91 protein-coding genes, 1 tRNA gene, 1 other RNA gene and 1 pseudogene (1 of these 94 only partly in view) are annotated in these 115,343 nt (G+C 36.3%); 68 read left to right on the top strand and 26 right to left on the bottom strand.

The genetic code is table 11. The annotated features are described in order from the left end of the window. From CGC49_RS04030 to CGC49_RS03925, 23 genes and pseudogenes are all read left to right on the top strand, one after another. Window positions 1-271, top strand: partial view of an outer membrane beta-barrel protein gene (locus tag CGC49_RS04030; protein ID WP_095911895.1) — the 3' portion only. The gene continues 443 nt to the left of window position 1, outside the view; 271 of the gene's 714 nt are visible here — the last part of the coding sequence; the start codon falls outside the window, past its left edge; its stop codon occupies window positions 269-271. Window positions 272-288: 17 nt separating this feature from the next. Continuing rightward, window positions 289-738, top strand: a complete 450-nt coding sequence (locus tag CGC49_RS04025) for a YhcH/YjgK/YiaL family protein (RefSeq protein WP_042343586.1) — start codon at window positions 289-291, stop codon at window positions 736-738. 60 nt (window positions 739-798) lie between these two features. After that, entirely contained in the window at window positions 799-1,776 is a 978-nt protein-coding gene (locus CGC49_RS04020) for a polyprenyl synthetase family protein (protein ID WP_095893479.1), read from the top strand. 238 nt (window positions 1,777-2,014) lie between these two features. Next, the gene (locus CGC49_RS04015; RefSeq protein WP_095911894.1) at window positions 2,015-3,337 is read left to right on the top strand and encodes a UDP-glucose/GDP-mannose dehydrogenase family protein; all 1,323 of its coding nucleotides are present in this window, start codon (window positions 2,015-2,017) and stop codon (window positions 3,335-3,337) included. Window position 3,338: 1 nt separating this feature from the next. After that, window positions 3,339-4,205, top strand: a complete 867-nt coding sequence (locus tag CGC49_RS04010) for an NAD-dependent epimerase/dehydratase family protein (RefSeq protein WP_095911893.1) — start codon at window positions 3,339-3,341, stop codon at window positions 4,203-4,205. Between the two features lie 224 nt (window positions 4,206-4,429). Then, window positions 4,430-4,549 (top strand): annotated as a pseudogene (locus CGC49_RS11390) (NAD(P)-binding protein); the annotation flags it as partial. Between the two features lie 80 nt (window positions 4,550-4,629). Further along, window positions 4,630-4,794, top strand: coding sequence for a hypothetical protein (locus CGC49_RS11385; protein ID WP_369801123.1), 165 nt, complete (start codon window positions 4,630-4,632; stop codon window positions 4,792-4,794). Between the two features lie 33 nt (window positions 4,795-4,827). After that, a complete protein-coding gene (locus CGC49_RS04000) occupies window positions 4,828-5,016 on the top strand; it encodes a hypothetical protein (protein ID WP_095911892.1) in 189 nt (62 codons plus the stop codon). A gap of 23 nt (window positions 5,017-5,039) precedes the next feature. Then, window positions 5,040-6,032, top strand: coding sequence for an ISL3 family transposase (locus tag CGC49_RS03995; protein ID WP_095911891.1), 993 nt, complete (start codon window positions 5,040-5,042; stop codon window positions 6,030-6,032). Between the two features lie 646 nt (window positions 6,033-6,678). After that, window positions 6,679-8,013 (top strand): flippase, encoded by a 1,335-nt coding sequence (locus CGC49_RS03990; RefSeq protein ID WP_095911890.1) that lies wholly within the window; start codon window positions 6,679-6,681, stop codon window positions 8,011-8,013. Next, the gene (locus CGC49_RS03985; RefSeq protein WP_095911889.1) at window positions 7,985-8,872 is read left to right on the top strand and encodes a glycosyltransferase family 8 protein; all 888 of its coding nucleotides are present in this window, start codon (window positions 7,985-7,987) and stop codon (window positions 8,870-8,872) included. Before CGC49_RS03990 ends, CGC49_RS03985 begins: the two co-directional genes overlap by 29 nt. A gap of 49 nt (window positions 8,873-8,921) precedes the next feature. Continuing rightward, window positions 8,922-9,878, top strand: coding sequence for a nucleotide-diphospho-sugar transferase (locus CGC49_RS03980; protein ID WP_095911888.1), 957 nt, complete (start codon window positions 8,922-8,924; stop codon window positions 9,876-9,878). Further along, window positions 9,875-11,122, top strand: a complete 1,248-nt coding sequence (locus CGC49_RS03975; RefSeq protein WP_095911887.1) for a glycosyltransferase family 4 protein — start codon at window positions 9,875-9,877, stop codon at window positions 11,120-11,122. The genes CGC49_RS03980 and CGC49_RS03975 overlap by 4 nt, the downstream gene beginning before the upstream one ends. Continuing rightward, window positions 11,112-11,849, top strand: coding sequence for a glycosyltransferase family 2 protein (locus tag CGC49_RS03970; protein ID WP_042343606.1), 738 nt, complete (start codon window positions 11,112-11,114; stop codon window positions 11,847-11,849). The genes CGC49_RS03975 and CGC49_RS03970 overlap by 11 nt, the downstream gene beginning before the upstream one ends. A gap of 62 nt (window positions 11,850-11,911) precedes the next feature. Continuing rightward, window positions 11,912-12,925, top strand: a complete 1,014-nt coding sequence (locus CGC49_RS03965; RefSeq protein ID WP_157908990.1) for an EpsG family protein — start codon at window positions 11,912-11,914, stop codon at window positions 12,923-12,925. A 2-nt stretch (window positions 12,926-12,927) separates the two neighbouring features. Next, window positions 12,928-13,914, top strand: coding sequence for a glycosyltransferase family 2 protein (locus CGC49_RS03960; protein WP_042343612.1), 987 nt, complete (start codon window positions 12,928-12,930; stop codon window positions 13,912-13,914). Window positions 13,915-13,918: 4 nt separating this feature from the next. After that, on the top strand, window positions 13,919-14,677 hold the full coding sequence (locus CGC49_RS03955) for a glycosyltransferase family 2 protein (protein ID WP_095911886.1): 759 nt from the start codon (window positions 13,919-13,921) through the stop codon (window positions 14,675-14,677). Window positions 14,678-14,680: 3 nt separating this feature from the next. Further along, the gene (locus tag CGC49_RS03950) at window positions 14,681-15,919 is read left to right on the top strand and encodes an NAD(P)/FAD-dependent oxidoreductase (RefSeq protein ID WP_042343617.1); all 1,239 of its coding nucleotides are present in this window, start codon (window positions 14,681-14,683) and stop codon (window positions 15,917-15,919) included. Between the two features lie 42 nt (window positions 15,920-15,961). Further along, the gene (gene gmd, locus CGC49_RS03945) at window positions 15,962-17,119 is read left to right on the top strand and encodes a GDP-mannose 4,6-dehydratase (protein WP_042343619.1); all 1,158 of its coding nucleotides are present in this window, start codon (window positions 15,962-15,964) and stop codon (window positions 17,117-17,119) included. Next, window positions 17,112-18,248: an adenylyltransferase/cytidyltransferase family protein gene (locus tag CGC49_RS03940; RefSeq protein ID WP_082021451.1), complete on the top strand. Its 1,137-nt coding sequence runs from the start codon at window positions 17,112-17,114 to the stop codon at window positions 18,246-18,248. The genes gmd and CGC49_RS03940 overlap by 8 nt, the downstream gene beginning before the upstream one ends. Window positions 18,249-18,330: 82 nt before the next feature. Then, window positions 18,331-19,401: a GDP-L-fucose synthase gene (locus tag CGC49_RS03935; RefSeq protein WP_095911885.1), complete on the top strand. Its 1,071-nt coding sequence runs from the start codon at window positions 18,331-18,333 to the stop codon at window positions 19,399-19,401. Window positions 19,402-19,476: 75 nt separating this feature from the next. Beyond that, entirely contained in the window at window positions 19,477-20,478 is a 1,002-nt protein-coding gene (locus CGC49_RS03930) for an NAD(P)H-dependent glycerol-3-phosphate dehydrogenase (protein ID WP_095911884.1), read from the top strand. Window positions 20,479-20,498: 20 nt separating this feature from the next. Then, window positions 20,499-21,605: a putative glycoside hydrolase gene (locus tag CGC49_RS03925; RefSeq protein WP_095911883.1), complete on the top strand. Its 1,107-nt coding sequence runs from the start codon at window positions 20,499-20,501 to the stop codon at window positions 21,603-21,605. 86 nt (window positions 21,606-21,691) lie between these two features. Here CGC49_RS03925 and CGC49_RS03920 read toward each other — a convergent pair whose 3' ends face one another. From CGC49_RS03920 to CGC49_RS03910, 3 genes are all read right to left on the bottom strand, one after another. Continuing rightward, window positions 21,692-22,012 carry a multidrug efflux SMR transporter gene (locus CGC49_RS03920; protein ID WP_095911882.1) on the bottom strand — a complete coding sequence of 107 codons (321 nt, stop codon included), beginning with the start codon at window positions 22,010-22,012 and terminating at the stop codon, window positions 21,692-21,694. An 18-nt stretch (window positions 22,013-22,030) separates the two neighbouring features. Next, window positions 22,031-23,206, bottom strand: coding sequence for an MFS transporter (locus CGC49_RS03915; RefSeq protein WP_042343711.1), 1,176 nt, complete (start codon window positions 23,204-23,206; stop codon window positions 22,031-22,033). Window positions 23,207-23,260: 54 nt separating this feature from the next. After that, window positions 23,261-23,342, bottom strand: a tRNA-Leu gene (locus CGC49_RS03910). Window positions 23,343-23,546: 204 nt separating this feature from the next. Between CGC49_RS03910 and CGC49_RS03905 the strand changes: the two genes are divergently transcribed. Further along, window positions 23,547-24,593, top strand: a complete 1,047-nt coding sequence (locus CGC49_RS03905; RefSeq protein ID WP_042007593.1) for an inorganic phosphate transporter — start codon at window positions 23,547-23,549, stop codon at window positions 24,591-24,593. An 82-nt stretch (window positions 24,594-24,675) separates the two neighbouring features. Here CGC49_RS03905 and CGC49_RS03900 read toward each other — a convergent pair whose 3' ends face one another. The 15 genes from CGC49_RS03900 to rplU form a co-directional block, all read right to left on the bottom strand. Beyond that, window positions 24,676-27,162, bottom strand: coding sequence for a lipopolysaccharide assembly protein LapB (locus tag CGC49_RS03900; protein ID WP_095911881.1), 2,487 nt, complete (start codon window positions 27,160-27,162; stop codon window positions 24,676-24,678). A 334-nt stretch (window positions 27,163-27,496) separates the two neighbouring features. Beyond that, window positions 27,497-27,691 (bottom strand): 50S ribosomal protein L32, encoded by a 195-nt coding sequence (gene rpmF / locus CGC49_RS03895; protein WP_042007588.1) that lies wholly within the window; start codon window positions 27,689-27,691, stop codon window positions 27,497-27,499. A gap of 3 nt (window positions 27,692-27,694) precedes the next feature. Further along, complete coding sequence (locus tag CGC49_RS03890) at window positions 27,695-28,237, bottom strand: DUF177 domain-containing protein (RefSeq protein WP_042343650.1); 543 nt, start codon at window positions 28,235-28,237, stop codon at window positions 27,695-27,697. A gap of 164 nt (window positions 28,238-28,401) precedes the next feature. Further along, complete coding sequence (rfbB, locus tag CGC49_RS03885; RefSeq protein ID WP_095911880.1) at window positions 28,402-29,460, bottom strand: dTDP-glucose 4,6-dehydratase; 1,059 nt, start codon at window positions 29,458-29,460, stop codon at window positions 28,402-28,404. A 331-nt stretch (window positions 29,461-29,791) separates the two neighbouring features. Next, the gene (locus CGC49_RS03880; protein WP_095895396.1) at window positions 29,792-30,175 is read right to left on the bottom strand and encodes a VOC family protein; all 384 of its coding nucleotides are present in this window, start codon (window positions 30,173-30,175) and stop codon (window positions 29,792-29,794) included. 47 nt (window positions 30,176-30,222) lie between these two features. Continuing rightward, window positions 30,223-31,062: a dTDP-4-dehydrorhamnose reductase gene (gene rfbD / locus CGC49_RS03875; RefSeq protein ID WP_095912681.1), complete on the bottom strand. Its 840-nt coding sequence runs from the start codon at window positions 31,060-31,062 to the stop codon at window positions 30,223-30,225. 14 nt (window positions 31,063-31,076) lie between these two features. Next, window positions 31,077-31,646, bottom strand: a complete 570-nt coding sequence (gene rfbC, locus CGC49_RS03870; protein ID WP_095911879.1) for a dTDP-4-dehydrorhamnose 3,5-epimerase — start codon at window positions 31,644-31,646, stop codon at window positions 31,077-31,079. A gap of 13 nt (window positions 31,647-31,659) precedes the next feature. Beyond that, entirely contained in the window at window positions 31,660-32,811 is a 1,152-nt protein-coding gene (locus tag CGC49_RS03865) for an ATP-binding protein (protein ID WP_042343669.1), read from the bottom strand. Between the two features lie 89 nt (window positions 32,812-32,900). Continuing rightward, on the bottom strand, window positions 32,901-33,773 hold the full coding sequence (gene rfbA, locus CGC49_RS03860; protein WP_095911878.1) for a glucose-1-phosphate thymidylyltransferase RfbA: 873 nt from the start codon (window positions 33,771-33,773) through the stop codon (window positions 32,901-32,903). A 9-nt stretch (window positions 33,774-33,782) separates the two neighbouring features. Next, window positions 33,783-34,106, bottom strand: a complete 324-nt coding sequence (locus CGC49_RS03855; protein ID WP_095893461.1) for an L-rhamnose mutarotase — start codon at window positions 34,104-34,106, stop codon at window positions 33,783-33,785. Between the two features lie 202 nt (window positions 34,107-34,308). Next, on the bottom strand, window positions 34,309-35,403 hold the full coding sequence (bioB, locus tag CGC49_RS03850; RefSeq protein ID WP_042343673.1) for a biotin synthase BioB: 1,095 nt from the start codon (window positions 35,401-35,403) through the stop codon (window positions 34,309-34,311). Between the two features lie 266 nt (window positions 35,404-35,669). Further along, a complete protein-coding gene (locus CGC49_RS03845) occupies window positions 35,670-36,158 on the bottom strand; it encodes a metallophosphoesterase (RefSeq protein ID WP_042007619.1) in 489 nt (162 codons plus the stop codon). Window positions 36,159-36,328: 170 nt separating this feature from the next. After that, complete coding sequence (locus CGC49_RS03840) at window positions 36,329-37,693, bottom strand: DASS family sodium-coupled anion symporter (RefSeq protein ID WP_095911877.1); 1,365 nt, start codon at window positions 37,691-37,693, stop codon at window positions 36,329-36,331. Window positions 37,694-37,806: 113 nt separating this feature from the next. Beyond that, window positions 37,807-38,067, bottom strand: coding sequence for a 50S ribosomal protein L27 (rpmA, locus tag CGC49_RS03835; RefSeq protein ID WP_042007564.1), 261 nt, complete (start codon window positions 38,065-38,067; stop codon window positions 37,807-37,809). Between the two features lie 26 nt (window positions 38,068-38,093). Continuing rightward, window positions 38,094-38,711 carry a 50S ribosomal protein L21 gene (gene rplU, locus CGC49_RS03830; RefSeq protein ID WP_042343678.1) on the bottom strand — a complete coding sequence of 206 codons (618 nt, stop codon included), beginning with the start codon at window positions 38,709-38,711 and terminating at the stop codon, window positions 38,094-38,096. Between the two features lie 371 nt (window positions 38,712-39,082). Between rplU and CGC49_RS03825 the strand changes: the two genes are divergently transcribed. The 3 genes from CGC49_RS03825 (at window position 39,083) to thrA (ending at window position 44,241) form a co-directional block, all read left to right on the top strand. Beyond that, on the top strand, window positions 39,083-40,360 hold the full coding sequence (locus CGC49_RS03825) for an O-acetylhomoserine aminocarboxypropyltransferase/cysteine synthase family protein (RefSeq protein WP_095911876.1): 1,278 nt from the start codon (window positions 39,083-39,085) through the stop codon (window positions 40,358-40,360). A 236-nt stretch (window positions 40,361-40,596) separates the two neighbouring features. Then, window positions 40,597-41,586 (top strand): alpha/beta fold hydrolase, encoded by a 990-nt coding sequence (locus tag CGC49_RS03820; RefSeq protein ID WP_095912680.1) that lies wholly within the window; start codon window positions 40,597-40,599, stop codon window positions 41,584-41,586. A gap of 222 nt (window positions 41,587-41,808) precedes the next feature. Further along, window positions 41,809-44,241, top strand: coding sequence for a bifunctional aspartate kinase/homoserine dehydrogenase I (gene thrA, locus CGC49_RS03815; RefSeq protein WP_095911875.1), 2,433 nt, complete (start codon window positions 41,809-41,811; stop codon window positions 44,239-44,241). Between the two features lie 445 nt (window positions 44,242-44,686). On the opposite strand, the gene alaS is transcribed toward thrA, so the two are convergent. Further along, window positions 44,687-47,323 carry an alanine--tRNA ligase gene (alaS, locus tag CGC49_RS03810; RefSeq protein WP_095911874.1) on the bottom strand — a complete coding sequence of 879 codons (2,637 nt, stop codon included), beginning with the start codon at window positions 47,321-47,323 and terminating at the stop codon, window positions 44,687-44,689. A gap of 262 nt (window positions 47,324-47,585) precedes the next feature. On the opposite strand from alaS, the gene nhaC reads away from it, so the two are divergent. From nhaC to ftsZ, 5 genes are all read left to right on the top strand, one after another. Then, complete coding sequence (nhaC, locus tag CGC49_RS03805) at window positions 47,586-49,037, top strand: Na+/H+ antiporter NhaC (protein WP_095911873.1); 1,452 nt, start codon at window positions 47,586-47,588, stop codon at window positions 49,035-49,037. 535 nt (window positions 49,038-49,572) lie between these two features. Further along, the gene (locus tag CGC49_RS03800) at window positions 49,573-51,471 is read left to right on the top strand and encodes a nucleoside-diphosphate sugar epimerase/dehydratase (RefSeq protein ID WP_111947369.1); all 1,899 of its coding nucleotides are present in this window, start codon (window positions 49,573-49,575) and stop codon (window positions 51,469-51,471) included. Between the two features lie 14 nt (window positions 51,472-51,485). Continuing rightward, window positions 51,486-52,214 (top strand): cell division protein FtsQ/DivIB, encoded by a 729-nt coding sequence (locus CGC49_RS03795; protein WP_232745197.1) that lies wholly within the window; start codon window positions 51,486-51,488, stop codon window positions 52,212-52,214. Between the two features lie 133 nt (window positions 52,215-52,347). Further along, window positions 52,348-53,769 (top strand): cell division protein FtsA, encoded by a 1,422-nt coding sequence (ftsA, locus tag CGC49_RS03790; protein WP_095894437.1) that lies wholly within the window; start codon window positions 52,348-52,350, stop codon window positions 53,767-53,769. Window positions 53,770-53,787: 18 nt separating this feature from the next. Next, window positions 53,788-55,560 carry a cell division protein FtsZ gene (gene ftsZ / locus CGC49_RS03785; protein ID WP_095911872.1) on the top strand — a complete coding sequence of 591 codons (1,773 nt, stop codon included), beginning with the start codon at window positions 53,788-53,790 and terminating at the stop codon, window positions 55,558-55,560. 91 nt (window positions 55,561-55,651) lie between these two features. Here ftsZ and folE read toward each other — a convergent pair whose 3' ends face one another. Both folE and CGC49_RS03775 read right to left on the bottom strand, forming a co-directional pair. After that, complete coding sequence (gene folE / locus CGC49_RS03780; protein ID WP_042007550.1) at window positions 55,652-56,326, bottom strand: GTP cyclohydrolase I FolE; 675 nt, start codon at window positions 56,324-56,326, stop codon at window positions 55,652-55,654. A 69-nt stretch (window positions 56,327-56,395) separates the two neighbouring features. After that, the gene (locus CGC49_RS03775) at window positions 56,396-57,454 is read right to left on the bottom strand and encodes a 3-oxoacyl-ACP synthase III family protein (RefSeq protein ID WP_095912677.1); all 1,059 of its coding nucleotides are present in this window, start codon (window positions 57,452-57,454) and stop codon (window positions 56,396-56,398) included. Between the two features lie 254 nt (window positions 57,455-57,708). Between CGC49_RS03775 and CGC49_RS03770 the strand changes: the two genes are divergently transcribed. The 19 genes from CGC49_RS03770 to CGC49_RS03680 all read left to right on the top strand — a co-directional run bounded on the left by CGC49_RS03770 (window position 57,709) and on the right by CGC49_RS03680 (window position 79,308). Then, window positions 57,709-60,552, top strand: a complete 2,844-nt coding sequence (locus CGC49_RS03770) for a pitrilysin family protein (protein ID WP_095911871.1) — start codon at window positions 57,709-57,711, stop codon at window positions 60,550-60,552. Window positions 60,553-60,678: 126 nt separating this feature from the next. Beyond that, window positions 60,679-61,077 (top strand): hypothetical protein, encoded by a 399-nt coding sequence (locus tag CGC49_RS03765; RefSeq protein ID WP_095911870.1) that lies wholly within the window; start codon window positions 60,679-60,681, stop codon window positions 61,075-61,077. A gap of 233 nt (window positions 61,078-61,310) precedes the next feature. Next, window positions 61,311-62,003: a DUF6261 family protein gene (locus CGC49_RS03760; RefSeq protein ID WP_013997263.1), complete on the top strand. Its 693-nt coding sequence runs from the start codon at window positions 61,311-61,313 to the stop codon at window positions 62,001-62,003. A gap of 43 nt (window positions 62,004-62,046) precedes the next feature. After that, window positions 62,047-63,426: a DNA methyltransferase gene (locus CGC49_RS03755; protein ID WP_095912676.1), complete on the top strand. Its 1,380-nt coding sequence runs from the start codon at window positions 62,047-62,049 to the stop codon at window positions 63,424-63,426. Continuing rightward, window positions 63,423-64,337 (top strand): CfrBI family restriction endonuclease, encoded by a 915-nt coding sequence (locus CGC49_RS03750; protein ID WP_095911869.1) that lies wholly within the window; start codon window positions 63,423-63,425, stop codon window positions 64,335-64,337. Before CGC49_RS03755 ends, CGC49_RS03750 begins: the two co-directional genes overlap by 4 nt. A gap of 1 nt (window position 64,338) precedes the next feature. After that, window positions 64,339-66,513 (top strand): S46 family peptidase, encoded by a 2,175-nt coding sequence (locus CGC49_RS03745; protein ID WP_095911868.1) that lies wholly within the window; start codon window positions 64,339-64,341, stop codon window positions 66,511-66,513. 150 nt (window positions 66,514-66,663) lie between these two features. Next, window positions 66,664-67,515: a M28 family metallopeptidase gene (locus CGC49_RS03740; protein WP_157908989.1), complete on the top strand. Its 852-nt coding sequence runs from the start codon at window positions 66,664-66,666 to the stop codon at window positions 67,513-67,515. 57 nt (window positions 67,516-67,572) lie between these two features. Beyond that, complete coding sequence (deoC, locus tag CGC49_RS03735) at window positions 67,573-68,232, top strand: deoxyribose-phosphate aldolase (protein ID WP_095911866.1); 660 nt, start codon at window positions 67,573-67,575, stop codon at window positions 68,230-68,232. A gap of 3 nt (window positions 68,233-68,235) precedes the next feature. Next, window positions 68,236-68,712 carry a CvpA family protein gene (locus CGC49_RS03730; RefSeq protein ID WP_042343700.1) on the top strand — a complete coding sequence of 159 codons (477 nt, stop codon included), beginning with the start codon at window positions 68,236-68,238 and terminating at the stop codon, window positions 68,710-68,712. A 192-nt stretch (window positions 68,713-68,904) separates the two neighbouring features. Beyond that, complete coding sequence (locus CGC49_RS03725) at window positions 68,905-69,957, top strand: NAD(P)/FAD-dependent oxidoreductase (RefSeq protein ID WP_042343702.1); 1,053 nt, start codon at window positions 68,905-68,907, stop codon at window positions 69,955-69,957. A gap of 26 nt (window positions 69,958-69,983) precedes the next feature. After that, window positions 69,984-71,084: a sugar-binding protein gene (locus tag CGC49_RS03720; protein ID WP_095911865.1), complete on the top strand. Its 1,101-nt coding sequence runs from the start codon at window positions 69,984-69,986 to the stop codon at window positions 71,082-71,084. A gap of 1 nt (window position 71,085) precedes the next feature. Beyond that, entirely contained in the window at window positions 71,086-71,415 is a 330-nt protein-coding gene (locus CGC49_RS03715; protein WP_042009553.1) for a 2Fe-2S iron-sulfur cluster-binding protein, read from the top strand. Between the two features lie 66 nt (window positions 71,416-71,481). Beyond that, window positions 71,482-72,819: an NAD(P)/FAD-dependent oxidoreductase gene (locus CGC49_RS03710; protein ID WP_095911864.1), complete on the top strand. Its 1,338-nt coding sequence runs from the start codon at window positions 71,482-71,484 to the stop codon at window positions 72,817-72,819. A 151-nt stretch (window positions 72,820-72,970) separates the two neighbouring features. Further along, window positions 72,971-74,308 (top strand): trigger factor, encoded by a 1,338-nt coding sequence (gene tig / locus CGC49_RS03705; protein WP_095911863.1) that lies wholly within the window; start codon window positions 72,971-72,973, stop codon window positions 74,306-74,308. A 316-nt stretch (window positions 74,309-74,624) separates the two neighbouring features. After that, window positions 74,625-75,284, top strand: a complete 660-nt coding sequence (clpP, locus tag CGC49_RS03700) for an ATP-dependent Clp endopeptidase proteolytic subunit ClpP (RefSeq protein ID WP_095911862.1) — start codon at window positions 74,625-74,627, stop codon at window positions 75,282-75,284. Between the two features lie 69 nt (window positions 75,285-75,353). Then, on the top strand, window positions 75,354-76,586 hold the full coding sequence (clpX, locus tag CGC49_RS03695) for an ATP-dependent Clp protease ATP-binding subunit ClpX (protein ID WP_042006651.1): 1,233 nt from the start codon (window positions 75,354-75,356) through the stop codon (window positions 76,584-76,586). Between the two features lie 89 nt (window positions 76,587-76,675). Next, window positions 76,676-77,314 carry a DUF2306 domain-containing protein gene (locus tag CGC49_RS03690; protein ID WP_095911861.1) on the top strand — a complete coding sequence of 213 codons (639 nt, stop codon included), beginning with the start codon at window positions 76,676-76,678 and terminating at the stop codon, window positions 77,312-77,314. Between the two features lie 11 nt (window positions 77,315-77,325). Further along, entirely contained in the window at window positions 77,326-78,282 is a 957-nt protein-coding gene (locus CGC49_RS03685; RefSeq protein ID WP_095912675.1) for a YARHG domain-containing protein, read from the top strand. Between the two features lie 63 nt (window positions 78,283-78,345). Then, entirely contained in the window at window positions 78,346-79,308 is a 963-nt protein-coding gene (locus CGC49_RS03680; protein WP_042344253.1) for a type I phosphomannose isomerase catalytic subunit, read from the top strand. Between the two features lie 187 nt (window positions 79,309-79,495). Here the strand turns inward: CGC49_RS03680 and CGC49_RS03675 are convergent, their stop codons facing one another. Continuing rightward, complete coding sequence (locus CGC49_RS03675) at window positions 79,496-81,082, bottom strand: glycoside hydrolase family 31 protein (RefSeq protein ID WP_232745196.1); 1,587 nt, start codon at window positions 81,080-81,082, stop codon at window positions 79,496-79,498. Between the two features lie 92 nt (window positions 81,083-81,174). After that, complete coding sequence (gene trmB / locus CGC49_RS03670) at window positions 81,175-81,858, bottom strand: tRNA (guanosine(46)-N7)-methyltransferase TrmB (RefSeq protein ID WP_042344252.1); 684 nt, start codon at window positions 81,856-81,858, stop codon at window positions 81,175-81,177. A 496-nt stretch (window positions 81,859-82,354) separates the two neighbouring features. Here trmB and CGC49_RS03665 point away from each other — a divergent pair, with 496 nt between their 5' ends. After that, a complete protein-coding gene (locus CGC49_RS03665) occupies window positions 82,355-82,561 on the top strand; it encodes a hypothetical protein (RefSeq protein ID WP_095911860.1) in 207 nt (68 codons plus the stop codon). Window positions 82,562-82,714: 153 nt separating this feature from the next. Here the strand turns inward: CGC49_RS03665 and rnpB are convergent. After that, an RNA gene (rnpB, locus tag CGC49_RS03660) (RNase P RNA component class A) lies at window positions 82,715-83,013 on the bottom strand. Window positions 83,014-83,496: 483 nt separating this feature from the next. Here rnpB and CGC49_RS03655 point away from each other — a divergent pair. The 3 genes from CGC49_RS03655 to CGC49_RS03645 all read left to right on the top strand — a co-directional run bounded on the left by CGC49_RS03655 (window position 83,497) and on the right by CGC49_RS03645 (window position 97,283). Then, the gene (locus CGC49_RS03655; protein ID WP_095911859.1) at window positions 83,497-94,299 is read left to right on the top strand and encodes an Ig-like domain-containing protein; all 10,803 of its coding nucleotides are present in this window, start codon (window positions 83,497-83,499) and stop codon (window positions 94,297-94,299) included. A 73-nt stretch (window positions 94,300-94,372) separates the two neighbouring features. Then, window positions 94,373-95,293: a type IX secretion system membrane protein PorP/SprF gene (locus CGC49_RS03650; protein ID WP_095893440.1), complete on the top strand. Its 921-nt coding sequence runs from the start codon at window positions 94,373-94,375 to the stop codon at window positions 95,291-95,293. A gap of 31 nt (window positions 95,294-95,324) precedes the next feature. Beyond that, window positions 95,325-97,283 carry an OmpA family protein gene (locus CGC49_RS03645; RefSeq protein ID WP_095911858.1) on the top strand — a complete coding sequence of 653 codons (1,959 nt, stop codon included), beginning with the start codon at window positions 95,325-95,327 and terminating at the stop codon, window positions 97,281-97,283. Between the two features lie 120 nt (window positions 97,284-97,403). Here CGC49_RS03645 and fucK read toward each other — a convergent pair whose 3' ends face one another. After that, entirely contained in the window at window positions 97,404-98,828 is a 1,425-nt protein-coding gene (gene fucK / locus CGC49_RS03640; RefSeq protein WP_095893438.1) for an L-fuculokinase, read from the bottom strand. A gap of 266 nt (window positions 98,829-99,094) precedes the next feature. Here fucK and CGC49_RS03635 point away from each other — a divergent pair, with 266 nt between their 5' ends. From CGC49_RS03635 to CGC49_RS03585, 11 genes are all read left to right on the top strand, one after another. After that, a complete protein-coding gene (locus tag CGC49_RS03635) occupies window positions 99,095-99,994 on the top strand; it encodes an ABC transporter ATP-binding protein (protein WP_095893437.1) in 900 nt (299 codons plus the stop codon). Window positions 99,995-100,001: 7 nt separating this feature from the next. Then, window positions 100,002-100,823, top strand: coding sequence for an ABC transporter permease (locus CGC49_RS03630; RefSeq protein WP_095911857.1), 822 nt, complete (start codon window positions 100,002-100,004; stop codon window positions 100,821-100,823). A gap of 186 nt (window positions 100,824-101,009) precedes the next feature. After that, window positions 101,010-102,509, top strand: coding sequence for a glutamate--tRNA ligase (gene gltX, locus CGC49_RS03625; RefSeq protein ID WP_095911856.1), 1,500 nt, complete (start codon window positions 101,010-101,012; stop codon window positions 102,507-102,509). A 5-nt stretch (window positions 102,510-102,514) separates the two neighbouring features. Next, on the top strand, window positions 102,515-103,465 hold the full coding sequence (gene lgt, locus CGC49_RS03620) for a prolipoprotein diacylglyceryl transferase (protein WP_042345102.1): 951 nt from the start codon (window positions 102,515-102,517) through the stop codon (window positions 103,463-103,465). A gap of 2 nt (window positions 103,466-103,467) precedes the next feature. Further along, window positions 103,468-103,995, top strand: coding sequence for a DUF192 domain-containing protein (locus CGC49_RS03615; RefSeq protein WP_042005923.1), 528 nt, complete (start codon window positions 103,468-103,470; stop codon window positions 103,993-103,995). A 192-nt stretch (window positions 103,996-104,187) separates the two neighbouring features. Further along, complete coding sequence (gene idi / locus CGC49_RS03610) at window positions 104,188-104,709, top strand: isopentenyl-diphosphate Delta-isomerase (RefSeq protein ID WP_042005935.1); 522 nt, start codon at window positions 104,188-104,190, stop codon at window positions 104,707-104,709. A 124-nt stretch (window positions 104,710-104,833) separates the two neighbouring features. After that, entirely contained in the window at window positions 104,834-105,712 is an 879-nt protein-coding gene (gene fabD / locus CGC49_RS03605; RefSeq protein WP_095893432.1) for an ACP S-malonyltransferase, read from the top strand. 237 nt (window positions 105,713-105,949) lie between these two features. Continuing rightward, a complete protein-coding gene (locus CGC49_RS03600; protein WP_157908988.1) occupies window positions 105,950-106,657 on the top strand; it encodes a beta-carotene 15,15'-monooxygenase in 708 nt (235 codons plus the stop codon). A 63-nt stretch (window positions 106,658-106,720) separates the two neighbouring features. Next, a complete protein-coding gene (locus tag CGC49_RS03595) occupies window positions 106,721-107,422 on the top strand; it encodes a DUF4197 domain-containing protein (protein ID WP_042009060.1) in 702 nt (233 codons plus the stop codon). An 82-nt stretch (window positions 107,423-107,504) separates the two neighbouring features. After that, window positions 107,505-109,529 carry a M3 family metallopeptidase gene (locus CGC49_RS03590; RefSeq protein ID WP_095912673.1) on the top strand — a complete coding sequence of 675 codons (2,025 nt, stop codon included), beginning with the start codon at window positions 107,505-107,507 and terminating at the stop codon, window positions 109,527-109,529. Window positions 109,530-109,643: 114 nt separating this feature from the next. Next, on the top strand, window positions 109,644-110,510 hold the full coding sequence (locus CGC49_RS03585) for a carboxypeptidase-like regulatory domain-containing protein (RefSeq protein WP_095911854.1): 867 nt from the start codon (window positions 109,644-109,646) through the stop codon (window positions 110,508-110,510). 1,014 nt (window positions 110,511-111,524) lie between these two features. On the opposite strand, the gene CGC49_RS03580 is transcribed toward CGC49_RS03585, so the two are convergent. Continuing rightward, window positions 111,525-112,949 (bottom strand): Gfo/Idh/MocA family protein, encoded by a 1,425-nt coding sequence (locus CGC49_RS03580; protein WP_042346683.1) that lies wholly within the window; start codon window positions 112,947-112,949, stop codon window positions 111,525-111,527. A 387-nt stretch (window positions 112,950-113,336) separates the two neighbouring features. Between CGC49_RS03580 and CGC49_RS03575 the strand changes: the two genes are divergently transcribed. Beyond that, entirely contained in the window at window positions 113,337-114,251 is a 915-nt protein-coding gene (locus tag CGC49_RS03575) for a TIGR03571 family LLM class oxidoreductase (protein WP_042009389.1), read from the top strand. A 100-nt stretch (window positions 114,252-114,351) separates the two neighbouring features. Beyond that, window positions 114,352-115,299, top strand: a complete 948-nt coding sequence (locus CGC49_RS03570; protein ID WP_042009388.1) for a LysR substrate-binding domain-containing protein — start codon at window positions 114,352-114,354, stop codon at window positions 115,297-115,299. Window positions 115,300-115,343: the final 44 nt, after the last annotated feature.

Raw genomic sequence — 115,343 nt, 5'->3', positions numbered from 1 at the left:
AATACATAGATACACGGAGAAATACGTAGGAACATACGCTACCGAGCGAGTTGATGAACATTTTCATCCGTCTTCAATTACAGCATACGGTGGGGTAGGGGTTATCTATAATTTTTCGGATAGTTTTTTTGCTATTGCAGAAACCAATGTCAGTTATGACCTGACACCTTTATCAAATAGGACTAAAATTCTTAATAAAAAATGGTCTTTTGATAAGGCAAAATTGTTTAATATAGCTTATTTTTCAATAGGTTTTGGATTTAAATTATAACCATAAAAAAATTAAAAATGATTGTTGCGCATTTAAACCATAGTGAGCGTTACGAAAAATTGCATCCAGCTTTCACAAAAGTATTTGCTCATATCAAACAAACAAACTTTTTAAATTTGGAACTCGGAAAAATAGAGTTCGATGGTGAAGATGTTTTTTTTATAAACGCGGAGCCTGAATGTCTTAGTAAAGAGAATCAGGTGTTGGAATATCATCAAAAGTATTTGGATATTCACGTGCTTCTAACAGGAGAAGAAACAATTGGATGGAAGAGTTTGACAGACTGTAAACATGAGAAAAAAGCCTTTAACACTGAAGAGGATTATGGTTTATATGAAGATCAACCTACGACCTACGTAACACTACAACCGAAACATTTTGCTATAGTTTATCCAGAAGATGCACACGCTCCCATCATTGGTCAAGGGAAAATACGCAAAATTGTGGTCAAAATTAAGGTTCTGTAAGCCTATACCGCATTCATATTATAGAAAATTCATTCCAGACGAATTTTAAAATTCTAAATAGTGAAAGTAACCACACGAATAAAGCAACCCATACGAGAGGAAATGGAACTTTTTGAACAAAAGTTTCAGGAATCGATGTCGTCAAAAGTGGCTCTTTTGAATCGGATTACGTATTATATTGTAAATCGGAAGGGTAAACAAATGCGTCCTATGTTCGTATTCTTAGTGGCAAAAATGGTGTCGGGGACTGTCAATGAACGTACTTACCGTGGAGCCTCCGTCATAGAATTAATTCATACAGCTACTTTAGTACATGATGATGTAGTAGATGATAGTAACAAACGACGAGGCTTTTTTTCACTCAATGCTCTTTGGAAAAATAAAATTGCGGTGTTGGTTGGCGACTATCTTCTTTCAAAAGGATTGTTGCTTTCTATTGATAATGATGATTTTGACCAATTGAAAATCATTTCCGTGGCAGTGCGTGAGATGAGCGAAGGAGAGTTGCTACAGATTGAAAAAGCACGGCGGTTGGACATTGTTGAATCAGTTTACTACGAAATTATCAGACAAAAAACGGCTACTCTTATTGCGGCCTGTTGTGCAATGGGGGCTTGTTCTGTTAAACCTGATGATCGCGAAACCATCGAAAAAATGCGACAGTTTGGTGAATATATCGGTATGGCATTCCAAATCAAAGATGATTTATTTGATTACACAGACGATGCCATAGGTAAGCCCACAGGAATTGATATCAAAGAACAAAAAATGACACTTCCCCTTATCTATACACTGAATAATTGCTCTGAAAAAGATAAAAAATGGATAATTAATTCTGTTAAAAATCATAATAAAGATAAAAAACGAGTGCGAGAAATTATTGATTTTGTAAAAAACAACAATGGGTTGTCATACGCAGAGACAAAAATGAAGGAGTTTCAACAAAAAGCATTGCAGATTCTGAATGATTTTCCTGATTCAGACTATAAAGACGCCTTGATAATGATGGTCAATTATGTTATTGATCGGAAAATATAGAATTAGACTGAATTCATATTGCAATAAAAATTTCTAATAAAATACAAGGAAAACGTTTTCTTCTATAAAAAGACTTTTTTTGAGTCATTTGTAACATATTTTTTGTATCTTTGCGGACGGGTTTACCTCTTTCTTAAGGTAGATTGTTGATGGTAGTAGTCACAACAATAAAACCTTTGGAGGTCAGTGTGAGAAATGTTTTTTACACTAAAATCAGATGTAACAAAAATAATAAATAATGAAAGTAGTAGTAATAGGAACAGGATATGTAGGATTAGTATCAGGAACTTGTTTTGCCGAAATGGGTAATAAAGTAATCTGTGTAGATGTAAATGCAGAAAAAATTGAAAAACTAAAAAAAGGGGTGATCCCTATTTATGAACCAGGGCTTGAAGCCATGGTTCTGAGTAACGTAGCTAACAAAAACTTGAACTTTACCACGGAGTTGTCGGAAGTGATTACCGACGCAGAAATTGTTTTTATCGCTGTAGGAACTCCGATGGGGGATGATGGTTCAGCCGATTTACAATACGTACTTTCCGTAGCGGAATCTATCGGACAAACGATGCAAAGCAAGCTCATTGTGGTGGACAAATCCACTGTGCCCGTAGGAACAGCCGATAAGGTAAAAGCAACCATTCAAGCCGAACTTCATAAGCGAGGTGAAAATATTGAATTTTACGTGGTTTCAAATCCTGAATTTTTGAAAGAAGGTAAAGCTATACAGGATTTTATGAAACCCGATCGCGTAGTGGTGGGTTCTGACAGTCAGTATGCAATGGAAAAAATGAAAGTTCTGTACGCACCTTTCTTTATGCAACACGATGGGTTTATCGGTATGGATATTCGTTCTGCAGAGATGACAAAGTATGCCGCCAATGCGATGCTGGCGACTAAAATTTCGTTTATGAATGAAATTGCCAATATTTGTGAACGGGTAGGAGCTGATGTTAATAAGGTACGTATTGGTATCGGTTCGGATAGCCGAATTGGGTATAGTTTCATTTATCCAGGGTGTGGTTACGGAGGCTCTTGTTTTCCAAAAGATGTACTGGCTCTCAAAAAGTTAGCGGAAGAGGTTCAGTACGATGCAGAACTTATTCAGTCAGTAGATAACGTGAATAATCGCCAAAAATTTGTGATTGCTCAGAAAGTTGTCAAAAAATACGGTGAAGACCTTTCTGGTAAAACCTTTGCTGTGTGGGGACTTTCGTTCAAACCCGAAACCGACGATATGCGAGAAGCTCCAGCTATTTACGTCATCAAAGAATTGGTAAAACGAGGAGCTAAAATACAGGCATATGACCCCAAAGCAGTTAACGAGGCGAAAATTTGCTACTTGAAAGGTGTTGATGTTGAATATGTTGATAGTAAGTATGACGCTCTAAAGGGAGCTGATGCAATGATTTTACTTACAGAGTGGAAAGAGTTCCGAGTACCCGACTTTGAAGAAATTGCTAAACTTTTAAAAGAAAAAGTTATTTTTGACGGACGCAATCAGTACAATTCGTTTGATTTGTCGAATAGAGGATTTGAATACATACAAATAGGAGTAGAATGATATGAAAAAGAAAATATTAGTAACAGGAGGTGCGGGTTTTGTTGGCTCTAATTTATGTGAAGCATTGGCTCAAAATCCAAATAATCAAGTATATTCATTAGATAATTACTTTACAGGAAGTCGTGATAACCATATTGAAGGAGTAACTTATATTGAAGGAAGTACTGAACATATTTTTGAGTTGGTAGATTTCAAACCCGATTTGATATACCATTTGGGAGAGTACTCTCGTGTAGAACAAAGTTTTGAAGACATAGATAAAGTGCTTTTATTCAATAGGATAGGTACTTCTAAGGTTTTGGAATTTTGTAGAAAGCATAAAAGTAAATTAGTTTACGCAGGAAGTAGCACTAAATTTGGAGACGGAGGAATTGGTAAAAATCAAAGTCCATATGCGTGGTCAAAATCAGCTAATACAGAGATGGTTAAAAACTATGGAGAGTGGTATGGTTTGGAATATGCTATAACATATTTTTACAATGTATATGGGAAAAGAGAGATTCGAGATGGGAAGTATGCTACATTAATAGCTCTTTTTTCCGAAAAAATAAATAGAGGCGAACCATTAACGGTAGTTAGTCCAGGTACACAGCAACGCAATTTTACGCATATCGATGATATTGTGGCCGGACTGCTATTAGTGGGAGAAAAAGGACAAGGCGATGAATATGGTATTGGTTCTCCAGAGGCGTATTCAATATTAGAGATAGCACAAATGTTTGGTGGAGAAATACAAATGCTCCCAGAGCGTAAAGGAAACCGAATGACAGCCGAGGTGGTTACAGAAAAAACACAATCCTTAGGGTGGAAAACGAAGAACTGTGTTAAAGATTATATCGAAAAATTCTTAAAAGAGAACAATAAATAATGAGGTAATGTTGTAAAAGTATGATGACTTAAGTAATTAACAATCAAAATATTATGTTTGTTTTAGAAGGCTATGTTTATCCATTGAACAAAAGTATTGGTTTGTGATGTAACTGATTTTAAGGAATTAAAAAAAGACAAAATCTAATACCGTTCTATCATTACGGAGTGTAAGTCATTGAATATCATTAACTTAATTTATTCTACTTTTTGCAACATGACCAAATGATGAAACAATACGACTATTTAATTGTAGGTGTGGGGCTTTTTGGACCTGTTTTTGCTCATCAAATGGTCAAAAAAGATAAAAAATGTTTGGTTATGGATAAAAGGGAGCGTCTTGGTCGAAATATACACTGTGAAAATATAGAAGGGATACGTGTTCGTAAATATGGCCCCATATATTCTATACTAGCAATAAAAAGATGTGGGATTATGTCAATTCCTTTATCGAATTTAACCGATATACCAATTCGCCAGAGGCTAATTACAAGGTGGCATTGTACAATTTGTCCTTCAATATGAATACTTTTTATCAGCTTTGGGGTGTGCCACAAGGGACTCACGCCAAAATAAAAAAGAGGCATTAGTAAGATTTTTATGATTAACTTTAGGAAAAAAGAATGGACTTTGTAGATTTTTTGAGAGAGATGTTAGGTATTACAGATGATTTTGCGATCACTTCGATAGTAAAAGACGAAGAAAATAAAATCATTAAAATTCACTTGAAATACCTTAATACCCATTTTGTTAAAGAAGGAAAGCGTTACAAACTGTATGATACCACCCCGAGCGAGAGTGGCAACATTTAAACTGGTTTGACTATCGGTGTTACTTGGTTTGCAGTCTGCCTCGTTATCTTTCTGAGGATGGTAAGCCTAAGGTTATCGACATTCATTTTGCACCTAAATACAAGGGATACACGCATTTATTCGCCGCCAAAGTCATAGAGACTTTACATAAAGTAAAGGTACAAAACACCGTTGCAGAACTGATGCATACCACCCCATATATGATAAGAAGCATTATGGAATCAGCCGTAGAAAAAGCACTTTTGGAACGAGGTGAAGTAAATGATTTAGAGGATATTAGCTTAGACGAAAAAGCATATGCCTACGGACATAAATACGCCACAATTCTTATCGATAGTGATAAAAATTGTGTAGTAGAAATGACCGAAGGTAGAAAAGAAAAAAATGTAAAAGCCTTGTTTTTCAGTGTTAATTCACAAGAGAAACAGCCCTCCCTGAAAAGGGTAAATATGGATATGTGGAAACCTTATATGAACGCCATTAAGGATATAGCTCCCCAAGCGATGATTGTACACGATAAGTTTCATTTATTCAAGAAGTTATCCGAAGCCATTGACAAGACCAGGAGAAAAGAGGTAAAAGAGACCGAATTGCTTAAAGGACAGAAATACACCGTATTAAAGAACGAAGAAAATCGCACAGAAGAGCAACAAAGAGCCTTTGAGCAAATGCTTAGTGAGAATTTACTTACGGCAAAGGCGTGGCAAATACGAGAGAATTTCAAGTATTTGTTTAGTTTAAAAGATGGTATAGCAATCAATTACGAGCTATGGAAAAATAATGCAATAAGTCAATCCATAACCGCTGTAAATGAAGTTATAAAGACCTTTGATAATCATTTACAAGGGATTATCAATGCGATAGTTACTCAAACATCCAGCGGGAAGCACGAAAATATGAATGGAAAAATACAATCCGTTATTTCAAAAGCAAGAGGATTCTTAAACTTTGAGCGTTTCAGAATAAACACCCTCTTTTACTTCGGTAATCTGAAGTTTAGCTCACAAAAAATTTAGTAATGCCATAAAAGAATAAAAATCGGAATATCTGCACATCGAAGAGCTTCAAGATTTGGAGGAAGAGGCATTAGTTTTGGGGTAAGGACATTTATGAAAAACTAATAGATTAGGTAATTAAGTATGGTTTTTTGTGTGTTTGAAAAATAAGGGATGGACAGTCCAATTTGTAAAAGCAAAAACAAAATAAATAATCGCATTATCAAAGATGTTTAGAGATATAAATGCAAGGATTGTGGGAGAAATATACTGTTACTCATAAATCTACTGCTAACTTCCCTCAGAACGAAGACTAGGCTTAATGATGTATTTGGAAGGTTAGGTTTTCATTCTATCGGGAGAATTTTAGGCGTAAGTCATGTAACGGTAATGAATTGGATAAAAAATATGGTGGTCAATTCGAAGAGATAAGGGATGGAAAACCTGTTTGCGTAGTAGAAATAGATGAACTACATGGTTATGTAAAGTCAAAAAAAACTACTGTTGGATTTAGATTGCAGTTGATATAGAGGGGAAAACGACACCTTGATTTCGTTGTCGGGAATATAGGAACAGAAACGGTATTAGAACTTGGGAAAAATAGAGCTAGTGGAAAAAAGTGTATTGTATCGATTGTAGGAAATTTAGGAAAGTGGTAGGTAAGACTATGATAACAAAGCTAAAAAATATCGTAACTCAAGAAGGATTTGTTAAATATTTTAAAAATACATCTTGGTTACTTTTGGAAAAGATAATCCGAATGGGGTTGGGCTTATTTGTTAGTGTTTGGATTACACGATATTTGGGTAAAGAACAATTCGGTACATTTTCTTATGTGCAGTCATTGGTGGGGATTTTTTCTATTTTTACTACGTTAGGCTTAGACAGCTTACTCATAAGAGAGTTTGTTGATAAAAAAATAGACGAAGCCAAGTTATTTGGTACGGTATTTATACTGCGTTTGTTAGGTACTATTTTTGTGTATGTAGCTTTGTTTTTGGCATTCAATTACGTTATAGCTGACCGATCTGTTGAGATATTTGTGTATGTAATGGCTTTGACCTTGTTTTTCCAAATATTTCAGATTTTCGATTTTTATTTTAAGAGCAGAGTCATAACAAAATATTTTGTCATAGCAAGTACGATTGCCTTTGTCATATCAATTGCCTTAAGGATATATTTTATTCAATCACAAAAACCTTTGATTTATTTTTTATGGGCAATTGTCGTTGAAGCTTTCGTTTTAGCTTTATTTTTGATTTATTTTTATATTAGAAAAGGAGAAACGCCTATTAAAAGATTTATTTTTGACAAGCATATAGCCACAAAACTTTTAGGAGAGAGTTGGCCTTGGATTATCAGTGCTTTTGTGCTAGTCTTGTACTTGAAGATGGATCAATTGATGTTAAAACATTTTTTGGGAGATGCTCAAGTAGGAATTTATGCAGCTGCATCAAAATTAAGTGAAATATGGGCTTTTGTCCCTACTATAGTGTGTTCGTCGTTGTTTCCTGCTATCATCAATGCAAAGTCTGTCTCTGAAGAAAAATACTACAACCGATTACAAGCCTTATACGATCTTATGGTATGGGGGGCGATCTTGTTGGCAATTCCAATTACTTTACTTGCTGATAATATTACTAATATGCTATATGGGCAGGAATATGTAGATTCTTCTTTTGTACTTAAAGTGCATATTTGGACAGGGATTTTTACATTTTTTGGCAGTGCGTGGTTTAATTGGGTTGTAATTGAAAAATATCAAAAAACAGGTTTGTATATGAGCATACTTTCTTTGATAGCCAATTTTGTGATGAATTATTTTGTGATTCCTATATATGGGGCAAAAGGAGCGGTGATTACTACTCTGATTACGTATAGTTTGAGCCACATTTTTTTTGCTTTATTTTTTGAAAATCAAAAAAAGGCTGTCAAAATGTTTTGGAATACGTTTAATTTAAAAAGAATATATTATGAGATACGCAGTAGTCTTCGCAGCTGATGATAGTTACATACAGCACTTTTGTGTATGTCTGAAATCGTTATTAGTCAATAATTATGATATTCCCTTTGAGGTATATTTGCTAAACAAAGGTATCTCAGAGCAAAGTAATATTTATATACAACAAATTATACAAGGACATAGTGCCACTTTTAAGAATATTATTATTGATGATTCTATTTTCTCAGAATTGCACACAGGAGTAGAACATCTCAATATTGCGGCTTATTACAGATTAGCCATACCTCAACTCATAGATGCTGAAAGAGTTTTATATCTTGATAGCGATATGGTTGTTACGGATTCATTAAAAGAACTTTTCGAGATAGATTTTAATGATAAATATTTATTAGCCATAGAGGAAATTGGTAGTAGAGATTTTCTCGATGAAGAAAAGAAAAAATTAGGAATGGATATTGATGCAAGGTATTTTAACTCAGGAGTGATGATGATAAATTGTTCAAAATGGAGAGAAGATGGGTTGTGTAAAAAAATAATAGATTGGAGTATAGTGAATACTGAAAAAATATCTTTTGCCGATCAAGATGGTTTAAATGCTGTTATAAATGGTACATGGAAGTCAATTTCTATCAGGTACAATATTCAAACGAGTCTTTTATTGAAAGAAAAAATAACAGTTGAAGAGAAAGAGGCTATAGATAAACCTTGTATAGTTCATTATACAGGTGGGTATCCTAATAAACCTTGGTTTTTGGCAAATACAAATCCTTTTAAAAAAGAGTATTGGAAATACTTGAAAAAGACGCCATTTGCAAATTATAAACCCTCTGATTATAAAGGATTTGTTTTTCATAGGTTGTGGAGTCCATTTAAAGAAAAGATACTTCGGTTATTTTAAGTGGAATAGTCAAAAAAAATACCACGGAATACTTATAAAATTATGTACGATGAAATTTAGAACACCTATACTTTTTTTAATTTTTAATAGACCGGATACTACATCACGAGTATTTGAAGAGATAAAAAAGATAAAGCCCTCTTATCTATATGTAGCTTGTGATGGAGCTAGAAAAGAAAGAGAGGGAGAAGAAGAGAGGGTAAAAAACACACGAGATGTAGTTATTAAAAACATTGATTGGGAATGTGAGGTTAAAACTCTGTTCAGAGAAGAAAATTTGGGATGTAGAGAGGCTGTAAGTTCTGCTATTACGTGGTTTTTTGACAATGAAGAAATGGGAATTATTTTAGAAGATGATTGTTTGCCAAGCCAGAGTTTTTTTCCTTTCTGTGAAGAGCTTTTGTCTCGATATAGAGATGATACTAGGGTTTGGCTTGTTGGGGGAACAAACTTCTTATCCGAAGTAACTTCCAAAAACGAAGAAAGCTATTATTTTTCAAAATATGACAGAAGTTGGGGGTGGGCATCTTGGCGTCGTGCTTGGGAAAATTACGATAAAGAAATGAAAAATTGGCCAAAAATTAAAAAGGAAAAATATTTGGAGAATATACTTTATAGTAAAAAAGAAGCAGACATATTTACTAGAGAATTTGACGCTGTGTATGGGGGAAAGATTGATACTTGGGATTATCAATGGCTATATACGATCTTGATTAATAGTGGAAAAAGTATTATCCCTAATGTTAACCTGATATCGAATATTGGTTTCGGAGATAATGCAACTCATACTTTTGATTCAGAGCATCCTTATGCAAATTTAAAGCGTGGAGAAATTAAATTTCCTCTTGTTCACCCCACATATGTAGTTGAAAATTTTCGAAATGATATTTTGTGGAGTAATACTCTTGTCCGACAGAAAAAGAATGCAGTGCGAATTGTGTTGGAAATGATACAAAAAGGGAGGATAATAGATATTTTCAAAAAAATAATTCGTAAATTGAAATGAAAATACTACATATAAACACAACTGATATAGAAGGAGGAGCAGCTCGTGCAGCGTATCGTTTGCATAGAGCGTTACTTGAAAATGAAGTGGATAGTCAAATGTTGGTTCAGTATAAGAAAAGTGATGACTATACGGTACATACTGTAAATAAAACCAAATTGGGTAAGTTTTTTTGTGTTTTACGCTCCTTTCTCGACTCGCTCCCATTAAAGCTGTTTTATAAAAATAGGACAAAAACACCTTTCTCTCCTGCCTGGGTACCTTTTAGCAAGGTGGTTGGAAGGATTAATGAACTTAACCCCGATATAGTTCATTTACATTGGATAAATGGAGGGATGTTACCCATAGAGGATTTGGCTAAAATAAAAAAAACAATTGTTTGGACATTACACGATATGTGGGCATTTACTGGGGGGGAACATATTGATGAAGGACAAGGGCATTATCTTGAAAAATGTGGTTTTTCAAAAGTACTTGGCTCAAGCAAGGAAAATGACCTAAGTCGAAAAGGATGGGAACGAAAAAATAAAACGTATTCCAAAATAGAGAGACTGATTGTTATTAGTCCAAGTCGCTGGATATATCAGGAAGCACAAAAAAGCTCTTTGTTAAAAAATAAAAGTCACATTCATTTGCCAAATGTGCTTAAGACTTGTGTTTTTAAACCTATTGATAAAGAAGTGGTCAGGGGTTTATGGGGTATTCCTAAGGAGAAGAAAATCATTTTGTTTGGAGCAATGGGAGCTACTTCCGATCCCAATAAGGGGTATGATTTGCTGATGAAAGCTATAAAACAATTATCAATAGAAAATGCCGAAATAGTTGTTTTCGGTAGTTCAAAACCGCTATACGAAGAGAAGTTAAATTATAAAACCACCTATGTAGGGCGGTTGTATGATGATGTGAGTTTGGTGACCCTATATAATTGTGCAGATGTTATGATTGTGTCGAGTAAACAAGAAAATCTCCCGCAAACTGTTACGGAGGCAATGGCTTGTGGTGTGCCTGTTGTAGCGTTTAATACAACGGGTATACCTACGATTATTGACCATAAAATAGATGGGTATTTGGCTTCGCCGTTTGATAGCGAGGATTTAAAGAACGGAATAGAATGGGTTTTAAACAATGAAAACTACGAACAACTCTCTAAAAATGCCAGAGAAAAAATTGAGAGGCATTTTTCAAACGAAGTTTTAATTTCTAAATATATAAGTCTTTACAAAAAGTGTCTCAATGAAAAATAATATCCCCTTAATTTCTGTCGTTACCGTTTCATATAACGCTGTGAGTACTATTGAGGAAACCATTTTGTCGGTTATTAACCAAACTTATCCCAACATTGAGTATATCATCATAGACGGAGGAAGTACTGATGGTACACTTGACATTATCAAAAAATACGAAGATAAAATTGCCTATTGGGTTAGTGAACCTGATAAAGGAATTTATGACGCAATGAATAAGGGAATTCAAAAGGTAAGTGGAGAGTGGATAAATTTTATGAATTCGGGAGATGAGTTTTATGATAGAGATATTTTAAACAGAATTTTTCTTTATGGTGATTGGAGTAAAACAGATGTTATTTGTGGTGATGTTTCTATAAAATATCCAAAGAGAGAAGTAGTAAAAAAAATGTTGCCAATGCAAGATATAGAAAAGGGAATGGTTTTTTGTCATCAAAGTTCTTTTACCAGAACAGAATTGCATAGAAACAAACTATTCAATTTAACATATAAAATTTGTGCTGACTATGATTTTTTCTTGCAAGTTTACAGGGAAGGATATTCGTTTAGCTACATAAACGAGACTATTTCAAAATTTCTGTACGGAGGGCTTTCATCTGATTCGATGATAAGTTTGCTGGTTGAGGTATGGCATATTTCAGGAAAGAAATATAACAAGCATTTTATGTATGTGATTATGAGAGAATTTTTGTTAGGTAAAATTAGGAGGTATTATTTAGAAAGATAATGTTCTATATTATAAATTTATTTATATCCGTAGGGTTGTGTCTATTGTCTTCAAATCATAGATTGAATGAATTGAGTCGTGTTTATGCTTTATTTCTTTTTTCGTTATTGTGGATCTTGGTAGTTGGTGGGCAATACGATGTAGGGGCAGATTATTTTTCGTATTTAGGTATTTTTACTCCCGATACTAAAGCAATAGATTTTTATTCTCACACAGGTGAAATTGGTTTTTATTGGTTTGTAAAGTTTTTGTTTTATATAGGTGTAGAAGGGCAACATATTTTTTTTATATTAGCCATGTTATGGGTGCTGTTGTTTTTACTAATAATTTCAAAGGTTACACAGTTTAGGCAATACGCTCTTTTTTTCTTTCTAATAGTTTGTTTTAATGGTGTTTTTCACAACCAGATGAATGGTTTGAGACAGTTTACTGCGATGTATATACTAACCTATGGGGTAGTGCTATTTGTTTATAAAAGGGCTTGGTTGCCATTTATTATTTGTATATTATTAGCTCAATCTATTCACCAGTATGTCTTTTTGGCGGTGATAGCCATATTGATAGTTTTATTCCTGAGAAAAGTATTTGACAATAGCGAAAGAATGTTAATGATATTAATATTCTGTTTCATTGTTTCATTTATTGATATCAATCAATTAATATTAGATATGGTGGCATATACAACTATAGGTAGTGCGGTTTACTTGAATTCTGGATTTGGGAATTTTGATATCCCTATAACAGCTAAACTTGTTAAATACGTTCTTATGTTTACATATGTGTACGCTATTGTTAACTATAGAAAGATTAATTTATCTGAAAATCAGAAAAAACTTTTTATACTTGGTATTGTAGGGGAATTTTTAACGATTTTGTCTCTGAATAATTTTATTTTACAAAGAGTGAATATGTATTTTAATATTATTTCGCTTTTTCCTATATTTTTTCTATTGACAAACATGAAAAATAGTAATAATCGAGTAATAATATTATTGTTTTTATTAATTATTTATACTGTAAAAGTTACTATTTTTGCAGATAAAGAATATGTATATGAATCTATTTTTTTTAATTAGGTATGTTGGAAAATAAATACAAAATATCAGTTATTGTACCTGTTTATAAGGCTGAAAAATTTGTACAAAGGTGTGTATATTCGTTACTTAATCAAGACTTAGATAGGGTAGAGTTTATATTCATAAATGACGGTACACCTGATAAAAGTTTTCAAATAATAAGGCAAATAACGTCGCAAAGTCATAGAAACGGAGATGTTGTGTTACTTGAAAATAAAAAAAACATAGGAATTGCTCAAACAAGGCGAAAAGGAATGCTTGAGGCTACAGGTAAGTATGTGATTCAAATAGATTCGGATGATTGGGTAGAACCTACAATGTTAAGTTCTTTGTATGCTAAAATAGAAGAAGAGGGAAGTGATGTTGTAGTATGCGACTATTACATAAGCTATAAAACAACAGAACGATACATGAGAGAGGAATACAAAAAGGATATTGAATATAATATTAAAAACATGATGCTTGGTAACCTTCATCCAAGTTTTTGTACCACATTAATACGGAGAGCATTTTATATGGAAAATGACTTGATTCCTACAGGGGAAATTAACATGGGAGAAGATATAGAAACAATGTTAAGATTGTTTTCACTTACCTCAAAAGTATCATACTTACCAAAAGCTTTTCTGCATTACACTCAATATAATACTTTGTCATTAACCAAAACGATGGGTGAATCATCTATCAACGATGCGATTGTATTTATTAGTAAACTGGAGGATTTTGTTAGAAAAAGCGAGATTAACTATGAACAAGAATTTTGTTCAATGATTGTGTTTTACAAAAAAGTGTTTACACTCAATAAAAGATATACAAAATATTTTTATACAATTTATCCAGAAGCAAACAAGTTTAAATATATTTTTATGTATAAAAGTTATGGATTGCCCCAAAAGATAGCAATGTCTTTTATGTTAATAAAAATGCCATTTGTCACAAGGGCTATCTATAAAACACATATGTGGATTAGAAAAAAAATAAGGTCATAAGTTTATGCAAGAAAATTTAGTATCAATAATAACTCCAATGTATAACGGAGCCAAATATGTACGACAGACCATAGAATCCGTACTAGCTCAAACTTATCAAGATTGGGAAATGCTAATCGTAGATGATGGTTCAAAAGATAACTCGGCGGAAATTGTCAAAGAACATACCATAAAAGATAAGCGGATTAAGCTTATCCAACAGAAAAATGGAGGTTCAGCTTCTGCACGTAACAACGCTTTACGAAATGCACAAGGTCGGTACATTTGCTTTTTAGATTCAGATGATTTACTAGAGTCTTCTTTTTTTGAAAAACAGCTTAGTTTTCTCAAAGAAAAAAATGCAGCTTTAGTATTTGCCTCCTATAACCGAGTAGATGAAAATGGAACTAAAAAATTAAAACCTTTTATAGTTCCTGAAAAAGTTACCTATAATTCTCTTCTAAAAACATGTCCTATATCTTGTTTAACAAGTGTTTATGACAAAAGCATAGTAGGGGAACAATTTTTTAGAGAAGAATTAAAAAGTTTGAGAGATGATTTTGCTTTTTGGTTAGAAATGCTAAAAAAAATTAAAGTTGCTTATGGTAATAAAGAAGTATTGGCGTCTTATCGTGTTTTTGCATCAAGCACAACGGGAAATAAAAAGAAAGTAATAAAGCCTCAATTTCTTGTTTATTATAAAGTTGAAAAGTTAGGGCTTTTCAAGAGTTTATATTATTTAGCACATTGGGCAATTAACGGATTTTTTAAATATAAAAGGTAAAATATGGATTTAATTGTAGGAGCAGGTATTTCTGGAATTGCATACGCAACTTTCACCGACAATGATTATTTGATGATAGATAAAGACCAAGAAATTGGAGGCTATTGTAAAACCATCAAAAGAAATGGGTATGTATGGGATTATTCTGGGCATTTCTTTCATTTTAGAGATGAAAAACTAAAAGAATTAGTTTGTAGGCACATAGCATCCGAAACACTTAAAACAGTAAAAAAAGTAACAAAAATATATTACAAAGGTAAATATATTGATTTTCCTTTTCAAAAAAATATTCATCAGCTTGAAAAACACGAGTTTATAGAGTGTTTATATGACCTGTTTAATACAGAAAGTATTCAGGTAAAAACATTTAAAGATATGGTTTATGCTAATTTGGGTAAAAGTATATCTGACAAGTTTTTAATCCCATATAATGAAAAACTCTATGCTTGTGATTTGAATAACTTAGATGCAGAGGCTATGGGACGTTTTTTTCCAAAAGCAAATAAAGAAGAGATTATTTTGAATTTCAAGAAAGAGAATAATAGTTCATACAATGATAATTTTGTTTATTCATCACAGGGAGCAATAGAATATGTTAATTCCCTATTTAGGAATGTAAAACAAGAAAATGTTTTTTTACAAGAAGAACTACAACGAATAGATATAGTAAATAAGGTTGCATATACAAGCAAAAGAGAAATTTCTTATGATAGGCTTATTTCAACAATGCCTTTCCCTAAGTTGCTCAAATTGTGTGATATTGGTTATGATGAGTCCATCTTTACTTGGAACAAAGTAATGGTATTTAACTTAGGGTTTGATAAAAAAGGGAAGGACAAGGAAAGTAGTTGGGTGTATGTTCCCGATAAAGATATTTGTTTTTATCGTTTGGGGTACTATGACAATATCATAAAGTCGGATAGAATGTCTTTATACGTGGAGCTTGGTTTTACAAAGGATGCCGTCATAGGAGATACAGAAAAGGTTTTGGAACGTGTTCTTTCTGACTTAAAGAAAATAGGTGTTGTTGCCGATGAACAATTGGTGGATTACCATAGCGTGGTGATGGATCCTGCTTATGTTCATATTAATAAGGAAAGCACGAAAGTAGTTGAGAAACTAAAAAAAGAACTATCAAACAGTGACATACATTCTATCGGACGTTATGGAAGTTGGACGTATTGTTCCATAGAGGATAATATTATGGAAGCAAGAGAGCTTGTTAAAAAAATAAATCCTTAAAAAAACACTTTCAATTTAGTTGTATTTATACCTTAAAAAAATATGTCAAAAAAAGCGCTTATCACAGGAATTACGGGGCAAGACGGTGCATATCTCGCAGAATATTTGCTCAAAAAAGGGTATGAGGTACATGGAATGAAAAGAAGAAGTTCGCTTTTCAACACCGATAGAATTGATCATATATATCAAGACCCTCACGTAGAAAACAGAAATCTGATATTGCACTATGGTGACCTCACCGATAGCATGAATATCACCAAAATTATTCAGGAAGTACAACCTGACGAGATTTACAATTTGGCGGCGATGAGCCACGTCCACGTGAGTTTTCAAACCCCTGAATATGTAGGTAATGCAGATGGCTTGGGAACACTTCGTATATTGGAAGCAGTTCGTCTTTTAGGGTTAACTGGAAAAACACGAATTTATCAGGCTTCAACTTCCGAATTGTACGGATTGGTACAGGAGGTTCCCCAATCAGAAAAAACACCTTTTTACCCACGCTCACCTTATGCAGTTGCCAAAATGTATGCTTATTGGATTACTGTAAATTACCGCGAGGCATATAATATGCACGCATCCAATGGGATACTATTCAATCACGAATCTCCCATACGAGGAGAAACTTTTGTAACTCGAAAAATCACTCGTGCGTTAAGTCGTATCGCTTTAGGGATGCAAGATAAGGTGTATATGGGAAATCTTAGCTCTCAACGCGATTGGGGACATGCCAAAGACTATATTAGAGCAATGCATTTGATCTTACAACAGGAAAAACCGAGCGATTATGTAATTGCAACTGGAATTACCACTTCCATACGTGATTTTATTATTTTATCAGCCAAAGAAATAGGATTAACGATTGAGTATCAAGGAGAGGGAGTTGATGAGGTAGGATATTTTACGGCTATTGATAAAACTGTTTTTTCAGAAAAAGTAGGTGAGAAGTACATTTCAAATATTGAGAATAAAATAAAAAGTAAAGCAGAAATTGTGTTAGTCGATCCGAAATATTTCCGACCTACAGAAGTTGATTTACTTATAGGGGACCCTACCAAATCTAAAACAGTTTTAGGTTGGGAACCAAAATACGACCTTAAAGGGTTGGTAGCGGATATGATGCAAAGCGATATAAAGTTGTTTAAACGAGATGCTTACCTCAAAGAAGGAGGCTTCACAATAATGAATTATTTTGAGTAATAAGAAAATTTTTGTTTCGGGTTGTTACGATATGTTGCACTCGGGACACGTTGCTTTTTTTGAAGAAGCATCGCAGTTAGGAGATCTATATGTTGGAATTGGTTCAGATAGAACTATTCAGGAACTCAAAGCTCGAAAAACGATAAATCCAGAGCAGGAGCGTCTTTATATGGTTAAATCGTTGCGTTTCGTAAAAGATGCTTGGATAAATTCAGGTTCAGGAATCTTAGATTTTAAGGAAGATATGCTTCGTCTAAAACCTGATGTTTTGTTTGTTAATGAGGACGGACACTCTCCAGCCAAGGAGGCTTTGTGCAAAGAATTAGGGGTTGAATATCACGTAAGTAAGCGTATTCCTCATGGGAATCTACCTGCTCGAAGTACAACAGCTTTGCGAAAAGAATGTTTGATTCCCTATCGGATAGATTTGGCAGGAGGATGGCTTGATCAACCTTCCGTATCGAAATTCTGTCCAGGGCCTGTGATAACCATATGCATAGAACCTGATTATGAATTTAATGATCGAAGTGGGATGTCCACTAGTACTCGCAAAAAAGCGATAGAGCTTTGGCACACAGATATTCCTGAAGGAGATAAAGAACATCTCGCAAAAATACTGTTTTCCTATGAAAATTTCCCAGGGGAAGACTATATTAGTGGTTCACAAGATGCTTTGGGGATTGTACTCCCAGGACTGAATTATTATTGGTATGATGGTGGATTTTGGCCAGAAAAAATAGAGAAAAATCTGTCCGAAGATCTACTTGTATGGATAGAAAACCATTTATACTTATTACCCTTACAACCACGGCATAGTGAATTACATGTCACTGAAGGGGCGGATATCTCTCCTGAAAAGGTTAAAAAGCTTTCAGATGCGGCACAGCAATTTTGGGATGCTCTATTAGCAAAAGATATTAATGCTACAGGGGAAGCAATGATAGCTTCATTTGAAGCTCAAACTTCCTTGTATCCCAATATGTTAAATGAGGAAATTAAACAAGAAATAGCTACTTTGCCTAAATCTGCAGTAGGGTACAAACTAAGTGGAGCGGGTGGAGGAGGCTATTTAGTAGTTTTATCCGAAATACCCATTGAAAAAGCCTTAAAGGTAAGGATAAGAAGGTAGAATGAAATGCTTCGGGAGAGGTTAAACAACACAAATAGAGCCATATATAGGAACATACACTTAGACAAATAAAGTTAAAATCATGAAAAAAGACGCAAAGATATACGTTGCAGGACATCAAGGTTTAGTGGGGTCTGCTATTTGGAAAAATCTTGAAAATAAAGGTTTTGTCAATTTGATAGGCAGAACTAGTTCCCAATTAGACTTGACTAATTCCCAAGATGTGGCTAATTTTTTTCACGAAGAAAAACCTGAATATGTTTTTTTGGCAGCAGCAAAGGTAGGAGGCATTTTAGCTAATAATACTTATCGAGCTGATTTCATCTACCAAAATTTGATGATACAAAATAATGTGATTCATCACGCATACAAAAACGGAGTGAAAAAGTTACTTTTCTTAGGAAGTACATGCATTTATCCTAAGGAAGCTCCACAACCAATGCCCGAGGATTGCCTTTTGACTTCACCTTTGGAGTACACCAATGAGCCTTATGCCATAGCTAAAATTGCGGGTATAAAAATGTGTGAAAGTTACAATTTGCAATACGGCACAAACTTTATTTCAGTAATGCCAACCAACCTTTATGGACCAAACGATAACTTTCATTTAGAAAAATCACACGTTTTACCGGCGATGATCCGAAAAATTCACTTAGCGAAAGCATTACTTAAAAATGATTGGGAAGCTCTTGCTATGGATTTAAACAAACGTCCAGTGGAAGGTATTTCAGGAAAAAACTCTCAGCAGGAAATCAAAGCAATCCTTGAAAAATATGGTATTTTCGGTGATAGAGTTATTCTTTGGGGAACAGGAATGCCCATGAGAGAGTTTTTATGGAGCGAGGATATGGCAGATGCATGTGTTTTTGTCATGCAACATATAAATTTTAATGATACGTATGACAAAAATACAACTGAAATTCGTAATACTCACATCAATATTGGCACAGGAAAAGATATTACTATCAATGAATTAGCACAATTGATAAAAAAAACAATCGGGTTTTCAGGAGAAATACATTTCGATACTTCAAAACCCGACGGAACAATGAAAAAGTTAACCAATCCTTCAAAGTTACACCAACTAGGTTGGAAACATTCCATAGAGCTAGAGCAAGGAATCGAACTGATGTATGCGTACTATTTGAGATAAAAATCTTAAATTCCTTAGTTTGGAATTTTTAGAAATTATTTATACTTTAGCTACCTTAAAACAGAGTTATACATAATGGACAGAGAATTGAGAATTTCGGTTATCGGCAGTGGAAGTTGGGGAACCGCTCTCACAAAGATATTAACATATAACGTCTCAAAAGTATGCTGGTATGTTCACAACGAAGTTGCTATTGAGCATATTAAAGAAACTTCACGAAATTTGAACTACTTGAGCGATGTGGAATTTGATACCGACAGATTGATTTTAACCAACGACATCAACGAGGCGGTTGCCTACGGAAATTGTTTAGTACTTGTTACACCATCTGCTTTTTTAAGTTCTGAATTAAGTAAACTTACTGTATCCTTGGAAGATAAAACCATCTTCTCGGCTATCAAAGGGATTGAACCGAACAGCGGACTTATCGTAGGGGAATATTTACATAAATTTTATAATGTCCCGTACAGCAATATAGGCGTAATCGCAGGGCCTTGCCACGCAGAGGAAGTGGCTTTAGAACGCTTATCTTACCTAACAATAGCTTGTATTGACAAACAAAAGGCTAAAATCTTTGCCGAAGCAATGACAACATATTTCGTAAAGACAAAAGTTTCTGATGATGTTATCGGTATAGAATACGCTGCAGTGCTGAAAAATATTTACGCTATCGCTGCTGGAATTGCACATGGACTGGGATATGGTGACAATTTTCAAAGTGTACTGATGAGTAATTCCATACGTGAGATGAGACGATACATTAAACGCATCCATAAAATCAAACGAAATATTAACAATTCAGCTTATTTGGGAGATTTGCTTGTAACGGGATATTCGCTTTTCAGTAGAAACCGAACTTTCGGAAGCATGGTAGGCAAGGGATACACGGTGAAAAGTACTATGATGGAAATGAATATGGTTGCCGAAGGGTATTATGCCGTGAAAAGTGCATATAAGATTAATAATAGCCACAAAAAGAAAAGTCACACTCCAATTTTAGATGCTGTCTATCAGATTTTATATGAAAATAGACGAGCTAAAAAAGTTTTTGCTGAATTAGTGAATCATTTAGATTAATCTTTTAAACATATATACATATGAAAAAATATTTTTACACGTTCCCTTTGGCACTTGCTTTACTGTTTGGATGCAATCAGTCCCATGAGCCAAAGTCCACTTCAACGGAGGAAACTTCTGTATCAAAAAATAAGGAGTTTACCTTTTCCACATGGATAACCTATAAACCTGAACGTACTGATGAGAGTTACCACGAGGAATTTAAAAAATACAAGACACATGGTATTTCCGAAGTACTGGTAAATACCGAAGCCGATGTAGAAGGATTAAAACGTTTGGTTCCGATAGCCAAAGAAGAAGGAATCAAATTACACGCTTGGATAATGACTGTAAACCGCCCTGGAGACAAAGAAGCTTTGCAACACCCTGAGTGGTACATGGTCAGTCGTGAAGGAAAATCCTGCTTTGACCATCGCCCATACGTGGATTACTATCAATGGCTTTGCCCCACTCGGAAAGAATCACGTGAGCATATTCTGAAACTGGTGAGTAATTTGGCGGATGTTGAAGACATCGCAAGTGTACACCTTGATTACATCCGTTTTCCAGATATTTATCTGCCCATCGGGTTGTTGCCCAATTACAACTTGGTTCAAGAGGAAGAATTACCGCAGTTCGATTTCTGTTATTGTGATGTTTGTGTGTCCGAATTCGAGAAAACTCACCACAAAAATCCGCGAAAATTCAAAAAACCTGCCCTTGATTTGGAATGGAAACAATTTCGTTTAAATAGAATCCGCGATTTGGTTAACGATGCCGCTGAAATTGTACATAATAAAGGTAAAAAAATAACCGCAGCTGTATTTCCTTACCCAGAAATGGCGGGTCAAATGGTGCGTCAGCGTTGGGACAAATGGAATGTTGATCGTGTCTATCCTATGATTTATCACAATTTCTATAACGAAGAAGTCGACTGGGTTGGTTTTGCTACACAACAAGGAGTTGAAGATATGAAAGGCAAAGAAACAGAACTTCACACAGGGATTTACGTACCTCCTATATCTGCTCAAGAACTAAAACAAGCTATCGAACATGCCAAGGCAAGCGGAGCTACAGGAGTTTCATTCTACGATGGTCCAGATATTTCGGAAGATCAATTAAAAGTAATTCAGGAACTTAGTAGATAAGCTATTCTGAATACAAAAATTATATTCAAAGTTTTACATCATAAACCTCTGAAAAAACAACACTTTCAGAGGTTTTAAATTTATTCTTAATAATTCGATACGAATTTAAGCCCCACGATGGAACCTATCAACGTAGTAATAAAAAAAAAAGAAGCTGGTTCTTTAAAAATTAAAATACCTAATAAAGCTGTCCCTACAGCTCCAATTCCTGTCCAAACAGCATAGGCCGTACCTAACGGAAGAGTTTGTGTAGCTTTCGTAAGTAAGTACATACTAACAAAAGTACAAGTAGCAAACCCCGCATACCAAGCGTAAGAAACATTCCCTACAGTCATCTTGGCTTTTCCCAAACAAAAAGTGAAAGCCACTTCAAACAACCCCGCAATGACAAGTATTATCCAATTCATTATAAGTATTTTAGGTATTTATCTTTTTAAATTTGGCAAAAAGTACGCTATTAATCCAATCAACGGTAAAAAAGAACATAAGCCATACACGAAGTAAATATCGGTAAGATCTATGACTTTTCCTAACACAGCCGACGCCAGTCCACCCATTCCGAAAGCAAAACCATAGAAAAACCCTGAAATCATACCGATTTTCTTGGGCAACAATTCTTGTACGTACACTAAAATAGCAGGAAAAGCAGATGAGATAATAATCCCGATAAGTACTATCAAAATAGCTGTCCAAGTTTCATTTGCATACGGAAGCAGAATAGCAAAAGGAGCAGCTCCTAAAATAGAAAACCAAATCACAAATTTACGCCCAACTTTATCACCAAAAATTCCTCCGAGTAAGGTACCCAAAGCGGCAGCACCCAAAAAGTAAAACAAATACATTTGAGCCTGTACTTCGGAGACTCCAAACTTCTGAATGACATAAAATTGGAAATAATTCGTAATCCCAGCGGTATAAAAATATTTTGAAAATATAAGTACCATCAAAATTACTACCGACATATTTATCTGAAAAGGAGTTAAATTAGGTAGAACTACTTCCTTTTTCTTAGTCTTCCGATGTATCTTTAGTACATTACTTCGCCATTTTCCAACAAAAGCTAAAATGATGATGGCAATAAAAGCGAAAACCAAAAACCAAAGGCTATAAATTCTTCCATTGGGAATAATAATCAAAGCTATGAGCAAAGGTGCAATAGCGGTTCCTGAATTCCCTCCTAATTGAAAGATGGACTGTGCTAAACTACGTTTTCCTCCCGAAGCTAAGAAGGCCACTCTCGATGATTCAGGGTGAAATATAGAAGATCCTGTTCCTACCAACAAAACTGCGACCAACACCCAAGCATAGCTAGATGAGTAAGCTAAAGTAATAATTCCCAAGGCAGTGATAAACATTCCGAAAACCTGTGCATAGGGCATAGGGCGTTTGTCAATGTAATTGCCTACTAAGGGTTGAAAAATGGAAGCCGAGATTTGATAACAAAATGTAATGATCCCTATTTGGGTCATTGTCAAACCGAATTCTTGTTTCAATTGCGGATAACTTGCGGTGATAACCGCCTGAAGTAAATCATTGAGCATATGAGCTATTGCAATTGCAAAAAGAATGGAGTAGACAGTTTTAGGTCTTGTTTGTTCCATAAATACATTAAAATAAAAAACCTTAACTTGTTGGTAAGTTAAGGTTTTAGGTTGTGCGGGTGAAGGGACTCGAACCCCCACGCCGTGAAGCACCAGATCCTAAGTCTGGCGTGTCTACCAATTTCACCACACCCGCAAGTGGTGTTTTGCGGTTGCAAATATACGTATTTTTTTTATAACACCAAATTTTATTTAAAAAAGATTTTTAATTTCTAAAAAAATACGCGTTTTACCATCCTCCAACCCCATTCTTAACCAGAATTTTGTTTAATATTTTCCCTTCAATTAGCTTCTCTATTTTTTATTTTTTTTATAAATTTGCGAGTTGATAATATAAAATATGGCTCCAATATACAACCAATTATTAATTCCTTACATAATTGCGATGGCGTTGGCTATTACGATGGGAGGAAGTGGAACAGCTCCTGCATTTTCTGCAAGTTACGGAGCCGATGTGATTCGTAAAAGCTTGATTCCAGGTATATTTGGTATAGCAGTATTTTTGGGAGCTTTCATCGCGGGAAAGAATACGGCAAGTACTATGGGAGGTGGTATTCTTGATGCAAACTATATGACCTTCGTAGTAGTTTCAATCGCTTTATTTTCAGTGGCTATCACATTGTTAGTCTCCAACATTTTAGGAATTCCTCAATCAACAAGTCAAGCTGCCGTTCTTTCAATCGCTGCACCTGCATTCTACTTCGGAAAGTTAGACACCGTTAAATTGTTTGCTGAAATTATTCCGTCATGGTTTGTACTTCCCATCATAGCTTATTTCTTGTCGTACTTAGCAGGAAAATACATCTACAAACCTATGCGAAGACGTGGTTTGACCATGCTCAGAGCTCAAAATGAGAATTTAAGACCCGTTTGGAGTACTATTTTAATTTTAATGTCGGTATATGTGTCCTTCGCCATCGGATCAAACAACGTGGCTAATGCTGCAGGGCCTATTTCAACAATGACTATCAACGAATTAGGCCTAAAAACAGAAAGCGACTTTACTGTAATACTGATGTTGTCGGCGTTGATTATTGCACCTTGCTTTGGTATCGGAAGCTCCCTATTCGGTCATAAAATCGTTAAAAACACAGGCAAAGAAATCATCTTATTTGGAAAGTTTGAAGCTGTAATCATTGCATTTATTTCAGGAAGTCTACTCTTATTAGCCTCTTTAGTTAAAGGAATTCCAACTTCCTTAGTTCAAATGAATGTAGCAGCAATTTTAGGTATTGGCGTGGCAAAAATGGGAGCTAAAAATATCTTCCGTAAGTCTCAAGTGAAACGCTTTTTCACCATGTGGATGATTGCTCCCACAATCTGTTTCTTCCTTTCTTTACTTTTAATCTATTTAGCAGATATATATGGATTCATTCTGCTACATTGATAAACTTCATATTCCGCGAAAGGTTTCAAAAGTATGAAAACTTTGATAGTGGCTTTAATAGTTCTAATCACTATACTAGTTACTATCTGTTTAAATAAGATTCTTTTGCTTTTTTGATTTGTACCAAACGATAGTTTTCCGTGGATATTGGAAAGGTTGCCAATTGGTTTTCACCGATTATTTTTTGTAATTCAATGATAACACTGTCGGCTGAATCTCGGTTTTGAAGCCCGTGAATTACGAACCACGTTTCCTTGACGTTATATACATCTTGTGAAATGCTGATTTTATCTGAAATTACTTTCAATTTTTCGACAAGTTGCGTCTTTATTACTTCTCTTCTACCTTGTGGAATATCCATCAATACGACTTTCCACGAACTAGCCTTAGCATCATCAACAAACGATTCTTTCTCAACGTCAATTAGATTTTCTAAAAGCTCTTTAGCTTGATTACTTTCGTTCGTCTCAGGGTAGTTCATCTGTATTTTTAAAAGCTCCTCTCGATACGGTAAGATACCTTCCAAACGAGCAACAACATTTGCCCGAAGCATATCCAGTTTTGAAGCCATAGCTGTTTCCCTAAATGTGGTACCTTCCTCGTTCAATCGCTGTAAAACCTCGACTATTTTACCGTTATTAAACTCTACGGTAAGCTCTTGTAAAAACTGTTGAGCTTCTAAATCACGTTGTTTTCGTGAGGTGTCATTCCCTTGCAGAAGCTGTGCATAATCTGATTGTGGATAACGTCCCAACAAGTGATTTTTCACAGTTTCCGCCTTTGGACTATTCAAATATCGGTAATTCTTATAAAGTTCATAGAGCACTGCAGACTCAACAATTGGTTCTGGGTTAAATCCAAGTACTCGCTCCAATCGATCAATAGCCAACTCGCTATCATTAAATTTAGCTTTGTACAAAATCCCTAATTGAAGTAACGCCTGATTTCTATCTCTTTCCAAACGTTTTATTTCTTCCTCATTTTTAGGTAATTGTGATAAATAAAAATCGGGGGTTATATCTTTTTTAGGTACATTTTCCTCTCGCCCTGTGGTGGCTGGATTTGTTTCTATTTCTGTTTGTTGTTTTGCAGACCAACGCCAATTATCTTCCAATTTTCGATTTCCCCAATACTGCTGAAATTGTTGCTTTCCGTAGGCAACCGCCATAGGATTGTAAAAATAAAATTTTCCTCCTTTTGTCTCAGTCGCGTTTTGCAAAGAAAAGCCCATGCCTTGATTAATTGTTGAGGAACTCTTCATTTTTTGTTCTGTTTTTTTCTTTAGAGAATCAATATGTCTTTGAAAAAATGCAACTCTATCGCTATCCGACATTTTAATGATTTTCAGAATACTATCATTTTGTTTTACAGTATATTCTAATTCGGTGATTTTTGCTAAGTTTTCTTTCTTCCGCTCCACATAAAGATGTTCAAACGTATGCTCAGGAATATAAGCTAAGGTACTATCCAAATGGTGATATGCTCCTGTATAATCCTTCTGCTCAAAAAAAATATCTGCTAAACGTTCATGAGTTTTAGCTTTCAACGGATTGTTTTCCTTATTATTTTTTAAAGACCTGCGGTAGTACTCAATAGCCATTCTCCTACTATTCTCTTCAATGAGAAAAGCGTGAGTGAAATAAAGTACGTCCAAATAATCTTTATGTTCGTACCGATTTTCTAATTTAGTCAAATACGTTAGAAATTCCGTTTTCTCCTCGGGAGTAAAATCTCTGTTACGAGCTTTTCCTGCCTGAGCCTCAACCCATAGTTTACGAGGAATTTTCCAATTTAGTTTCACAACCTTTTCAAAAGCTATCGTTGCAGAATCACGTTGCTTTTGGTGCTCATAGAGTTGAGCGGCAATAAAATAATATCTCCCACGGAGTGTTTTGCTGGATGTATATTTACCTGCTAAATAAAGTGATTCGGCTGCCTCAGGATACATTTTTTGATTGATATACGCCTGACCCAAAGTAGCATAGGCTTCAGCTCGATCTCTTTTGCGTAACTTTTCTTTAGAAAGTAGTTCATTCAACTTTTCAATAGCAATTTTATCTTTGCCTAAACGCATATTGGTCTTTTGTGCCCATATCGCAGACTCGTTAATGCGTTCACTCTTCCCATAATTAGTAAGTAGGTGATTAAACGCCTCCAAAGCTGGTAAAAACCGTTCGTTGTAGTAACGAGCCTTACCAAGCAAGATATAGGCATCGTCAATCTTGTAGTTACGTTGTTCGCCTTTAAATACCATCGAGTGAAGTTGAATAGTTTTGATGGCTTTTTCTTCAGCACGTTCAAAATTTGGGTTCTCAACCCCTTCCAACTGAACTTTACCCGTCATACGTATGGGTTCTACTGGCAACAACTGACTGAAATCATCCTGATATTGCTCATGCAACTGTTTCAACCCCGATTCAAAAGCCTCTTCTCCATTGAAAAGCACATTGTATTTGGTTACAATCGGCTGCATCTGTCGATTGTAATAGGTATTTGCTTTGGTTGTACAAGCGTTGATTATCAATAAAATAGATATAAAAAAGACAGTATATATAAGACGATACTTCATTTTGACATTTTTACCAAGTCACGAAGTTACTATTTTTTCGGAAATAAAAAAGCAAAATCAGTCATAATATGTTGTTAAATCGAATTTACATATTGGCTTACAAGCTTTTAAAAAAACAATCCAGATACGTACTTATAATAATTTATCTTTCGATTTTATGCAAAAAAAATAGTTAATCCTCTAATTCACAATATTCTAAAATATTTTTTACTTTAAACTCAAAAAATTTCTGTACGCTTCTTACTCCGCAGGATTATGTCATGTTTGTACAAAAAAAAGGAGTACCTGAGGCACTCCTTCCGTATCAAAAAATTTCTTATTATGAAACAAAATCTTATTTGCTTTCTTCTGTACTGTCAACCAACACCTGACCACGATAGTACAATTTTCCTTCGTGCCAATGTGCTCTATGATACAAGTGATTTTCTCCTGTTATAGGATCTTTTGCGATTTGAGGAACAACTGCTTTGTCATGAGTTCTTCTCTTATCTCTTCTCGTTCTCGACTGTCTTCTCTTAGGATGTGCCATTTCTTATTTTTCTTTATCAGTTATTATTATTTTTTTTAAACCTTCCCACCTCGGATCAACGATTTCCCTTTCGTCTACATCCCCTTTGGGACTTAATTCTTCCAATTTATCTAATATATCAAGATGTAACGTACCATTTTGAACATCCGGATGAACGCGTTTGGCAGGAATTGATAATACTACTAATTCATAAATGTATTGAGCTACATTCACTTGATGTTCTCCGTGTGGTAGAATCAACAACTCATCGTCTTCGTCATTAAATTCTTCTCCAAATTTCACAACTAAGAACAACTCACTTGCTACCTCCAAATCAAAAGGTTCATTGGATAAATCGCAATTCACATTGACTGTTCCCTCATTTCTAAAATGGAGTTCCAACAGATTTGACTTTTTGTCTAAATCAACCGTCACCTTTTGATGTACATCATTCACATCGTCGTACGCAAACAAATCCAAAAAACTTTTGTCTAATTCATAAACGAACTGATGTTTTCCCAATTTCAAGCCAGCAAAAGATATGTTGTATTTCTTTAACTTATTCATTTTCTGCAAGTTTGATGAGACAAATAGTTTTTTAGCGTGTGCAAATATACAACTTTATTCTGAATGGCAAATATTTTTAATAAAAAAAGTACACACAAATTTACCTTTTAAGGGTTGATTCTTAAAACACAAGAAATCTACAGACTCAGTGGAATCAGAAAAAACTATCTCCCTTTATACATCTGGTCGTAATATTTTTGGTAGTCGCCACTGGTAATAGTATCTAACCATTCCTGATTTTGCAGATACCAAGCTACGGTACGCTGAATTCCCTCTTCGAACTGCAAGGAAGGCTCCCAACCAAGCTCTTCCTTAATTTTTGTAGCGTCAATAGCATAACGAAGGTCGTGCCCTGCTCGGTCAGTAACAAACGTAATGAGTTTTTCCGAGCTTCCTTCAGGGCGACCCAACTGCTTATCTACTTCTTTGATGATGACGCGTATCAAGTCGATGTTTTTCCATTCGTTAAAGCCTCCGATGTTGTACGTGTCACCAATTTTACCCTTGTGGAATATTACGTCAATTGCTCTGGCGTGGTCTTCAACGTAGAGCCAATCTCGCACATTTTCGCCACGTCCGTAAACGGGTAACGGCTTATTATTACGAATGTTATTGATGAATAAGGGGATTAATTTTTCAGGAAACTGATAGCTTCCGTAGTTGTTGGAGCAGTTGGAGATAACTGTCGGAAGTCCGTAGGTGTCTTGATAAGCTCGAACGAAGTGGTCAGACGAGGCTTTCGATGCCGAATAGGGCGAATGTGGGTCGTACTTTGTGTTTTCCGTGAAAAGTGTGTTGTCCATCTGCAAAGCACCATACACTTCATCGGTGGAGACGTGGTAGAACAGCTTTCTGTCCCAATTGCCGTTCCAAACCTCACGTGCTGCCTGTAGGAGCGATAGCGTTCCCATAACATTGGTCTTCGCAAAGGTGAAAGGGTCTTTAATGCTACGGTCTACGTGGCTTTCTGCTGCCAAATGGATAATTCCGCTGATGTTTTTGCTCTCGATGAGTTGCTTCATAGCCTGAAAGTCGCAGATATCAGCCTTTACGAACTCGTAGTTAGGTGATTTCTCTATATCTTTGAGGTTTTCCAAGTTTCCGGCATACGTTAGTAAATCCAAATTGATGATTCTGTAGTCAGGATATTTGTTTACAAACAACCGAACCACGTGCGAGCCTATAAATCCAGCTCCGCCTGTTATTAAAATGTTTTTTTTCATTTGAAGTGCTTTTTAAGTAACCAAAAACCAATTAACAAGTACCAAGTTAGTTTGATGTGTATTGATTTCTATTTTTTTAATTTCATTTTGTTATAGATTGAAGCTAAAATATTCTTCAATTCGTTACTCTCCTGTTTTAAAGTTAGCTGTGTTTCAAAAAGATGGCAATGGTTCTGATTGTCAGACTGAGCGTAGTCGAAGTCTTGTAATAATAAGGCTTCGACTACGCTCAGCCTGACAAAAAAAACCTCCTTTTTATATTTTTTTCTTAGAGCTTCCTAATATGTTTTTTCACAATGAAATAAACGAGTTCATTATCATCACACAAGATTTAAATCGTTACTTCAATTTGATTTCCTTCTATGCCAATAATGCTACTTTCGTAATATCCATCTCCTGTTGTTCTGGGGTTGCTTATAATCTCAAATCCGTCAATCCTTAGTCTTTCCGTAAGCGAATTTACTTTTTCCTTACTTCCTACACTAAAAGCTATGTGAATATAACCTGTTTGTGTTAAGTGTTTTTCGTTGTCAATCATATAAGGTCTTGTCATTATTTCAAGGCGTGTTCCGTCATCGAATGAAATAAAATATGAACGGAAATTTGTTTTTTTATTATGGTATTCCTCATTAGATTTTCCATCAAAATATTTTACAAAGAACTCCTTTGTCTTCTCCAAGTCATTTACGTAAAGAGCTATGTGGTCTATTTTCATATTATATTCTTTTTATACTTTTCACTTTATCCTTTATACTTTTTATTTTATTTCCCTTTCAAAGCCTCTTTCCAATGTGAAATCGTATAATTAAAATCATTTTTTAGTTTTGATTTGTCCAAAACCGAATAACTTGGACGTTTTACCTTACTTGGGAACTCGCTCGACAAGCAGGGTCTAACCAGACAATCATTCCCTGACATACGAACGATTTCGGTAGCGAAGTCGAACCACGAGCATACGCCTTCATTTGAGAAATGATACACCTCGCGTTTTTTGTACAAATCTTTCTCAATGATATGGACGATAAATGCAGCTAAATCACGAGCATTTGTGGGTGTCCCAACTTGGTCGAAAACTACTTTGAGTTCATTGCGTTCAGAACTCAATCGTTGAATGGTTTTGACGAAGTTATGCCCAAAGGAAAGCGAGTACAACCACGAGGTTCTGATAATAAGATAATCAATATCCGCATTCTGAATGGCTTTTTCGCCCTCTAATTTCGTTCGTCCGTAAATTCCCAGCGGTTCCGTAGGGTCTGTTTCGGAGTAAGGTGTGTTTTTAGTGCCTCCAAAAACATAATCCGTTGACATATGAATAAGAGAAGCGTTGTTTTCCTTACAGACTTCTGCCAAGTAGCCTACTGCGATGTTATTTATAAGGTTGGCGGTTTGTATGTCCTCTTCTGCCTTGTCCACGTTGGTATATGCGGCACAATTAACCACAATCTGAATGTTGTTTTTCTTCACGAAATCCGAAATTGCCTGTCGGTCGGTAATGTCCAAGTCCGAAGCATCTGTAAAGAAGTAATTTTTGGTTTTTCCTTGAATATTCTGAATTTCAGAGCCTAATTGTCCGTTAGCTCCTGTAACTAATATGTTTTTCATCGTCTCAAATCGCATTATTCGTATAGGTTTACATCAAAATCGAAATGAAAAGTATCTTTCAGCAAGGGGCTTTCTTTGTCTTTTTGCGAAAGAATAATATTTTGATGAGGGATTTTCCAATCAATTTGCAATGCAGGGTCGTTCCACAGAACGCTTCCTTCCTCTTTTGGATTGTAGTAATTGTCGCACTTATATTGAAAAATGACTTCCTCGCTCAGCACAGCAAATCCGTGAGCAAAACCTCTGGGGACGAACAATTGTCGTTTGTTTTCGGCAGAAAGCTCAACGGCTACGTGTTTGCCAAAAGTAGACGAACCTTTGCGAATATCGACTGCAACGTCCAAAACCTTTCCTACTACTACGCGTACCAATTTTGATTGCGAAAACGGAGGTTTCTGGAAATGCAATCCCCTTACCACACCGTAACGCGATTTCGATTCGTTATCCTGTACGAAAGTTGTTTTACAAACTTGTTCCACGAACTTTTCTTGTGAAAACGACTCAAAAAAGTATCCGCGCTCATCGCCGAAAATTTCAGGTTCAATGATGATAACGTCTTTTATTTCTGTTTGGATTATGGTCATATGTTGATTATAATCAGTAATTTAACTTAAAATAATATTTTTTTAGCCATTCTCGATATAGCGGGTCTTGAAAGGTTAGAATCCCCGCCATATCATCTAGAATATCCTTATCTACTAAAGCTCTTTTTAGCTTAACCACATTGGCTGAGGAACCTAATTTATAAGTATCCATCACTTCTTTGGAACTCAAATTCTGCTCTCCGTTAAGTAATGCCTTTAAAAACCCTAATTGAGTATTAGTTAAGGTTTCCGTCAGTGTTATGAAGAGTAAGCTAAGTTGTTGTATCAGGCTTTGATGGGTATTTTCTATAAGCTTTTTATTGCTTTTTTGTGTTGTTCTAAGCCATACTTGTTGAGCTAATTGCTGTACGTAATATGAATGATTATCAACAAGTTCTACGATTTTTTTAGCTTGGCTATCTGTTATTTGCTTGTTGGTTTCTTCAAAACGTTGCTTAATGAAGTTTACCCATTCTTTAGTGTTAATTTTTTCAAGAAAAATAATATCACCAAACTTATAAAAAGGCATTGATGTATCTGTAAAAACTTCTATCAGCATATGTCGTTTACTACCATAAAAGCAGTATGAAACGTTCTGATGTCGCTGAAAATGAGCTCTTAATTTCTTTTGAAATGACAGACTATCTGAAAAAGAGGCTATATTCTGAAATTCATCAAAACAAACCACAATTTTGATACCTTTCTTTTGTGCGATATTCTCTGCTAAGTTCAAAATATCATCCGGATTTTTCTGTAATTCTTTCCACGATATGCCAAATTGCAATGTAGTTTCATCATTTGAAGCTAATGAAACTTGTGGTAATAATTGTGAAAGAAATTGCTTTGCATTTGTTACAAAATCATCCCACCGCGAAGAAGTAGCTTTTAAAACTGCGTTGGTGAAAGAAATATAAAACTCCTCTTCGGTACGCACATTAAAAAGATCTAACTTGCATATTTTTAATGTTTTATCATTTTTAAATGATTCAGCAACCTTTTCCACCAAGGAAGATTTCCCCCATCTACGAGGAGAAATCAGAATTACATTCGTCCCTGACAAAAAACATTGTCTTAATAATTTTATTTCCTTTTGTCGATTGACAAAATCTGTTTTCAGAATAATTGTTCCAAACGTAAATGGCACATTTGTAAATTCCTCGTGCATAACCGATATTTTTGCAAAGGTAATAAGAATTTTACGTCTTACCAAAAGGTAAGTTACCAAAAGGTAAGTTGCTAAAAGATGAAGAAAAATTATTTCAATAAATCAATGAGATATTGCCCGTATTGATTTTTGAGCATTGGTTGGGCTAATTCTCGGATTTTTTCGGCAGAAATCCAACCTCTTCGGTAGGCAATTTCTTCCAAACAAGATATTTTAAGCCCTTGTCTTTTCTCAATAGTTTCCACGAAGTTGGAAGCCTCTGAAAGTGAATCGTGTGTACCTGTGTCAAGCCACGCAAAACCTCGCCCTAATAGCTGTACTTTCAGCTCGTTATCTTTCAAAAACTGTTGGTTTACTGTGGTGATTTCCAATTCTCCTCTTGCCGAAGGTTTTATGTTTTTGGCTACATTTACAACTTTATTCGGATAGAAATACAGTCCCACTACGGCATAATGCGATTTTGGTTTTTCGGGTTTCTCTTCGATGGAAAGCACGTTTCCTTCTGCATCAAATTCGGCAACTCCGTAGCGTTCAGGGTCTTTGACGTAATAACCGAAAACAGTTGCTTTACGCTCTTTTTCAGCGGTTTCAACGGATTGCAGAAGCATTTTGGTGAAACTTTGTCCGTAGAAAATATTATCGCCCAATACGAGGCAAACATCATCATTTCCAATGAATTGCTCTCCGATGATGAAAGCTTGTGCTAGTCCGTCAGGTGAGGGTTGCTCAGCGTAACTAATTGAAATTCCGTAGTCGTTGCCATCACCTAAAAGTCGCTGAAAACCAGGCAAGTCTTGCGGAGTAGAAATCACCAAAACTTCACGAATACCCGCCAACATTAGCACCGAAAGTGGATAGTAAATCATCGGTTTGTCATATATAGGTAGTAACTGCTTTGAAATACCTTTTGTGATCGGGTAAAGCCTTGTTCCTGAGCCTCCTGCAAGAATAATTCCTTTCATAATACTATTCTATTCCGTGTGAAAAACCTGTTCCATTGTGTGCCACCATTCGCCTTCCTTAAGTTCTAAGGGTTGTTGACAAGGATCGGTTTCCGCCCACCAACGTTGTGTTTCGGGATCGGCAGCCATTTTTTGCATATCTTCTCGAAAATTATCTCCAATATATTCAAAATATGCAAAAAGAAGCTCATCATTCAATAAAAAAATGGAGTAATTTCGGATATTACATTCGTGAATTTTATCCAAAACAGATTGCCACGGATTGGCATGTAATTCTCGATAATAAGCTAATTTTTCAGGTTTTACCTTGATTACTTGTCCGAAGCGTTTCATAATTTTAATTTTTACTATTTTATATTTTTAGCAATTCCTTTGGTAAAAAAATAGAAATGTGATTTCAATCTTTTGTAAAGATATTCATCTTAATTTACATGAAATAAGGGTAGTATGTATTTTCTTAAAATTACAATTACATTTTTTATAAATAGAACATACTACTAAACTCTTGATTATTTGTAAGATGGTATTTTTAAACTTACTCCGTCATTCGAGTTTTTCGTTTTTGTTCGTTGCGTTCAATTTTGTGAGTCGGACGAGTCCATTTTGGATTCTCACCCAAGTCAACATACTGAGAATCTTTAGCTTCAACCGTAACGGGTTGTTTATGTTTTTCAAAAGGTTCTTGGGGTCTAATTCCTAATATTTCAAACATTTGCATATCTTCATTGATATTAGGGTTTGGAGTAGTGAGCAATTTATCTCCCGCAAAGATAGAGTTTGCTCCTGCAAAGAAACACATCGCTTGACCTTCACGACTCATTTGGGTTCTTCCTGCAGAAAGACGCACCTGAGTTGTAGGCATTACGATACGTGTTGTGGCTATCATTCGCACCATATCCCAAATTTCAACCAATTCTTGATCCTCCAAAGGAGTTCCTTCCACAGGAACTAAGGCGTTGATTGGCACCGATTCTGGTTGAGGGTTTAAGGTTGATAAGGCTACCAACATCCCCGCACGATCTTCCAAAGACTCTCCCATTCCGATAATACCTCCACTACAAACAGTGATATTTGTTTTACGCACGTTCTCAATGGTTTGTAACCGGTCGTCATAACTTCGTGTAGAGATAATTTCTTCGTAATATTCCTTAGAAGTATCCAAATTGTGGTTGTAGGCATATAGCCCTGCTTCTGCCAAACGTTTTGCTTGGTTTTCAGTAATCATTCCCAAAGTACAGCATACCTCCATGTTCATCTTATTAATCGTACGCACCATTTCCAACACTTGGTCGAACTCTGGACCATCCTTTACATTTCTCCATGCTGCCCCCATACAAACACGAGAGGCTCCTGATGATTTTGCTCGTAGCGCCTGTGCCTTTACGTGTGAAACGCTCATCAATTGTTCTTCCGTTTCCACATGAGTATGATAACGAGCAGCTTGCGGACAGTAACCACAATCCTCGGAACATCCACCCGTTTTTATTGATAATAAAGTAGATACCTGCACAGTATTAGGGTCGTGGTATTTACGATGAACGGTAGCTGCTTCATAAAGCAAATCCATTAAAGGTTTGTTGTAAATCGCTATGATTTCTTCTTTTGTCCAATTATGTCGAGTTTCGCTCATATACCTAATTATTTATGTTCCGAAAGGCAAAGATAATAATTTATTTTAGATAACTGAATGAATATAGTTCAAACACACGAAAATTTCTAGCCCTACACTATTGGATTTATTAAGTTATTTTTAAGAGTTTCAAAACGATAAACAACCTACAAATAGTAAAAATATTTATTCTTTTTAACTCTTAAACTCTATAACCTTAAAAAACATACGCTCAAAAGTCTCACAAAAAATATTTTATACGAAGAATACGCACCTCCAAAATTCAATCATCTCGGAAATTCTATAACCTGAACATTCTTTATTTCTTCTTTCTCAATCTCAAACCGAATCATAGTACGAACGGTTTGCCAACCGTGTTTACCTACTGCTCCTGGATTTAAATGTAATAGCTGGAATTTCTTGTCATACATCACTTTTAAAATATGCGAATGTCCTGATATAAAAATTTTAGGAGGATTCTTCATAATCTCTTTTCTAGCTAAAGAGGTGTATTTGTCAGGATAACCTCCAATATGAATCATTAAAACTTCTATCCCTTCACAGAAAAAACGGTTCACTTCCGGAAATTGGCTACGAATATCGGCACCATCAATATTACCGTAAACCCCTCGCAGAGGTTTCTGTTGAGCAAGTGCTTTAGCAACTTCCATCGAACCGAAATCACCACAATGCCAAACCTCATCCACTTGTGAGGCGTGTGATAAGATTTTATCATCCATGTAAGAGTGCGTATCGGAAAGTAATAAAATTTTCATAACATCATTTATATCTAAAAACAAATAGAACTCAACAATACAAATTGAGATTGTCAATTATGGTGGCTATGCTACCAAAAGTAGAATTTTAAACAATAGATATGAGCTAAATACGTCGAAAAGTTTTCTTATGTATAAGTTTAAATCAGAATAAAGGTAACAGCATTATCTTAAAACCAAAACCAATACGCCATCGTAGATATAAATATGACACTCAATATGTTAAGTACGAATCCTATTTTGATCATATCATTTTGATTTACCATCCCAGTTCCATAAGCAATGGCATTTGGGGGAGTTGCCACAGGTAACATAAAGGCACACGAAGCCCCCAATCCAATGATGAGAGAAAGCCCTAAAGGATTCATTTCCAATTCTTGAGCTATGGAAATAAAAATTGGAACAAGCAAAGCGGCACTTGCTGTGTTTGATGTGAATTCTGTAAGAAAAATAATAAACACCGCTACCAATAAGCCTATCAGATAGAAATGTTTTCCTTCTACCAAAAAAACAACTCCATCGACCAAAGCTTTACTCGCTCCTGAACTGGTCAATACGGCACTTAAAGTTAATCCTCCTCCAAAAAGCAATAGTACACCCCAATCCGTATTATCTTGAACCTCTTTCCAGCTTGCAACACCTGAAAAACAAACCAATACGGCTGCAATCATAGCAACAAGAGCGTCAAACTCTGCAATTTTTGCAATTCCTAAAATGGAAGATATTGTACTATTTAAAAAATCTCCAAAAATCCAACTAAGTGCTGTGACTATAAAAATAATGATTGTAATATATTGTTTTCGGGTTAATTTGTCGACCAAGTTTTCTGTAGTCACTTTAATTTTAAAATTTGGTTTAAGTACGATATACATAGCCAGTAACATCAGTGGCATCAACCCCATCATTACAGGTATTCCGTATTTAAGCCAATCGGAGAAAGTCAAATGCAACTGCGAAGCTACGATGGCATTCGGAGGAGACCCCACAAGCGATCCCATTCCTCCAACACTCGCACTGTAAGCTACTCCCAAAATGACAAAAACATATGTGTTTCTGTTCGTTTGATAGTCCACATTTTTTAGCATCCCAATGGCTAATGGAATAATCATAGCGGCAGTAGCTGTATTACTTATACCCATTGACAATAAGGATGTTACGGAAAAAAGTAATAGAATAGCGACAACAAAATTACCCCGAGCCAATGAAATTACGCGATTGGCAATATATCGATCCAACTTTTGAACACTCAAAGCGGTAGCGATAACAAATCCTCCAAAAAAAAGGAAAATCGTAGGATTGGCAAAAGCCTGTAAGGCTGGTTTAGTCTGTTCAAGACCCAAAAGTATCGCCAAAATAGGAATCAACAACGCCGTAACAGTAATGTGAACAATTTCGGTAAGCCATAAAATAGCTACGAATACCAACAGAGCTAATCCTTTATTGACTTTATCTTCATAGGGAAGTAAATAATTCAAAAGTAAAGCTATGAGAATTGACAAACCTATGATAAATGCCTTTCGAAGAGTTTTTTGCATGGTCGATTTTTTTACGAATACACCACAAAGTTAAGATAAAATTTAGAAAATAAAAAAAGAGACTATCTAAAATTTAGATAATCTCTTTTTATTCCTTTACTAATATCCTTCGACTATGCTTCAAATGGAACTATTGAAACATACGATTTATTGTCTCTTTTTTTCTCGAACTTAACGATTCCATCCACTTGAGCGTGTAACGTATGGTCTTTACCGATGTATACGTTTTGCCCTGGATTGTGTTGAGTTCCTCTTTGTCTAACAATAATATTCCCTGCGATGGCAACTTGACCACCATAAATCTTCACTCCTAAACGTTTCGAGTGAGATTCTCTACCGTTTTTCGAACTACCGACACCTTTCTTGTGAGCCATTTTCTTCTTTTTTTAAGTGTTAAAAATTATTTTTGAACGCCACCATTCAGTTCGTCCTGCCATTTTTTCAACTCATCCCATTTTCCGTCAGCTGCCAATTGTGCTTGTGCTGCCCATGTTTGAGGATCTAAGTGTGATAAAGTTGAACTTGCTTCTGTTAATATGGCTTTGATTTCGTCTACTGATTTTTTAGCCAATTTTGCGAAAGTATCCACACCAGCTGCTACGAGAGCCTCAGATGCTTTTGGTCCAATACCTTCAATTTTTTTCAAATCATCAGCCTTTGCAGATTTTGCTTCTTTCTTTTCAGTTTTTTCAGCTTTTACCGTTCCAGACGCTACGATATTTTCGATAACAATCTCTGTCAAATATTGTCTGTGACCGTTTTTAACTTTGAAACCTTTACGTCTTTTCTTTTTGAAAACAACGACTTTGTCTCCTTTTAAATGTTTTAATACTTTTGCTTCTACAGAAGCTCCGCTTATAGCTGGGGCGCCTACAGTGATTGCACCTGCATTGTCCAAGAGAAGAACGTTATTGAACGTAACTTTCTGACCCTCTTCATTTTGCAAACGGTGTACAAACACTTTTTGGTCTTTGCTTACTTTAAATTGTTGCCCTGCTATCTCTACAATTGCATACATAGCTTAATACGTTTTAATTAAAATTGGGTGCAAAATTACTACTTTTATTCCAATCAACCAAATGTTTTGGAATTTATTTTTAGGTCTGCTTCTTTCTTTCATATACCACTTTTTTACTAGTAAGAAAGTTTTTGGATGCGTAAGTCAAAAAAAGTATTTGCGGAATATTACAGATTGTTTTTAAAAAAGTACCTTAAAAATTTGTTTGTGTAAAAAATATTACTACATTTGCACCTGAAAAGCATTAAAAATTAAATATCAAAAAGATTAAAATAGGAAATATTTTCTTTTTATTGCGGATGAATTAGAAAAGCATTCTAAAACAAACAAAAAATAATAACGAAACAGAAAATAATACTAAATCAATAACTATGAGTAATTTAAAACAAGCAACAAAGGCACTTCACGCAGGACACAACGTAAAAGAACATAACGGAACTCGTGCCATTCCGATTTATCAGACAACTTCGTATGTTTTTGAAAATTCAGACAATGCTGCTGGACGATTCAACCTTACGCAACCGGGCTATATCTATACCCGATTGAATAACCCTACCAACGATATTCTTGAGCAACGATTGGCGGCCTTAGAAGGTGGTATCGGAGCGGTAGTTACTTCTTCAGGAACAGCTGCTATTTCAACTGCTCTTTTGACATTGTTAAGAGCAGGGGAGCATATTGTAGCGTCGAATAGCCTCTATGGAGGAACGTATAATATGCTGAATGTTACGCTTCCACGTTTGGGAATTACTACAACGTTTGTTGATCCGAAAGACCCTAAAAATTTCGATGTAGCAGTAAAAGAAAATACTCGTGCAATTTTTATCGAATCGTTAGGAAACCCTAAACTAGATGTGTTAGACATTGAAGCAATAGCTAAGATAGCTCACGCTCATAACCTTCCTTTGATTGTAGATAATACAGTTGCTTCACCAGCTTTGCTACGTCCAATAGAGTATGGGGCGGATATTGTAATTCATTCTCTTACAAAGTACATCGGAGGGAACGGAACTTCTTTAGGAGGAGCTATTATCGATGCAGGAAACTTTGACTGGAGTAGTGGGAAGTTCCCCGAATTCACACAGCCTTCAGCTGGATACCATGGGTTAGTACTTCACGAAGTGCTTGGAAATGCGGCATTTATTGCTAAAATCCGAATCGAAGGATTGCGTGATTTGGGAGCTGCACTGAGTCCATTCAATGCGTTTCAAATTTTACAAAGTTTGGAAACCTTGGAAGTTCGTATCAAAAAACACAGTGAAAACGCATTGGAATTAGCCAAATGGCTACAGACTCAACCCGAGGTGGCATGGGTAAACTACCCTGGATTAGAGGACAGTCCATATAAAGAACTGTCAAATAAATATCTACCAAAAGGGCAAAGTGGTGTTGTTACTTTCGGATTGAAAGGAGGTTATGATGCAGCTAAGAAAACTGTTGATAACGTAAAGATTTTCTCACTTTTAGCAAATATCGGAGACACCAAATCATTACTTATCCACCCTGCGAGTACCACGCACCAACAGCTTACGGAAGCACAACAGAAAACAACGGGCGTTACTACCGACCTTATTCGTTTGTCTATTGGTTTGGAAGATATCGAAGATTTGAAAAATGATTTGAAACAGGCGTTTTCCAGCGCTCAATAATTTTACAATGTACTGAAAAGGCTTGTTTTAGGGATTAATTACATATACTCTCTAATTCTACAGAAATAGAACTGATCCTTTTCAGTACAGCTTTCATACCTAAAATTGGTTACTAGTTTATATAGAGTATCGGCAGGTGTGAGATATGGAATGTTCATACTACACTCAGCTACAAAATAATTTATTTTGTAATTTTGCGATTAACCTGATTGTCTAAGAAAAACGAACATTCACAGATGGATACAAATTTTGAAAAAGCCTGTTCAGGCTATCGGTATATTGACATTTTAGATTTTTCAACTCTTTCGGGTGAACATTATAAAGAAATACGGTTGCAGTATCAGGTTTTTGGGCAAGAACTTGGCACTGCACCGCTTGTTGTGGTCAATCACGCTCTGACGGGTAATTCACAAGTGATGGGGGAAAATGGTTGGTGGAACGAAGCTATAGGGTACGGAAAGCCTATTGATGCTCAACGATATAGCATTCTGTGCTTTGATGTTCCAGGTAATGGTTATGGAGCTTCCATGTTGATTCAAAATCCCTACAAATGGGTAGCTCGAGATGTGGCTCGTATCTTTCTACAAGGTTTAGAAATATTGAATATTTCAAAGGCTTTTGCATTGGTAGGAAATTCGGTAGGAGGAGGCATTGCTTGGGAAATGATTGCCTCAGCACCGAAGCTCTTCACACATTTTATTGCTGTTGCAACCGATTGGAAATCATCGGATTGGATTATTGCTAATAGCTTAATTCAAGAACGAATCTTAGAAACTTCATCTCAACCAATGCACGATGCTCGGTTACATGCAATGCTCTGCTATCGTTCGCCACAATCGTTTAAAATTAAGTTTAACCGTACGTTACATCCCGAAAAACAGCCCCTTCACAACGTAGAAACATGGCTTTTGCACCATGGCGAAAAATTAGAAAAACGTTTTTCTCTTTCAGCCTATAAGCTTATGAATCAATTAGTTAAAACAATTGATGTTACCAAAGACAGAGGAAGTTTTGAACAAGTGATGCAATCGGTTGAAACACAAATACATATCATAGGAACGGACTCTGATTTATATTTTGTTCCTGAAGAAAACCGAGAAACGTATCAAATATTGCAAAAAATGGGGAAATCAAGCACTTATCAAGAAATAAAATCTATTCATGGACACGATGCTTTTCTTATTGAATATCAGCAACTTGATGTGTTCTTAAAAGAGATTTTTTGATAGAAACGCAATCACAGATGTTCACAAATGAACCTAAATTTATGAAATATCGAAAGTGTTGTAAAAAGTATGATACCTTTAATAAAGTGGGGATTTCTGTCAGGCTGAGCGTAGTCGAAGCCTCGTAATTACAGGGCTTCGACTACGCTCAGCCTGACAATCAGAACTTCCATCATACTTTGTACAACACGACCGAAATATCAATAGAATAAATATACAATTATGAAAATATTAAAATTTGGAGGAAAATCCTTAGCTAACGGAAATGGATTGGACACTGTACTTAACATTATCCGTCAGAAAGTACAAAATAAAGAACAAGTAGCGGTTGTAGTTTCAGCACGAGGAAACGCCACCGATGAACTAATCACATTATTGGAGAAAGCTCGTAACGGGGTAGATTATCAATCTGAGTTAAAGTCATTTAAGTCATATCAACTATATAATTTCAACCAGAGCTATCAGCAAGAAATAGCCAGAAACTTTGAGTTGTTGGAAAAACTATTGGAAGGAGTTTCTTTACTCGGAGATTATAGTTTGAAAATCAAAGATTTAGTTATTGCTCAAGGGGAATTAATTGCTGCTAAATTGATCGCTGAATTGTTGCGTGAGCAAGGTGTCAAAAGTTCGTTTGTGGATAGTCGAAATATTTTTGTTACGGATAGTGAGTTTGGTAATGCTCATATTATCAGTGATGTATCTAAAAAGAAAACTCAAGACCTTTTCTTAAGATTTTCCAAGGATGAAGTTCCCGTGGTTACTGGATTTATTGCTTCCACCCAAAAGGGAGAAACCACAACATTAGGCAGAAATGGGAGTAACTATTCCGCAGCTCTATTAGCTAATTTCCTAAATGCAACTGAAATGCAAAACTACACTCATGTGGATGGTATTTTTACAGCCAATCCAGAGTTAGTTCCCGAAGCTAAAATCATTCGTCATCTGTCGTATGAAGAGGCAAATGAATTAGCGAATTTTGGGGCGTCAATTCTACATGCTAAAACTATTATTCCACTGATAGAGAGAAATATACCATTACGTATTAAAAATACATTTAAGAATGAGGATTCAGGAACGCTGATTCACAACGAGAGTTCAGAAGATGGTATTAAGTCAATTTCTGTGATTGAAAATAATGCTTTAATTGTTTTAGAAGGCCGTGGACTATTAGGAAAAGTAGGGGTTGATGCACGTATTTTTCGAGCATTGGCAAACAAAAACATCAGTGTAAGTATTATTTCACAAGGGTCTTCGGAGCGAGGTATTGGTTTTGTGGTACATTCAAATGATGCAAATGCCGCAAAATTGGCTTTGGAAGAAGAATTTTCACAAGATTTTTACACGAATGATGTAAGTAGCGTTTCCGTAATTGATAACGTAGCGGTAATTTCCATCGTAGGACAGAATTTGGCTACGTTTCACTATCCATATAATGCACTGATTCGCAATCAGATAGTTCCACTGCTTATCAATAATGCTATTACAGGTAAAAATGTGAGTTTGGTGCTAAAAACTAATAAATTACACAAGGCATTAAACGTTATCCACGGAGAGATTTTCGGGGTGTCGCGTCGTATTAATCTAGTAGTTTTCGGAAAGGGAACGGTTGGAGCAACGCTTATCGATCAGGTGATAGATGCTCATGATAATATACTGAAACGTAAGAATATAAGTCTACGAATTGTTGCAATTGCCAACTCTTCACGCATTTTAACTGACGCTTCTGGAATTTCAACAAATTGGAAAGAACAATTTGAGCAAGAAGCTGTAAATTATGATTTCTCAATCCTGCAACAATTCATTGAAAAAAATCATTTGGAGAACCTTATCGCAGTGGATGTAACGGCAAGTAAAGCTTTTGTAGAAAATTATATTCAGCTCATTAAGAGTGGATTTGACTTGGTTTCAGCTAATAAAATTGCGAATACCATTTCCTTTGATTTCTACCAAGAACTGCGGGAGAACTTGGCAAAATATCAGAAAAGCTATCTTTACGAAACCAACGTGGGAGCAGGATTACCATTGATTGATACTATTCGATTGTTGCACCATTCAGGAGAAAATATCACGCGTATTAAAGGGATTTTCTCTGGAACTCTCAGTTACTTATTTAATACATTTTCAGAGGAAAACAAGCCTTTTAATGAGGTATTGCAATTCGCTATCGATAGTGGCTATACCGAACCCGACCCACGGGAGGATCTTTGTGGAAATGATGTTGGACGTAAACTGTTGATTCTGGCTCGTGAATTGGATTTAGGTAACGAATTTACGGATGTTAAAATCCAAAATCTTATCCCTGAGCATTTACGTGAAGGGTCTGTATCCAATTTCCTTGAACGTTTGGAGGAGTTCAATGCTCATTACCAAGATATTAAAGACGGACAAGCGGATGACCATGTGTTGCGTTATGTAGGAGATTTGCATGGTGATTTATCAGATACAGCAACCGCTAAGTTAGAAGTTTCTTTGGTATCTGTGCCGAAAAACAGTGCATTGGGACAGGTAAAAGGAGCAGATTCTATCTTTGAAATATACACGGAGTCCTATGGGAATAACCCTATCGTAATCCAAGGAGCAGGGGCTGGAGCTGCAGTTACTGCCCGAGGAGTTTTTGGCGATATTCTAAGATTAGCAGAACGAAATAATTTTTAGAAAAATAAAAAGGTTCAGTGTGAAATTCCGATTACATGCTGAATTTTTAGTTAGTTACTGATAGTAAAAACCGTGATTGAAAAACAAGATTTGCACAATGTTGGTCGTACTGAAACTATGATGTTGTCATGAAAAGGAAGTGATGCAATATGTGAAGTTTAGAAATTTATCACGATATTGAAACTTCCCCAAATAGTAGTATATTTCGTAGACATTTGGATGTTTCATAGAGAAACTGACTGGATAAGATCGTATGATGTACAAAAATTAGCTTCCTTTTTAGATGTTTATCGCTTCTACCTCGGTAAATCTTAAGTAGAAATAATATTTAGACATGAAAAAAGCGTTGTAATGAAGGTAGTTTCATCACAACGCTTATAACTTTAATAACAACAAGTTACGATGTTCTTAAATGTTATTTTTATTACATTTAGTAAAATATAAATTATTTTACAAACTCAATGGCTTTTTCAAGAGCTTGGTCGAGTCCTGCTGGATTTTTACCACCTGCCGTCGCGAAGAAAGGCTGTCCACCTCCGCCTCCTTGTATATGTTTACCCAGTTCGCGAACAATTTTACCAGCGTCTAAACCTTTATCGGCTACCAAATCTTTCGAAATATAGCAAAGCAATAAGGCCTTACTTTCTTCCTGTGTAGCTCCGAAAAGGATAAATGCTTTTTCGACTTCATTTCCTAACTGAAATGCCAAATCTTTCAGCGAAGCAAGGTCTAAATCCAATCGTTTTATTAAAGAGTTGATTCCATTTACAGGTTTAAACTCGGATTTAAGTTCTGATTTGAGATTTTTCGCTTGTTGACGTTTTAACTCTTCAATTTCTTTGGTCAAACGCAGATTTTCATTCTGCAAATGTGATATGGCTTTCAAAGGGTCTTGAGCGTTTTTAAGCCCATGCCTTATTTCTTTGACCAATTTCTCTTGGTCTTTAAAATACTGTAACGCTCCATGCTTGGTAATTGCCTCAATACGACGTATGCCCGAGGCTACGGCTCCCTCTGAAACGATCTTGAAATACCATATATCCGCAGTGTTTTTGCTATGCGTACCTCCGCAGAGTTCCTTGCTATCACCAAACTGAATTACGCGTACGTTATCACCATATTTTTCACCAAACAAAGCCATCGCACCCATGTCCATTGCTTGTTGGATAGGTAAATTTCGGTGTTCTTGCAAATTGATTTTCTGTCCGATGAGTTCATTTACGCGGAGTTCGATGCGTTCTAATTCCTCGTCAGTGACTTTCTGAAAATGCGAAAAGTCAAAACGCAATGAGTGCATATCCACACGTGAACCTTTCTGTTCCGTATGCGTACCTAACACCTCACGTAATGCTTGATGCAGTAAGTGAGTTGCTGAGTGATTGGCAGCCGTGAGCGAACGCCCTAAGGGATGAACTTCTGCTTTGAATGGGTCAGTTACGTTTTCGGGAAGCGTTTCGGATATGTGTATAATCAAGTTGTTTTCCTTCTTTGTATCAGTTATATAGGTAACTTCTCCGTTTGCGGATTGTAGCGTACCTTTGTCGCCTATTTGTCCACCTCCTTCAGGATAGAATGGTGTGGTATTGAATACTAACTGGTAGTATGTTCCTTCTTTAGAACTTTCTACCTTTCGATATTTTACTAAGCGTACGAAGGCCTCGAGAGTATCATAACCGATAAATTCTTCTTCATCGTCATCACGAAGTACCACCCAATCACCTGCTTTAACCTGTGCGGCAGCCCGTGAACGTTCCTTTTGCTTACGGAGATTTTCCTCAAAATCTTTTTCGTTTAGTGTGAATCCTTTCTCGCTTAATATCAATGCAGTAAGGTCAATAGGGAAGCCGTAAGTGTCATAAAGTTCAAATGCTTTAGCACCCGAAAGTTCCTTGTCCATGGAATTATTCATCATGGCATCAAGCATCAACAAACCTTGTTCGAGGGTTCTAAGAAAAGAAGCCTCCTCTTCACGGATGACGTTTTCCGCCAAAATTGCATTTTTTTCTATCTCAGGGAAGGTTTTTCCCATCTGTTGAGAAAGAGTCGTAACAAGCTGATGGATAAAAGGTTCTTTTTGATTTAGGAATGTGAATCCGTAGCGTATAGCTCTTCGCAAGATACGGCGGATAACGTAACCAGCTCCGTTGTTAGAAGGTAATTGTCCATCAGCGATGGCGAAAGCCACGGCACGAATGTGGTCAGCAATTACACGAATGGCTATGTTAATCTGCTCTTGTTCATCGGATACATTATTTCCTACCACATATTTACTTTGAGTGATTTCTTCAATCCGATTAATAAGCGGAGTGAAAACATCAGTGTCGTAGTTCGACTGTACTCCTTGCAATACCATACAAAGTCGCTCGAATCCCATACCCGTATCTACGTGTTGTGCAGGAAGTTTTTCAAGAGAGCCGTCAGCCTTACGGTTAAATTCCATAAACACGTTGTTCCATATTTCAATAACTTGTGGATGGTCGTTGTTTACTAATTTCTTACCATCGATTTTTTGTCGTTCATCATCGGAGCGTATGTCAACATGTATTTCGGTACAAGGCCCACAAGGCCCTTGGTCACCCATTTCCCAAAAGTTATCTTTTTTGTTTCCTAAAAGTATTCTATCGGTTTCGATCAGATTTTTCCAAATGTCGTAAGCCTCTTGGTCAAAAGGTACATTATCCTGCTGACTTCCTTCGAAAACGGTTACATAGAGTCGGTCTTTAGGGATTTTATACACTTGGGTAAGAAGCTCCCATGCCCATTCGATAGCTTCTTTTTTGAAGTAATCACCGAAAGACCAGTTGCCGAGCATCTCAAACATGGTGTGGTGATAGGTATCTTTACCTACTTCCTTTAAATCGTTGTGTTTCCCCGAAACACGTAAGCATTTTTGAGTGTCTGCAATACGTTTACTATTTGGTTTTCCATTGCCTAAAAAATATTCTTTGAATTGGTTCATTCCCGCATTTGTAAACAACAAAGTTGGGTCATTTTTGATAACCATAGGGGCAGAAGGCACAATCGTATGTCCTTTGCTTTGGAAAAAATCTAAAAATTTCTGTCTAATTTCTTGTGAAGTCATATGCTTTATAATCAATAAGTTAGGAGGTTTTTGTGAATGAATACACTCTAATTACAGTTATCACTATCATTCAAACATTCCTAAGGTGCAAATATAGAAAATTTTAAAACATAACCAAAGTAGATATGCTATACGCTAATCAGGTATAAGGGTTCAGTACCACTTCAAAATATATAAAAGGTAAATTTTATTTTGTTATAAATGTAACTTTTTGTATGAAATATTTTTTTTATTTCTATATTTGCCTATCAATCAATATGAAATGGAAAGAAAACCAATTTTTAAGATATCTCTTTTTGAGGCTTTTTTACCGATTATCATCCTGATAGTGATGTTAGGATACAATGTTTTTTACGTTTATGGAGACAATGCTTTGGGTGGCTCGAATCAGTTTATTCTACTGTTGGGAGCTGCTATTGCAGTTTTTATTGGTTTTATTAATGGAGTACCGATCCGTACAATGACACATGAAATATACAATAACATCAAGTCCACCAGTGGGGCGATTTTAATCTTACTTTTGGTAGGAGCTCTTTCTGGCACGTGGCTTTTGAGCGGTATTATCCCAACAATGATTTACTACGGCCTTCAAATTCTGACGCCTTCTATCTTTTTACCAGCTAGTGTGATTATTTGTTCTGCCGTTTCGGTAGCCATTGGTAGTAGCTGGACAACCTCTGCCACCATTGGTATAGCTCTGGTTGGTATAGGAACGTCTTTGGGTATTCCTTTAGGACTTATCGGAGGAGCAATCATCTCAGGAAGTTATTTCGGAGATAAGATGTCGCCTATGAGTGATACAACAAACTTGGCACCTGCATTAGCAGGGACGGATATTTTTACTCATATCAAGTATATGACCTACACCACAGTACCTTCTATTATCATTGCTTTGATTATTTTTACTGTAATTGGGTTTACGATTGACACTCATGGGATTTCTGATACACAGGCAATTCAAAATGCTATCTTGGAACGATTCAACGTAACTCCTTGGGTATTTGTAGTTCCTGCGATTATCTTAGTTATGATTTACAAAAAGGCAGAGCCTTTGGTAGCTTTGTTCTGTGGGGTAATACTTGGAGCATTGTTTGCGTTGGTTTTTCAACACGATTTACTTCTGGAATTGACACAAACCATGAGTATGGAATTTGCCTCTACCTATCGCCTTATGATGGAAACGATTACTACATCCACACAAATCCCTACAGATAATGAAATTTTGAATGAATTATTTTCTTCGTCAGGAATGAGTGGTATGCTTCATACTATATGGTTGATAATCTGTGCTATGGCATTTGGAGGTGTAATGGAAGCTATTGGAGCATTGGAACGGATTACGGATTTTCTTCTCAATTTGTTTTCGTCCGTTTTTGGACTGTTCGCCAGTACAGTCATGAGTTGTATGGCATTAAATATAACGACTTCTGATCAATACCTCTCGTTGGTGATTCCAGGAAAAATGTTCTCAAAAGCTTATGCTAAAAAAGGGTTAGCTCCTGAAAATCTGAGCCGTACGCTCGAAGACTCTGGAACCGTAACTTCAGTTCTCATCCCATGGAACACCTGTGCAGCATATAATAGCGGTGTGTTAGGAATTCCAACTTTGACCTATCTACCTTATGCATTTTTCAACATCATTAGTCCTTTTATGACCTTGCTTTTTGTCGCATTCCGAATAAAAATTAGACGAATTACTAACAAAAATATTTAAATAAATCCCTCGCATGGGTGAATTTTCTGTTGATGCGAACCATACGTAGACAAATGAACCAAGCGAGGACATTATAAAAAAAGGGAGGTGATGTAAAAAGTATGATGCCTTAAAAAAGAAAGTGTCTTTGTCAGGCTGAGCGTAGTCGAAGCCTTGTAATTATAGGGCTTCGACTACGCTCAGCCTGACAATCAGGACTTTCATCATACTTTTTATAACACGACCAAAAAAAGTTTTAAAAATTTAGACAAGGTAGATTTATCTATTTGTGAATTAGTAAGTTGAAAACTATAACATTATTTTAACCTTTTTGAGATATTTTTGATTGTTTCTAAACCGAATATTTATGCTACTTTTGTGGTCTGGGAAGAGGTATAATTACAGAAAAGAGTAATAACTATAGAATGAGTTAATTTATCCACATAAAATAAGCTTTTCTGGAAACACATCAGGTAGCGAATTGAAGTACATTTCTGGATATTATTAAAAATCCCATTAAAACGACCATACCATAAACGTATATTCGATATAAAAAATGAAAACTTTAAAAGTGATAATAGCACATCATTTAAAAAAATTAGGACATACCCCTCGGTGGTTGGTTCTCGTTATTGATCTACTAATAAACACTATTTCGTTGTTGATTACTGTTTTTCTTTTTGAAAAAATTGGGATTAAGGCTCAGTCATCAGGTTACGAAAGGATGATGTTAATACTCGCGATAAGCTTTTTATTCTTATGGCTTTTCAAATCACAACGAGGGCTTGTCAGGCATTCAACTTTTCGTGATATTTGGAAAATACTTTTTATAACAATTAGTATTTTACTTGCTTCAAAGGCAGTTAGTTGGCTTTGGCAGAGAGTATATGGCTACCCAATTTTTTTAGACATACATTTGGTTGTAAATTTTGTATTGTCATTTTTCCTATTATCTTTCTTTAGGATAACCGTGAAAGAGTTTTTTAGGAAAATTAATGAGTGGAACAACGGAAAGAAACAGCATTGGAAAATTATAGCCTTAGGGACTGATACTGAAATGGTTTCCGTAGCTAAAGTCATTAGAGACAATCCATATACTCCTTACGATTTGGTAGGTTTTTTGGTAGATGGTAACATAGGGAAAGCTACTTTACTAGGTAAAAAAATAATAAAAAAGCAGAGCTTTCTTGCAAAAAGTAAGGCTCAACTACAAATAGATGGAGTTTTGATTAACCAAAATGCACTTTCACGGTCGGAAATTGCCGAGTGGACAAATATCTTTCTAGACAAAGGGCTGAAAGTACTAAAAACACCAAGACTTCAAAAAGTAAGGTCAAACCAAGATGTAAAACTTAAATCTTTACAAATAGAGGATTTGTTGCATCGAAAACCTATAGTTATTGAAAATGAAGAAGTTATACAAAAACATTTTCAAAAAAATATATTGGTAACGGGAGGAGCGGGATCCATCGGGAGTGAGCTCATTCGACAGATAGCTACTTTTAAATCAGCTCAGATTGTGGTTTTGGATCAGGCTGAAACACCTTTGCATGATATTGAATTGGAATTAAGAGAAAAATTCCCTACGGTTTCGTTTAAATTTGTTCTTGCTGATATATCAAATAGAGAACGATTAGAAAGGATTTTTCAAAAATATCATTTTTCAATCGTTTACCATGCAGCAGCTTATAAGCATGTACCATTAATTGAAGAAAATCCCTATGAGGCTATTTTAGTTAACATTCAAGGGACTCGCAATGTAGCCTTATTGTCAAGTAAGTACAAAGTGGAGCGATTTGTGATGATTTCCACAGACAAGGCAGTGAATCCAACCAATGTGATGGGTGCTTCCAAAAGGACAGCCGAACTTTTTGTACAAGCGTTGCAAAAGGAAACTACTAACACAACAAAATTTATCACTACGCGTTTCGGGAATGTTTTGGGGTCGAATGGTTCGGTAATTCCTCATTTCAAACGACAAATAGAAAAAGGAGGCCCTATAACCATCACGCATCCCGACATTGTCCGTTATTTTATGACCATTCCTGAGGCTTGTGAGTTAGTGCTTCAAGCAGGAACGATGGGTGTGGGAGGTGAAATTTTCGTTTTTGATATGGGAGAACCTATCAAAATCTTGAATTTAGCTATTCGTATGATAAAACTATCGGGCTACGAACCTGAAACAGATATCAAGATTGTTTATACAGGACTTCGTCCAGGTGAAAAACTCTATGAGGAACTATTGAGTGATAATACAAAAACGTTACCAACACACCATGAGAAGATTATGATTTCAAAAGATCCTTCGGTGCCCTTTGACCAAATTAATCAATTGTCGGAAAAAATCGTAGCTGTCGCACAGACAGGAGATAAACTTCAAATGGTACGTGTTTTAAAAGAAATCGTGAAAGAATTCAAAAGCAATAATTCCATTTATGAAGAGCTGGATAAGTAGTAAAAAGGATACTTATGGGCATAGGAACAAAGATGAAACTTAAACTAAGTAAAATAAATAAATTACTGATAATCATTCTGTTACCGCTATTTTTGCAAATTTTTGCTTCAATGCGACATGCTAATCGGTCAGTGAAAGAAGTCAATGTCAATCATTTAAGTGATGAGCAGTTTGTTACAGATGAATCTATACGGCGGATTTTACTCAAAGATCCACAGGCGCTCATGCCATTGCAATTAGTAGATCTGAAGGACTTAGAAGAAACCTTGAATAATCACCAAATGATTGAAAAAGCTGAAGTATTTTACACCATTGATGGAGTGTTAGAGGCTACGGTAAAACAACGACAGCCCATAGCCCGGATTTACGAGAATGGTGCTTTTTCCTATATGGATAGTCAAGGGAAATTAATGCCTTTATCCAATATTTATTCAGCAAGAGTACCTTTGGTGTACGGAAACGCTCAGAAATTTTGGGAAACTACCTATCAGCTGGTACAATTTATAAAAAAAGATGATTTTCTAACCAAAAACATTACCGAAATCAAAGTCACAAACAAAGGGGATTATCATTTTCGATTAAGAATACCTAATTTCGTAGTTATTTTTGGGAAATATGAGAATATTGAACAAAAAAAGGCAAATCTGAAAGCTTTTTATCGACAGATGGAGAAAGATGATAGGTTAAATGATTATAAAATTGTTAATTTAAAATATGCAAATCAAGTGGTTTGCACAAAATAATTATTTATCTTTGCAAAAAATTATTTTCTTGCGTAAAAAAATATTCCTACATTTGGGGATTAGAAAATAATATGGAAAAGACTTTAAAATAGAGAAAAAGGCTAAAAGACTCATTATCAATATGAAAAATGCTTTGAACGATAAAAAATATTATGTAGGTTTAGATATTGGCACCACCAAGATTGTCGCTATGGTTGGGACAAGAAATGAATATGGAAAAATTCAAATTTTGGGCTATGGACAATCAAAAAGCGATGGAATAACGAAAGGGGTTGTTCAGAATATCATTAAAACCACACAATCCATTTTAGAGGCTATCGCTGATGCTAAAACCAAAACTGGTTTGGAAGATATTCAAGATGTGATGGTTGGTATTGCAGGGCAACATATTTTGAGTCGCTCTCACAGTGATTATATCATCCGTCCAGATGCCGATAAATTGATAGATATTGATGATTTGGAGCAATTAAAACAGCAAGTTTATCGGATTGGACTAACTCCAGGTCAACGTATCATTCATGTGTTACCCCAAGAATATCGGGTAGATGATCAGGAACCAACGTCCGATCCCATCGGAATGATTGGCTCTCGGCTGGACGCTTCCTTTCATTTGGTAATTGGACAGGTAAGCTCATCTACAAACATAGAACGTTGTGTAACATCTTCAGGACTTAATGTTGTTGATCTTACGTTGGAACCATTAGCTTCTGCTGAAGCTGTTTTGACGGAAGAAGAAAAAGATGTAGGAGTAGCATTGGTAGACATTGGAGGAGGTACCACAGATGTGGCAATCTTCAAGGACGGAATTATACGTCATACCGCTGTAATACCTCTGGGAGGAAATATCATAACAGAAGATATTAAGGAAGGATGTGCTATCCTTAGTAGACAAGCGGAAAAACTCAAAGTCGAATTTGGTTCTGCTTGGCCAGGGGAGAATAGAGATAATGAGATTGTCGCCATTTCTGGAATTATAGGAAGAGAACCTAAAGAAATATCTCTGAAAAACTTATCCAAAATTATTCATGCGCGTGTAAGCGAAATTATCGGGATGGTTTATAACGTGATTAAAAATTATGGTCACGAAGAAAATAAGAAAAAACTCATCGCAGGGATTGTACTCACAGGAGGAGGAAGCCAGTTAAAGCACATCGTTCAACTAACGGAATACATCACGGGTATGGACGTTCGTATTGGTTATCCAAATCAACATTTGACCAGCAAACCCGATGCTAAAATAAGTTCTCCGGTTTATGCTACATCTATAGGGTTGGTTATGAGTGCTATAGCTCATGAATCCGAAAAATTGATCATGCAACAACTCGAAGAGAAGAAAAAGCAAGAAGCTGAGGAAAAAGAACGAGAGCAAGAGGCCTTAAAAGAACAAGTGAAACAAGCACAATTGAGAGTTGCTCTGGATTCGGAGGAAGTTAGAAAGGAAGAGGAAGCTCCAAAAGAAAAATCTGGAGGATTTTGGGGACGTGTAAGAAATCTCAAAGATAAAATGGATAGTTTTTTTAGTGAAGACTATGACGACGACAAAGATTATAAGTAAAGTGGAAAACGAACAATTATGAATACAAACGATACGGATAAAGATTTAGGATTATTTGATTTACCCAAGGGAAAAAGCAATGTAATCAAAGTGATTGGTGTTGGCGGAGGAGGATGTAATGCCGTGAATCACATGTTCTTAGAAGGAATCAAAGGCGTGGATTATGTGGTTTGTAACACCGATGCTCAGGCTCTTGAAAATAGTCCTGTTACCAATAAAATTCAATTAGGAGTTACTTTAACAGAAGGATTGGGAGCAGGGGCTGACCCAACCATAGGAGAAAAAGCTGCTGAAGAAAGTTTAGAAGAAATAAGCAAGGTGTTGGAAAACAATACTAAAATGGTTTTTATTACCGCAGGAATGGGAGGAGGAACTGGAACAGGAGCGGCTCCCATCATTGCTCGAAAATCCAAAGAATTAGGAATACTCACCGTAGGGATTGTCACTTCTCCTTTCATTTATGAAGGGTTAAAGCGAAGCCGACAAGCCAAAGCAGGAATTGAAAAACTGCGTGAGAATGTTGACTCCTTGATTGTGATTAACAATAACAAACTCACTGAAATCTATGGTGATATGGGAATTACCGAAGGTTTAGCAAAGGCTGATGAGGTATTGATGAAAGGCGCAAAAGGAATGGCAGAGGTAATCAGTAAGCACTACACACTAAATATAGATTTGCGTGATGCTAACACAGTCCTCAAAAATGGAGGAACTGCCATCATGGGGTCTGCTATTGGTGAAGGAGAAAATAGAGCATTTCAAGCTATTGAAGGGGCTTTGAATTCTCCTCTCTTGAACGATAATAAAATCACGGGAGCAAAAAATGCTTTGGTTCTCATTGTTTCGGGGTCAAAAGAAGCTACCACACGTGAGGTTGAGGAAATTAACTATTATATTCAAGATCAGGCAGGTGATGATATGGCCGATATCATCATGGGAGTAGGAAAGGACGATAGTTTGGGAGAAGCTCTTTCTGTAACAGTTATCGCAACAGGGTTTGATGCTGACCAACAACGTGAAATAGTGAGTTCTGAAACCAAAAAAGTAATCCATGTACTTGATGAAACAAAACCAGTAGTTCATGACTTAACGGAGAGAAAAACGGTTCCCGTAGTCGATACTACTTGGGCAAAACCAGCTACCCCTGAAGCTCCAAAAGCTCCTCAAAATCAGAGTGCGATTACTTCTATGGTCGACCTTTTTAATATTTGGGTGAGTCAGGAACTTGTTCTTCCAGAAGAAAAATTTACAATCATAGAAAAACCACAGGTTGTTAATAGACCACAGCAACACATGCAATCAGGGCAATCATCACGTGTTGTAGAGTCAACTAAAAAACAAGATTCTTCAGAAAGAATTGTACATCAGTTGGGTGATACTGAAGAAAATCAGCCTCGTAATTTCACAACGAAGGCTCACATAACTACTTCAGGAGAGATTCGCCATTCTTTAAATGACTATATGGAGTTAGAAGAAACTCTTACTCAAGCACATCCTTCGGAAGTTTCTGATAATGAAGTTATTCTGTATAAAAGAGTGGAGCCTTTAAGCGAAGCGGGACAGCAAATGGATATGTTTACTGAGAGTGAGAGCAACGATCCTTTCAATAATCCCATTCCTGCAAATATTATGAAAACTCGTTCAAATCGCCTACAAGATTATAACTATAAGTTTAACACATCCAATCATACGGATAGTAATTCTCATTCAAGAACTTCTATCAGTAGAGACAGTTCGGGGGAGATTCAATTCAGAAAAAATAATTCGTTTTTACACGATAATGTAGATTAGCGATAAGATTTCTATACATAAACTAAACGAGGCTACCGAATATATTTCAGGTAGCCTCGTTTATTTGGTAGGACGTTATGCCTAAATTAAGCTAAAATCGTGTTTCTAATTTAATGTATTCTAAAAATTCTTTTCGAATCTGTGGGTCTTTGAATTTTCCGCCAAATTCTGCTGTCACAGTGCTACTTTCAATATCTTTAATACCTCGCGAATTGACGCAGAGGTGTTTCGCGTCAATCACACAAGCTACGTCTTCCGTACCCAAAGCTTGTTGCATTTCTTGAACAATTTGCATAGTCAAACGTTCCTGAACTTGCGGACGCTTTGCGTAATATTCTACTATACGATTCATTTTTGATAGTCCGATAACTCGACCATTTGAGATATATCCCACATGGGCTCGACCAATAATCGGCAACAAATGGTGTTCACAGGTAGAGTAAACTACAATGTTTTTTTCTACTAACATTTCACCGTATTTGTAGCTGTTGTCAAAGGTTGAAGCCGATGGTTTTCGGTCAGGATGCAATCCGCCAAATATTTCTTTTACAAACATTTTTGCTACTCGTTTTGGGGTTCCTCGCAGACTGTCATCATCCAGATCCAATCCTAAGGTGTGCATGATTTCACGTACATTTTTTTCAATTGCATCAATTTTTTCAGAATCTGATTTGTCGAAAGCATCGTTTCGTAAAGGTGTTTTTGCCGATGTACATACGTGGTTATCACCTAAAATATCTTCTTCAGAATTGTGTTTGTCAATCATTTCTAAAATATTAAACTTATGTTTTAAAACCGCAAATATAATCTTTTCTCCCGATATATTTTTATTTTTCTAAAATTGATATACAAAAGCGTTGATGTTCATTCCTGCTCCAACCGAGGCAAACAATACTACGTCCCCTTTATTAATCCGATGTTCATCCAGTTCTCCTTTCATAATCATTGCCAGTAGCGAAGGTATTGTAGCTACGCTGTTATTACCTAATTTGTGAATCACCATGGGCATGACATTCTCAGGGGCATGTAAATTGTAGAGTTGATAGAAACGATTCACGATGGCTTCGTCCATTTTTTCGTTTGCTTGATGGATGATTATTTTTTTTAACTGTTCAATACTAAAGCCACTTTTGTCGAAACATTCTTTCATTGCTTGTGGCACGTTCGATAGTGCAAATTCATAGATTTTTCGTCCGTTCATTTTAATATATCGTACTGAAGAACAGCTATCTGTGTTATATGATTTTCCGAAAAATAGATAGTCTTTTTCTTTAGTAGTGAACGAGGCCGAAAGATGTGATTTCAATCCTGCGTTGTCATCACTGAATTCAATAACGGCCGCTCCAGCTCCGTCGGCATAGATCATAGTGTCACGATCATGGATGTCCACCACGCGTGAAAGAGTTTCTGCTCCGATGACCAAACAACGCTTCGCGATTCCAGCCTTGATAAATGCATTAGCATGAATCATACCTTCTACCCACCCTGGACAACCAAAAATAAGATCATATGCCACACATGAACTATTCTCAATTCCCAATTTATGTTTTACTCGTGCTGCTAAACTTGGCAACATATCCGACTGAATGGTTCCGAAAGCTACGTCTCCAAAATTATGAGCAAAGATGATGTAATCCAGCGTATTCGGGTCTATTTTTGCGTTTTCAATAGCTTCTTTTGCAGCAAGATACCCTAAGTCAGATGTGTTTTGCTCTTTCTCTGCATAGCGTCTTTCCTCAATCCCTGTGATTTCTTTAAGTTTGTTTGCTATTGTAGAGTTGTCTTGTTTCAAGATATTTCCGCGTTCATCTAAAAAAAGGTAGCTATCGAAAAACACGTTCGTAATAGTTTGGGTGGGAATATAGTTTCCTACGCCTATGATTTTTGTTGCCATTTCAATAAACACTCTCTTCCGTAATGCCTTTCGTTAGGTAGTTTCGTAAAGTGAGCCACAAAAGTACTGATTAAATAAAAGTAAATGTGTTTTTTAACGAAATTTATGAAATATAATTCCAGACATGACCATAGAAATATGATATTATGACTTCTCAAACAGAGGTAAGATTAAAAATATTAGGGCAAAACATCTGTTGTTTTTACCAAAAAAATATTGTAGCTTTGCTATTTTAATTTTAACATATTAATTTTATGAAAATCATAAGAGGTTTAGCAGTAGCTTTATTGCTTCCTGCTTTGTTGCAAACCACTATGGCAACAACCAAATTGGAAGAGCAGCATATTTCGGTGAAAGATTCCGTTTCTTTCAAAAAGCCACTTCCTTTTGATAATGAAGTGAAAGTAGGGAAATTACCTAACGGATTCCAGTATTTTATCCGTAAGAATGTTGAGCCTAAGAATCGTGTTACGATGTATTTGGCTGTGAAAGTAGGCTCGATTTTAGAAACTGAATCGCAATTAGGATTAGCTCACTTTTTGGAACATATGAACTTCAATGGCTTGAAGCATTTCCCTAAGAATGAATTGGTAAACTATTTGCAAAAAGTAGGAGTACGTTTTGGAAGCGATTTGAACGCTTACACAGGTTTTGATCAAACGGTTTATCAATTGCCCATTCCTTCGGATGATCCCGAAATATTGAAGAATGGATTGCAAGTGATGCGTGATTGGGCTCAAGATGCACTACTTACTGCTGAGGAAATTGACAAAGAAAGAGGTGTAGTACTGGAGGAAATGCGTGGAGGTCGTGGAGCGATGCAACGTATGCGGGATAAGTTCTTACCATTGATGTTCAATAATTCTCGTTATGCCAATCGTTTGCCAATAGGAACCGAACCTATTATCACTAATTTCCCGTATGAAGAATTGCGTAAGTTTCATAGAGATTGGTATCGTCCTGATTTACAGTCTATAATAATTGTAGGAGATATTGATGTAAACCAAATAGAGAATGAGGTAAAACGGCTGTTTTCGGATATGAAAGTACATCCTAATGCTCCAAAACGAGAAGAATATCAGGTGCCTTTCTTGAACAAAAATCAGTTCTTAACGGTTACCGACCCTGAAATGACTGCAATAGTTACTCAGATGTTTATCAAACATCCGAAGACTAATATCAAAACTGAGGGAGATTACCGTAAATCATTATTAAAAGCGGTTTATAGCCGAATGATTAATAATCGTTTGAGTGAACTTCGCCAAAGTGCCAATCCACCGTTTTTATCGGGAACAATTTCTATTAGTGACTTCTTGGCAAATATGCAAACCTTCGGAGCTTCGATGGTTAGTAAACCAAATGAATATGAAGTTGGGTTTAAAGCTATTCTTCGTGAGTTGGAGCGTGTGCAACGCTTTGGTTTTACGCAGACTGAGCTTGACCGTGCCATCGCTTCTATCAGTAAAGGTAACGAAACAGCGTATATTGAGCGAGATAAAAAGAAATCCGATGAGTACGTAAACCGTTATTTGAACTATTTCTTGGAGGACGCTCCTGCGTTAAGCAATGAGGATTCATATAACATTACCAAGAGATTGTTACCAACATTAACATTGAAAGAAGTTGTTGCTTTAACAAAAGAATATTATACGGATGTAAATCGCGACATTATTATTTTGGCTCCTGATAGCCAAAAAAATTCGCTCCCAACAGAAGCTCAAATTAATCAATGGATTGCTGAGGTTGAGGCAGAGAAAGTAACTGCATATGAGGATAAAGTTTCTGATTTACCATTATTAGCAAAACAACCTGTTAAAGGAAGTATCGTAGCAGAGAAGAACTTGACAAAAGTTGCTGCTAAGGAATTGACTTTGAGTAACGGAGTTAAAGTAGTATTGAAACCAACAACTTTCAAAAACGACCAGATTCTCATCAATGCGTTTAGTCCAGGGGGAACTAATATGTATGCTGATAAAGACTACCATTCAAGCAGTTACGCTAGTAGCTTAGTAGGACAAAGTGGTGTTGGTCAAATGAACGCTATTGAACTCAAAAAATATTTGACAGGTAAAAATGTGCATGTAGGAACTTACATTGGTGAGCGAGAGGAAGGCGTTTCAGCTTTCTCTGACAAAGAGGGATTGAAAACAACTTTTGAGCTTATTTATGGGTATTTCACTGAGCCTCGTATTGATGAAGACATTTTCCAAGGAACGTTAGCAAATGTCATTTCAGGGATGTCTAACAGAGAAAATGATCCTAATTTTGTTTTCAGACGTGACATCACTAATAAGCTCTACAAAGGAAATATTCGCCGTGTACCTAATACGGAGGAAGATATTAAATCAATCTCCAAAGACAGAGCCTTGAATATCTACAAAGACCGTTTTGCAGATGCTTCCGATTTTGTGTTTGTTATCGTAGGTTCGTTCGATGAGAAGGATATCCGTCCGTTGTTGGAAGAATATATTGCCTCATTACCAAGTTTAAAACGTAATGAAAAAACACCAGATTTAGGCATCTATGAGCCTAAAAAAGGATTTAACTTAGTTACTAATAAAGGTAAAGAAGAGAAAGCTTTAGCAAATTTGAGATACTACGGTGATTTCAAATACGATGTGCAAGAAGTGTTGAATATGCAAGCTCTTCAAAGTGTTTTGACCATAAAACTTATAGAACGACTACGCGAAGATGAAGGAGGAGTGTATGGAACAGGAGCTCGTATCAATACATCTAAATATCCAAAAGGACGTTATAACGTGTCAATCACCATTGGGACAGGTACTGAAAAATACCGTCACTTAATCAACTTAGCATTGGAAGAAGTTGAGAAAATCAAGAAAAATGGGCCTTCACAAGCTGATTTGGATAAATTCAAAATAGAAGTACAACGCCAAAATGAGCTTATGGTAAAAGAAAACGGTTTTTGGCAAGGGCTTTTGTCGGGAGCGTATCGCAACCAGCAACCCATAGAAACTCCAGAAGAAATATTGAAACGTTTGGATAAAGTCAATATAAAATCGGTTCAAAAAGTAGCTCAAAAATACTTGAAAAAAGACCAATTATTTGAGTTTATATTACTTCCAGATGCGAAATAATCGCTTTTGAGAAATAGGAAGAGGCTATCTGATAAGATTTTCAGGTAGCCTTTCTTGTTTCCTAAAAAATCATTTGCATACCTTTCAAAAAAACATTATCTTTGGCTTCATCTAAAATAATACTCAATGAAACCAAAAATACCAGTTTTAGGAATTGTAATCACCGTATTGATTTTTATCTCGGTGATGATGTTTGGATTACCAGTTTACAACGTGTGGCAACAAGAAATGGCTGGTAAGGCTGAAATGGCAAAAGCCGAACAAAACCGAAAAATTCTTATTGAAGAAGCCAAAGCTCGATTGGAAGCCGAAAAACTTAACGCTCAGGCCGAAATTGAGAGAGCAAGAGGTATGGCAGAGGCAATGAAAATCGAAAACGGAACGCTCAATTCGGTCTATAATCAGTATTTGTTTATCCGAACGCTCGAAAAGTTGGCAGACAAAGGCAATCTTCCGCAAATTATTTATATGCCTTCCGAAGGATTAGTTCCTGTGATGGATGTTTCTAAAAAGAAAGCAGAATAAGACATCAATCAGGCAAAACAATGCCGTGACTAAATAGTTAAACCTCTGTTTGCGTTGTTTAGGTGGATAACTATTTAGTGATGATTATCTAAGGATTGCAGAAAAGTGCAATCATTTAGTTAAAGGTTTCTTCCGAAAGAAGATATAAATCACTTTTTAGTCGGAGGCTTCCGCAAGATGAAGCTACTAATGACTAAAAAATCATACACTGAATTACTCAAAATTTATATACAATGAAACGATTATTAACAATAGTACGTGTTTCCGAATTGGCTGATATAGCTCATCGTTTGGTGGGGCTTTTTCATCAGGAAAATGAATTACAAACAGATGCTTTTTTGAAAAATCTGTTTGAGAAAATTGACACACAGGCTACGGCACTTTCGGTGGCTATCAAAAAAGAGGTTGCTGTTTCCAAGTTGGAAGAAGCGGACAATCTGCGTGACGAAACGATTATGAATTTAAGCAACATATTGCTGGGCTATCGCTCGATGCGTTCGCCTGAAATCCGTGAAAGTGCCGAAAAACTATATGCTGTTTTTGACCGTTACGGAACGAAAATTACACGTGAAAACTACTCGAGCGAATCGGCACATATCGAATCGCTTTTACGAGATTTTTCCGCCACCGAGTTGCAAGAAGCTATCGGAAAACTTTTGGGAGTATCCGACACGATAGAAGAGCTTCGCACCCGTCAGACGGCTTTCCATACCGAGCGAATGGCGTATGAAAAGTCCGTTTCCGAACAAGAATTTGACGAGTCGGCAACAGCTCTGAAAAAACCTTTATTGGGGCTTATCAATACAAAATTGATTAGTTATCTGGCTGCTTTACAGGAAGAAAGTACTTATGCTAACTTCGCAAAGGTAGTTTCACAAGTAATTGATGATGCCAATGCAACCATCAATCGCCGAGGGAAAAAGTAAATAAAAATCATAGTTTTCTGTTAGTAAATATACTGAGTTGAAAGTGTTGACGAAAGAATATATAAGAGAAATAAAATTAGATAATGCAGGTGGCTTAGAGCAGCTTGTCCATCGTAATTTGAATAATAGTGGGAATATTATTTTTATTCTTGAAAATTTAGGGAAATTACCTGTTTCATTTGATTATCATTGGCTTGTGGACTTAATAAATTATGACAATGAACAGGTGCGTTTTTGGGTGGTTAAGAATTTAGGAAAATTAAAATCTGAGAATATTATTACTCACTTGGAAAACATTTCTAAAAATGATAAAAGTACGTTGGTTCGTAGGGAAGCTATTTCTTCTATAGGGAGACTTCGTGATGAGAAAAATCAACAAGTATTACTTGGAAATCTGTTAGATGAAGATCCGAAAATTGTAAGTCAAGCTATTCGTGGATTGCTCGTCTTTAAAGGAGATAAAAAAATTGATATTGCACTAAAAGAACTCATAAATCACGAAAATGAAATGGTTAGAAGTGTGATTTATAAGGAATATTTTGCACAAGAGAAGAAGAAAAAATCCATTCTGCCTCACCCAGAAACGTATTCTTTTTTAAAAAATGTAGTTGTAAACGGTGATGTTCGAGATGTATTGAAAAATGTCCCAGATGAGAGCATTCATCTTACATTTACTTCTCCTCCTTACTATAATGCTCGTGATTATTCCATTTATCCCAGTTATGATGCGTATTTACATTTTTTAGAGGAAGTTTTCCAAGAAACCTATCGAGTTACCAAAGAAGGCAGATTTCTTATTGTGAATACTTCTCCGGTAATTGTTCCTCGTATTAGTAGAGCTCATTCTAGTAAGAGATATCCAATTCCTTTTGATATTCATCACTTTTTAGTACAAATGGGTTGGGAATTTATTGATGATATTATTTGGCAGAAACCAGAGTATAGTGTTAAAAATAGAATTGGTGGATTCCAACAACATCGAAAGCCATTGGCATATAAACCAAATACAACAACTGAATATTTAATGGTTTATAGAAAACAGACAGAAAAGCTGATTGATTGGAATATTAAGCAATATTCAAAGGAAATTGTAGAAGAAAGTAAGGTAGCTGATGGATTTGAAACTACCAATGTTTGGCAAATTCACCCTAAATCTGATAAAATTCATTCGGCAATTTTTCCGGTAGATTTGTGTAAAAGGGTTGTAGAATATTATTCTTTTAAAGGAGATTTAATTTTTGACCCTTTCGGAGGAAGTGGAACATTAGGGCGAACGGCAAAAAGTTTAGGTCGTAATTTTTTCCTCACAGAAAAAGAACCAAGGTATTTTGAGTATATGAAAACTTTTCAGAAAAAAGATATCTTTCAAGACCACTCGACGAAGTTTTTTACGCTAGACGAATTTAAAAAATCTATTCTATGACGCTTACAGACCAAATAGTAAAAAATATAATTACAAGAGTTATAAAATCTGAGGACTATCGGATAGAAATAGTAAACCTTATCAACGCTGAGTTTTTGCAGTTTTCTGTTGACTTCTTTAAAAAAATAGTAACCGCAAAACTCAATTCAGAAGATATTACCATAGATTGGTATAAGAGGTATTTTATGTCAGAAGGTTTATCTTCTGAAGATATAGCGATAAACTCAGGATTGAATAAGAAAACCATAAGCAATATGTATGGTTCGGCTACTCGTACAATTGTTATAGAAGCCTCTAATGAACATTTTGAATCATTATATCAAAGTATTCAAACTTTGGTAGAAATCGAGAAAGAAATTGACTTAGTTTTGACTATTAAGTTGAAAGGAGTTAGCATTGATTTAAATGTAAGTGAAAGTTTGGTCGTTATCAATACTTTGGCAGTAAAACGAGCTGCATTAAGGGGAGGTCTTTGGAGTACTGCCGGGAAAAGTGTAGAAAAATACTTAATGCTTACCTTGTGTAAATTATATCAAGTTCCTGAAAGTAATTATGATGCTAAACATTTTGTAAAGGATAAAGGTAAAAAAGTGGATAGAGAAATTGATTTTTATCTTCTTGAAAAAGACAATAAGTATTTGTGTGAAGTTAAACTTATGGGTAAGGGCAATCCTGAAAGTGCAGATGCTATTATTGCAAGAGGTACAAATATTTTTGTCGCAGATACTTTATCTCAACAAAATAAAAATCAATGTGATGAATTAGGAATTCATTGGATAGCTTTACGTGATGTTAATGGATTTAGAAAATTCAAATCAATATTAGAAAAATTGCAAATTCCTTATAATGATTACAAAGGAAATTTAGATGAAGATTTACCAAATATACTAAACACTTTATTTAATAATTAAAATGAAATACGTAAAACTTTTATTACTACTTTGCTCGGTTTCGCTTTATGCACAACAGGGCGGAATGTGGATTCCTTCACTTTTGGAGGGAATGAATGAAAAAGAAATGAAATCGCTGGGAATGAGAATGTCTGTTTCTGATATTTATTCCGTGAATAAATCAAGTTTGAAAGATGCCGTGCCACATTTTAACAATGGATGTACCTCTGAAATGATTTCCGCACAAGGGCTACTATTGACGAACCATCACTGTGGATATGGACAAATACAATCACATTCAACTCTTAAAAACGATTATCTTGCAGATGGATTTTGGGCAATGAGCAAGTCAGAAGAACTTCCCAACCCAGGAACAGTTGCTACGTTTATCATTCGTATTGAAGATGTTACTGAGAAAATATTGAAAGGAACTGAAAATGTTTCTTCTGAAAGTGAGAAATCTAATGTTATTGAAAAAAACATCGCTGAATTGGTAAAAACGTCACCCAAAGAGGCGTGGCAGGAAAATCGCGTACGGGCATTTTACAACGGAAATCAATACCTATTGTTCGTTGTTGAAGTGTTTAAGGACGTTCGTTTGGTGGGGACTCCGCCGTCTTCTATCGGAAAGTTTGGTTCTGACACCGATAATTGGCTATATCCCCGACATACAGGCGATTTTGCCCTTTTCCGTATCTATGCCGATAAAAATAATCGTCCCGCGGAATATTCTAAAGACAATGTGCCGTACAGACCTAAACACTTCTTCCCAATTTCGTTGGACGGCATTTCCGAAGATGATTTTACCATGGTTTTCGGTTACCCAGGGCGTACGCAGGAGTATTTACCGTCGGTTGCTGTGGAACAAATCATCAATGTGGTGAATCCTGCTCGTATTGGAATTCGTGATGTGGTGCTGAAAGTACAAGACGGGTATATGCGTAAAGACCAAGCCATTAAGATTAAATATGCTTCTAAATACGCACGAGTGGCAAACTATTGGAAAAAATGGATTGGCGAGAGCCAAGGTCTGAAAAAATCAAACGCCGTTGCTATAAAACAACAACAAGAGGCTATTTTTGTAAAAAACATCGAAAAAGATAAAAAAACAGAAGAATATGGAGCTATTTTGCCTGAATTCTCTAAAAAATATAAAGCATTTGAACCTTATTCATTGTCAAATGAATTGTTTAATGAGTTGATGCTGAGAAATATAGATTTCTTAACCAATGGATATCGTATGTATCAACTACAGCTGATTTTAGAAAAAAGAGGGCAACAATCTTTTAATGATAGAAAGAAAAATCTGTTAGAAACATTCAAGAATGTATTCAAAGACTACGAAAAAGTGGTAGACAGAGATGTTTTTGAAAAAGCCATCGTTTTCTATGCTGAAAATATGCCAAAGCAGTTTTTGGTAGAGAACCTACGTTCCTTTGACTCTAAAAAACTAGCGGATGAGCTTTATGGAAATTCATTTTTGGCATCTTATGAGGAAATTGAGAAAGTACTTTCGCTTTCACCACAAGATTTTGCCCAAAAGCTCAAAGATGATAAAGGAATGCAGTTTGTAACGTTTATGGCGGAAAATTATGTGAATAATGTATTACCTACTTACCAAAAATTGGATGCAGAAATTCAAGCCTTACAGCGTACGTATATGAAAGCCATTTTGGAGTTTTCAAAGCCTGAGGATAGAATTTTCCCTGATGCAAATAGTACATTGCGTGTTACTTACGGAAAAGTAAAAGGATATGCCCCTGCCGATGCGGTATATTATAGCCCTGTAACTTATTTGGAAGGTGTGATGGAAAAATACGTTCCGAACGATTATGAATTTGATGTTCCGCAGAAATTACGTGACTTGTACGAGAAGAAAGATTTCGGAGCTTACGCCGACAAGAACGGAAAAATGCCTGTTTGCTTCATCGCTACCAATCACACCACAGGCGGAAATTCGGGAAGTCCTGCTATTGATGCATACGGAAATCTCATCGGACTTAATTTCGACCGCGTTTGGGAAGGTACAATGAGCGATATTCATTACGACCCTGAAATCTGTCGTAATATTATGGTGGATATTCGTTATGTTCTATTCATCATCGATAAATATGCAGGAGCAAAACACCTCATTGACGAGATGAAATTGGTGCATCCGAAAAAGAAAAATTCTTCTAAAAAATCGAAACGAAAATAAATCATAGGGACAAATCAAGTTTTGTCCCTACTCAATCCATAAGATTTAATTATGATTAAAAGTAAATTAGTATTCTTTTTTCTGTTTTTTGTTATTGTTGGTTGTGGTTCGTCAAAAATTACACAGACAAAAATTAAAAATCAGATTTCTTTGACAGAAACAGAACGAATAGTGTCTGTTCTTGCTTCAGACTCGCTTCAAGGTCGTTATCCTTTTAGTGAAACTTACGAAAAATCGATGTCTTTTGTAGAAAACTTTATGAAAAGTAATAAAATAAAGCCTTTTTATAAAGAAACGTATCGTGATGTGCTTATCCAAGGGTCAAAATCAGCAAATATTGTAGGACTTATTGGGGATTACGACCGAAATAAAGAACATATTATCATCGGAGCTCATTTAGATCATTTGGGAGTTTCAGAAGATACCTCGCAAAGAGATACGATTTTCAACGGGGCAAATGATAATGCTACGGGAGTTACGGCTGTGTTACTTGTTGCTAAAGAGTTGGCAAAACATACCTTTGATAAAAATGTAATTGTTGCTATTTTTACAGAAGAAGAACTTGGTTTGGTTGGAGCGAATCATTTGGCAAATCGATTGAAGAAAGAAAAAGTAAATGTTTCGTATGTCCTTAATTATGAAATGATTGGTGTTCCGATGTTAATTGGAGAAGATAAAGTGTATGTGACGGGATATAAAAAATCAAATTTGGCACAAGAAATGAATAAGGTTGCTGGAAAAGAGTTTGTTGTGTATTTGCCAGAAGACAATATGTACGGATTATTTGAAGCAGCTGATAATTTTCCTTTCTACCGAGTGTTAAATATTCCAAGTCATACTATTTCGAGTTATGATATAAAAAACTACGATCATTATCACAAACTCTCAGATGAGATTAATAATCTGAATATAAAACATTTGAATAACATTATTCAGAATTCGGTGGATATTATTTATAGAATGCTGAAAAATAATGTAAAAATTCAACTTTCTGATTTATAGAAAGATAATTATTTTTTAATTACATTCAAAAATGAAAAATTAATAAACAATAATACAATGAAAATAAATAAATTTATTGACCACACACTTCTGAAAGCTAATACAACTATTTCAGAAATTGAAACACTTTGCAAGGAGGCTGTTACGTATGATTTTTTCTCTGTTTGCGTGAATAGTGCATTTGTGCCGTATGCTAAAGATTTTTTAAAAGGTACAGATATCAACGTATGTAGTGTTGTTGGTTTTCCTTTGGGAGCTATGAGTTTGAAATCCAAAGTTTTTGAAACAGAACAAGCTCTTGCAGATGGGGCAAATGAAATAGATATGGTAATTAACATAGGGCTTTTAAAATCGGGAGAGGTTGATAAAGTTCGCGAAGAAATTGCTCAAATCAAGAAAGCTTGTGGAAATAACGTACTGAAAGTGATTTTAGAAACTTGCTATCTTACCGATGAAGAAAAGAAATTAGCTTGTAAACTATCTGTAGAGGCAGGTGCTGATTTTGTGAAAACTTCTACAGGATTTGGAACAGGAGGAGCAACTCTTTCGGATGTTCAGCTTATGAAAGAAGCCGTAAACGGAAAGGCTAAGATTAAGGCTTCAGGAGGTGTTCGAGATTTTCAAACAGCAAAACAATACATTGATTTGGGAGTAGAACGCATCGGAACTTCCAACGGAATTGCCATTGTCACAGGAGGAAAAGGTGAGGGATATTAAGTTATGAATACGATTGATATCATCCTACTTGTTGTATTAGGGTTTGGTTTGGTACGAGGTCTATGGAGAGGACTCATTATTGAGTTAGCTTCGTTACTTGCAATTATATTAGGAATTTACGGGGCTATTCATTTTTCGTTTTATATTGCTGATATCTTGAGCCAATATGTTTCTTTTGAAAAATCGACAATGGAAGTGATTTCTTTTGTTTTCACCTTGATTTTGATAATGTTAGGCGTAATGCTTTTAGCAAAATTACTTACAAAAGTAGTCAAATTTGCCTCGTTAGGATTGTTAAATAGATTGGGAGGAGGTGTTTTCGGGTTACTCAAAACTGCCATTATTGCAGGGTCGCTGTTCATTGTTTTGGAGAAAACATGGCAAACTGATAAATGGTTACCACAAGAGACCTTGAAAAACTCAGTGCTTTATGAACCCATAAAAACCATCGGTGGGGTTGTTTACGGCAACGTTTTTTAAAAAACAAACCTTTTGTTATAATAATTGGAAGGTAAGTTTGGAATATAACAGACTTTCATAAAGATATCTAAAAACAAATTCTGGTTACGTTAAAAAGGAATTAATCTCTTCTTAATAGTTCGGGGTTTGTTTTTTTATTTGGTAATAAAATAATACTTTTGCACAGTTTTTGAGAAAAAAAACATAGATAGAATGAAAGAAACCGATATAATCATTATAGGGGCAGGTCCTACTGGGCTTTTTGCCGTTTTTGAAGCTGGGTTGTTGAAAATGAAATGTCATTTGATTGACACATTGCCACAGCCAGGAGGGCAGTTGGCGGAGTTATATCCTAAGAAACCGATTTTTGACATACCAGGTTATCCAAGCGTTGGGGCAGGTGAATTGGTAGATAATCTCATGGAGCAAATTAAACAATTTCAACCTGAATTTACATTGTCGGAAACAGCAGAAACCATTGATAAAAATGAGGATGGAACTTTTGTTGTTACAACCAATAAAGGAACCAAAATTAAAGGTAAGGCGGTAGCCATTGCAGGAGGATTAGGAACTTTTGAGCCTCGTAAGCCCGAGTTAGCTAATCTAGTTGATTATGAAGAAAAAGGGGTGGAATATTTTGTTAGAAATCCCGAAAGTTTCGCAGGGAAGCGTGTAGTCATTGCGGGAGGGGGAGATTCGGCTTTGGATTGGAGTATCTACTTGGCGAATATAGCAAAATCAGTTACGTTGGTTCATCGTCGTAACGAATTTCGTGGAGCTTTGGATTCGGTAGAGAAAGTAAAAGCATTAAAAGATGCAGGGAAAATCAATCTGATTACCCCTTGTGAAGTGGTTGAAATAAAAGGAAAAGGTAAAGTAGAATCATTGGTGTTGGATGTTGAGGGAAATCGACAAGAGGTTGAAACGGATTATTTTATTCCGCTTTTTGGATTGACGCCTAAATTAGGCCCTATTGCTAATTGGGGTTTAGAAATTGAGAAAAATGCCATTAAAGTGAATAACGCTTTAGATTATCAAACCAATGTAGAGGGTATTTACGCCATAGGAGATATTAATATCTATCCAGGCAAATTGAAATTAATTCTCTGTGGATTTCATGAAGCAACATTAATGTGTCAAAGTGTTTACAATCGACTCAACCCAGGTAAAAAATATGTACTTAAATACACCACTGTGTCAGGTGTAGATGGTTTTGACGGAAGTCGAAAAGAAGCTGAGAAAGCCGTAGTTAAATCAATAGAATAGTAGGAATTAAAACGAAAATAGGAGAGATGAAACGATTGAGAAACTTGATCATGTTCGTCATTTTTATGACAAGCACGGTGTCGCTTTGGGGACAAATAGACACGATAAGCACCAAGACCTTGCAGTTGAAGGGAAATATAAAGCAAGTACAAGATTATTCGTATTCTTTAGAACCTGACAAAGAAGGGAAAAAGACAGTTGATAGTAAAAAGTATGAACTTATTCCTTTAACAGAAGATTGGAATATTGAACGTGATAAAACTAAATATTCTAAAACCAATATTGCTTATACGTTTGATAGGACAGGTAAAAATATGAGTGTAACAACCTATTTCACTGATAGAGTTCCTTTTGGAGGTATGACTTTCAAGTACGATAAAAAGGGAAAAGTGATTGGAAGTAAAACAATTTTTACTGCCGATGATGGAGATTTGGTAGTTGACAAAGGATATTTTTACAATGAGAAAGGGCAGTTAGTCAAAATTGATGAAAACGAAGGAGGTGAATGGCTTTTGACAACAACATTCAAATATGATGACTTAGGAAATTGCATCGAAAAAAATAAAGTAGCCAGTCTTTCTGTGTTAGAAAAAGACATCCAAGAGTATGAAGAGAAAAATCTTATTTTGGAGAAGAAAATACGCCCGGAGTATGTAAAGGAAAAACATTATCGTTACAACAAAGCTAATAAAGTAACTCATTCCGAAGAACTTTATCCAGATATCGGTGTATTCTTAAGAGTTGAAAATGAGTATGATAAAGAGGGATATTTAGTAAAATCTAAATTTACCAATGAGGATGATCAAGTAACTATTTGCGTCTATAAGTACAAAAAGGGAAAATTAGTTCAGTCCGTATGTACAGCCATTGATGATCCAGATTTTTATATGGAAACAAATTTGGCCTACGCATCTTCAGGAGGTGAAACCGAAGTTATTAAGACTAAAACGGAGACTGTCTCTAAGAAAGTTTTCGATAAAAATGGACTGTTGATTTTGCATAGAACTCCTGATTTCGATCGTCAGTACAAATATTCATTTGACAAATTCGGAAATTGGAAAGAAGTTGTTCTATACGAAAATAAGGTGCCTTCCAAAATTAGAACACGCAAAATAGAATACTACTAAAATGAGTGATATTACCTTGAAAATAACCGATAGGGAAGGGGTTCTTTTTGAATTACAAGCTCCTACGGATATGAATATGAATCTCATGGAAGTCATGAGGGCTTACGAAATTGCACAGGATGGTGAAATAGGCGTTTGCGGAGGTATGGCAATGTGTGCTTCTTGTCAGTGTTATGTACAGAATGATGTAACTCTTCCTGAGATGTCTGCTGATGAGGAGGCGATGCTTTTTGAGGCATATCATGTCAAGGAAAACAGCCGTTTAGGATGCCAAATTCCTATCACAGAGCAACTTGATGGATTAGAGGTTATTCTGGCTCCCTATCCGTAATCAGGTTCAGAAATTAGATAAAAAGAAGACTTTGTCATGCACTTATATTCTTTTCAGTGAATACAAATGTACGACAGAGTTTTTTGCTTTATCAGTCGAAATGACAGAAAATTTATTGTTAATAATAAACGTTTTAAGAAAAATACGTCTGATATTTTGAAAAATGTACAGAAGTTTGACATAGTAATTATTGGTGGAGGAGCTGCAGGTTTTTTTACAGCTATTAACTGTGCTGAGCGAAATCCAAACTATAGAATTGCTATTCTTGAGAAAGGGAAAGAGGTATTGTCCAAGGTGCGTATTTCAGGCGGTGGTCGGTGCAATGTTACGCATGCCGAGTTTATTCCTCAAAATTTGGTAAAGAATTATCCACGTGGTGAACGAGAATTGCTTAGCCCTTTTAGTCGATTTATGTGTGGTGATGTTATTGAGTGGTTTGAGAGTCGGGGAGTAGCACTCAAAACAGAAGCAGACGGACGTGTTTTCCCAAAATCAAACACTTCACAGAGTATTATTGATTGTTTTTTAGAACAAGTGAAATGTCTTGGTATTGAGTTGTTTAACTCTCATAATGTGATTGATTTCTATAGAGAAGATGCATATTGGGAAGTAAAAACATCTGATAGTATTTTTCGTGCTGAAAAACTGATTATTACTACGGGAAGTAATCCTAAAATATGGAATTTATTGGCAAAATTAGGACATACGATAGTTCCCCCTGTGCCATCTCTGTTTACATTTAACACTTCCGATGACTTTATAAAAGACATGGCAGGGATATCGACTACTGCTGAGGTTTTTTTGTATGACATACATGATAAATCTTTAAAAATCAAAAATATAGCTCCATTGCTTATCACTCATTGGGGATTTAGTGGACCTGCCATATTAAAACTATCGGCTTGGGGTGCCAGAGTTTTAGCAGAGCGTGATTATCGCTGTGTGTTGAAAGTCAATTGGTTATGTGATGATTTGCAACAACCTAGTAAAGAGGAAGTTCTGCAATATTTGCAGGAAATTAAACAAACGCAACCTAAGAAAATGCTTCAAAACACATCATTTCCTAACCTTCCTAAGCGATTGTGGTTAAGGTTGTTAGATAGGGCGGGTGTTTCGCATAGCATACTTTGGGCAAATTTGAACAAAACTTCTTTGCATTCATTGTCCGAAGTGCTAACATCTTCAAGGTTTGTAATCAATGGAAAATCCGTGTTTAAAGAAGAGTTTGTCACAGCAGGGGGAGTGGCTCTTTCTGAAATAAATTTTAAAACGTTTGAAAGTAAGATGTTAAAAAATTTATACTTGGCTGGAGAGGTCATAGACGTAGATGCGATTACGGGAGGTTTCAACTTCCAAAATGCCTGGACAGGAGGTTATTTGATAGCCGAAGCTTTGCAAGGATGAAAAAAAGAGTTTATTTTATAGTTTTGTAAAATAAAATTGCATTTGCCAGTTGAATCCGTCGAGGAAAGAAAATAATTCAAAAATTTTTTAGTTTCCATATATTATATTACCTTTGCGAACTGAATTTTTTTAGACTTAAATATTTTAAAAAATGAATATTACAAAAGAGCAAATTGATGCTTTGAACGCTGTGATTACAGTTGCTATTGAAAAGGATGATTATGCTGATAAGGTAGAAAAAGTGCTTACAAATTACAGAAAAACAGCAAATGTACCTGGATTCAGAAAAGGACACGTTCCTATGGGAATGATTAGAAAACAATATGGAAAAGCAATTCTATTTGATGAGGTAAATAAATTATTGCAGGATTCATTGAACAAATATATTGTTGAGGAAAAATTAGATATTTTAGGAAATCCACTTCCAAAGGAACAGCAAGATTTTAATTGGGATGCAGAAAGCTTTACTTTTGAATTTGAAGTAGGCTTAGCTCCTAAGTTTGAACTTGATTTACAGCCTCAAAACGGTATTACTCGATATGAAATCTCAATTGAAGATGAACTTATTGATCGTCAAGTGGAGCGTATTCGTAAGCAATTTGGAAAATTGATTTCAAAAGGCGAGGTTTTGGATCAAAACGATATTGAAATCACAGGATCGTTTTTTAACGAAGAGAAAAAGATTGACAACCAAGCAACTTTCAAGTTGGAAGCCTTGAGTGCTGATAACCGAAAAGTGTTTGTAGGTAAAAAGATAGGAGATCAGTTACAACTGCAAACCAAAGGATTGTTTAATGATGAGCACGATTTGATGCACTTTTTGAAAGTGTCACATGATGATGTGCATCACTTGGACGTTACGGTAACTTTCACAATCGAAGAGGTTAATGTTCGTGAGGAAGCTGATTTGAATCAAGAGCTTTTCGATAAGTTGTTTCCCGCAGGAACAGTAACATCAGAGACTGAGTTACGTGAAGAAATCAAGAAAAATTCTCAATTTCAATATACAGAACAAGCAGATCAGCATTTTCTAAACCAAGTTACAGACTATTTGGTAAACACTACTCAGTTTGATTTACCAGCAGAGTTCTTGAAAAAATGGTTACGTACGGCAGGTGAAAAAGAATTGACAAAGGAGGAAGCTGACGCTGAATACGAGAAATCAGAAAAAGGACTTCGTTATCAACTTATCGAAGGTAAAATATTAGGAGACAATAATTTGCATCCTACATTTGACGAGTTGAAGGACTATGCTAATAGCTATGTGAAAAATCAATTGACTCAATACGGAATGCCTGTTGATGATGATTCGTACATAGATGGAATTGTAAGTAAAATCTTACAAAACAAAGAGGAAATACAACGCATCAATCAGCAATTAGTATTGAACAAACTATTAGAGTTTTACAAAGCTAATGTAAAAACGAATACTAAAAAAGCTACTTTCGATCAGTTCATCAAAGAAGTTTACAAAACAGACGAGGCATAGAAATTATTAGTGTTTTGACATACAAAGGCGTTAAATTTGGTTTAACGCCTTTTCATCGTAATATATTATCTTTAATTTTATTACCGTCTTGCATACATTTCAACAAACAGGGAGATTATCTCGAAATTTGACTTTAGTTGTCATTTTGTTAGTTTTATAAGTTTGTTTTTCATCACGCATATGCGGTTATACTGTTGAGGTTAAGAGTTTTATATTACTACAGAAAACGTTATTCTACTAAATAAAAATAAAATACTTCATACGGCAGAGTTTTTGAAGAGCTTTCCGTACAAACATAATAAAAATCCATAAACCTATGAATTTCAATAAAGAATTTAAAAAATACGCTACTAAAAAACATGGTATAAATAGTCTTTACTATGATAAAATCATATCAAGTATGACGCCTTATATTATGGAAGAACGTCAACTGAATGTGGCTCAGATGGATGTTTTTTCTCGTCTTATGATGGATAGAATCATCTTTTTGGGAACGGGTATTGATGACCATATAGCCAATATTGTAACAGCTCAGTTGTTGTTTTTGGAGAGTGTTGATAGTTCCAAAGACATCCAGATTTATATAAATTCACCAGGAGGAAGTGTATACGCAGGTCTTGGAATTTATGATACGATGCAGTTTATCAAACCTGATGTAGCCACTATCTGTACTGGTATGGCAGCTTCTATGGGAGCGGTACTTTTGTGTGCAGGAGCTGATGGAAAACGTTCGGCATTGCCACACTCACGAGTGATGATTCACCAACCTTCGGGAGGAGCTCAAGGAGTAGCTACTGATATGGAAATCAACCTAAAAGAGATGTTAAAACTCAAAAATGAGTTGTATGAAATCATCGCTACTCACTCGAAGCAGCCATTTGAACGAGTGTATAAAGATTCTGAGCGCGATTACTGGATGAAAGCCGAAGAAGCTAAGGAGTATGGTATGATTGACGAGGTTTTGGTTAGAAAATAAATTTAAAAACTCTGGTTGGTGTTCGGCATACGCCTTCCATTCTATTTACCAACTTGAAAGAAAGATAATATGGCTAAAAAACAATCAGATAATTTTTGTTCATTTTGCGGTCGTCCTGAGTCGGAAACTGAATTGCTTGTCAATGGATTAGATGCGCGTATCTGTAATCATTGCATCGAACAAGCTCACGGCATATTTTTGGAGGAAATGAATTTTCAAAATGTCAAAACAGCAGACCAAAATGAATTGATTACACTAAAAAAACCTAAGGAAATTAAGGAATTTCTTGATCAGTACGTCATTGGACAGGATGCTACAAAAAAAATTCTTTCTGTGGCAGTATACAATCACTATAAACGTTTGCAACAGCCCGATACGGACGATAACGTAGAAATACAAAAGAGTAATGTCATCATAGTTGGACAAACTGGCACGGGAAAAACGTTGGTAGCGAAAACCATAGCTAAGTTGTTAAACGTTCCTTTGGCAATTGTTGATGCTACGGTACTTACCGAGGCAGGATATGTGGGTGAGGACGTAGAAAGCCTTTTAGTACGTTTGTTACAAGCGGCAGATTATGATGTGGCTAAAGCAGAAAGAGGTATTGTGTTCATTGATGAGATAGACAAAATTGCTCGTAAAGGTGATAATCCCTCTATTACGCGCGATGTGTCGGGGGAGGGGGTACAGCAAGGTTTGTTGAAACTCTTAGAAGGTTCAGTGGTAAATGTTCCACCTAAAGGAGGACGCAAACATCCCGACCAAAAGTACATTGAGGTCAATACGGAGAACATACTATTTATTGCAGGAGGTGCTTTCGATGGTATTGAGCGTATCATATCGAAGAGGATGAATATGCAAGCAGTAGGATATAACACCTCAAAAAACACTCAGATTGATAAAAAGAATTTGATGCAGTACATTATTCCTAAGGATTTGAAAGATTTTGGATTAATTCCAGAAATTATAGGGCGTTTGCCTGTGCTGACGTATATGAATCCCTTGGATAAAGAAACCTTGCGAATGATATTGACCGAACCTAAAAACGCTATTATAAAACAGTATCAAAAACTGTTTGAAATGGACGGTATCAAATTCAGTATTGATCCAGAAGCTTTAGATTTTATTGTCGAAAAGGCAATCGAATATAAGTTGGGAGCCAGAGGATTACGTTCCCTTTGTGAGAGTATCTTGACCGATGCAATGTTTGAGCTGCCAAGTTCCAACAAAAAGAAGTTGGTTGTCACCAAGGACTATGCCAAAGAAAAATTAGATAAATCAGGATTGCAAGTAACATCTTAAACAAGAAAACTCAACGCAAAAAAATGTGTTGAGTTTTTTTATTATCTATAACATTTTTCATTACCTTTGTAGGAATATTTCGAATCAGGATGTTAGCATTCAAAAGAAACATAACAGGGTTGCTTAAAGTTTTGATGATTGTTGCATTTGTCTATTTCTTTTGGCTTATGCTGAAAATCACTTGGCTTTATATTCCGATTCGTTCGGATGTTGCTTTTTTGATGATAAAACAGACCGAAGTGAACGCAGATTCGATGTATTTGCCTATTTTTTATGTGCATGTCTATACGAGTATTTTTATCCTTCTGTTTGGATTTTTAGCCATTCTACGTAAAAATTTTGGTATTGCTAAATTGCATCGTTGGACAGGAAGCGCATACGTTATCCTACTTTTGCTATTTGCCGCTCCTTCAGGTATTTATATGGGAATATATGCTAATGGAAATGTTTATTCCGTAGTTTCTTTTCTTATCTTAGGAATACTTTGGTGGTGGACAACTTTTATGGCGTATAGAACCGCAAGAGGAGGGAAATTTATCAAGCATAAACATTGGATGTGGCGAAGTTTTGCTCTTACCTTATCAGCTATTACTCTGAGAATGTGGAAAGTAGTTATAGTTTACTTATTTCATCTACCTCCGATGGATACTTATCAAATAATTGCTTGGTTGGGATGGTTACCTAACATTATTTTAGTAGAATACTTAATTTGGAAGAAAATAATTTAAAAAATACGATTATGAAAAAATGTTATTTAATCCTTTTCATGGCTTTTTTTGTGTTAATAGGATGTAATGAATCTCCTAAGAATAAAAAGCAAGAAAATCCAGAAGAAAATACAGGTGTTCAGATAGAAAGACTACTGCCTGAAGTTACAGAAAGAGAGGCTTTAGCAAAAGAACACTATCCTGAGTTGTACGGAATTTATTCGGGCGATTTTATGATTCCTGAAAATGATGAAGAAATTAATTATTCAAGAGTAGAATATGGTGACTATAACAAGAAAATATCGTTGAAATTCAATAGAATAATCAATGATACGGTTTATGGGCATAGCATCACGGGAGGAAATCAGCGACCCTTTGTTGGAACGTATGACAAAACATCTAACGTTTTTATCCTTAATGAACCAGGAGATGACAAAACCGATGGAAAGTTTGAATTACAACTCAAAAATGACAGTATAGTGGGAGTTTGGCGAGTTTATCAAAAGAAAAACGTACGTATTCCCAAAAAAGAATTGCGTTTGCAGAGAAAAGTTTTTGCATATGATCCTAATTTGATGTTGGATAGGGATACGGATTTGATAGATTGGTCAAGCCCTAAAGAATTTATAGATAGTTTTGTTGATTCGGACACAGAAGAGGGAGAGGAAGAGAATTACTCAGATGTCAGGTATCGTGTTGCTTCAGAACTTATTTTTGAAATAAATGCTTCAACGCAAAAGCTGACCGAAAAAGATCTGAAGAATCTTAAAAAATTAGATTTGGAAATCATTCGAAATTCAGTTTACGCACGTCATGGATATTCGTTCAAGAAAGCAACTTACCGATACTTTTTTGAAATGACAGATTGGTATATTCCTGTTTCTGATAATGTTGATGATCAGCTTTCAGTGTTGGAAAAGGAGAATATTGTACTGCTGAATCGTATGATAAAATATGCCGAAGATCATTATGATACTTTTGGTAGGTAAGTAGAGAATAGTAGTTAGTGATTAGCTTATAGTAATTAATTTTCAACAATATCAATAAATAATATGTATCCAATAAAATTTAAACCCATTTTAAAAGAACGTCTTTGGGGAGGAACGAAGCTCAAAACATTGTTTAATAAACCGATAGAAACCGATATCACAGGCGAGAGTTGGGAGGTGTCAGCAGTCAAAGGAGATATTTCCGTGGTAGCGAATGGCGAATTCAAAGATAAGTCATTGCAGGAGTTGATTGATTTATATCCGAATGAGTTGTTAGGCAAACATGTCTATGAAAGATTTGGTACAGATTTTCCAATTTTGATAAAATTCATTGATGCTCGTGAGGATTTATCAATTCAGGTACATCCTAATGATGATTTGGCAAAAAAACGACATAATTCTTTTGGAAAAACTGAGATGTGGTACGTTATGCAAGCCGATCCAGGTGCAAAACTCATTGTAGGGTTTAATAAAGATGTAACCAAAGAAGAATATCAGAAACACCTCACAGAAGGTACACTTACTGATATTATGAATTACGAAGAGGTGAGCGAAGGCGATACTTTTTTCATCAATACGGGTAAAGTTCATGCCATTGGAGGAGGAATAATCATAGCTGAGATTCAGCAAACAAGTGATATTACCTATCGCGTGTACGACTTCAATCGCAAGGACAAGAACGGTAATTTGCGTGAGCTTCACACCGAATTAGCCTTGGAAGCTATTGATTATCAGAAGAAAGATGATTTTAAAGTAAGTTACTCAAAATCAGAGAACACGACCAATAAAATGGTCGATTGCCCTTATTTTATTACCCATTATTTAAGTCTTTCGGAAGATTTTGAAAAGAAAATTGGAGCGGAAGACTCATTTCACATCTACATGTGTGTAAAAGGCAGTGGAATAGTTTCTGATGGAAAAACAGAACTATCTATAAATCAAGGAGAAACAGTGCTTTTCCCCGCAGTTTGTGATACGTTACAAGTGAAAACATCAGGCATTGAACTTTTAGAAGTTTCTTTGTGATAGAAAGGGTACGAATCTCAAAGTGAATATTCGTAAGGGAAAAAATTAGGTTGCATACAGCAATTTGTGTAAGTTAAAGAGTTAGTTATTGAGAATTTATAGAACTTAAAAAACGAAAGTTTAACTAATGCTTCGGTATAGCTAAATAACTCTTTAACTTACACTCTTTTTTGGATAATATCAAAAGCTATTTCACAGGTGTAAACCATAATAATCTGTCCAAAGGAACAGTAAATTTGTACGATTTACCACCTTTATATACCTTTCCTTTGTCATCCTTCCACTTTCCTTTAGGAAGTTTTACACTTCGGACATTACTTTTCTCCATTATTGGAGCTACCAGATAGGTGTCTCCCAGCATATACTGGTCTTTACAATCTTCAAATCCTTGATTCGGGAAAGCGTATTCCATATGTTGAACAATAGGTTCACCTGTTTTAGCAGATTTTTTAGCTTGTTGTAATATATAATCGCCTAATTGTTCGTGCCATTTTGCGTATTTCAAGCATATTTCAAGATTTTCTTTACTCAAAATTCGCCAAGGAGCTACCGAAAACTGCATCATTGGCATCATTGAATGAATCTGACAAGAACGAACAATCAAACTTTGGTCAAATTTTGTAGGGTCAATACCTTGAAAACTAGAAAATTCACCTCCTCCAATCATATCAGGACAAGTATAAGCATATCCAAGGAGTCCACAAGCAATCATATCAGGGACGAGTCGCGAAACGCCATCCCAAGAATACGTTTTATCTCCCAAGCGTTGTACTAAAGGTTGCCCTCCCATTTGCCAACAAGCACGATACTCGTTATAAGGGAATTCCAAACCGAGTTTTGCCCAGAGGAAAGTCTGTTCTACGTCAAATGATTGTTTGTCAAAAACATCAATCTCCTCTTCGAGGTAACGCTCTGGGTCACCTGCGTCAAATTTAAATCCGTCGATGCCGTAATCCTTTTGCATCTTTTTGAGTATCTGGGTAAAATGATCAAAAGCATTGGGGTTACTAAAATCGTAACAAGCACTGAATCCATTCCACCAACGTAATAAGGCTGCGTATTTGCTGTTTTTTTTCTTTACAAGGAAACCTTTACGCTGTAAGTTTCTAAATTCTTGTGAATCAGGTGATACAAAGGGACTAACCCACAGTAAAACTTTGAATCCCATTTTGTGGAGTTCATTTATCAATGCTTTAGGATTAGGAAATTTGTCTGGACGAAATTCAAAATTCCCGTAGTATTTCTGCCAGTTATCGTCAATCATCAAAATACCTGCGGGAAAACCGTTTTTCACGATATTTCGGGCATAATTTAGGATATCTTCTTGATTTTGGTTGTAAACTAGTTCAATCCACGTGTTGTATTGAGGTTTTGAAAAGAAGAGTTCAGGAGGGATTTTTCCTGATGATGGAAAGTATTTGTTACAGGCAGCCAGATAAGCCTCACGGAGGGTATTTCCACCAGTTCCTAGTTCAATTTTTCCACGTGTGGTTTTTACTTTAATTTGATTTTCTGTGAATTGAAACTCCATTGGTGCTTCACTCCAAAGATAGCGCCCTTTGTTAGACACAAAAAGGGAGACAGTTTGATTGTTGAAATTACGAGTTCGCAAGTCGATGACTTTCGTTTGTGAAAAAGGCATTGAATTACCAAAGCTGGTAGCTCCACCCCACCATTTTTCACCTGTGAGCAGGTTGATTTCCTTCTGCTCTTGTGCTGAAACTACTAACGTTAAGCAAAAGAGACTAATCAAACTGGAAAAATTTTTTATCATCTTTATTCTTTTTTATTACACCAAATAATAGGAAGTGATGGGTGATTTTAGTCAATAGAGATTAACAATTAAGTGATTATACTTTTTGAATCTTAAACGTTATCTTTTATTCTAAATCGAATGTAAGTAATCGGTTTATTTTGAGATAGATAAAACTGCTCGTAGAACGTTTGAATTTCTGTCACATCTGCTGGAACCCCATCGCTGTTGTAGATATTATGATTTGCATAAACCACCTCATGTCCCAATCCATGAAGCAGTCCTAGGGTATATCCATGCATAAATTCGCTATCCGTCTTCAAATGGATATAACCTTCCGATGAAAGTATGTTTTTGTAGCGGTTTAAAAAATCCATATTTGTAAGCCTATGTTTGGTGCGTTTATATTTGATTTGTGGATCAGGAAACGTAATCCAGATTTCACTCACTTCCCCAGGAGCGAAACAATGTTCAATAAGTTCAATTTGTGTGCGTAAAAACGCTACATTAGGTATGTTTTCTTCAATAGCAGTTTTCGCACCACGCCAAAATCGAGCTCCTTTAATATCAATACCAATAAAATTTTTATTCGGATTTTTCTTTGCTAATCCGATAGAATATTCTCCTTTACCACACCCCAATTCTAATACGATTGGCAGATTATTCTTAAAATATTCTTGATGCCATTTGCCTTTAAAAGCGAAGGATTCGGCAAGTAGCTCATCCCGTTTAGGTTGCAGTACATTTGAAAAAGTTTCGTTCTCTTTGAAGCGTTTTAGTTTGTTTTTACTTCCCACAGCTATATTTTTTAGATTGAATAAGGATGTCTGAAATGATTATTTCGTTTGAATTATAAAGGTTGTAACGGATTTATTCTTCTGTATATTAATTTTTTAGATCGCTAAAATGTGATTTTTCAGCAGGTTAATAATCTTATAATTCAGGGGGCAAAAATACAGAAAAAAGAAGATTTGAGAAATTTTATATCTGTTTTTCGTGTAACTTTTCTATAATTTCATTTCTTTTTTCAAATATAATGCTCCTAATAGCCGTTAAAGGAAAATACCTCAAGAGAGTGGATTTATTTTGATTTTAGGTTAATATTTTTATTTAAATTCATTCTACATAAAAATATTTTTTTATATTTGCACCGGAACAACCATAGGAGGTACAGGTATTTTCTACGCAGGAAACGGAATTGCTTTCGTCCCTTATTATGATCAATCCAAAGGAAAGAAAGAAGTTGCTTGGTCTATAGCACGTGTTGATATCAATAGAAAGACGGCTATCAAAATGAATTTCCCTGAAAACCTTGATTTATCAGTGTATCAAAATGCTAAGAAAGGAAAGGATGGGAAGGTATATTTTGCCTTGGTAGCCAGAGGAAGCCAAAGCGGAAAAGTATATATTGTTGACCCTACGAAGGAAAGCCCAAATGCTTTTGAAGAAGGTACTTCTCTTCAAGTGGCGGCAGGAGTTTCTTATGTAGGTATCTACTAAGGTGCGATTGTATTTTTTGATCTAATCTTTTAACATTTCTCCAATAGCTAAAAGACGAAATTGAAACAGGGGAGAGTTGTATTAATCCTACTTCATACTGAATTATAACTAGTGAAAGGCTATCCGAAAATAAATCGAATAGCCTTTCTTTATTTAAAAAGCAAATCATAAGCCGGATTCTGTAATCTTTTTGTAAAGACGCTTATCATTTATCTTGATTTACAATTACTTGTAAACTCAAACCGCCTACCCTCCAACATCGAACGAGCCGCTCTCAAGTGCTGGTTTACATAGCGTTGCACCGCATAGAGTTTACCTGATTTCACTACAACCGTATTGTACATCCTTTCTGTTGCACTGGTCCTCGCCTTACGACGGACGGGCGTTACCCGCTATGCTGCTCTATGGTGTCCGGACTTTCCTCTATAAATAGCGATAAGCCGATTTGCTCTCGACGGCAAAAGTATAAAATATATGGAAAATACACAATAGAATCTGCATTGACATATATACATAGAGACTAGGTATTATTGAGAACAAGTTAGTGTACAGTATTTCTTCAGAGGAAAAGACAGAGGAGATACTTTAGAAAAATTGCTACTCAAGTATCTGGTTCGGTGCTAATAGCTGAATATAAGGTATTGTTGTTCTATTCCAATAAATTTGAAGCGCAAATAATATCAAAATGAGATTTTTATGATAAAAGTTAAAAAGAAGATAGAAAGTGAGATTTTAAAGGTAGAAATAGAGTTCGAATAATTGCAAGTTTAAAAGCTAATACCGTGCGGAGCAAAATGTACTAAAAGAAAAGTTAAAAAAAAATTATTTTAACGTTAAAAGCTATGTTACTTCGATAAAATTATATCTTTATGTTACAAAAAATCGTAACTTTGCCCCGTTCTAGAAGGACAATAATATATAATAACTAAAGAATTATGCAAAAAAAATGTTTACTTTTAGTAGTCTTGTTGTTTTCTTTTTTAGGAATACAACAAGTTACGGGACAGATTGATATCAAGAATCCAGTAAATGAATTTGCTGATGGATATCAGATTGTAGAGAAAAATTTCGAAGGGGGGAAAGCTACCGTTGAAATTGACTTCACTAATGCTGGAGATGCTTCGATTGAATTAACTTTACCGCCAGGGGTGACCGTGAAGAATGGTCAAATAACTGATGAGGGAGCAGGAAGTATTACTTCAGTGAATGCTACCACTTCGGTTGTGACGTTTCAAGTGACGGGCGTTACTGCCAATTCAAAGGTAAAGTTTTCCTATATACGTGTACTATCTCCTACATCGCATCATAACCGTATTAATGGAACGCAGATGAAGGATGTAATCAAGGTAACACAAGGGGGAGCAACTGCACAAAAGGATACACCTACTTACGGTTATCAGTATCCGCAGCTTTCAGTACCCACAGGTACTGATTTGCAACCTAATTTAAATCCTTTAACAGGAGTTAATGCAACCACTTTTAAATTGCGTGCTGGTGGAAATGGTATTGCAAAAGACGTGTACTTCTCGGTAGAATACCCAGTAGGCACGAGCTACCATAAAATTTCGCATAACGGAACTCAATTGACACCTTTGACGGCTTCAACAGCTCAAAAGAAACTGTTTAAAATAACGGTACCTGCAGGTTTGAGTAATGGACAAGAACTCCTTATTAATGAAGAATACACCATAACCGAGCGTTGCATTATTGGCGATAAGGAAATCACTTATATGGTTAATTGGGGAACCGACACGGCTCAGTTTCAGCCCGATGGAGCAGGAAACACCTCAAAGCGTACCATACAAAAAACTACGGGAGCGGCTAATATTGACTTTGTAAGAACCAACCCTAATGTCAAAGTAGAGAATGCAGCTCACTTGGATAGGAATTTTACTTATTTTACAAGAGATAAGGGGTATTGCAGTGCTGCCATAGGAGAAAAAGTAGGAACCGTACGAGCAGCGTACAGAAATTATGGTGTTGGCAGTGGTGCTGATGCCGATAAAATTGTAATACGTTTGGCAAAATTGGGGCGAGGCAATCTAAAAGCTACGTTCAAACCAGCCAATGTCAGAATCATCAACCCTACAACCCAAGTGGCTACACCTTTACCTGCCAGTGCCGTAGTGGCAACTACGCATCCCAGTCCAGTTTTAACAGGGGCTGACCGGGTGTTTGATGTTCATTTGTCAGCATTAGGTAGCGACCCCGACGGGGCAGGAGGGTTAGAGGATTTGAACGGCGATGGCAAATATGACGATTTGGCGGCAGGGCAAACCCTACATATTGAGTTCGACCTAATCAAAAATGATGAACTTCCCAAAGTTAATTGTGCAGGTGAACAATTCTTTAATGAAAATTTTTATATCGAATATTACACCTACGTCTATTACACAGAACGTTGTGGAGAGCGGTATGACCATACAAAACCAAGTGCCGTTCAAAATCAGAAGAACGCTCGTAGATTCCTTCCGTTTTATAAACGTTCTTATTTGACAGATGCAGCCTATTTCCCATCTGTTCTGCACGAAGGAGATGACTTTTCAGATGCTCAGATTTCTTTCGGAGAGTATGTTTCTTTTGTACAGCTTCATAAACAAGGAGGAGAGACCTATAAGGTACGTTATAAAATTGAAGCCTTCATTCCTGATGGAATTGAACTTGGCGACGCGAAGTTTTATGATGAACAAACACATCAAACAGGAACTGAAAGACCATCGGCATTAACTGTCTCATCTGATAGGAAAAAAGTAACAGCCATACATCATACGTTGGGGCATTTGCGATTGAAGGTTAAAGCCAAATGTCCAACTACTTCTCCACAACAAATTACGTATAGGTTTTCTGTTATAGACGATTACGAAACGCCCCAGCAATGTGAACTTAAATTGCGTTGTTTCACGCAATCCGTTCAGATTGTTTGTGATGCTTCTTGTCCTAACGACGGGCCTGTACTGCGAAGCGTTACAGCACGAAGAACTGAGAGTTCATTAGGGTGGACAGACGGAACGATGACCACACGGCTTACGTATGCAAATCCGCTTACCGAAGCTCAGGAAATATCATCGCGAAGAGCCTTGTATTTGGACGAAATAGAACTACGAGCCAAAGGAGAACAAAGACGTGGGCAAGCCAATAATTTGTATTACAAATTGGATTTTACCCAAGGGGTTTTGATATCTCCTGTGAGTCTTCGATTTACCTTTACCAGTGGAACGCGTTCAGGAACAAGCGTTGATATTCCTATGTCCGATGTACAAATAAGTACAACTCCCGTAGGTACGGAAACACCAGACAACCCTGCAAAAAGAGGAGTTCTTTGGAATTTGACATCCGCTTTGGGTGGAACGCCTTTAAACCAAGGAGATACCTTTGAGGTATATGCAATATTCAAAGTAGATGGAAACGTAACAAAAACACAATCAACCTTTGCACAAGATTTGCAGATGACAGAGCAAACCTACTTCTTTATGTACGAAGGAACAGCAGAGAAGTATTGTGGCGTTCCTCGTTCGCCAGAGATGTTTGTGGCAAATACCTATTCGTGGGATCATACCAATGATTATAATGTAAATGGTTGTACGTCAACCAATATAGGCTCCAATATGATGTTCCTCTCACGAAGATTTAATTCTAATGGGGTTCGTTACAGAGGTGAGCATCGACCAGGACGTTTGATAAAAGAGTTTACATTTACTATCCCTAAAACATATAAGATTACAGGGGTATATTACATACGTGGCGTAGTTAACTCAACAGGTGCACTGCAAGAACAATCAATTCAGATTCCGTTGAGCGATATGCAAATGAGTGTGCAGGGCAATAGCATTCAGTACCGATACGAAAACCCCATCGAAGGCGGAAAATACAAATTATTACCAGGGTTTATCTCTATACATAATGGTTATGGTGATTGGATAAGGGTTGGGGTTCAAGCAACCTGTGGTTCAGGGCTTGTAGTAGAGCCAGCAAACATAAAAGCCCAGTTCTATGATTACTACTATCACTATGGCTTGGCAAGTAACGGAGGGTCGCCAGGCGGAGCTCCTTTGGTACATATGAATGATAGGAGTAATACCCCCAATCCTAATGGGCAAACAAGAGACTTGGCATTTAACAACAGACCTGCCATAACGCTTACGCCACATACCAACCTAAGCGTTAAAATGACCGATCAGGTGCGTACCCTTGGACTTACACTTAAAAGTACTGGAGGTAGTGCAGCACCGTACACTTGGATTTCGATCCCAGATGTTTCAGGGGTGGAAGTAGTCGGCTTACTTGATGGTACTACAACATTGACACATATAGCAACCATTTCAGGGCAGAAAATGTACCATTTAGAAGCTGCAGGTTTAGCCGTAGGTGCAAGTAAAACCTATAATTTAAAGGTACGCCTAATCAATTGTGCTAACGCAACAATGACAGTTTACGCAGGATGGAATTGTGCCGAGTTTTCTCAAGGCTATGAGCATGCAGGTACATGTAGCGGTTTGCCAAATACCTTTGTTACGTATAGCTTAGAAAACGAAAATAGTTTAGTACAGTTAAAACGTAAGGCTACACCTAATAGCACTGAAACAGGTGAGCAGGCTGTCGGAAAACTAAGAATGTGTGGAGACAACTGGTATGAGTATGAAATTAACAGTGGAGGTTTAGGAGCTGTAGTATCACCTCGTTTGGCAATCAGTACCCAAGATGGTATTGATATTGCAGAAGTGCAGTATTTCTACCCATATGACAGTACTATAACAAATACTGTTGTGGGAACTAACGAAGTAGTTGACGGTGAAAATGCGAGGGTATATAACTTGACACCATATCTTTATGGAACAGAAACTCATCCAGGTGAAAATGACAGACAAATACGTGTACGCATCAACGTACGACCTAATTGTGATTTCAATGTAGGATCTTCGTTCTGGGTGCATGTATTGGGGCAAAATCCGTGTGGAGGTGCTTTGCAAGGAAATAGAGACAACGCCATTACAGCAAGTATTGACGGGGTAGCTGCAATGACTTACCGTATGGATAACACCTTGATATACAAAAATGGTAACGCAAATAATTGTGTTACAGGGGCGAGTGCTATTTATGAAGGTAGGCACCAAGCAGTTACACAGTCAGGTTTGGGAAGTATTGGAACAGGAGGCTATGTGGTACTTCGTATTCCATCAGGGTACGAAATCGTTCCAGGGTCATACAACCAAGTGGAAGCAAATCCGTCTACGTTATCTACTTCATTAGCTGCAACTTCAACACCAACCGCATCGGGAGCTACAGAGTATCGAATTGCAATACCAAATATGGCTCACGGTAATTGGTTTAAATATCAAGTTGGTGTCAGACAAAAAGCAGGTACTCCGGCAACAGATTGTGGAATAGAACGGCAAATCGAATACTACACTGTTGACCAAGCAACTAATATAGCTTGTCCTGCCGATGGCACTACTTGTCCAGTGCTTACGACTTTGACATCAGCAACAAAACAAGTCAAAGTAGAATCACAGAGAGCCTCACTCCAAATTGAAAATGTGTCAGTAACCGCAGCTGCACAGGGAGGAAAAGAGCGTGTAACATTCAAATTTGATGTAAAAAATACAAGTGGAATAAATTATACAGGAGACTTAGTAGTTTCATTCTATGAAGATACTGTTTTCGATTCAATGGTGGGTACGGGCGATAATAAGGTCGGAACAATAACTTTTACAGGAACCACTATCAACGCAGGAGCTTCTGTTAATTTAACAGGTTCGTTGGACATTCCACAACAAAACGTGTGTAGGCTTCGTGCTATCATTGAAGGTAGTAGTAATAGTTGTTTGTGTGATATGTCGGATATTCAATTGGCAGTGCCTAATCCCATAACAGGTTTAGTGACTGATTTGACCGTTTGCGAAACAGGTTCAGCAGTTTTTGCTTACAATGCAGCAGCTCCAATTTATACATCTTATAAATGGACTTCGTCCACTGCAGGTAATATGAACTATCTTTCAAATGCGGATATCCAAGCGCCTACATTCAAGTATACAGGGACACCATTGACAGCAGTAACAACTTTCACCTATTCTTTGACGGTAACACGTTCTAACGGATGTACAGCGTCACAGGAGGTAGTTGTTACGGTGAATCCAGCACCTGCACCAACGTCAATTTCAGGGGCATTCTGTGGTTCACCTACTGTATTGAATTTGAAAAACAGAGTGAATCCAACAAATCCGTCAGTGGTTAGAGTTTATTTAGCATCATCACTTCTTGCGGATACTGATAACTTGATAAATGGAAATACGTATGAAGTTTCAGTAATCCAAGGGACTTGTGAAAGTAGAAGAGCGAGTGTTTCTGTAGTAATTTCTGCTATTCCAACTCCAATGGTAACCGTAGTTAATGCGACTTGTTTAGTAGCAGGTTCAGCAGCTATTGCTAACTATGAAGCTACATATGCTTACACATTTAGTGATGCAGCGGTAACCCATACAGGGGCGACCATTACAGGTTTTGCTTTAGGAACAACCTATACGATGACGGTTTCCAACGGAACATGTTCGGCTACTACAACTTTCGTGGTAAACAACACTTGTACTATTGATGCTGTTGATGATCCTGTTACAGCAACTTCGACCACTACACCAGTGGTGGCAGGTAATGTGTTAGGTAATGACACCATCACCAGCGGAACAGTAAGTACAAGCAATGTAGATATTTTTATTGTTACACCGGCTACGGGAGCTGTAGTTCCAAGTGTTCAAACAGGGACAGGTGATATCATTGTACCTCCGAGTACGCCAGCAGGAACCTATACTATTGTTTATAAAATCTGTTCAAAAGTAGTTACAGACACTTGCGACACAGCAACAGTAACAGTAGTAGTACCTTCGTTTATAGAAGCTAATGATGATGTTTATACTGTAACTTCTACAACGGGAGGATTGGTTAGCAATGTATTGAGTAATGATACCGCTAATGGTAGTCCAGCCACAGTGGGTACGGTTAGTATTACAAGTGTAACGCCATCTCCATTACCAAATGCACCGATATTAGATGCTGCTACGGGTAATGTTACAGTAAGCTCAACGACTCCATCAGGGACTTACACCATTACGTATGAAATTTGCCCATTGGGAGTAGCTTCAGCTGATGTAAGTTGTGATACAGCAACAGTAACAGTAGTAGTACCTCCGTTTATAGATGCTAATGATGATGTTTATACTGTAACTTCTACAACGGGAGGATTGGTTAGCAATGTATTGAGTAATGATACCGCTAATGGTAGTCCAGCTACAGTGGGTACGGTTAGCATTACAAGTGTAACGCCATCTCCATTACCAAATGCACCGATATTAGATGCTGCTACGGGTAATGTTACAGTAAGTTCAACGACTCCATCAGGGACTTACACCATTACGTATGAAATTTGCCCATTGGGAGTAGCTTCAGCTGATGCAAGTTGTGATACAGCAACAGTAACAGTAGTAGTACCTCCGTTTATAGATGCTAATGATGATGTTTATACTGTAACTTCTACAACGGGAGGATTGGTTAGCAATGTATTGAGTAATGATACCGCTAATGGTAGTCCAGCCACAGTGGGTACGGTTAGTATTACAAGTGTAACGCCATCTCCATTACCAAATGCACCGATATTAGATGCTGCGACGGGTAATGTTACAGTAAGTTCAACGACTCCATCAGGAACTTACACCATTACGTATGAAATTTGCCCATTGGGAGTAGCTTCAGCTGATGTAAGTTGTGATACAGCTACGGTAACTATAGTAGTTACAGCTGTAACTACTCCTACGGTAGTCACCGCTACTGATGATGTAGTAACTGTAACGACCACAGAAAGTGGAACTGTAGGAAACGTGTTGGATAACGACAAGCTTGGTACAAAAACGCCAACAACATCTGATGTAACGATAACGGTAACGTCAACCCCAACGGGAACAATCGTACCGAATTTAGACCCTGTAACAGGAAATGTTATGGTGCCGTCAGGTACTCCAACCGGAACGTATACGATAGGTTATAGCATCTGTACAAAATCGGGAACGACTACCTGCGACACAGCTACGGTAACGATAGTAGTTACAGCTGTAACAACCCCTACGGTAATCACCGCTACTGATGATGTAGTCACTGTAACGACCACAGAAAGTGGAACAGTAATGAACGTGTTGGATAATGATAAAATTGGCACGAACACACCAACAACATCTGATGTAACGATAACGGTAACGTCAACCCCAACGGGAACAATCGTACCGATATTAGACCCATCGACAGGAGATGTAACCGTACCATCAGGAACACCATCAGGAACGTATGAAATTGGTTATAAGATCTGTACAAAAGTAGGTATAGTAACTTGTAGTACAGCCACAGTAACGATTACAGTTACAGAGGTAGTAACACCAACAGTGTTAATCGCTAATGACGACCCAGTAACTGTAACGACCACTCAAAGTGGAACTGTAGTTAACGTGTTGGATAATGATAAAATTGGCACGAACACACCAACGACATCTGATGTAACAATAACGGTAACGAAAACTCCAACAGGAACAATCGTACCGAACTTAGACCCTGTAACAGGAGATGTTACGGTCCCATCAGTTACTCCAACGGGAACGTATGTTATAGGCTATGAAATCTGTACAAAATCAGGAACGATTACTTGTGCTACGGCTACTGTAGTAATAACAGTTACAGCGGTAACGACCCCTACCGTAATCACGGCTACTGACGACCCAGTAACTGTAACGACCACTCAAAGTGGAACTGTAGTTAACGTATTGGATAATGATAAAATTGGTACAAAAACGCCAACAACATCTGAGGTAACGATAACTGTAACGTCAACCCCAACAGGAGCGATAGTACCGAACTTAGACCCATCGACAGGAAATGTTACGGTATCATCAGGCACACCAACGGGAACGTATGTTATAGGCTATGAAATCTGTACAAAATCAGGAACGATTACGTGCGACACAGCTACGGTAACTGTAATAGTTACAGCTGTAACAACCCCTACGGTAATCACGGCTACTGACGACCCAGTAACTGTAACGACCACTCAAAGTGGAACAGTAGTGAACGTGTTGGATAATGATAGACTTGGTACTAATACACCAACAACATCTGATGTAACGATAACTGTAACATCAACCCCAACAGGAGCGATAGTACCGAACTTAGACCCTGTAACAGGAAATGTTACGGTACCATCAGGTACACCAACAGGAACGTATACGATAGGTTATAGCATCTGTACAAAATCAGCAACGATTACTTGTGATACTGCTACAGTAACGATAGTAGTTACAGCTGTAACAACCCCTACGGTAATCACCGCTACTGACGACCCAGTAACTGTAACGACCACTCAAAGTGGAACTGTAGTGAACGTGTTGGATAATGATAGACTTGGTACAAAAACGCCAACAACATCTGATGTAACGATAACGGTAACGTCAACCCCAACGGGAACAATCGTACCGAACTTAGACCCATCGACAGGAAATGTTACGGTACCGTCAGGTACTCCAACGGGAACGTATGTTATAGGTTATAGCATCTGTACAAAATCAGGAACGATTACATGCGACACAGCTACGGTAACGATAGTAGTTACAGCTGTAACCCCTACGGTAATCACCGCTACTGACGACCCAGTAACTGTAACGACCACTCAAAGTGGAACAGTAGTGAACGTGTTGGATAATGATAAAATTGGCACGAACACACCAACGACATCTGATGTAACAATAACGGTAACGAAAACTCCAACAGGAGCAATCGTGCCGATATTAGACCCTGTAACAGGAGATGTTACGGTACCATCAGGTACACCAACGGGAACGTATACGATAGGTTATAGCATCTGTACAAAATCAGGAACGATTACTTGTGCTACGGCTACTGTAGTAATAACAGTTACGGAGGTAGTAACACCAACAAATACGACCGTAGCGAAAGATGATATTAACAATACGTATGTTAATACACCGGTTTCAGGAAGTGTAGGAACGAACGATTTAGATCCTGAGGGAGATACGCAAGTATGGACAATACAAACAAATACAGTAGGAGGACATAGCTTTGTGTTGAACGCAGACGGAAGATATACGTTTACTCCTTCGACAGACTTTGTAGGAACGGTATCTTATACGTATGAAGTATGTGATAACGGAACACCGCAGGCATGTGCAACAGCTACGATAAGTATCCAAGTATTACCGAAAGGAATCAATAGTTTGGTTGCGAATGATGACACAGCTGTTACTAAAGTAAATACAGGTGTTTTGATAAGCGTGTTGTCGAATGACTTTGATCCAGAAGGAGATACTTTCAGTGTAACGACACATACCAATCCATCTCATGGAACAGTTGCCTTGAATGCTGACGGAACATTCACATATACACCAACAACAGACTTTGTAGGAGAAGATGAGTTCACTTACATCATTTGTGATGGTAATGTAACGTCTACTTGTAAAACAGCGAGAGTACATGTGTCTGTGGTATCTACAACAACTAATATTACAGTTGCTAATGACGATGCTTACAATACAGATGTTAATGTAGCAGTAGTAGGAAATGTGTTGAATAATGACACCGACCCAGAGGGCGATACAGTAACTACTACAGTGGTAACAACTCCTTCTAATGGAACGTTGAGTTTGAGTACAGATGGTACGTTTACGTATACACCGACTACGAACTTTGTAGGGACAGACTCCTTTACGTATAGAGTTTGTGATAGTGGAACTCCACAGGCATGTGATGAAGCTACGGCTTACATTACGGTTAAAGGAGTTGTAGCTACACCTACAGCGAACTCGGATACGTTTACAGCTACGACTTCGACCAACACGCAAACAGTAGGAAACGTATTGGATAACGATAGGCTTGGTACTAACACACCAACAACATCTGATGTAACGATAACTGTAACGTCAACCCCAACGGGAGCAATCGTACCGAACTTAGACCCATCGACAGGAAATGTTATGGTGCCGTCAGGTACGCCAACGGGAACGTATACGATAGGTTATAGCATCTGTACAAAATCAGGAACGATTACATGCGATACTGCTACAGTAACGATAGTAGTTACAGAGGTAACAACTCCAACGACACCTGTAGTAGCGAAAGATGATGTTGAACAGACGGTAGTTGATACACCTGTTACGGTTAAAGTAGTATCTAATGATGAGCATGTGCCTACGCAAGGAACTTTGACTATTGTTACGCAACCTAAAAACGGAACGGTTGTTATCAATAACAATGGAACGACTAATGATCCGTCAGATGATGAGGTTGTTTACACACCTAACCGAGGTTATGCAGGAGTAGACAGTTTCGAGTATGGGCTTTGCGATACGATGGGTAACTGTTCTATAGCTAAGGTAACGATAACGGTGTTGAATGATGTAATTCCTCACAATGCTATTTCTGTGAATGGAGATGGATTGAATGATTACTTCCATATTCAAGGTATAGAGAGATATCCTAATAATACGGTTCGTATTTATAATCGTTGGGGAGTTAAGGTGTTCGAGACCAAGGGCTATGATAATGTTAATAGAGTATTCCGAGCGATTTCAAACGGACGAGTAACGATTGAAGCTGCTGAGAAATTGCCACAAGGTACGTATTACTATATCATTGAATACACCGATAACAACAACAAGAAACATACGAAAGGAAGTTGGTTGTATATTAAGAAGTAATAATTATAATAAAGCAGTAGGTGATGGAAAATACTGTTGCCTACTGCTTCATCATTAACATAAATAAGTCGATATGAAAAAAAGAAATCTTTTTTCAGTGGTGATGTTGCTGTTTGCCACAATGGTTTTTGCTCAACAAGAATCACAGTACACACAATACATGTACAACACGATGATGTTTAATCCGGGATATACGGGGTCTCGTGGTGTTGATAGTTTTTTTGGAATATTCCGAGCACAGTGGATTGGTTTGGATGGAGCTCCTCGCAGTGGAGGGATTAGTTATCATGCTCCTCAGGAGCGTTTGCGAAACGTAGGTTTGGGGTACTCGTTGTTCTATGACGCAATAGGGCCACAAACCAATACGAGTTTTATGTTAGATTTCTCGTATACTTTGAATTTTGATAATTCGAAGTTAGCTTTTGGTTTAAAGGGTACAGCAGAGATTTTTAGTTTGGATTATAATAAACTTCGTTTGTACGATCCATCAGACACACATTTTTCGGAGAATAGTACTATATTTTCACCGAATGTAGGAGCGGGTGTTTTTTGGTATTCGGATAAGTATTACATAGGTTTTTCGGTTCCTAATTTGTTGGAGACAGAGATTTACGAGTCAAAGGATCGTAGGGTTTCTGTATTGAAAAACACCCAACATTTTTACTTGATAGGGGGATATGTTTTTGATTTGAGTGATAATATCAAGTTCAAACCTGCTGTATTGTCAAAGATGTCTTATGGAGCTCCTTTGCAGTTGGATGTATCTGCAAATTTCATGTTTAATGAGCGTTTTGTGTTTGGAGCTGCTTGGCGTTGGTCAGCTGCAGTGAGTTTGATGGCAGGTTTTCAGGTGAATGATCGTTGGTTTATAGGCTACGGTTATGATTTTGAGACGACAGAACTTTCTCGTTACAACTCAGGTTCTCATGAAATCTTTTTACGCTACGAATTGGTGAAGATGTACAAAAAGGTTGTGTCTCCGCGTTTCTTCTAATTAAAGTTTAAATCTTGAAGGTAATCATACTATGAAAATATACCATAAATTATTGTTTTTTCTATTATTAGGAATAACGGCAAATATTTTTGCACAGGAAAAGGAATTACAGAAGGCGAATGATTTGTATCAGAATTATGCTTATGTAGATGCTATTAAGATATACGAAAGTATAGCTAAGAAGGGTTTTGTGAATCAGGAGTTGTTGGAGCGTTTGGGTAATTCGTATTATTTCAATGCTGATTATACGGCAGCATTGGTTTGGTATGAACAATTATTTGCCAATTCAGAATACAAAATCGAACCAGAATACTACTACCGTTATTCACTTTCGTTAAAATCGGCGGAACGTTATGATGAGGCTGATAGGATGATGGTTAAGTTTGTTGAGTTGACAGATGCGAATGATACGAGGGCGATATTATTCCAAGAGAATAGAAATTATCAAGAGATTATCAAAGATAATTCGAATCGTATGGAATTGTATCATACGGATATCAACACAGAGCATTCAGAGTATGGAGCTGCGTTCTATGGTGGAGATAAGGTTATTTTTGCAGCGAGTAATAGTAGTATGTTCAAGCAAACTTCACAATGGACAGGCGAGAGTTTTTACGATTTATACATAGCACAACAGGACAGTATTACTTTGTCAAACAAACATCTCTTTCCTTCGGATATTAATACAAAATTCAACGAATCTACGGCTGTCTTTACTAAGGATGGCAATACCGTTTATTTCACACGTAATAATTATGTGAATAAAAAAGTAAGAATGAATAGTGAAAATACTATTCTCTTAAAAATTTTACGAGCGACTAAAGACGCTAACGGTAAGTGGGGCAATGTGATTGAGATGCCTTTCAACAGCAATGCTTACAATGTGGCACATCCAGCGTTAAGCTCTGATGAGCAGTATTTATATTTTGCTTCGGATATGGAAGGAACTCTGGGAACTTCTGATATTTTCCGTGTAAAGATTTTAGAAAATGGTTATGGAAAACCTGAAAATTTAGGGAATGTGATTAATACCACGGGACGTGAGTCGTTTCCTTTCATTTCAAAAGATAACATACTGTATTATTCATCAGATGGATTTCCAGGTTTGGGAGGTTTGGATATTTTTGCGGTTAAGCTGTATGACAATGGAACAACTTCAAAACCAATCAACATTGGTATGCCTGCCAACAGTGCCGATGATGATTTCTGTTTTGTAATTGACAGCGATAAAAAGATAGGATTTTTGACTTCAAATCGTCCAGGAGGAAAAGGAAAAGATGATATTTATTCGTTTTATGAGCGTTCTCCTTTACAGTTTTACTGTTCAAAAATCATGCGAGGAGTGGTTAAAAATTCAGAAACTAATGAGATTATTCCAAATGCAAAAGTTTTATTGTCAAGCAAAAATATGACATTATTGAAATCCGAAACGGCTACCGAACAAGGAGCTTTCTCTTTCGGAGGAGATTTAATCAGATGTGAAGAACCTCATTTCTACTTAAAAGGGGAGAAAGAAGGATTTGAAACAGCCGAAGTAAAAGTAACTACAACGGGTAATGATAGAGAAGTGTATTACGAAATCATGTTAAAACCACGAGTTGTTAAAATTGAGAAAGACGTTGATTTGGCAAAAGTATTGAATATTAAGGAAATTTATTTTGATTTAGATAAATCGAATATTCGTCCTGACGCTGAAGTGCAATTAGCTAAGGTTCTTCAAGTTATGAAAGAACATCCGAATATAAAAATTGATGTTCGTTCGCATACCGACAGCCGAGCGTCACATGCCTATAACTTGTCATTGTCCGACAGAAGAGCCAAATCTACAGTAAAATGGATTATTGATAACGGAATAGATAAGAGTCGTATCACAGGAAAAGGATATGGAGAAACTCAGTTAGTTAATGGTTGTTCGGATGGTGTTTCATGTTCTGAGGAAGAACATCAAGCAAATCGCCGAAGTGAATTTATCATTATTGAGATGAAATAGTTATTGTTTTTTTATTACACCAGAAGCCTCTGAAAGTATGTTCACTTTCAGAGGCTTTCATTTTCGACTATTTAATATTGAATGCTACATTCCCCTCAATAATAATCATTTGGAAAATTGTTACACATTTCTTGAAGATGGGTAAATTATCTCAGGTTGATAATCTAAGTGACTTTGAGCTTCTTCAATGGAGTTAAAAAATCCTGTTGCTTTAAAAACATACATCGATGATCCTAAAACAGTGGTTTCCTTCTGTTTGATTAGTCTTATCGGTAAATCACAAATATCGGCTCGTAGCTGATTCCATAGCTTGTTTTTTGTGCCTCCTCCAACGCAAGTAATGTATTCAGCTTTAAAATTTCCTGCCTTTTCAACAGCTTGTAGGGCTTTTTTTAATTTATGAGCCAAAGCTTCTAAGGTAGCTCGATAGATATGAGCTCTTGTAGTTTGCAGGGTGATGCCTATAATAGCTCCTTCTGAACCATTTTCTTTATCCAGAAAATCTGGATTCACGCGTACTCCCTCGCATCCCATCGGAATTTTTTCGGCCTCTGAAATCATCACCGAATATACATCTTCCTGAGGAATATCCATGTAAAACATTCGTCGAATCCATTCTAAAACTCCTGATCCTAAATAATTTACACCAATATTGTAGGTGTGTTCTTCGGCGTCTAATTCTGTGGTCAGCCCTAAGCCAAATTCTGCTTCAGAAACAGTATAGTGCTGGGTTCGAGACATCAAAATTTCCCACGTACCTGAACTGAGTACAGGTTGGTTCATTCCTACTCCTGAACCAATGATAGCAAACTGGGTGTCGTGTCCTGCTAAAAAAACAGGTGTATTTTCAGGAATTCCTGTTTCAATAGAGGCTCGGGAGGTTATACTCCCAACTTTTGTTCCCGCTGAGGCTGTATCTCCCATAAGGGATATTTGAAGTTCGAGTGCATTGAATATTTTTTGTGAGTAGTTCCGTTGTGATAAGTCAGTAAGCATTGATGTTCCTGACATTGTGCTGTCATTCAATTTGTTACCTGTTAAACGGAAATTTAGTAGCGACGGCATATAAAGAAATTGAACTTTTGGATGCTGTAGCAATTCGGGGTGATTTTCTTTAAACCATATTAATTTATTAATGGTATTGAAGCTGTACGGTAAAATTCCTGATGTTGTGTATAGTTCCTTTACAGGGATATAATTACCGATGTTTTCCATAATGGAGTCGGTGCGTTTGCATTGCCAAGAGATGACGGGATAGAGCAATTCACCTGATTCGGCTACGAGCGTTCCGTCCACGCCGAAGGTTGTGGTAGCAACCCCTACAATTCGAGAGGTGTCGATTTGTGAAGTTACGATTTTAGCAGCCTTGCACAGTTTCTCCCAGATAGCGTCAACATTCCAAATACGTCCGCCTTCGTAATGAGGATCGGCTTCGGTTTGGTTAGGATAGGATTGAGAAGCTTCAATATTTCCGTGTATGTCCATGGCTATTACACGTACATTAGTAGCTCCACAATCAAAAAGTAAGGCTAATGGATTTTTCATCTTTTTAAAATTTTATAAAGGAAAGTAAGTTTGAAGTTATTTTTTCATCTTTTCACTTGAAAAAGTTGCGATAAAATTCAATTACATCCTTTGGTTCAGTTCAAAGCAAAGATAAGAATAATAAATGGATTTACATTGGCATTCAGACATTAAATTTGTAGCTAAAATCTATAAAGAAATACAATCTCCTAAAACACACTAAAAATAAACTGCAATTTGGTTTTAACTACTTTTTTGTACATTTGCATAAAATAGCAGTTCAAGAAATGAAAACAATTTTAGAAATTCGGCAATTAACAAAAAAGTTTGGTAGTTTCGTAGCCGTAGATAACGTTTCGTTCCAAATTGAAAAAGGCAGTATATACGGGTTGTTAGGGCCTAACGGAAGCGGGAAATCCACAACTTTGGGAATGATTCTCAATGTGGTGAATAAAACTTCGGGTGAATATCAATGGTTTAATGGAAATATATCTAATCAACAGGCTCTAAAACGTATAGGAGCCATCATCGAACGACCGAATTTCTATCCGTATATGTCGGCTTATGAAAATCTGCGTTTGGTTTGCAAAATTAAGGGAGCTACAACCGATAAAATCCAAGAAAAATTGCAATTAGTAGGCTTGTGGGAAGTCAAAGATCGTAAATTTTCAGCTTTTTCATTGGGAATGAAGCAGCGGTTAGCAATTGCTTCTGCACTCCTTAATGACCCCGAAATCTTAATTTTAGATGAACCTACCAACGGTCTTGATCCGCAGGGAATACACCAAATTAGGGAACTCATACGCTATATTGCATCTCAAGGAGTAACCGTGTTATTGGCATCGCATTTATTGGATGAGGTAGAAAAAGTGTGTACGCACGTGGTAGTACTACAACAAGGAAAGATGCGTTACAACGGACGTGTCGACGCTATGTTCAACGATTACGGATTTTTTGAGTTAGCTACCCAGCACAATGAAAAATTGCAAGAAGCTTTACGAGATTTCACGCAATTTGATAAAATTACCATTGAAGGAAATTTAATTCGAGCTTATTTGAAAACCGACATTCCTTCTGAAGAATTGAATAAACGACTTTTTGAAAAAGGTTACGTACTTTCCCACTTAGTAAAACGAAAGGAAAGTCTTGAAAATCAATTCCTTAAATTAACTAATCATACAAATTAAAATTATTATGCTTCGATTATTACAAATAGAACTTATAAAAATATGGAACAGCAAAAGTAGTCGTATTTTAATAATAGCCTACTTTGGTTCACTCGCCTTTTTAGCCTTATTTGCAACCGTAAAAATTGACTTTGGAGCTTTCGTTTTTCATTTAGCAAAGCAAGGTATTTTTGATTTCCCATTTGTATGGCATTTCAACACCTACATGGCAGCTTTCTTTAAATTATTTTTTGCTATTGTAGTGGTTTCTATGGTTGCTAATGAATACAGTAACAAAACCTTAAAGCAAAACCTTATTGATGGTTTGAGCAAAAAAGAGTTTGTGTATTCGAAGTTTCTGACCATAGTATTATTTTCTGCCATATCTACACTTGTAGTCTTTTTAGTTTCCTTAGTATTAGGGTTAATTTATTCAAAATATGATGAAATACTTATCATTTTTTCTCAATTAGAATACTTATTAGCTTATTTCGTAAAATTAGTTGGCTTCTTTACAATGTGTTTGTTTTTTAGCGTACTGACCCGAAAATCAGCTTTTTCTTTAGGTTTTTTGGCGTTGTGGTATGTTATTGAGCAATTTTTAACTATTTTTTCTCAAAGACACGAAAGTTTAGGCATCATCAAGCGGATTTTGCCACTGGAAGCCATGTCCAACCTTATCAAACAACCTTTTACCCGAATGAACGGTATCAAGGAGTTTGCTAATGAAACGGGAATAAATATTCCGTATGATTTTTCAGTGCAAATTTCTGATATTCTGATTGTTTGTTGTTGGACAATTCTTTTCGTATTAATGTCCTACAAAATCATAAAAAATAGAGATTTATAAAAAACGAAAGAATTATCCCAAAACTTGTTTTTTGTTAATTGATATATGCTTCTTTATGGCATTGAGTACAAATAAAAATCACATTTAGAGGTTAATTTTCTAAAAAATATTTGGGTGAAATATTTTTAATTATTTTACGAATAATTTATACCTTTGCATTCTTGATTTGTAAAATACCGAAAACATATGGTAAGAGTTCGATTTGCACCCAGTCCAACGGGAGCTTTACACATAGGAGGCGTACGTACCGCATTGTTCAATTACTTATTTGCTAAAAAACATGAAGGAGATTTTCTTCTTCGTATTGAGGACACAGACCAAACTCGTTACGTAGAAGGAGCTGAGCAGTACATCATTGAGGCATTAAACTGGTGTGGCATTCCGTTTGACGAAGGCGTTGGTAAAGAAGGTAAACATGCTCCCTATCGCCAAAGTGAACGAAAAGAAATTTATAAAAAGTATGCTGATGAGCTTATTCAGAAAGGAAAAGCCTATTATGCGTTTGACTCGGCTGAAGATCTTGACAATCAGCGTAAAGAATACGAATCTGCAGGAAAAACGTTCATTTATAACTGGCAAACTCGTCTTCAACTAAAGAATTCATTATCCCTTACAGAAGAAGAAGTTAAACAACGCCTTGACCGTGGTGATGAATTTGTGATTCGTTTTAAAATGCCTGAAGAAGTGCTGAAAATGAATGATTTAATACGTGGAGAGGTAATCATCGATACCAAAACCTTGGATGATAAGGTATTATTCAAAAGTGATGGAATGCCGACATATCATTTGGCAAATATTGTAGACGACCATTTGATGGAAATTTCACACGTTATCCGTGGGGAAGAGTGGTTACCATCCTTGCCTTTACACATGCTATTATATCGTGCTTTTGGATGGGAGGCTCCGCAGTTTGCTCATTTGCCCCTAATCTTGAAGCCCGTAGGTAACGGAAAACTCAGCAAACGTGACGGAATCAAGTTGGGATTCCCCGTTTTTCCACTAGATTGGACAGAGGGAGATGCTCCACTCAAAGGATTCAAGGGGGAAGGCTACTTTCCTGAGGCATTAGTAAATTTTTTAGCACTTTTAGGCTGGAATCCAGGTACGGATCAGGAAATATTTTCTTTGAATGAATTGATAGAACTATTTGATTTGGAGCGAGTTCATAAGGCAGGGGCTCGTTTTGACCCTGAAAAAATCAAATGGTTTAACCACCAATATCTACAGAAGAAGTCTGACAGAGAATTGGCAGACGATTTCTCGAAAATCCTTATAGAAAAAGGGATTTCTATTGCTACGGATAAGGTCGAAAAAATCGTTCATTTGATAAAAGAACGAGCTACGTTTGTGTCCGATTTTTGGGAATTAGGAAGTTATTTTTTCCAAAAACCATCCGTTTACGAGGATAAAGCGATGAAAAAGCAATGGAAAGAAAATACAGCTCAAATTTTGACCGAAGTAGCTCAAATTATCAAAGAAACTTCCAATTTTTCATCTGTTCCGTTAGAAGAAGCTGTAAAAAATCATATTACAGAAAAAGGATATAGTTTCGGACAAGTTATGCCTCCATTACGTTTGGCGTTAGTTGGTGAAATGAAAGGTGTTCACATTTTCGACATTATGGAAGTAATTGGAAAAGAGGAGACTCTACAACGAATAGAAGCTATTAAATCAATAAATGGATAAAAAAGATGACAGCGTTAAATTTTATATGGAACTCTGATGAGATTTTCTTTTCTATCGGAGGAATTGCCATTCGTTATTACAGCCTGATGTTTTTAGTTGCATTCAGTCTCGGGTGGTACGTAATGAAAAAGATATATCTCAATGAGGGAAAAACATTACAGCAGTTAGATACCTTATTGATTTATACTGCTGTGGCTACCTTAGTAGGGGCTCGTCTCGGAGATTGTTTTTTCTATAATTGGGATTATTTTCAACATAATATTTTAGAAATTTTCCTGCCGATTCGTAAAAATCCGAACGAAAGTCTTTTCGGGATTATCAAAGGATGGGAGTTTACAGGATTTGCAGGTCTGGCAAGTCATGGAGCAGCCATAGGAATTATTGTTGCAATGGTTTTTTATATACGTAAGTATAAAGATATTACCCTTTCATGGGTGCTGGATCGTATCGTAATTCCGATTACCATAGGGGGAATGTTTGTTCGTTTGGGGAATTTCTTTAATTCGGAAATTAATGGAAAAGTGGTAGATTCAAGTTATCCATTAGGGGTAAAATTTGTACAAGGAGGCGAAATCTCATCCCGACAAGCCATGGAGCTTACAGGACAAAGCTCTCCTAAAGAAGCCTTTCATCTCATTGCTAACGATCCGCGTTTTTCTGAGGTGTTGGCAGCTATTCCATATCAACACCCCGCACAACTTTATGAAGCGGTAGGCTACTTCCTTTTGTTCTGGGTTTTGTGGTTCACCTACTGGAAAACGGACAAAAGAAAACAACCTTTCTTCATTTTCGGGTTATTTTTGGTGTTACTCTGGGGTATTCGTTTTGCAGTGGAATTTGTCAAAGAAAGTCAAGGCGGATTTGAAAGCACCTTAGGGCTTTTGTCAACAGGACAATGGTTGAGTTTGCCTTTTATTGTAGTAGGATTTTATTTATTATTTAGAAAAAAGGTGTAGAAATGGAGTTTTTTAGAAAATATTTTGTTCCTTTAGCATTAGGAATACTTGTAATTGCAGCTTTAGCATATGTTTTACCCGCTTTTTTTTCAGGAAAGGAGCAAGAAACAATGACTTTTTCTGAAATCAAAGAGGTTGAAATAGAATTTACTAAAGAAGCGGAAGTGTCGATTTTCAAACAAGGGGAATTGGTACGTAAAATAGATATAGAATTGGCTGATACACCTAATGAAAGGGCCTTAGGGTTGATGTATCGTAAAGGAATGGACGAAAACCAAGGAATGTTTTTTATTTTTAAAGAGGAGGAGCCTCGTTCCTTCTATATGAAAAATACAGAATTTTCGTTGGATATTATCTATTTAAATAAAGATTTGCAGATAGTTAGCATTGTAAAAAGAGCTAAACCCTATGATGAGTCGTCAATGCCTTCAGAAGCACCAGCAATGTATGTTCTGGAAATCAATGGCGGGTTGTCCGATAAATGGGGTATTGATGTAGGGGATAACATTACGTATCAACTTATAAAATAGGTAACGTTTTTTTCGAAAACTTCATTTTTTTTGTAGAATTCTATTTTATTTAAATTACTGAAAATCAAAAATAAAAAGCATATCTTAAACTTACATGAGTGTAAGAAACCGATCAAATAATTAGAGGATTAACCTAATATTTTGGGAAACGACTCTTTTACGTTAAGAATAAAACATAACCCCATGAAAACTATGGAAGAGCGAGTGATATTAGTTGATGAAAACGACAATCCAATCGGGTTGATGGAAAAAATAGAGGCACATCAAAAAGCTTTGCTTCACAGGGCTTTCTCGGTGTTTGTGATGAACGCAAAAGGCGAGATGATGTTGCAGCAACGTGCATTACATAAGTATCATTCACCAGGGTTGTGGACAAACACTTGTTGTAGTCATCAGCGTGAAAATGAGAGTAATATCGAAGCAGGTAAGCGACGACTACAAGAAGAAATGGGCTTTACCACCGAATTGGAAGATGTTATATCGTTTATATATAAGGCGCCTTTTGATAACGGACTTACAGAGCATGAATTTGACCACGTATTGCTTGGTTTTTACGACCACGCACCTCAAATCAATTCTCAAGAAGTTGCCGATTGGAAATGGGAAACCCCTGAAAAGGTGAAAATTGATATTGATGCAAATCCTCAAAAATACACCGAGTGGTTTAAAATCATCTTTGATAGGTTTTATGATTACTTAATTGTTAATAAGTAATTTAAGGTTCTGCGGGTTCTAAGACATAAATATATAAATCTTAGATTCTTGCAATGTAGGTTTTAATTGAAAATACGAATCTTTATTTTTAAAATAGATTATAAAAAATAAAATTGATATACTTATGAAAGCATATATTTTTCCAGGACAAGGAGCTCAATTTGTTGGTATGGGACTTGATTTATATGAGAAGTCAACCGTAGCCAAGGAACTTTTTAAACAAGCCGATGACATTTTAGGTTTTTCAATCACAGAAGTAATGTTTAACGGGACAGAGGAGGATTTGAAACAGACGAAAGTGACGCAACCTGCCATTTTTCTACATTCCGTAGTGTTGAGTAAGGTTTTAGGGGAATCATTCCGTCCTCAAATGGTTGCAGGGCATTCATTAGGAGAATTTTCGGCACTGGTAGCTAACAAAACTCTGTCATTTGAAGACGGACTGCAACTCGTTTCCAAACGGGCTTTGGCGATGCAAAAAGCATGTGAACTACAACCAGGAACAATGGCTGCCGTATTAGGTTTGGATGATGCCGTAGTAGAAAAGGTTTGTGAATCCATCGAAGGTATTGTAACTCCTGCAAATTACAACTGTCCTGGGCAATTGGTGATCTCGGGTGAATTGAGTGCTATAGAAAAAGCCTGTGAAGCCATGAAAACCGCAGGAGCTAAACGAGCATTAGTGCTACCTGTAGGAGGGGCTTTCCATTCAGTATTGATGAAACCCGCCGAGGAAGAATTAGCAAAGGCTATTGAGAATACGCACTTTAGTAAACCTATATGTCCTGTGTATCAAAATGTAACAACAACAGCCGTCAGTGATGAAAACCAGATCAAAAAGAATCTTATCCAGCAACTAACTGCCCCTGTGAAATGGACACAGAGCGTACAGCAAATGATTCAAGATGGGGCTTCTGAATTTATTGAAGTGGGTCCGGGCAAAGTGTTGCAAGGGTTGGTTAAAAAAATTAATAAAGACGCTGTAGTAAGTTCAGCTGAGTAGTTTTACAAAAATGTATTTATTACCGTAATAAAAACAAATGGGATTTAGCAGAAATTCATAAATCCCATTTTTTTTGATAAAAACAATTGTTTAACGAATAGTAGAAATCTTAAAAATTAGATTTCAATTACTTATTTTCCTATTTTTCAATATAATTCCATATATTTGTTCCTTGTTTGATTTCATGTATTTTTGCATATCCAAATAGGAACGCATCTGTAAAAAAAATATACAAAAGTGTCGATTGCTTATATCTTTAAAACCGCTTGGGAAGTTTTCCGCACCTCTATCTTAGTAAACGCTTTAGGGATGTTGGTTTTGTTTCTGGTCATAACTGGATTATATATTGTTATTTTCCCGATGCTGTTAGGCATTCCTTTGGAAGAGATTTCTCGTTTTACTATACAAACACCTGAACAACTTCAAAGTATTCTTATTTCACCTGACTTTCAAATTAAATTCACAGTATTTATGTTGCTCATCAACTGCATAATAGCTCCTATGACTGCTGGGTTTTATAGCATTTTTGGGTCTGTGCAAAAAAATGAGCTTCCAACGATGAAACAATTATTTTCATTTTACAACTCTCCTTATACGGCTCGAATTTTAGGTTCTGTTTTGGTGATCACAGCCGTAAAAACGATTATTTCCATACTTTTGAACTTTCTGGGTTTAGATGCAGCAAACGTTTCTATTTCCATATTAGTTTCATTGTTGGTAACACTAACAATCCCTATAATAATATTTGAAAATCTATCACTGGTTGATGCTATGAGACAAAGCTCAGCGCGTATTGCACCATTCATGTTCACGGTTTTGTTAGCATTAGCTTTTGGAATCATTATGGGGTTTTCTGGAATCTTAGTTTTTGTTGTTGGAATATGTTTTACTCTACCATTCTTCTATGCCATAAATTACGCTTTGTATGCAATAACCAAAAGATAAAAATCAGCTTTATGGTTTAGCAAAGTGTTTATAAAATAATAGAATAATATAAAATTGAATAGTATGAAAAAAATCGCTTTACCTCTGCTCTTTGTAGCATCGTTTACATTGAATAGTTGTGCTGAATTGCAGCAAGTTATCAATTCAACATCTTCAACCACAGGTTTTAATATTACTGATGGATTGAAACAGGCTTTAGAAATTGGTGTTTCTAACGGGGTAGACTTACTTAGTAAGGATGGAGGCTATTTCCAAGATCAAGCCGTAAAAATTTTACTTCCTGCCGAGTTGCAAAAAGTGGATGCTACACTCCGAAAAATCGGTTTAGGAGCCTTAGCTGATGAAGGACTAAAGGTATTAAATAAAGCTGCTGAAAATGCCGTAACTGAGGCTAAACCCATTTTTGTTTCCGCCATCAAAAATATGACCATTAACGATGCTATGGGTATTTTGAAAGGAGATAATAATGCAGCAACTACTTACTTGAAAAACAACACATTTAGCTCTTTAGAAGCTGCTTTTGCACCCAAAATACAGAATTCTTTAAGCCAAGTGGGAGCTGACAAAATTTGGAGTAACTTGATAAATCGTTACAATCAATTGCCTTTAACAACTCCTGTTGAAGCCGATTTAACAACTTATGTTACCAAACAAGCTATCAACGGACTTTTTACAAAAGTAGCCGACAAAGAGAAAGAAATCCGAACCAACGTGGCAGCACGTACCACTCCATTATTGAAATCAGTTTTTGCCTTGCAAGACTAATAAAACTATTATGTTCATGAAAAAAAAGATAATAACTTTATGCACTATCGCTTCATTCGGTAGTTTACAAGCTCAACAATCTATGAGAGAACCCATCTTTACAACATCGTACGAATCGGCACCTTTTAGTGCGTTTAAGGCAGAAGATTTTAAACCTGCTATCGAAAAAGCCATCGCCGAAAGTCTAAAACAAATTGATGCGATTGCCAATTCAAAAGAAAAACCAACATTCCAAAACACTATCGAAGCGTTGGCTTACAATGGTGAAGAATTGGACAGAATCACAGCTATTTTCTTCAATTTAAACAGTGCCGAAACTAACAAAGATTTACAAAAAGTTGCTCAGAGCATTTCTCCTTTGTTGAGCGACTATTCCAATGATATTCGATTAAATACAAGTTTATTTCAGCGAGTTAAAAAGGTTTATGACGGACGTAAAAAATTAAAACTATCGCCCGAAGAAGCCACTTTATTAGAAAAAACATACAAAGGCTTTACTCGCAATGGAGCCAATCTATCAGAAAAAGACAAAGAGCGTTTGCGTGAACTTGATAAAGAAACGTCGCGTTTACGTCTGCTCTTCGGGGAGAATGTATTAGCTGAAACACAGGCTTTTGAATTGCACATTACCGATAAAAATGACCTTAAAGGATTGCCTAACTTTGCTGTTGAAGCTGCAGCTCAAATTGCTACTGACCGCAAAAAACAAGGCTGGGTATTTACGTTAGATTTTCCAAGCTACAGTGCTTTTATAAAATATGCCGAAAACAGAGAGCTTCGCAAAAAAATGTTTATCGCTTTCGGTAGTCGTGGTTTCCATAACAACAATAATGACAACCAAAAAATAGCTTTAGAAATTGCTAAACTACGTCATGAACGTGCCAATTTATTAGGTTACAAAACTCACGCTGACTTTGTTTTGGAGGAAACAATGGCTGAAAATCCAACTACGGTAAACAACTTTTTAAACAATTTGTTAGAAAAAGCCAAACCCGCCGCTCAACGTGAATTGGAAGAACTCAAAGCCTTTGCCTTAGAAAGAGACGGCATTCGAGATTTCCAAAAATGGGATTTTACGTTTTACAGCGAGAAGTTAAAGCAGAAACGTTTCAATGTTGATGATGAGAAACTAAAGCCATACCTCAGTCTTAACAATGCCGTTAACGGAATGTTTCAAGTAGCCAATAGACTATACGGACTTAATTTCGAAAAAATAAATAACATTGAGAAATATCACGAAGAAGTTGAAACCTACAAAGTTACCGATGAAAAAGGGAACTATGTAGCTCTGTTCTACACGGATTTCTTCCCAAGACCAGGAAAAAGAGCCGGTGCTTGGATGTCCTCTTTCAAAAATCAGTATATTAAAGACGGAGTAAATTCTCGCCCTCACGTGATTATCGTTTGTAACTTTACACGTCCCACTCAAACCCAACCTTCATTGCTTAGTTTCTACGAATTGCGTACGCTTTTCCACGAATTTGGACATGCTTTGCACGGAATTCTTGCCAATACCAAATATCCTAATCTGAGTGGAACCAGCGTTTCGCGTGATTTCGTTGAGCTCCCAAGCCAAGTATTGGAGAACTGGTGTTCGGAGGAAGAAACCTTAGCATTGTTCGCAAGACACTATGAAACTAACGAGCTGATTCCCATGGAACTTGTCCATAAGATTAAAGAATCATCTGCTTTTATGGAAGGATTACAAACCATGCGTCAGTTAGGTTTTGGCGTTTTGGATATGGCGTGGCACAATTCAAATCCGAATACAATTAAAAACATTAAATCATTCGAGGATAAGGCTGTTGCACCAACGGAATTATACCCAAAAATTGATGACACTTGCATTTCGACCGCCTTTTCACATATTTTCCAAGGAGGATACGCCGCTGGATATTACAGCTACAAATGGTCAGAAGTATTGGATGCAGATGCTTTTCAAGTGTTCAAAGAAAAAGGAATTTTCAATCGAGAAGTAGGAAATAGTTTTAAAGAACATATCCTCAGCAAAGGAGGCAGTGAAAAATCAATGGAACTTTACAAACGCTTCCGCGGAAAAGAGCCTTCTCCCGACGCTCTGATGAAACGTGCCGGACTTGTAAAATAAAACATAATACATTCATAATCAAAATCCAACTTTGTCGAAATCTAACAACTTCGACAAAGTTTTTTTAAATGATTTACACTCTAAAAATATATTATCGGTTAATTTATTAAAAAAATGAAACAAATTTTATCTTTAATCATATGTTTTTGTATATCAATAGTTTGCGGACAAAACAAAATCTTGAAAGGACAAATCGTAGGAGAAAAAGGAGAGTCGGTTGAATATGCGAATATTGGTGTTGTTGGAACATATAAAGGAGTAATTTCCGATGAAAAAGGATATTTTAGCATTGATATTTCAACTCAAAAACCGATAGATAGTATCTATTTTTCCCATTTGAGTTATCATAGAAAAGCAATAGCAATTAAAGATATCCCTTCAGATTCCAAAATAATCTTGAAAGAAAATCACATCGAATTGACCCCCGTGGTGGTTTTTGATAAAGAGCCTAAATTGCGAACCATCAAAGGTAGAGGCACTCGTTTCCCCGGTGCGACAATAAGTTTTGGGAAATATTCGGAAAATGACAAAGAAAATAGCTCTTCCCACGAGAAAAGTAATACTGCTTATAAAGCAACACAAATTAGTGTCGGTGATTTTGTCACCCTAAGCCAAGAGTATGTTGCACGAGAATTTCATATTACATGCTTGAAAAATATCTCTGGTAAAACGCTGTTCCGTTTGAACTTCTACAAGGTTGAAGCTGATGAATCACTCGTCCCTCTGACCGAAAAACCCATATATATTGATTTTCCACAAGTCACAGAAAAGACTGATTTTGCAGAAAAGATCTATGTGAATTTACCCAAAGGAAAAATTTGGATAGAATTATCATTAGTTGATATTCAAGGGGATAATTACAATATTCTCTTCCCGATAGCATTCTCAGGAGGATGGGTTAGATATGACGGCAAGTTCCAAAAAATTCCTTTAGGACTCGGAGTGTCTTTTGCAATCAAAGGTCATAAAACAAAGATTTAAGTAAAAAGCATGATTCATGGTAGATTTGGTTAAAAAAGTAATGAATACACTCAAAAGTCTACCCAGACTCGCAAAGCTATAAAAAACATTTTTAAAAGTCAATATTAATTTTAGAAATGTTTTTTATAATTTTGGAGAAAATCAAAAAACATTTTTTATTGAACAGAAAACGCAATTAAAAGGACTTATATTCTATTGAATTTCAATAAAATAATAACTAAGCTACGAGTTATATCCTTGTACGAAGCCAGTGCAAAAAAATAAAATTTTATAACTAAATTGATTGATTATGAACAAATTTCTTTTCGGTATAGGCGTTATATTAACTTCAATAATTTCCTATTTTGCTTTTCTTTGGTTTCATATTTTTAATCATTCCAATAGCAGAGAGGAAGCTATCGAATCTTTCGATAAAAATATTCCAGATCTTATAAACAACACTATCGGTATTACCGCTTTTTGTATCCTATTAGGATTTATTTCAATTTTTTGTTTTTACTTGTCTGCAACAAAAAGTAATGGTATTTTTAAGAAAATTAACTTTCTTCTCTTATCCTTAAGCCTTTTTATATCTCTTTGGTATATTTGGACCTTATTGTAGATTTAACTTTTTGTGATTGTTCGTTTTAGAATTATATACTATAAAAACCTCTCTAAAAATAACACACAGATAAAATACTGAAAATAAACCACATAGGCACATAGTTTTTCTATGCATCTATGTGGTTTTCCTTTAGCCTTTCCCTCAATTGCAAAATAGTAATTAACATATGTTCCTCTTTCGTCTAATCAAATTACAAAAAAGAGACCGCCCTTTTGGGGACAGCCTCTTTTAATTAATAAATTAAAATATCTCGATTTTTTAGAAACTCCTATCTTAGGTTTGTGAAAATCACAAAAAACTTGCTCAAGCTCCTTAAAATGTAAAGAAAGCAGTGTGGTAGATAAAGCAATAACAGAGATTCGCGAGACATTTTTTTATATCCTTAGAAATCAATATAACTTCACAAAGGATTAGTCAACGAAAGCGTGTCTGTATTTTTTAACTTTGTTCCAAGCTCCACGCGTAAAATCAGGGATTTCAACTGGTGCACTTCCGTTCTCTAATGACAATTTAGAAAGAGGCACCAAGCAAGACCATTCTGCTAAATCATACACATCCATATCCAAAGGAAGTCCATTTCTTAGACAGTACACCAAACGATAGTCCATGATGAAATCCATACCTCCGTGTCCACCCACCTTTTTAGCTTGTTCTTCCAATTCAATATGGATTCTGTGTTTGTATTTTTGCATCAATGCTTTTTTCACATCTTCAGGTACAAATCCATGAGAATTCAAATTTTCGTGATTAGGCACATCATCTTTTGAAATATTCTCAGGTTCAATAGTATATCCTTGTGTAGGATATTTGTTAGCAAATCCTTGTGTTCCAGTTAGTTGATACATACGTGAATACGGACGAGGAGTCATTACATTGTGCTGAATTTGCATTGTTTTTCCTTTTTCCGTTTTAATCATTGTCATAGTATGATCTCCGTTTTGGAAATTATCTCCATTTTTACCTGTCAATTGCTCATATAATTTCTTCCCTTTGAAAGGTTTGGTGTCAAAAGAAACCAAATAATTCATTTTATCACCTCGGTGAATGTCAAGAGCTTGACAAGCAGGTCCCATTCCATGTGTAGGATATACATCGCCACGGTGTTTTGCATTGTAATCTAAACGCCAATTATTCCAATAAGCTTTCCAGAAATCATCCAAACTATGGATGTAAGACCCCTCGGCATGGATTACTTCACCGAATAGCCCTTGCTGAGCCATATTAAGTGAAGTCAATTCGAAATAGTCGTACACGCAATTTTCAAGCATCATGCAATGCAGACGTTTTTTTTCAGCCATATTAATCAAGGCCCAAATATCCTCCATAGTCATTGCTCCTGGTACTTCAATGGCTACATGTTTTCCTTGCTCCATAGCATATAAAGCCATAGGGACATGCGTTTCCCAGTCAGTTACAATGTAAACAAGATCTACATCCTCTCTTTCGCAAAGAGCCTTCCAAGCGTCCTGTGAACCGCTATAACCTGGAACCCTTGCTAAACCAGCTTTTTCTAAGATTTGCTGAGATTTTTCTACTCGTTCAGGACGTATGTCAGCAAGAGCTGCTATTTTTGCTCCAGGAATGTGTGTAAAACGTTGCACCGCACTAGGTCCTCGCATTCCCAATCCTATAAAACCTACGCGAACAGTTTCCAGCTTCGGAGTTACCAAATTTACCACGTCCGTTTGACCTGCAGGACGTTTTGGAGTTTCAACCTTGATAGGCTGATACACTATTTTGTCCATTGAGGTGGCTCCCACTTGTTTAGTTTTACAAGCCACAAGGCTTAGGCAGAGCATACCGCCTAAAAGCATTCGATTGATTTTTTTGAACATCTTATTATATCTAAAAGGTTAATAACAAATTTTAGCAAAGGTACTGATTTTAAAGAAAAATACAAAATTTTTAAAACACTTCATAACAACCTTTATTCAGGTAATTAACAAGTGTTCTTATTCTTCTGCTAAATACATTGAATGTCAAGATAAAAGAAAAATCTATTATTTTGTTCAGGTACAATTTATGCTTGTAATGGCACAAAATTTCTTAGTTACATGAGTTTGTTGTTAAAAAAAACATGCTTCGTTAGGGAATTATACTCTTATGTTTTATGTAGCAAAAAAAGCATAAATTTATCTTTCGTAATGCAGATAAATATATAAAGTATTTTTTGTCGTTATTAAAAAAAGGAAGTATCTTTGCGTTTATAAAATCGACGACCTATGTTAGACACAAACAAACTATCCATTGGAATTCTTTTGCCGATTGAGTCCTATGAGGGGGCTATCCCAAAAATGGAAAATCAAATCCGACTTATTCAACAAGCCGAGGCTTATGGTTTCGAGTCTATCTGGGTACGAGATATTCCGCTTAATAATCCTGAATTTAAAGAAGTTGGACAAATCTACGACCCTTGGATTTATCTATCACATGTGGCTACATTAACTCGATCAATCAAATTCGGAATCGCTAGTGTGATTTTACCTTTACGACATCCGTTGCATGTTGCTAAAGCTAGTGCAAGTTTAGATGTGTTATTTCCGAATCGCTTTCATATGGGAGTTGCTTCGGGTGATCGCCCCGTGGAATATCCTGCATTCAACAAGCCCTTTGAATTAAGGAGCGCTCAGGTTTCTGAACACATGCGGTTACTCAAGGAGCTATGGTCAAAGGACTTCCCTGTTTACAATAACGACTATGGAACACTGATGGAAAATGTAGGAGATGTTGTACCTAAGCCCATCAAAAAAAGTATTCCTATGTATGTCACTGGACATGTGGGAGGTGTGAATTTGGAATGGATTGCGAAGAACTCAGATGGATGGATTTACTATCCCCGAGAGTTTACTTTTACAGGAAAAATCGTAAAGGATTGGCAGGATACGTTGGATAAAGAAGGTCAACCCCGAAAACCTTATATCCAACCCGTATACATCGACCTGATGGAAGACCCCGATTTTGAACCTCAAAAAATGGACTTAGGATTCCGCTTGGGTCGAAATTATTTAGTGGATATGTTCCTTACGTTGCAGAAAATAGGTGTAAATCACGCTATGTTGGTGCTAAAATATAGTTCTCGCCCAGTAGATGTTATTTTGGACGAAATTGGACGAGAAATTTTGACGCAATTACGTTAATTTAAAGTGTATTTTGTAGTTTTTTATTTGAATACAAATATCTCCACACTAAGTATAAATAAATACGAAGAAGAAATTTATTAAAGTAAATCCTAAATCTATGACAATCACTCAATTTCAATATGTGTTAGCTGTTGCTAAACATCAGAATTTTTCGACTGCTGCTGAAAACAGTTTCGTTACACAACCTACATTGAGTATGCAAATTCAAAAGTTGGAAGAGGAATTGGGGGTTATCATTTTCGATAGAACAAAAAAACCTCTGCAACCCACAGATATAGGTAAACAAATTATCAAACAGGCTCAAATCATTGTGAATGAATCAGAACGAATGAGCGACATTGTTGCACAGCAAAAGGGAGTTATCGGCGGTGAATTCAATGTGGGAATCATACCAACTGTATCGCCTACTTTGTTACCTATGTTCTTAACAAATTTCATCAATAAGTATCCTAAAGTGTCTCTGAAAATTGAAGAACACAGTACCAAAACCTTGATAAACTACGTAGAAGATGGAACCTTAGACGCGGCCATATTGGCAACTCCCCTGCATCGACCTAACATTGTTGAAAAACCCTTGTTTTATGAACCTTTTATGGCATATATTCCTAACAATCATAAACTTCAGAACACAAAAACTATTACCTCTGACGATTTAGATATCAACGACATATTAATGTTAGAGGATGGTCATTGCTTCAAAGATACTGTATTGAATATCTGCAATCAGGACATCGTCGATTCTAAAAAACGATTTGAACTCAAAAGTGGTAGCTTCGAAACTCTAATACGATTGGCAAATGAAGGCTTAGGAATGACTCTTTTACCATACTTACATACACTTGAGCTGAAAGAAGAAGAGAAAAAAAATATCCACCACTTTGCGACTCCATATCCTGCAAGAGAAATCAGTTTAGTACATCACAAGAATGAGTTGAAAGCCCAAAATATCAAAGCCTTGCATGAAGTGATATCGGGTGTAGTTCGAGGTGCTATCGCTTTTCACGATGTCAAAATAATTAGTCCTACACGAAAATCACTCGCTTAAAAAGAGATAAAACAAAAGATTTTACTATCAATAAAAACAACTCT

The sequence above is a fragment of the Capnocytophaga sp. H4358 genome (genome assembly GCF_002302515.1).
In the GTDB taxonomy this organism is placed as follows: domain Bacteria; phylum Bacteroidota; class Bacteroidia; order Flavobacteriales; family Flavobacteriaceae; genus Capnocytophaga; species Capnocytophaga canis.
The sequence above is the reverse complement of the archived record's forward strand: the minus strand, read 5'-3'. Positions and strand labels throughout refer to the sequence as shown.

Bases quoted from the DNA above. Each gene is read 5' to 3' on its own strand.
- CGC49_RS11385 (WP_369801123.1), top strand. From the start codon at position 4,630: ATGTGGGATTATGTCAATTCCTTTATCGAATTTAACCGATATACCAAT.
- CGC49_RS03655 (WP_095911859.1), top strand. From the start codon at position 83,497: ATGCAAAAAAAATGTTTACTTTTAGTAGTCTTGTTGTTTTCTTTTTTA.
- CGC49_RS03880 (WP_095895396.1), bottom strand. From the start codon at position 30,175: ATGAAAATAGACCACATAGCTCTTTACGTAAATGACTTGGAGAAGACA.
- clpP (WP_095911862.1), top strand. From the start codon at position 74,625: ATGAATTTCAATAAAGAATTTAAAAAATACGCTACTAAAAAACATGGT.
- CGC49_RS03935 (WP_095911885.1), top strand. From the start codon at position 18,331: ATGAAAAAAGACGCAAAGATATACGTTGCAGGACATCAAGGTTTAGTG.
- CGC49_RS03725 (WP_042343702.1), top strand. From the start codon at position 68,905: ATGAAAGAAACCGATATAATCATTATAGGGGCAGGTCCTACTGGGCTT.
- CGC49_RS03975 (WP_095911887.1), top strand. From the start codon at position 9,875: ATGAAAATACTACATATAAACACAACTGATATAGAAGGAGGAGCAGCT.
- rpmF (WP_042007588.1), bottom strand. From the start codon at position 27,691: ATGGCACATCCTAAGAGAAGACAGTCGAGAACGAGAAGAGATAAGAGA.
- bioB (WP_042343673.1), bottom strand. From the start codon at position 35,403: ATGAGCGAAACTCGACATAATTGGACAAAAGAAGAAATCATAGCGATT.
- CGC49_RS03680 (WP_042344253.1), top strand. From the start codon at position 78,346: ATGTATCCAATAAAATTTAAACCCATTTTAAAAGAACGTCTTTGGGGA.
- CGC49_RS03650 (WP_095893440.1), top strand. From the start codon at position 94,373: ATGAAAAAAAGAAATCTTTTTTCAGTGGTGATGTTGCTGTTTGCCACA.
- CGC49_RS04000 (WP_095911892.1), top strand. From the start codon at position 4,828: ATGGACTTTGTAGATTTTTTGAGAGAGATGTTAGGTATTACAGATGAT.
- CGC49_RS03920 (WP_095911882.1), bottom strand. From the start codon at position 22,012: ATGAATTGGATAATACTTGTCATTGCGGGGTTGTTTGAAGTGGCTTTC.
- CGC49_RS03730 (WP_042343700.1), top strand. From the start codon at position 68,236: ATGAATACGATTGATATCATCCTACTTGTTGTATTAGGGTTTGGTTTG.
- CGC49_RS03840 (WP_095911877.1), bottom strand. From the start codon at position 37,693: ATGCAAAAAACTCTTCGAAAGGCATTTATCATAGGTTTGTCAATTCTC.
- gltX (WP_095911856.1), top strand. From the start codon at position 101,010: ATGGTAAGAGTTCGATTTGCACCCAGTCCAACGGGAGCTTTACACATA.
- CGC49_RS03955 (WP_095911886.1), top strand. From the start codon at position 13,919: ATGCAAGAAAATTTAGTATCAATAATAACTCCAATGTATAACGGAGCC.
- ftsZ (WP_095911872.1), top strand. From the start codon at position 53,788: ATGAATACAAACGATACGGATAAAGATTTAGGATTATTTGATTTACCC.
- nhaC (WP_095911873.1), top strand. From the start codon at position 47,586: ATGGAAAGAAAACCAATTTTTAAGATATCTCTTTTTGAGGCTTTTTTA.
- CGC49_RS03580 (WP_042346683.1), bottom strand. From the start codon at position 112,949: ATGTTCAAAAAAATCAATCGAATGCTTTTAGGCGGTATGCTCTGCCTA.
- CGC49_RS03745 (WP_095911868.1), top strand. From the start codon at position 64,339: ATGAAATACGTAAAACTTTTATTACTACTTTGCTCGGTTTCGCTTTAT.
- rfbB (WP_095911880.1), bottom strand. From the start codon at position 29,460: ATGAAAAAAAACATTTTAATAACAGGCGGAGCTGGATTTATAGGCTCG.
- CGC49_RS03970 (WP_042343606.1), top strand. From the start codon at position 11,112: ATGAAAAATAATATCCCCTTAATTTCTGTCGTTACCGTTTCATATAAC.
- CGC49_RS03960 (WP_042343612.1), top strand. From the start codon at position 12,928: ATGTTGGAAAATAAATACAAAATATCAGTTATTGTACCTGTTTATAAG.
- CGC49_RS03685 (WP_095912675.1), top strand. From the start codon at position 77,326: ATGAAAAAATGTTATTTAATCCTTTTCATGGCTTTTTTTGTGTTAATA.
- CGC49_RS03925 (WP_095911883.1), top strand. From the start codon at position 20,499: ATGAAAAAATATTTTTACACGTTCCCTTTGGCACTTGCTTTACTGTTT.
- CGC49_RS03900 (WP_095911881.1), bottom strand. From the start codon at position 27,162: ATGAAGTATCGTCTTATATATACTGTCTTTTTTATATCTATTTTATTG.
- rfbA (WP_095911878.1), bottom strand. From the start codon at position 33,773: ATGAAAGGAATTATTCTTGCAGGAGGCTCAGGAACAAGGCTTTACCCG.
- gmd (WP_042343619.1), top strand. From the start codon at position 15,962: ATGTCAAAAAAAGCGCTTATCACAGGAATTACGGGGCAAGACGGTGCA.
- CGC49_RS03710 (WP_095911864.1), top strand. From the start codon at position 71,482: ATGTACGACAGAGTTTTTTGCTTTATCAGTCGAAATGACAGAAAATTT.
- CGC49_RS03800 (WP_111947369.1), top strand. From the start codon at position 49,573: ATGAAAACTTTAAAAGTGATAATAGCACATCATTTAAAAAAATTAGGA.
- CGC49_RS03635 (WP_095893437.1), top strand. From the start codon at position 99,095: ATGAAAACAATTTTAGAAATTCGGCAATTAACAAAAAAGTTTGGTAGT.
- CGC49_RS04015 (WP_095911894.1), top strand. From the start codon at position 2,015: ATGAAAGTAGTAGTAATAGGAACAGGATATGTAGGATTAGTATCAGGA.
- CGC49_RS03715 (WP_042009553.1), top strand. From the start codon at position 71,086: ATGAGTGATATTACCTTGAAAATAACCGATAGGGAAGGGGTTCTTTTT.
- lgt (WP_042345102.1), top strand. From the start codon at position 102,515: ATGACAGCGTTAAATTTTATATGGAACTCTGATGAGATTTTCTTTTCT.
- CGC49_RS03825 (WP_095911876.1), top strand. From the start codon at position 39,083: ATGAGTAATTTAAAACAAGCAACAAAGGCACTTCACGCAGGACACAAC.
- CGC49_RS03980 (WP_095911888.1), top strand. From the start codon at position 8,922: ATGAAATTTAGAACACCTATACTTTTTTTAATTTTTAATAGACCGGAT.
- fabD (WP_095893432.1), top strand. From the start codon at position 104,834: ATGAAAGCATATATTTTTCCAGGACAAGGAGCTCAATTTGTTGGTATG.
- CGC49_RS03615 (WP_042005923.1), top strand. From the start codon at position 103,468: ATGGAGTTTTTTAGAAAATATTTTGTTCCTTTAGCATTAGGAATACTT.
- CGC49_RS03665 (WP_095911860.1), top strand. From the start codon at position 82,355: ATGAATTTCCCTGAAAACCTTGATTTATCAGTGTATCAAAATGCTAAG.
- CGC49_RS03890 (WP_042343650.1), bottom strand. From the start codon at position 28,237: ATGAATAAGTTAAAGAAATACAACATATCTTTTGCTGGCTTGAAATTG.
- rplU (WP_042343678.1), bottom strand. From the start codon at position 38,711: ATGTATGCAATTGTAGAGATAGCAGGGCAACAATTTAAAGTAAGCAAA.
- CGC49_RS03990 (WP_095911890.1), top strand. From the start codon at position 6,679: ATGATAACAAAGCTAAAAAATATCGTAACTCAAGAAGGATTTGTTAAA.
- CGC49_RS03855 (WP_095893461.1), bottom strand. From the start codon at position 34,106: ATGAAACGCTTCGGACAAGTAATCAAGGTAAAACCTGAAAAATTAGCT.
- folE (WP_042007550.1), bottom strand. From the start codon at position 56,326: ATGATTGACAAACACAATTCTGAAGAAGATATTTTAGGTGATAACCAC.
- CGC49_RS04025 (WP_042343586.1), top strand. From the start codon at position 289: ATGATTGTTGCGCATTTAAACCATAGTGAGCGTTACGAAAAATTGCAT.
- CGC49_RS03570 (WP_042009388.1), top strand. From the start codon at position 114,352: ATGACAATCACTCAATTTCAATATGTGTTAGCTGTTGCTAAACATCAG.
- CGC49_RS03720 (WP_095911865.1), top strand. From the start codon at position 69,984: ATGAAACGATTGAGAAACTTGATCATGTTCGTCATTTTTATGACAAGC.
- CGC49_RS03595 (WP_042009060.1), top strand. From the start codon at position 106,721: ATGAAAAAAATCGCTTTACCTCTGCTCTTTGTAGCATCGTTTACATTG.
- idi (WP_042005935.1), top strand. From the start codon at position 104,188: ATGGAAGAGCGAGTGATATTAGTTGATGAAAACGACAATCCAATCGGG.
- CGC49_RS04010 (WP_095911893.1), top strand. From the start codon at position 3,339: ATGAAAAAGAAAATATTAGTAACAGGAGGTGCGGGTTTTGTTGGCTCT.
- alaS (WP_095911874.1), bottom strand. From the start codon at position 47,323: ATGACTTCACAAGAAATTAGACAGAAATTTTTAGATTTTTTCCAAAGC.
- CGC49_RS03690 (WP_095911861.1), top strand. From the start codon at position 76,676: ATGTTAGCATTCAAAAGAAACATAACAGGGTTGCTTAAAGTTTTGATG.
- rfbD (WP_095912681.1), bottom strand. From the start codon at position 31,062: ATGAAAAACATATTAGTTACAGGAGCTAACGGACAATTAGGCTCTGAA.
- rfbC (WP_095911879.1), bottom strand. From the start codon at position 31,646: ATGACCATAATCCAAACAGAAATAAAAGACGTTATCATCATTGAACCT.
- CGC49_RS03865 (WP_042343669.1), bottom strand. From the start codon at position 32,811: ATGCACGAGGAATTTACAAATGTGCCATTTACGTTTGGAACAATTATT.
- tig (WP_095911863.1), top strand. From the start codon at position 72,971: ATGAATATTACAAAAGAGCAAATTGATGCTTTGAACGCTGTGATTACA.
- CGC49_RS03675 (WP_232745196.1), bottom strand. From the start codon at position 81,082: ATGATAAAAAATTTTTCCAGTTTGATTAGTCTCTTTTGCTTAACGTTA.
- CGC49_RS03645 (WP_095911858.1), top strand. From the start codon at position 95,325: ATGAAAATATACCATAAATTATTGTTTTTTCTATTATTAGGAATAACG.
- CGC49_RS03630 (WP_095911857.1), top strand. From the start codon at position 100,002: ATGCTTCGATTATTACAAATAGAACTTATAAAAATATGGAACAGCAAA.
- CGC49_RS03775 (WP_095912677.1), bottom strand. From the start codon at position 57,454: ATGGCAACAAAAATCATAGGCGTAGGAAACTATATTCCCACCCAAACT.
- CGC49_RS03765 (WP_095911870.1), top strand. From the start codon at position 60,679: ATGAAACCAAAAATACCAGTTTTAGGAATTGTAATCACCGTATTGATT.
- thrA (WP_095911875.1), top strand. From the start codon at position 41,809: ATGAAAATATTAAAATTTGGAGGAAAATCCTTAGCTAACGGAAATGGA.
- CGC49_RS03760 (WP_013997263.1), top strand. From the start codon at position 61,311: ATGAAACGATTATTAACAATAGTACGTGTTTCCGAATTGGCTGATATA.
- CGC49_RS03750 (WP_095911869.1), top strand. From the start codon at position 63,423: ATGACGCTTACAGACCAAATAGTAAAAAATATAATTACAAGAGTTATA.
- CGC49_RS03585 (WP_095911854.1), top strand. From the start codon at position 109,644: ATGAAACAAATTTTATCTTTAATCATATGTTTTTGTATATCAATAGTT.
- clpX (WP_042006651.1), top strand. From the start codon at position 75,354: ATGGCTAAAAAACAATCAGATAATTTTTGTTCATTTTGCGGTCGTCCT.
- CGC49_RS03820 (WP_095912680.1), top strand. From the start codon at position 40,597: ATGGATACAAATTTTGAAAAAGCCTGTTCAGGCTATCGGTATATTGAC.
- deoC (WP_095911866.1), top strand. From the start codon at position 67,573: ATGAAAATAAATAAATTTATTGACCACACACTTCTGAAAGCTAATACA.
- CGC49_RS03905 (WP_042007593.1), top strand. From the start codon at position 23,547: ATGGCTCCAATATACAACCAATTATTAATTCCTTACATAATTGCGATG.
- CGC49_RS03985 (WP_095911889.1), top strand. From the start codon at position 7,985: ATGAGATACGCAGTAGTCTTCGCAGCTGATGATAGTTACATACAGCAC.
- fucK (WP_095893438.1), bottom strand. From the start codon at position 98,828: ATGAAAAATCCATTAGCCTTACTTTTTGATTGTGGAGCTACTAATGTA.
- CGC49_RS03795 (WP_232745197.1), top strand. From the start codon at position 51,486: ATGGGCATAGGAACAAAGATGAAACTTAAACTAAGTAAAATAAATAAA.
- CGC49_RS03770 (WP_095911871.1), top strand. From the start codon at position 57,709: ATGAAAATCATAAGAGGTTTAGCAGTAGCTTTATTGCTTCCTGCTTTG.
- CGC49_RS03575 (WP_042009389.1), top strand. From the start codon at position 113,337: ATGTTAGACACAAACAAACTATCCATTGGAATTCTTTTGCCGATTGAG.
- CGC49_RS03845 (WP_042007619.1), bottom strand. From the start codon at position 36,158: ATGAAAATTTTATTACTTTCCGATACGCACTCTTACATGGATGATAAA.
- CGC49_RS03915 (WP_042343711.1), bottom strand. From the start codon at position 23,206: ATGGAACAAACAAGACCTAAAACTGTCTACTCCATTCTTTTTGCAATT.
- CGC49_RS03950 (WP_042343617.1), top strand. From the start codon at position 14,681: ATGGATTTAATTGTAGGAGCAGGTATTTCTGGAATTGCATACGCAACT.
- CGC49_RS03930 (WP_095911884.1), top strand. From the start codon at position 19,477: ATGGACAGAGAATTGAGAATTTCGGTTATCGGCAGTGGAAGTTGGGGA.
- CGC49_RS03590 (WP_095912673.1), top strand. From the start codon at position 107,505: ATGAGAGAACCCATCTTTACAACATCGTACGAATCGGCACCTTTTAGT.
- rpmA (WP_042007564.1), bottom strand. From the start codon at position 38,067: ATGGCTCACAAGAAAGGTGTCGGTAGTTCGAAAAACGGTAGAGAATCT.